Annotated in this window: 65 protein-coding genes, 6 tRNA genes, 1 other RNA gene and 1 pseudogene; 22 read left to right on the forward strand and 51 right to left on the reverse strand. The window is 34.5% G+C overall.

What is annotated here, in order from left to right; genetic code table 11:
• From ACUTSE_RS12795 to ACUTSE_RS12830, 8 genes and pseudogenes are all read right to left on the reverse strand, one after another.
• Positions 1 to 783, reverse strand: a pseudogene (locus ACUTSE_RS12795) (hypothetical protein); the annotation flags it as partial.
• 487 nt (positions 784 to 1270) lie between these two features.
• Positions 1271 to 1345: transfer RNA gene (locus ACUTSE_RS12800), tRNA-Val, on the reverse strand.
• A gap of 30 nt (positions 1346 to 1375) precedes the next feature.
• Positions 1376 to 1450: transfer RNA gene (locus ACUTSE_RS12805), tRNA-Val, on the reverse strand.
• Positions 1451 to 1480: 30 nt separating this feature from the next.
• A tRNA-Val gene (locus tag ACUTSE_RS12810) sits at positions 1481 to 1555 on the reverse strand.
• Between the two features lie 26 nt (positions 1556 to 1581).
• Positions 1582 to 1656, reverse strand: a tRNA-Val gene (locus ACUTSE_RS12815).
• Positions 1657 to 1703: 47 nt separating this feature from the next.
• Positions 1704 to 1781 (reverse strand) — tRNA-Val (locus ACUTSE_RS12820).
• An 87-nt stretch (positions 1782 to 1868) separates the two neighbouring features.
• Positions 1869 to 3086, reverse strand: a complete 1218-nt coding sequence (locus ACUTSE_RS12825; RefSeq protein WP_445640501.1) for a bifunctional folylpolyglutamate synthase/dihydrofolate synthase — start codon at positions 3084 to 3086, stop codon at positions 1869 to 1871.
• A 181-nt stretch (positions 3087 to 3267) separates the two neighbouring features.
• Positions 3268 to 4356, reverse strand: coding sequence for an anhydro-N-acetylmuramic acid kinase (locus tag ACUTSE_RS12830; RefSeq protein WP_445640502.1), 1089 nt, complete (start codon positions 4354 to 4356; stop codon positions 3268 to 3270).
• A gap of 98 nt (positions 4357 to 4454) precedes the next feature.
• Here ACUTSE_RS12830 and ACUTSE_RS12835 point away from each other — a divergent pair, with 98 nt between their 5' ends.
• Entirely contained in the window at positions 4455 to 5597 is a 1143-nt protein-coding gene (locus ACUTSE_RS12835; RefSeq protein WP_002990915.1) for an acyl-CoA dehydrogenase family protein, read from the forward strand.
• 80 nt (positions 5598 to 5677) lie between these two features.
• Here the strand turns inward: ACUTSE_RS12835 and ACUTSE_RS12840 are convergent, their stop codons facing one another.
• Complete coding sequence (locus ACUTSE_RS12840; protein WP_445640503.1) at positions 5678 to 6547, reverse strand: energy transducer TonB; 870 nt, start codon at positions 6545 to 6547, stop codon at positions 5678 to 5680.
• Between the two features lie 296 nt (positions 6548 to 6843).
• On the opposite strand from ACUTSE_RS12840, the gene ACUTSE_RS12845 reads away from it, so the two are divergent.
• A complete protein-coding gene (locus ACUTSE_RS12845; RefSeq protein ID WP_445640504.1) occupies positions 6844 to 9285 on the forward strand; it encodes an ATP-binding protein in 2442 nt (813 codons plus the stop codon).
• Positions 9286 to 10462: 1177 nt separating this feature from the next.
• Here the strand turns inward: ACUTSE_RS12845 and fabV are convergent.
• The 6 genes from fabV to ACUTSE_RS12875 form a co-directional block, all read right to left on the reverse strand.
• Positions 10463 to 11659, reverse strand: coding sequence for an enoyl-ACP reductase FabV (gene fabV, locus ACUTSE_RS12850; RefSeq protein WP_445640505.1), 1197 nt, complete (start codon positions 11657 to 11659; stop codon positions 10463 to 10465).
• 252 nt (positions 11660 to 11911) lie between these two features.
• Entirely contained in the window at positions 11912 to 13021 is a 1110-nt protein-coding gene (locus ACUTSE_RS12855) for a helix-turn-helix domain-containing protein (RefSeq protein WP_445640506.1), read from the reverse strand.
• Between the two features lie 10 nt (positions 13022 to 13031).
• Positions 13032 to 13982 carry a helix-turn-helix domain-containing protein gene (locus ACUTSE_RS12860; protein WP_002990902.1) on the reverse strand — a complete coding sequence of 317 codons (951 nt, stop codon included), beginning with the start codon at positions 13980 to 13982 and terminating at the stop codon, positions 13032 to 13034.
• Positions 13983 to 14966: 984 nt separating this feature from the next.
• Positions 14967 to 15749, reverse strand: coding sequence for a hypothetical protein (locus tag ACUTSE_RS12865; protein ID WP_445640507.1), 783 nt, complete (start codon positions 15747 to 15749; stop codon positions 14967 to 14969).
• 56 nt (positions 15750 to 15805) lie between these two features.
• The gene (locus ACUTSE_RS12870; RefSeq protein WP_445640508.1) at positions 15806 to 18322 is read right to left on the reverse strand and encodes a TonB-dependent receptor; all 2517 of its coding nucleotides are present in this window, start codon (positions 18320 to 18322) and stop codon (positions 15806 to 15808) included.
• A gap of 3 nt (positions 18323 to 18325) precedes the next feature.
• Positions 18326 to 20032 carry a M23 family metallopeptidase gene (locus tag ACUTSE_RS12875; RefSeq protein WP_445640509.1) on the reverse strand — a complete coding sequence of 569 codons (1707 nt, stop codon included), beginning with the start codon at positions 20030 to 20032 and terminating at the stop codon, positions 18326 to 18328.
• Positions 20033 to 20583: 551 nt separating this feature from the next.
• Between ACUTSE_RS12875 and ACUTSE_RS12880 the strand changes: the two genes are divergently transcribed.
• From ACUTSE_RS12880 to rny, 4 genes are all read left to right on the forward strand, one after another.
• Entirely contained in the window at positions 20584 to 20874 is a 291-nt protein-coding gene (locus ACUTSE_RS12880) for a hypothetical protein (protein WP_002990888.1), read from the forward strand.
• Positions 20875 to 20882: 8 nt separating this feature from the next.
• Positions 20883 to 21182: a cell division protein ZapA gene (locus ACUTSE_RS12885; RefSeq protein ID WP_115089666.1), complete on the forward strand. Its 300-nt coding sequence runs from the start codon at positions 20883 to 20885 to the stop codon at positions 21180 to 21182.
• 63 nt (positions 21183 to 21245) lie between these two features.
• A non-coding RNA gene (gene ssrS / locus ACUTSE_RS12890) (6S RNA) lies at positions 21246 to 21354 on the forward strand.
• Between the two features lie 49 nt (positions 21355 to 21403).
• A complete protein-coding gene (gene rny / locus ACUTSE_RS12895) occupies positions 21404 to 22966 on the forward strand; it encodes a ribonuclease Y (protein WP_002990884.1) in 1563 nt (520 codons plus the stop codon).
• 148 nt (positions 22967 to 23114) lie between these two features.
• On the opposite strand, the gene xerD is transcribed toward rny, so the two are convergent.
• Positions 23115 to 24026, reverse strand: a complete 912-nt coding sequence (xerD, locus tag ACUTSE_RS12900; RefSeq protein WP_445640510.1) for a site-specific tyrosine recombinase XerD — start codon at positions 24024 to 24026, stop codon at positions 23115 to 23117.
• 88 nt (positions 24027 to 24114) lie between these two features.
• Complete coding sequence (locus ACUTSE_RS12905) at positions 24115 to 24756, reverse strand: outer membrane beta-barrel protein (protein ID WP_445640511.1); 642 nt, start codon at positions 24754 to 24756, stop codon at positions 24115 to 24117.
• Between the two features lie 329 nt (positions 24757 to 25085).
• Here ACUTSE_RS12905 and aroQ point away from each other — a divergent pair, with 329 nt between their 5' ends.
• Together aroQ and ACUTSE_RS12915 are read left to right on the forward strand one after the other, a co-directional pair.
• The gene (gene aroQ / locus ACUTSE_RS12910) at positions 25086 to 25502 is read left to right on the forward strand and encodes a type II 3-dehydroquinate dehydratase (protein WP_445640512.1); all 417 of its coding nucleotides are present in this window, start codon (positions 25086 to 25088) and stop codon (positions 25500 to 25502) included.
• On the forward strand, positions 25502 to 27982 hold the full coding sequence (locus ACUTSE_RS12915) for a DUF5686 family protein (protein ID WP_445640513.1): 2481 nt from the start codon (positions 25502 to 25504) through the stop codon (positions 27980 to 27982). Before aroQ ends, ACUTSE_RS12915 begins: the two co-directional genes overlap by 1 nt.
• Positions 27983 to 28137: 155 nt before the next feature.
• Here ACUTSE_RS12915 and ACUTSE_RS12920 read toward each other — a convergent pair whose 3' ends face one another.
• The 16 genes from ACUTSE_RS12920 to ACUTSE_RS12995 form a co-directional block, all read right to left on the reverse strand.
• Positions 28138 to 29100, reverse strand: a complete 963-nt coding sequence (locus ACUTSE_RS12920) for an ABC transporter ATP-binding protein (RefSeq protein ID WP_002990869.1) — start codon at positions 29098 to 29100, stop codon at positions 28138 to 28140.
• A gap of 182 nt (positions 29101 to 29282) precedes the next feature.
• Positions 29283 to 30227, reverse strand: a complete 945-nt coding sequence (gene trxB, locus ACUTSE_RS12925) for a thioredoxin-disulfide reductase (RefSeq protein WP_445640514.1) — start codon at positions 30225 to 30227, stop codon at positions 29283 to 29285.
• Positions 30228 to 30520: 293 nt separating this feature from the next.
• Positions 30521 to 31798: a gliding motility-associated C-terminal domain-containing protein gene (locus ACUTSE_RS12930; RefSeq protein WP_445640515.1), complete on the reverse strand. Its 1278-nt coding sequence runs from the start codon at positions 31796 to 31798 to the stop codon at positions 30521 to 30523.
• Between the two features lie 132 nt (positions 31799 to 31930).
• Complete coding sequence (locus tag ACUTSE_RS12935; RefSeq protein WP_445640516.1) at positions 31931 to 33052, reverse strand: hypothetical protein; 1122 nt, start codon at positions 33050 to 33052, stop codon at positions 31931 to 31933.
• A gap of 10 nt (positions 33053 to 33062) precedes the next feature.
• The gene (locus tag ACUTSE_RS12940; RefSeq protein WP_445640517.1) at positions 33063 to 34184 is read right to left on the reverse strand and encodes an AraC family transcriptional regulator; all 1122 of its coding nucleotides are present in this window, start codon (positions 34182 to 34184) and stop codon (positions 33063 to 33065) included.
• Positions 34185 to 34280: 96 nt separating this feature from the next.
• Positions 34281 to 34925, reverse strand: coding sequence for a helix-turn-helix domain-containing protein (locus ACUTSE_RS12945; protein WP_445640518.1), 645 nt, complete (start codon positions 34923 to 34925; stop codon positions 34281 to 34283).
• A gap of 106 nt (positions 34926 to 35031) precedes the next feature.
• Positions 35032 to 36273: a hypothetical protein gene (locus tag ACUTSE_RS12950; protein WP_445640519.1), complete on the reverse strand. Its 1242-nt coding sequence runs from the start codon at positions 36271 to 36273 to the stop codon at positions 35032 to 35034.
• A gap of 537 nt (positions 36274 to 36810) precedes the next feature.
• Positions 36811 to 37452, reverse strand: coding sequence for a helix-turn-helix domain-containing protein (locus ACUTSE_RS12955; protein WP_445640520.1), 642 nt, complete (start codon positions 37450 to 37452; stop codon positions 36811 to 36813).
• 359 nt (positions 37453 to 37811) lie between these two features.
• On the reverse strand, positions 37812 to 38735 hold the full coding sequence (locus tag ACUTSE_RS12960) for a PorP/SprF family type IX secretion system membrane protein (protein ID WP_445640521.1): 924 nt from the start codon (positions 38733 to 38735) through the stop codon (positions 37812 to 37814).
• A gap of 1064 nt (positions 38736 to 39799) precedes the next feature.
• Positions 39800 to 41761, reverse strand: a complete 1962-nt coding sequence (locus ACUTSE_RS12965; RefSeq protein WP_445640552.1) for an OmpA family protein — start codon at positions 41759 to 41761, stop codon at positions 39800 to 39802.
• 9 nt (positions 41762 to 41770) lie between these two features.
• Positions 41771 to 42685 (reverse strand): PorP/SprF family type IX secretion system membrane protein, encoded by a 915-nt coding sequence (locus ACUTSE_RS12970; protein ID WP_445640553.1) that lies wholly within the window; start codon positions 42683 to 42685, stop codon positions 41771 to 41773.
• A 28-nt stretch (positions 42686 to 42713) separates the two neighbouring features.
• Complete coding sequence (locus tag ACUTSE_RS12975) at positions 42714 to 43982, reverse strand: gliding motility-associated C-terminal domain-containing protein (RefSeq protein ID WP_445640522.1); 1269 nt, start codon at positions 43980 to 43982, stop codon at positions 42714 to 42716.
• Positions 43983 to 43986: 4 nt separating this feature from the next.
• On the reverse strand, positions 43987 to 46554 hold the full coding sequence (locus ACUTSE_RS12980) for a hypothetical protein (protein ID WP_445640523.1): 2568 nt from the start codon (positions 46552 to 46554) through the stop codon (positions 43987 to 43989).
• Positions 46555 to 47430: 876 nt separating this feature from the next.
• Positions 47431 to 48891, reverse strand: a complete 1461-nt coding sequence (locus ACUTSE_RS12985; protein ID WP_445640524.1) for a hypothetical protein — start codon at positions 48889 to 48891, stop codon at positions 47431 to 47433.
• A 295-nt stretch (positions 48892 to 49186) separates the two neighbouring features.
• The gene (locus ACUTSE_RS12990; protein WP_445640525.1) at positions 49187 to 50317 is read right to left on the reverse strand and encodes a helix-turn-helix domain-containing protein; all 1131 of its coding nucleotides are present in this window, start codon (positions 50315 to 50317) and stop codon (positions 49187 to 49189) included.
• A gap of 474 nt (positions 50318 to 50791) precedes the next feature.
• Positions 50792 to 51454 carry a helix-turn-helix domain-containing protein gene (locus tag ACUTSE_RS12995; protein WP_445640526.1) on the reverse strand — a complete coding sequence of 221 codons (663 nt, stop codon included), beginning with the start codon at positions 51452 to 51454 and terminating at the stop codon, positions 50792 to 50794.
• Between the two features lie 283 nt (positions 51455 to 51737).
• Between ACUTSE_RS12995 and ACUTSE_RS13000 the strand changes: the two genes are divergently transcribed.
• Both ACUTSE_RS13000 and ACUTSE_RS13005 read left to right on the forward strand, forming a co-directional pair.
• Positions 51738 to 52322 (forward strand): Crp/Fnr family transcriptional regulator, encoded by a 585-nt coding sequence (locus tag ACUTSE_RS13000; RefSeq protein ID WP_445640527.1) that lies wholly within the window; start codon positions 51738 to 51740, stop codon positions 52320 to 52322.
• Positions 52323 to 52385: 63 nt separating this feature from the next.
• Positions 52386 to 52823 carry a carboxymuconolactone decarboxylase family protein gene (locus ACUTSE_RS13005; RefSeq protein ID WP_002990819.1) on the forward strand — a complete coding sequence of 146 codons (438 nt, stop codon included), beginning with the start codon at positions 52386 to 52388 and terminating at the stop codon, positions 52821 to 52823.
• A 163-nt stretch (positions 52824 to 52986) separates the two neighbouring features.
• Here ACUTSE_RS13005 and ACUTSE_RS13010 read toward each other — a convergent pair whose 3' ends face one another.
• Positions 52987 to 53811 carry a hypothetical protein gene (locus ACUTSE_RS13010; protein WP_445640528.1) on the reverse strand — a complete coding sequence of 275 codons (825 nt, stop codon included), beginning with the start codon at positions 53809 to 53811 and terminating at the stop codon, positions 52987 to 52989.
• A 1-nt stretch (position 53812) separates the two neighbouring features.
• Positions 53813 to 59839 (reverse strand): GEVED domain-containing protein, encoded by a 6027-nt coding sequence (locus ACUTSE_RS13015; protein ID WP_445640529.1) that lies wholly within the window; start codon positions 59837 to 59839, stop codon positions 53813 to 53815.
• Positions 59840 to 60350: 511 nt separating this feature from the next.
• Here ACUTSE_RS13015 and ACUTSE_RS13020 point away from each other — a divergent pair.
• From ACUTSE_RS13020 to ACUTSE_RS13040, 5 genes are all read left to right on the forward strand, one after another.
• Positions 60351 to 61232, forward strand: a complete 882-nt coding sequence (locus ACUTSE_RS13020; protein WP_445640530.1) for an AraC family transcriptional regulator — start codon at positions 60351 to 60353, stop codon at positions 61230 to 61232.
• 195 nt (positions 61233 to 61427) lie between these two features.
• Positions 61428 to 61736 carry a hypothetical protein gene (locus ACUTSE_RS13025; RefSeq protein WP_002990802.1) on the forward strand — a complete coding sequence of 103 codons (309 nt, stop codon included), beginning with the start codon at positions 61428 to 61430 and terminating at the stop codon, positions 61734 to 61736.
• A 24-nt stretch (positions 61737 to 61760) separates the two neighbouring features.
• Positions 61761 to 62129 (forward strand): hypothetical protein, encoded by a 369-nt coding sequence (locus tag ACUTSE_RS13030; protein WP_445640531.1) that lies wholly within the window; start codon positions 61761 to 61763, stop codon positions 62127 to 62129.
• A gap of 397 nt (positions 62130 to 62526) precedes the next feature.
• Positions 62527 to 63501 carry a 3-oxoacyl-ACP synthase III family protein gene (locus ACUTSE_RS13035; protein WP_445640532.1) on the forward strand — a complete coding sequence of 325 codons (975 nt, stop codon included), beginning with the start codon at positions 62527 to 62529 and terminating at the stop codon, positions 63499 to 63501.
• A gap of 564 nt (positions 63502 to 64065) precedes the next feature.
• Entirely contained in the window at positions 64066 to 68952 is a 4887-nt protein-coding gene (locus tag ACUTSE_RS13040; protein WP_445640533.1) for a PKD domain-containing protein, read from the forward strand.
• Between the two features lie 497 nt (positions 68953 to 69449).
• Here ACUTSE_RS13040 and ACUTSE_RS13045 read toward each other — a convergent pair whose 3' ends face one another.
• Genes ACUTSE_RS13045 through ACUTSE_RS13060 form a run of 4 tightly spaced genes read right to left on the reverse strand, consistent with a single transcriptional unit; the run spans position 69450 to position 75445 of the window.
• Positions 69450 to 72569, reverse strand: a complete 3120-nt coding sequence (locus ACUTSE_RS13045) for a hypothetical protein (RefSeq protein WP_445640534.1) — start codon at positions 72567 to 72569, stop codon at positions 69450 to 69452.
• Entirely contained in the window at positions 72566 to 73102 is a 537-nt protein-coding gene (locus tag ACUTSE_RS13050; RefSeq protein ID WP_445640535.1) for an ABC-three component system middle component 1, read from the reverse strand. The genes ACUTSE_RS13045 and ACUTSE_RS13050 overlap by 4 nt, the downstream gene beginning before the upstream one ends.
• Complete coding sequence (locus ACUTSE_RS13055; protein ID WP_445640536.1) at positions 73083 to 74387, reverse strand: ABC-three component system protein; 1305 nt, start codon at positions 74385 to 74387, stop codon at positions 73083 to 73085. Before ACUTSE_RS13055 ends, ACUTSE_RS13050 begins: the two co-directional genes overlap by 20 nt.
• On the reverse strand, positions 74387 to 75445 hold the full coding sequence (locus ACUTSE_RS13060) for a ComEC/Rec2 family competence protein (RefSeq protein WP_445640537.1): 1059 nt from the start codon (positions 75443 to 75445) through the stop codon (positions 74387 to 74389). Before ACUTSE_RS13060 ends, ACUTSE_RS13055 begins: the two co-directional genes overlap by 1 nt.
• Positions 75446 to 76022: 577 nt before the next feature.
• Here ACUTSE_RS13060 and ACUTSE_RS13065 point away from each other — a divergent pair.
• The gene (locus ACUTSE_RS13065; RefSeq protein WP_445640538.1) at positions 76023 to 76457 is read left to right on the forward strand and encodes a DUF3408 domain-containing protein; all 435 of its coding nucleotides are present in this window, start codon (positions 76023 to 76025) and stop codon (positions 76455 to 76457) included.
• A gap of 77 nt (positions 76458 to 76534) precedes the next feature.
• On the opposite strand, the gene ACUTSE_RS13070 is transcribed toward ACUTSE_RS13065, so the two are convergent.
• The 3 genes from ACUTSE_RS13070 to ACUTSE_RS13080 all read right to left on the reverse strand — a co-directional run bounded on the left by ACUTSE_RS13070 (position 76535) and on the right by ACUTSE_RS13080 (position 78265).
• Entirely contained in the window at positions 76535 to 76645 is a 111-nt protein-coding gene (locus tag ACUTSE_RS13070; RefSeq protein WP_445640554.1) for a JAB domain-containing protein, read from the reverse strand.
• A gap of 82 nt (positions 76646 to 76727) precedes the next feature.
• Positions 76728 to 77663 (reverse strand): hypothetical protein, encoded by a 936-nt coding sequence (locus ACUTSE_RS13075; protein WP_445640539.1) that lies wholly within the window; start codon positions 77661 to 77663, stop codon positions 76728 to 76730.
• Positions 77664 to 77875: 212 nt separating this feature from the next.
• Positions 77876 to 78265: an XRE family transcriptional regulator gene (locus ACUTSE_RS13080; protein WP_445640540.1), complete on the reverse strand. Its 390-nt coding sequence runs from the start codon at positions 78263 to 78265 to the stop codon at positions 77876 to 77878.
• A 178-nt stretch (positions 78266 to 78443) separates the two neighbouring features.
• Here ACUTSE_RS13080 and ACUTSE_RS13085 point away from each other — a divergent pair, with 178 nt between their 5' ends.
• Positions 78444 to 80036 carry a hypothetical protein gene (locus tag ACUTSE_RS13085; RefSeq protein ID WP_445640541.1) on the forward strand — a complete coding sequence of 531 codons (1593 nt, stop codon included), beginning with the start codon at positions 78444 to 78446 and terminating at the stop codon, positions 80034 to 80036.
• Positions 80037 to 80163: 127 nt separating this feature from the next.
• Complete coding sequence (locus tag ACUTSE_RS13090) at positions 80164 to 80418, forward strand: DNA-binding protein (RefSeq protein ID WP_445640542.1); 255 nt, start codon at positions 80164 to 80166, stop codon at positions 80416 to 80418.
• 109 nt (positions 80419 to 80527) lie between these two features.
• Here the strand turns inward: ACUTSE_RS13090 and ACUTSE_RS13095 are convergent, their stop codons facing one another.
• The 7 genes from ACUTSE_RS13095 to tpx form a co-directional block, all read right to left on the reverse strand.
• Positions 80528 to 81847 (reverse strand): site-specific integrase, encoded by a 1320-nt coding sequence (locus ACUTSE_RS13095; protein ID WP_445640543.1) that lies wholly within the window; start codon positions 81845 to 81847, stop codon positions 80528 to 80530.
• A gap of 272 nt (positions 81848 to 82119) precedes the next feature.
• Positions 82120 to 82204 (reverse strand) — tRNA-Ser (locus ACUTSE_RS13100).
• Between the two features lie 126 nt (positions 82205 to 82330).
• Positions 82331 to 83467 carry a 3,4-dihydroxy-2-butanone-4-phosphate synthase gene (ribB, locus tag ACUTSE_RS13105; protein WP_445640544.1) on the reverse strand — a complete coding sequence of 379 codons (1137 nt, stop codon included), beginning with the start codon at positions 83465 to 83467 and terminating at the stop codon, positions 82331 to 82333.
• Between the two features lie 23 nt (positions 83468 to 83490).
• Complete coding sequence (locus ACUTSE_RS13110; protein ID WP_445640545.1) at positions 83491 to 84999, reverse strand: LptF/LptG family permease; 1509 nt, start codon at positions 84997 to 84999, stop codon at positions 83491 to 83493.
• A gap of 9 nt (positions 85000 to 85008) precedes the next feature.
• On the reverse strand, positions 85009 to 85653 hold the full coding sequence (locus tag ACUTSE_RS13115; RefSeq protein WP_002990759.1) for a LolA family protein: 645 nt from the start codon (positions 85651 to 85653) through the stop codon (positions 85009 to 85011).
• 17 nt (positions 85654 to 85670) lie between these two features.
• On the reverse strand, positions 85671 to 88193 hold the full coding sequence (locus ACUTSE_RS13120; protein ID WP_445640546.1) for a DNA translocase FtsK 4TM domain-containing protein: 2523 nt from the start codon (positions 88191 to 88193) through the stop codon (positions 85671 to 85673).
• A gap of 152 nt (positions 88194 to 88345) precedes the next feature.
• Entirely contained in the window at positions 88346 to 88843 is a 498-nt protein-coding gene (gene tpx / locus ACUTSE_RS13125) for a thiol peroxidase (protein WP_002990753.1), read from the reverse strand.
• A 244-nt stretch (positions 88844 to 89087) separates the two neighbouring features.
• On the opposite strand from tpx, the gene ACUTSE_RS13130 reads away from it, so the two are divergent.
• On the forward strand, positions 89088 to 90152 hold the full coding sequence (locus ACUTSE_RS13130; protein ID WP_445640547.1) for a 2,3-butanediol dehydrogenase: 1065 nt from the start codon (positions 89088 to 89090) through the stop codon (positions 90150 to 90152).
• A gap of 79 nt (positions 90153 to 90231) precedes the next feature.
• Here ACUTSE_RS13130 and ACUTSE_RS13135 read toward each other — a convergent pair whose 3' ends face one another.
• Positions 90232 to 91683 carry an aminotransferase-like domain-containing protein gene (locus tag ACUTSE_RS13135; protein ID WP_445640548.1) on the reverse strand — a complete coding sequence of 484 codons (1452 nt, stop codon included), beginning with the start codon at positions 91681 to 91683 and terminating at the stop codon, positions 90232 to 90234.
• A gap of 82 nt (positions 91684 to 91765) precedes the next feature.
• On the opposite strand from ACUTSE_RS13135, the gene ACUTSE_RS13140 reads away from it, so the two are divergent.
• From ACUTSE_RS13140 to ACUTSE_RS13150, 3 genes are all read left to right on the forward strand, one after another.
• A complete protein-coding gene (locus tag ACUTSE_RS13140) occupies positions 91766 to 92212 on the forward strand; it encodes a GNAT family N-acetyltransferase (RefSeq protein WP_259190540.1) in 447 nt (148 codons plus the stop codon).
• 61 nt (positions 92213 to 92273) lie between these two features.
• Positions 92274 to 93002, forward strand: coding sequence for a YggS family pyridoxal phosphate-dependent enzyme (locus tag ACUTSE_RS13145; RefSeq protein ID WP_445640549.1), 729 nt, complete (start codon positions 92274 to 92276; stop codon positions 93000 to 93002).
• Positions 93003 to 93057: 55 nt separating this feature from the next.
• Entirely contained in the window at positions 93058 to 93687 is a 630-nt protein-coding gene (locus tag ACUTSE_RS13150; protein ID WP_445640550.1) for a hypothetical protein, read from the forward strand.
• Between the two features lie 38 nt (positions 93688 to 93725).
• Here the strand turns inward: ACUTSE_RS13150 and ACUTSE_RS13155 are convergent, their stop codons facing one another.
• On the reverse strand, positions 93726 to 95645 hold the full coding sequence (locus tag ACUTSE_RS13155; protein WP_445640551.1) for a polysaccharide biosynthesis protein: 1920 nt from the start codon (positions 95643 to 95645) through the stop codon (positions 93726 to 93728).
• Positions 95646 to 95992: the final 347 nt, after the last annotated feature.

Consider the following 95992-nt stretch of genomic DNA (forward strand, 5'->3'; position numbering starts at 1 on the left):
GTCAATCACCACTTCTACACCAGCCTCATTCGTATAGATATATTTTCCATTGTTTAATGGGTCTTTCACCAAAGTAGTTACTGTTTCACTACCTTGAATAATCGTGGTCATATCCATGGTAACCGTATTCCCATTCTCATCTAGATAGGTAAACGAACCGCCATCGTAATGAATGTTTCCGCCATTCTCTGTGATGTATTGATTTAAAACCTCTTGAACTTCCGTTCTGTTGATGATTTCTTCAAAGTTATTCGTCACCTCGGTTGTTACGTCAATCACCACTTCTACACCAGCCTCATTGGTATAGATATATTTTCCATTGTTTAATGGGTCTTTTACCAAAGTAGTTACTGTTTCACTACCTTGAATAATCGTAGTCATATCCATGGTAACGGTATCCCCATTTTCATTGACAAAAGTCAATGTATTTCCATCATAATGCACATTCCCCGCATAAGTTGTAAGGTATTGTTCCAGCGCTTCTTTATCTAAAATACGCATCCATTTATCTTGATACCAATAATAATATCCTGGTGTAATGTCATTTTGCGCAAGAGTATTAAACACCAAAAGACTATTTTCATAACCATTCCCATCGTTTCCCTTAATCGTTTTGGTATCCTTCGTAGAAGTTAAAGCAACACGGGGAATTAAAATCCCTTTGTCATTCGAAACGACATCTAGTTCTGATGATACATTTGGTGAACGCGTTCCAATACCAACCTGACAATAAGCTCCCCAAAACCCCATAAAAAATGCCACAGCAAATAATTTTCTTTTCATAATACTAGCAATTATAATTAATCCTCTATTAGATTCTATTACCTATCTTCTCTATCAACATGTAATCTAATATCATTTTATCATTAACACTATCGAAATTACCTTAAAACATAGATAAATTAAAATAATTTCTAATATTTTAACTTAAAAATACAAACAAACCTCAATGCAAGATTAAATTATTATCAAAAATCCTCAAAGTGTGTTTTTTTATCACTAGCAAGAGAAAAAACTGAAAAGTAAAAAATAGAGAAGTAAAGAATATAAACAGGTAACGTACAAATTAACCGATTTGCTAAGAGTTCTTTTTTCAACTTATGGGATGTGACTTCTCCTGCGTCGAGGAGACAACTGAACTGGGGAAATGAATCAAAAAAGAAGATTTATTTTGTAGTCTCCCCCACTTTTCGCCTAACTAAATATTTAAATGGAAAGTAGTAGGTATAAACAAAAAAAGCCTATTCGCAATGAATAGGCTTTTTTCTTGTGGGCGATGAGGGATTCGAACCCCCGACCCTCTCGGTGTAAACGAGATGCTCTGAACCAACTGAGCTAATCGCCCGAATTATTATCGTTTTATTTTAAAATATTGTGGGCGATGAGGGATTCGAACCCCCGACCCTCTCGGTGTAAACGAGATGCTCTGAACCAACTGAGCTAATCGCCCGAATTATTATCGTTCTATTTTAAAATATTGTGGGCGATGAGGGATTCGAACCCCCGACCCTCTCGGTGTAAACGAGATGCTCTGAACCAACTGAGCTAATCGCCCGAATTAACTTTTATTTTAAAATATTGTGGGCGATGAGGGATTCGAACCCCCGACCCTCTCGGTGTAAACGAGATGCTCTGAACCAACTGAGCTAATCGCCCTAATATATATTTCTATAAATTCGGAATATTTTCAATATGTGTAAGAATGGTGGGCGATGAGGGATTCGAACCCCCGACCCTCTCGGTGTAAACGAGATGCTCTGAACCAACTGAGCTAATCGCCCTTTCTTAATGAACGTGTAATCATGTGTTGATTACGGGTGCAAATATACGACGGGATTTTATGTTTGCAAGCTTTTTGAAACTTTTTTTTATAAAATTTCTGCTACGACAAAAGTACTTCCCCCTATATAAATCAAGTCTTCCGCCTTAGCAACAGCCTTCGCTTTCGCATAAGCTTCTGGTATTGAATCACAAACCATTCCTTCCAATCCAAATTCTTTTGCTTTCGCTGCTAAAATATTTCCATCTAATCCACGAAAAATATTTGGCTTGGCAAAGAAATATTTAGCCTCTTTCGGTAAAAAAGGCAATACACTTTGTAAATCTTTATCGTTGACTACCCCAAAAACGAAGTATAATTGTTCGTATTTCTCCGTTTTGAGCTGTTCCATCACAATTGCAATCCCATGTTCGTTATGTGCTGTGTCTGCAATAACTTTCGGATTTTCTTGTAATACCTGCCAACGCCCTTGTAATTTTGTATGAGCCACTACGTGATTTAATCCTTCTCTTTCATTCTCTTCTGTTATCACGAAGTCTTTGCGCAACAATTCGATCGTTTGACGAACCGTGCGTATATTCTTTTGTTGGTATATTCCTTTTAAATCAGACGTCCATGTATTAGAAGCATACGTTTCTGAAGCAAAATAAATCGGACTTTGCGCAGCTTTTGCCTTGGCAATAAAAACAGGTTTCGTTTCGTCTACATATTCTCCAATCACTACGGGAACACCTTTCTTTATAATCCCTGCTTTTTCCCCTGCAATTTCTTCTACTGTATTTCCAAGAAAAGCCACGTGATCTTTTCCAATATTTGTAATCACAGAGACCAAAGGTGTAATAATATTCGTTGCATCCAATCGTCCTCCCATTCCCACTTCAATAACAGCAACATCTACTTGCTCTTCTTTAAAGTACTCAAAAGCCATCCCAACTGTCATTTCGAAAAAGCTCAACGACTCTCGCTCAAAAAACGATTTATTGGTCGCAATAAAATCCACAACAAAATTTTCTGTAATTTCTTCTCCATTAATCTTAATGCGTTCTCTAAAATCTTTTAAGTGAGGAGAAGTATATAAACCAACTTTATACCCTGCTTCTTGTAAAATAGAAGCTAACATAGATGAAGTTGATCCTTTGCCATTCGTACCAGCAATGTGTAACGTTTTAAGCTCCTTTTCAGGATGATTCAAATGCGCAGCTAATTTTTCTATATTTGATAAATCAGCTTTATAAGCGATTGCTCCTTGCTGCTGGTACATAGGAAGTTGTTCAAACATCCACAAGACAGTTTCTTGGTAGGTCATAAGTATAAAATAGAGGGTTACTATCCGCTATAGGTAATTAATCTAATGTAAATCATTCTTTTTCAAGTGCTTTCACAAAAAAAGCGCTGCAAAACACTTTCGTTTGAGCAAAAGTAAATCAAAGATAGGACGTTTTTATTGTGCCAAACAAGCAGATTAACGTTTTTAAATCTCCCCTTCCTTACCAGACTGGATCAAAAATATCGTAAATAATACCCGCACTGTGATCGTATTGGGCTCCCGTAACACTAGCTAGGGTATTGACTTCATCTCTCACTTTAAGTACGCCTAATAAAGCAAAAATTAGCGCTTCCTTATAATTAACCAACAACGTTTGAGGAACGTCAAATTGATAAGTAGGTGCGTAATAGCGAATGCGCTCCATCAAATAGGTATTAAAAGCACCTCCACCTGTTACTAAAATTTTCGCGTGTTTCGGCAAAGGAATCCCTTGTGCAATTTGCATGGCGATATGCTCCACAAAAGTTGCCAAGTAGTCTTCGGCTGTATTTGGATATAACTCAACTAACGGCTGAATATTGCTCGTTACATATTCCACTCCCAGTGATTTCGGTGGTGTTTTACTGTAATAGTCTAATCCATTCAATGCAGTTAATAAAGGATTGCATATTGCTCCTTCTCGTGCTTTTTGTCCTGCTGCATCATATAGCAATCCTAATTTATTTGCTTGTTCGTTAAGCAATACATTCACAGGACACAAATCAAAAGCAATGCGATAGTTCAATTGATTCTCATAGGATACATTAGCAAAACCACCTAGATTTAAGCAGGCATCGTAGTCACTAAAAAGTAAACGATCTCCAATTGGCACTAAAGGTGCCCCCTGTCCTCCTAGCAAGACATCTTGCACGCGAAAATCACACACCACTTTATGCTGAATCAAATCGGCTAAAATGGATAAATTTCCTATTTGAACGGTATACCCCAAATCTGGACGATGTAAAATCGTATGTCCATGAGAACAAACAAAATCAATAGATTCCAAGGCATGCTCTTGAATAAAAGCAGTAATCACTTGCGCCAAATACACCGTATATTGTTCATCCAAAACATCTAGTTCTGCTTTGTTTAAGGTAATTGCTGTTTTGAGCTTTTTTCTCCAAGCTTCTGTATACGGAATCGTTTGGCCTTGTTCAATTTCAAAGGACCACGCTCCTTGATGCAAAGACAAAGTAACATACACCAAATCTACTCCATCCAAAGAGGTGCCAGACATGATTCCAATAACGCGATATTGACTATTTTTCATAGGTATAAATTTACGCATAGTAATTGAATATTTGATATTATTCCGCTATATTTGAACTCATAAATTTTTCAGATTACAAAGCATAAAATATACAATCAATGGATTTTAAATTAACAGAAGAACAACTAATGATTCAACAAGCTGCTCGTGATTTCGCGCACACTGAATTATTACCAGGTGTTATTGAAAGAGACGAACATCAAATTTTCCCAGCAGAGCAGATTAAGAAATTAGGAGAGCTTGGATTTTTAGGGATGATGGTTGATCCAAAGTATGGAGGAAGTGGATTAGATAGCGTATCTTATGTATTAGCAATGGAAGAAATTGCAAAGGTTGACGCTTCTACGGCTGTAGTGTTATCTGTTAATAACTCTTTAGTTTGTGCAGGTTTAGAAAAATATGCAAACGAAGAACAAAAAGAAAAATACTTAACTCAGGTAGCTTCAGGAGAAGGAATCGGAGCTTTTTGTTTATCTGAGCCAGAAGCAGGTTCGGATGCTACATCGCAAAAAACAACAGCCGTTGACATGGGAGATTACTACCTATTAAACGGAACAAAAAACTGGATTACCAATGGTAGTACAGCTTCTTTCTACATTGTAATTGCACAGACAAACCCAGAAAAGAAACACAAGGGAATTAATGCTTTTATCGTAGAGAAAGGATTACCTGGATTTGAAATTGGAGCAAAAGAGCAAAAAATGGGAATCCGTGGATCTGATACCCATACTTTATTGTTTACAGACGTAAAAGTACCTAAAGCAAATAGAATTGGTGAAGACGGATTTGGTTTCGCTTTTGCGATGAACGTATTAAATGGAGGTCGTATTGGAATTGCTTCTCAAGCTTTGGGAATTGCACAAGGGGCATATGAATTGTCTTTAAAATACGCCAAAGAGCGCAAAGCATTTGGAACAGAAATTATCAATCACCAAGCGATTGCATTTAAATTAGCTGATATGGCTACTCAAATTTCTGCAGCTCGAATGTTATGTTTAAAAGCTGCAGCTGAAAAAGATGCAGGTCAAGATATCTCGGTTTCTGGTGCAATGGCTAAATTATTTGCTTCTAAAACAGCAATGGATACAACTATAGAAGCCGTTCAAATTCACGGTGGAAATGGATACGTTAGAGAATATCATGTAGAACGTATGATGCGTGATGCTAAAATCACCCAAATCTACGAAGGAACATCTGAGATTCAAAAAATTGTAATCTCAAGAGGAATTTCAAGAGACTAATTACAATCTTTACTATACAACAAAAGCGATCCATGGATCGCTTTTGTCATTTATAAACCTATCTATCAATTTATCTCGCTTTACTGCACCTGAATCGTTATGGGTAAAGTGAATTGAGATCGTACTGTTTTATTGTCCTGACGTGCAGGTTTCCATTTCGGCATGCTTTTTAATACGCGAATAGCCTCTGTACCTGTACCATATCCAGGATCACGCAATACTTTAATATCGGTGATACTACCGTCTTTTTCTACAACAAAAGACAAAATCACTTGTACTTTACGTGTATTATCAGGTACGTGTATTGCACGAAACTTAGAGATAAACATTTGGCTAAAATTAGCCATTCCTCCTAATGGTTCTGCTCTTTCAGTGGTGAAGTGAACAATCTCATTCCCCCCCTCTCTTTCATCGGTACCTATTGTTGTGCCGGTTCCATTCTCTGTTTTACCAGGCGTTTCAGTTACTAAAATACTACCCGCCGCATTCCCTTCTATTGTTGTAGTTCCAATCAAAACATCTACTAAGTTTTCTTGTTTTGCTGGTTCTTCCGTAATCTCATCTGCCGGTGCTACTTCTAAAATCGTAAATCGTTCTACATCCATACTAGAAGCAGGTGCACTCGCCTCCTCTGTTTTAGGTTCTTCTACTATTGGCTTTACTTCTTCTACTTCTTCTTTTGGCATAACCACATCAACAAGTTCTACGGTTTTATCAAAAGGCTCCACGTAATCGATAACTCCTCCAGCAAATTCATTGTCTTCTTCAAAGAAAGAAGAAATAGCTGTTGGTGCCACAAATACAAAGGCGAATAAACACAACCCACTTCCTAAGGCTAAGAGGGTGGTCCTAGGACTTTCTAGACGTAATTTGTAGGCTCCGTATTGCTTATTTCTACCTGCAAATACAATATCTAACCAATCTTTCTTAAATAAATCATTTTTTGCCATAACACACTGTTTTAATTGATTAAACCTAAACATACAATCAATGCCTCTCTCCGACACTTTAACACACTCTTCATTACATTGTTTCTACTAAAGTTAACCAATATTAATTAACATGCAAACAAAAAGTTATTTTATATTAAAATTTAACAAACAAACAACCCAAACACAATACATACAACAATACAACCTTACTCAATATTTTAACATTTCATCTAAACAAAATCATTGATTTACAAAATCCAAAAACGAGACGCAACATTTTGTACATTTGTAGTTCAATTCTAACGAGACGCAACATGAAACCCTCAAAATCGATAAAGATCAAAATCATATTCTTGTATATTATTCTACTTGGAGCTGTTTTCTTTTCGGGTTTTTACATCTATAAAGAGGCTAAAAAATTTACCTTACCAGAAGAGCAAGTGGTGAAGGAAAACAATAAGATATTTCTTGTTAGTAGTACGCTAAATAACCTGTATTCTTCGGAGATATACAGCAGAAATGCCATTGTCACCGGAAACAATAAAGACATCCAAAGTTATTATTCCCATTTAGATACATTGGTGAATCAGATTGACCGAATCAAACTAACAACAACGGATCAAGCGATTCACCAGAAAATTGATTTAGTACAAGATTTATTAAAGAAGAAAAAAGTCAGCTTCAACAACATCATCAAGGCGAGAAAAGAGATTAATGAAGACCGAGATTACAGCGAAGCCATTGATAAAATTTACGACATACGCGATGAGATTGAGCGCAAAATACAACCCATTGTAATCCAGTCCAAAGAAAAAGAAAAACGCAGTGGTTGGGCGCGATTATTTAAAGGTGACCACACGGATACAATTACCAAAACCATCAATTATCCGAACGTCACAGATTCTTTAATTACTGCCATGGAAACCATCATCCTCAAAGCGCAGGAGAAGGTCAATCAACAGCAGGCTACCTTATTAAAAGAAGAGCAAAAATTAGTTATAGAAAATAAAAACATTACGAATGAATTGCGTAAGATTCTCGAGAGCATCGAGCAAAACTTACTTACCCTTTCGTACCAGAATATCAATGAGTCAAAGGCACGTATCAGTACAGCTTCTACCAATATTGCTTATATTGGAGGATCAGCCTTATTTGTGATTATTATTTTAGGTTGGATTATCATCAAAGACATCAACCAAACACAAGAATATCGTCTAAAACTAGAACAACTCAACAAAGAGAGAGAGGTATTATTACGCAGTAAAACCATGCTATTCGCAACCGTAACCCATGATTTACAAACTCCTCTAGGTAGTTTAATTGGGTTTTCTAATTTACTAGAATCAACAGAATTGACTTCCAAACAGAGACAGTACCTCAACAACATACAGAGTTCAACACAGTATATCGCTAATCTAATCAATGATTTAACTGATTTCTCTAAGTTAGAAAACAATAAAATCAGCATTCAGGAAAAAGCATTCAATCCAAAAGAATTACTAGAGAGCATCTGTGCTCCTTTAGTTCCCAATGCGGATAACAAAAAAATCAAATTAAAATGGACCGTAGATCAGGCATTAAACAATACGTTTATATCTGATCCGTATCGCTTGAAGCAAATTGTAACTAATTTAATTACAAATGCCCTGAAATTCACACAAAAAGGTGGCGTATTTGTGGAAGCAATTAAACTAGGTGATCAATTGCAAATTAAAGTGATTGATACGGGTATTGGTATTGAACAAAATCAAATTGAAAATATTTTCAAGGAATTTAGCCAAGCGAATGAAGGGATTGAAAAACGCTTTGGTGGTACAGGCTTGGGACTCAATATATCCAAGCGTATGATTGGCTTGTTGGGAGGTGAGATAAATGTAGAAAGTATCTTAGGCGAAGGTTCAATTTTTACGTTGACTTTGCCTTTAGAAGAAGCAGATGTACAAGTCAATACGCATACAACTGTACACCAATACAAAGAACTCTTTACTGTATTGAATCAAAATAAAATCCTCGTTGTGGATGATGATAAAATTCAGCTCCAATTGATGGAAGAGCTTCTCTCTCCACTCTTTAAGCATATTGAGATCCTCAACGATTCATCGGAAATAGAAGCTGTTTTAGAGCAAAATACTTATGATGTTATTTTAAGTGATATTCAAATGCCCAAAATGGATGGGTTTGAAATGATTCAACTTGTACGTGCCAATCCAAAATATCGCGAGATTCCCATCATCGCGTTATCTGGTAAACGCGACCTTACTTTAGAGGATTTCACCAATGCTGGATTTACTTCCGCGCACCAAAAACCTATCCAACTACAGGAGTTATTGACGCTTATCACTCAACTTTTACATCCTGATCATACTATTGAATGGGATACCACATCAAATACGGCGCTTTCGGATGAAAAACCTGCGCATTTGTATGATATCAACCAAATCAAGCAATTTATTGGGGAAGATAGTGCTGCTTTACGCAAATTTGTAGTCATTTTTGTGGATAGTACGCAAGAGAATGTACTCGATTTTAACTACGCAAAAGATGATTTCGATTATGATACCATCAGCAATATCGCACATAAAATGTTACCGATGTTCAAACAGTTACAAATCAATCATCTTGTACCTGCCTTAGAGAAATTAGAAGATAAAACCATTGAGTTCCAAACGAAAGATGATCTAGCGCAATACATACAAACGCTGTCTCAACAAATTCAAGAGGTAGTTCAGGATTTACAAGAGAAATATTTGGGGTGAGGTTATGGGTGATTTTGGTGAGACGGTGAGACGGTGAGGCGATTAGAGGGTGAGGCGATAAGATTATGAGGTGGTAAGCAAACTTCACAAAGCACGAACCTCACAAAGAGCAAACCTCACAAAGAGCAAACCTCACAAAGAGCAAACCTCACAAAGAACAAACCTCACAAAGAGCATTCCTTTCTTTTTTAAAGGGCAAAAAAGAAACAAAAACCCCTTCAACTAACCCAAATAAAGGTCAAATTAGTTTTCAAGGCTGAAAATAAAAGAACTCGCTACGCTCAAACACCTTTTATTTTTACAGCCTTTTCAAACATTTGACGCTCTTTATTTGACTTACGTTGGGGCTAAATTGTCTTTTGTAAAGGTATTTTACGCTTTTGTGCAACATTCTTCTTTAATGGATAAATCTCACAAAAAAGCAAAAAAGCAACCTACGATTTCACAAACCTCACATCATTACGGGTGTGAGCGCGGGATGCGACCCCTCCTTCGTCGGGGTGACATACAGGGTGTTGTGGATTACGAGATGATGAGAAATTCTTCTTTAATCGATAAATCTCGCAAAGCACGAACCTCACAAAGAACAAACCTCACAAAGAACAAACCTCACAAAGAACAAACCTCACAAAGACCCCCCCTTTCTTTTTTAAAGGGTAAAAAAGAAACAAAAACCCCTTCAACTAACCCAAATAAAGGTCAAATTAGTTTTCAAGGCTGAAAATAAAAGAACTCGCTACGCTCAAACACCTTTTATTTTTACAGCCTTTTCAAACATTTGACGCTCTTTATTTGACTTACGTTGGGGTTAAATTGTCTTTTGTAAAGGTATTTTACGCTTTTGTGCAACATTCCTCTTTAATCGATAAATCTCACAAAAACACAAAAAAGCAAAAAAGCAACCTACGACTTCACAAACCTCACATCATTACGGGTGTGAGCGCGGGATGCGACCCCTCCTTCGTCGGGGTGACATACAGGGTGTGGATTACGAGATGATGATAGATTCTTCTTTAATCGATAAATCTCACAAAGCACAAACCTCACAAAGAGCAAACCTCACAAAGAGCAAACCTCACAAAAAGCAAACCTCACAAAACTCATTGCCTATATCCTAAAAAAAAAGTCGATGGAATTCCATCGACTTTTTTTTATTCTTATATTTTCTTATATTTTCTTATTTGATACTTGGTACATCAACTAATTCATTAGTTTCCAAATTGTAATCAACATTGTCGAATTCAAATCCAAATAAATTAAAGAAGTCTTTTCTGTATCCTTCTAAATCTGAAATCTCATTGATATTCTCTGAGTTGATTTGCTCCCAAAGTTTAGCTACTTCTGCTTGAACATCTTCTCTCATTTCCCAGTCGTCTACTCTAATTCTTCCTTCTGAATCTAATCCTACTGGTTTATCTGCATATAGACGATCGTCAAATAAGCGGTACATTTGCTCAATACATCCTTCGTGAATATTTTTCTCTTTCATCACTTTATACAATAAAGAGATATATAAAGGAACTACAGGAATTGCTGAACTTGATTGTGTTACTAGCGCTTTATTTACAGACACATAGGATACTCCGTGTAAATCTGATAATAAATTATTGATTGTAGGAACAGTTGCTTCTAAATCATTTTTAGCCATACCAATTGTTCCGTTTCTATAAATAGGGTAAGTTAACTCAGGCCCGATGTAAGAATACGCTACTGTTTTTACGCCATCTGCTAAAACACCTGCTGCTTTTAAGTCTTCCATCCAGAATTTCCAATCTTCTCCTCCCATTACTGCGATTGTATTATCAATATCGCTTTGTTCTGTTACAGGATCGATTGTAATATTAGACACTACACCTGTATGGAAATCAACAGTCTTATTAGAGAAAGGTTCGTTGATTGGCTTTAAAACTGAAGCATAAGCTACTCCTGTTTTTGGGTGTGTACGTCTAGGTGAAGCTAAACTATATACCACTAAATCTACTTGACCTAAATCTTGTTTGATCAATTCGATTGTTTGTTTTTTAATCTCATCCGAGTATGCATCACCATTGATGCTTTTTGCATATAAACCTGCTTTTGCAGCTTCTTGTTCAAATGCTGCTGAATTATACCAACCTGCAGTTGCTGGACGGCCTTCTGTAGCTGACTTTTCGAAAAACACACCTATAGTAGCTGCGTCAGAACCAAAAGCTGTAGCTATACGTGATGCTAATCCAAAACCAGTAGAAGCACCAATTACAAGTACTTTTTTAGGTCCATTCGCTATTTTTCCTTTCGATTGAACATAGGCAATTTGTTGTTTAACATGCGCTGCACATCCTTCAGGATGAGACGTTAAGCAGATAAATCCACGAGTTCTAGGTTGTATAATCATTCTTTCTATTTTTTTACTTTACTACGCTTGTAAATTATTTTTCTATTATCAATTGAAATCTTCAATGCTAATACAAATATAAACAACTCTTTTTATATGCAAATGAAATAGTGAGGAGAAATGAAGTTGGGTACTTGTGGAGGGTGTTTTTTTGTTTTTTGTAAAGACGTACCGTTGCCTTTTTTCTTTTTTATAAGTAAAGTCAAATTATCTTTAGTTATAAAGAAACAGGAAAGCAAAAAATAAATCGTTTTATCGATTCTCCAAAACATTTGTAATATACTCAGAAGGCGAAACCCCTTCATACTTTTTAAATGCTCTAAAAAAAGAAGTACGGGAATTAAACCCACACTCATCCCCTAGTTCAGAAACAGAGATATCGAAATTTCTTATTTCAAGTAATTCCTTTGCATATTCAACGCGTAATTTATTGACATACGCATTAAAATTCATACCATACATGGTTGAAAAGAACTGCGATAAATGGTGCTTGGCAATTTTACTTTCGCGCTCCAGGTCGTCTAACGTAAAACTGAGTTTGAGGTATGACTTTTTATCTTCTAATACTTGTTCTACTTTCACCTTATAAGCGAGTAAAACGTCTTCTGCTAATTTTGACTTCTCATATTTCAACAACGCTTGATCATCTCCTGTGGATTCCACTCCTAATTCGCCTTCTGAGACTGGTACAACTTTAACGTATTTCAACCTCGCCATATAGTAATTAAAAATCACCACAGAGAAACACAATAAAGCGAGATAAGTAACAGATAAGTCGTAATACAAGACGTTATTATAAAAAACAACACCTAATGACACTAAGGCCATAAAAATCATGATCCACATAACGCGGAGAATCAATAGGCGGACGCTATTATTCAGCATCAACTTATTAATCTTGAAATACCCCGTAAAAGCATACCCTACATATTGCAATACCTCAACTGAATAAAGTACAATTAGATACCCATAGGCTTCCTGATCATTCATATCAACTTCTTTACTCAAAAAGAACCCATAAAAGGCGAGTAAAATAATCGTTGGAATAAAATGCAAGATAAAAAAGGGATACCGCTGTACATGCCCAGTTTTCTTCACTTCTTCAGAAAGCAAAACCAAGCAACAATAAAATGTAGGCGCATACGCTGTATTTAACGGCAAACCCAAACTCAGAAACCTATCATCTGGTACTGCCAATCTCAAACAGAGAATCGTAACAATATGCAGAATAAAAAACAGCAAAAAAACATGAAGTATTTTTTGCGTTTTTGTCGTCGTCGTCAACGTTCGATTGACAATAAATGAGATACTGCCAAAGATAATTGTTGCTGTTAATACAATTAAGTTGAAATAAAATTCCATACTAATAATACTAAGCTATTTGACTGCGATATACCGATGGTGTTTTTCCAACAAAAAGTTTGAAATATTTATTAAATGTTGATTTCGAACTAAAACCACATTCTTCAACAATGGCTTCAATAGTCAAGTTATTGCGTTCTTGCAACAGTTCTTTTGCATGTAAGATTCTATATTGCGCAACCATATGATAGAAAGAAGAGTTTAATTGGTGATTAATCACTGTTGAAACTTCTTGCTTACTCAATCCAACTGCATCAGCTAAATCTTCCAAAGAGAATGAATTAGCAAGGAATTCATCACTTGTTTCAAAGAAATCAACAATTGTTCTTTCTTTATCTTCCACTACATAGCTGTAAGATTGGATATCTGCCTTATTAACCATAAAAGCAGGCACTTGATTTAGAATTGTTTTATTTGCTCCATTGATGTTTACTAAACTCAATAAACTAAACAACAAAACTAAAACCGATAATCCTGTTTGAAAGAATACATATTCCACACCAAAATCAGCATAGATATAAGTAACTAAAAAGAAAATTGTTTTAGCGATTAAACACGCAATCATGTAATTGCAGAAAAAACCGATAAACCCTAAAATACTTTGATTTGCTGAAGAAGGTTTGATGGTTTTTACTTCCTTATATATCAACATCAAGTACGTTAATACATAAGCAAAGATTAGCGATCCGATGTATTTAAACGGGAACAAACTCGGCAATAAAATCACGAGAATAACCACGCTAAAATGCAACACGAATTCACCGGCTGACGGTTCTACATGGCTTGCCGTTTTTCTTGTAAAGAAATACAATAGCGGAATAGCTAAATGAATAAAGTTTAGATTTACTCCTAAGCAAATCACAACCAGCTGAATAAGAGATATTGCTAAAATACTTTTAACAATGCTCTCGAAGTTAAAATGGCCTCTTAAAAAACCATCGAATGTTTTAATTAGTTTCATAATGTTAGTGGTGATGATGTATTAATATTAATACCTCTACCCTCACATATTGCGTCGTGACAATACTGCATAGCAATACAGGCACGATTCTCTATTAAGTGGGGACTTAAGATAATAGATGTTCGCCTATTACTACTTTTTTTACTTTCGTTTAAAGCGTGACAAAATTATTATTTATTTTTTAGATTAACATATATTTTAACATTACAAAATGAGATTTACACAATATGCACCTATTCGCATTTTACCTTTTATAATAACTAATTTCTCAAGACAAAACACTCAAAGTCATTAAACAATTTCATCAAATAATTCATATTATCATATTAATTTATATCCATTTAATACAATAAATACAACTGTTTACGCGATTAACTGTAGATTTCCTTCTAGCGTTCCTCTTTCTTCCTTCTTTTTTTTGCGTTTACATTTAGGAAAAAAGCTAGATTGATAACTCTCAATGTCAAAATCTCATTTCGTATACATCTAAGACCATAAAGTGTAAAAAAAGTCACATTATTATTTATTTTTACACATAAAAACACAAAAAACAACAAGAAATAAATCAAAAATAAACACAATAAAAAAAGAATATATCATTTTTACTTATAAAATTAAAAATAGACATACGATTAAAAGTTAAAAATAATGCAGTATAATTAATTTTAATTTTATTTTATTCCTTACACTATTTAGCGACTTTACAACTGAAAAGAATTTGATATTGCTCCATATTCACTTTATGAGAATATTACCCTTTAATTGAGTTACAAACCGATTTTAAGCGCTACAACCTTTTTTACGCTTTTATATTCGTATTCCTTCAGGCCTATCTCTCCTTAACAAGCTCATTTCCTTTCACTACAGCTTCTTATTTTCCTTTTTCCTATCATAGGATAGCCTTAGAGATTCCTTCCATATACCGCATAAAAAATGCCCCCAAGATATTTAAGCATCTTGGGGGCATGATATTTATTTATTTTTCTATAACACTTCTTCTGTAGGAGGTGTCTCTGTTGTTTCTTCTACGCTTATTATATTTAACGGATCGTAACTTTTAACTTCCCAGGTAGGATCTGTCAAATCAATATAGAAATAATTGACGTTGTCGTTTTTGTCAAAAGCTCCATTTTTATTAATGTCTTCAATCGTTCTGAAATACAATCTATTTTGCACATCAATTACGGTCCAATCTAACAGTTCTTGTAAGTAAGGGCTTAATTTCTTGAACTCTTTTCCACTACTCTTACTGATGTACAACGTTTTGATATCATTGGAATCAATTTTACCATCACGATTGGTATCTGCATCAAAAACATTATAGACCAAGATATTTTTTTTCAATTTTTCTGCGATGGTATTCAAATACACCACTGATTGAATTTGGATTTTCTTATTTGTCAAGGGTCTAATCTCCAAGGAGTCTTTATGTTGAAACATCAGGTTTTCTAAATACCCTGTAATTTCAAATGGAACGTAATTGGAAACAGTATACGAAAATTGGTTCACCTTACTTGTTCCGTATTTACTTGGACTAGCATATACTCTTACTTCTCCAACGGGGTGAATTAAATAGGAAGAACTACCGACAACCAAAGGCAAATCAGCAATTCTGATATCTTCTGTTTTTTCTTTAACTGCTTCTTGTTGTTCTGGTGTTTCTACCTCATCCTTATAGATTACTTTTGGCTTTTCCTCTTGTCCTTTACAAGAAAAAAACAACACAGCGGAAAAAACACTTACTATTAAACCTACTTTTGTTTTCATTCTTTTCACTATTGATGATTCAAAGATACGTTTTTTACAAATGCTCTGCGAAAAAATTAAAACGTTAGAGCGACTTTAATATTAAAGGTTCGATTGGTCATATAATTTGGTATAGCATACTCTTTATTACTGCTGAGATCTCTAATCCAGGTATTGGTAATTGCATTGTCAAAATTAAATACGTTATACACCTCTATTCCCACTTGTAAATGGTCAATTCCTTGCAACCAACGACTATCTTGACCAATAGTTTTGTCTTTGAATACATAATTGAAACCAATATCTGCTCGTTTATAATCGCGTAATCTACCTTGGTATAAATAAGGATCAACATAAGCTGGTGAACCTCCAGGCAACCCTGTATTATATACCGCATTCAGGTACAATCTCAGATTGGGAATAGAAGGAACATAATCTTGGAACAACAAGCCAAACTTCAATCGTTGATCCGTTGGTCTTGCGATATAGCCTTTATTTTGGTAATTTTCTTCTGTTTTCATATAACCAAAACTCACCCAAGATTCTGTACCATTAATAAATTCTCCGTACAAACGCACATCTGCACCATATACATACGCTTTTGCATCGTTGTTAGCTACATAACGCATACGCACGTTATCTAACGTATAAATATTAGCGTCTTGTATATTTTTATAATACACTTCCGATTGCATGCGGAAATTTCTTTCCCACAATTTAAATTGATAATTATGTCCTAAAACAATGACCCAAGCTTTTTGTGCTTTTAAATCGGGATTTAATTCTCCATCAAATCCTCGGTATTCTCGATACGAGGGTGGCTGTTGATATAATCCCATAGCTAGTGTAAACAACATCTCTTTCTCCCAGTTATTAGGTTCAAAAGCGATTTGGGCTCTTGGACTCACCACCACTTTTCCTTTATCACTTTCAGACATCTTCCACCACTGCATACGAGCACCCGCATTCAGGGTGATTTTTGCCTTGTCTGTATACAGCGCTTTATCCCATTCTCCATACGCCATGAATCGATTGATATCCACATTGTGCTGTGTATGAAGCGTTGCATACGGATGTATATTCGGCAAAACATACCCTAAAGAATCCATCAACTCCCATTCGGATAAGCGGTCTTTGATATTTTCTCTCGTATATTTCACTCCCCAGTGCAACGAAGCATCGGCATCTTGAATTAGATGTTTTCCTTTTATTTCTGCACTTACCGCTAAGGCGTCATAATTATTTCTAGCATGCGAAAACTGAGAAGCTACTCCTTTTCTGATTGGGGCAGGTCGTTCAATATCTGATCCAAAAAGAGGATCCGAATCATTTTCTTGTTGATCAATTAATAAATAAGAAGCTTCTATATCGTAATACTCTTTTTCTTGCGTATGATAAGCTGAAATAATTGCTTCAACTTTGTTATTCGTATCCCAAGCATAGGTTGATGTAAAAGCACCAAATAAGGAGCTGTATTTATCCTCCTCTTTTCCGTCATACAACACCGTTACATTAGACGTATTATTATAGGCCCCAAAAGACACATCTGCTCGGTTGGGTTCATACTTATAATGATTTCCGGTAATATTCCCTAAAAAGCTAAAATTCCATTGTTCATCTAACTTATAATTCACAATGGTCTGCGCATCCATAAAAGAAGGCTTATAGTAGCCATCATCATCTTTGCGATTCATCAACAAGCGATTGTTGTGATAACGCATGCCCAGAATAGCCGTTAAGGCCTTGTCTTTAGAAACTAAATCTACCGTTGCCCCGGCACCCAAAAAACTGGCTTGCAGATACGCTTTATTCGCAGTAGGCTTACGATAAGTAATATCCAAAACTGAAGACAATTTATCGCCATATCTCGCTTTAAATCCACCTGCTGAAAATGAAATATCTTCTACCATGGTCGGATTGATAAAACTCAATCCTTCTTGTTTACCAGAACGCACTAAAAAAGGGCGATACATCTCTACGCCATTCACGTAAATCAAATTCTCATCAAAACTTCCGCCACGCACTGTATACTGGCTACTCAACTCATTGTTGGAATTCACTCCTGCCAATGTAGTTAATACTGTTTCTAACCGATTCGTTGTAGCGGCAGCAGGTGCAATATCTGACAAATTCACACTAGATAAATCTCGTTCAAAACCTCCTTTAGGTGTTACAATCGTGATATTATCCAATACTTGCTCCTGTTTTCTAGGTTCTTCTTTCAGGATTTGAATTGTTTTTTCTCGTCCATCATTCAATGGAGCAATACAATCAAAAACAACCGAATTTACTTTCTTATTCGCAAAGTCTATTTGCTTTCCTTGTTGACACTGCAACGAACTTGGTAGCTCTACATAAACTTCCTCGACTTGAGGAAATTCCAAGGAGAATTTTCCTTTTTCATCTGTAACAACCATCCCTAACACCGCCTGTTCATCTACCCGCTTACCATGGTAAACGGTAATAGTAACATTGGGAATTCCCTTCTTGCTGTTGCTATCCACGACCTTCCCCTTTAGCACAACAAGTTCTTGAGCGTATAAACTTACGCTCAATAAAAAAACAAGTATTGTAATTCCCAATCGATGTATCATCTGTTATTTTCTAAAAAAATGTGTGGTATAAGTTGCTTCGTTATTCATGTTATCCGTCACTTTAATCACAACGTCATTGCGTCCAGAAGTCACGACTCCGTCACGGAATAAATGTACTATTTTTTTTGTTTTATAATCGTAGTCCAACAAAATCCATTTCCCATTAATACTTCCTTCAATCGTATTAATTCCCGTATCTACGTCTTGTATCAAAAAAGAAATGCTGTCCGCGTTACTCAACCAATCCCCTTCTTTGAAACTCGGTTGATAAATCTTAGGTGGTGTCGTATCGATACCGTAGGAGTAATTTCCTAGTTTTTTGGTATAAATCGTAAATAGTTTTCCTTTTTTATGTGTCTTTACATAAGACTTACTACCATTAGCTCCGAGTTGTGCCAAATAGGCTTTTTCTAATTCTGCATCTGTCAATCCAAAATTACTCATATCCACTGTCAGTGTCATATTTTTAAAACCTGCTACAACATCTTTGTGCAAGGTGACTACTTTATCTTTAGCATTAAAGATAAAGGTAAAGTCTTGGTAAAACGTATTGGCTGGAATACTTACACTTGCGAAATCCTTTTCGAAAATAAATTCTTTCGTTGAAACAAGATCATAACGATCGCCTTCCGTTACATCCATACTATCCACACGAGCTACGAAATCATCCGCATACGTAACGGGAATTTCAATGGTTGTTTGATTGCCATGATAATCAGAAGCTACTATTTTATACGTATAGCTCTCCCCTGGTTTTACGGTTAAGATTCCTTGATTTCCTTTGTCTACTTTTAATACAGATAAAGGGTATGGAATTTCAACAAACATTTTTTGCACCTTGGCTTTGGTGCGTTTTACCCGTCCATAATCCACTAGTGCATTAACAAAACCTGTTTCACTAAACGTAAATGTATCAAACTGATAGCTGAAGCTTGGTGTACCATTAATAAAAGTTTCCACCTTATAAACGCCATTCTTATTTGAATTATTATTAGCGGTATCATGCATATCGATACCGAAACTAATTTTCCCTTTGGCTGTAATAGGGTCCGCTACTAGGACACCATTGCGCATTTTGTATGCCAGCTGCACGGGGCTTATATTTTTATTGATGGTTGCCTCCGCTGAAATGGGATAAGCATAAACTGCATTCACTGTTGGAGCTTCCGTATCAATTAACATCTCTTTCATTCCTTTACTCAAAGGATTGATGATGGCTTGAGTTTTTGTATCGCGAAATTCGTAGTGTAAATGAGGTCCACCAGAACCACCCGTATTTCCAGTATAAGCGATAATATCACCTTTTTTCACGGGGATTTCATTGCGTTTTGGAAAGATTTCAATTTCGAATATGCGTTGATTATAATGCGTATCAAACACGCGTTTCGCAATTGCTCCTTCATAGCCGTTTAAATGGCCATATACCGTAGTCATTCCATTAGGATGATCAATATACAAGGCTTTCCCATAGCCCCAAGTTGAGACTTTGATTCGAGAAACATATCCATCCGCAGGGGCATAAACGGGTAATCCAATGCGTTGTTGCGTTTTAATATCCAATCCAGAATGAAAATGACTTCCTCTTAATTCTCCAAAATTACCAGAAGCATTAATGGGAATATTCAGGGGGTTAGCAAATTCTATTGATTGAGATTGTCCAAAAGCAAACAAGGCAGAGCAAACAAAAAAACCAGTTAAACTCTTTTTCATATTTTATAATTTATTGCTAAAATAAAGAATAATCTAAAATTGGCGAACCCTTTTCTGCAAATAATAGACTTCTGTTAGACAAGCTGCGAAATACCCTTGCTTATTTTCTCCAAGGCTCCCGTTATTGGTTCATTTTGTACTTAAACTGCTTTATTGACTGCATTCATCTTCAGTTGTCACTAAAAATAAATGGGCGTTTTGTTCGAATCAAGGTTGGGTTTCGTTTGAGTTTCGTTCGCAAAATAACCTTTTTCTTGAAGAGGTATATCAAGAGATTCAAAGCAGATAGAAAGAAGAAAAAATAGAACAGAATAAACGATTAGCGTGATCAAAAAAGCGGAATATCGTGTTTTAGCAGTACAACTCCTTTTTGTCTATTGAATTAAAGTGATGATTCTTACTAATTTCCATTCAAAAAACAGATTATACTTTCAATAGTTAGTTATTAAACAATTTCCTATCCATTCACTCGAACTTTTCACAGAAAATATTTTAAAATCTAAATACTAATTGTAACTTTGTAAAAGAATAGTGAATATTTATTTTGTGACATGAGTGAACTAACGGACATAATTAATGCATTGGAAGTAAAGTTTGCCAAACTTGTACAGCGATTAGATCAATTGGAAGCGGAGAACAATACGCTTAAACAACATTTAATTGAGGCGCAGCAAGAAATACAGCAAAATGAGCATCAATTAGATGATATTTATAAAAAATATGAATCTCTGCAATTAGCCAATTCACTATTGGGCAGTGACGAAGGAAGAAAAGATACGAAACTCAAGATAAATTCATTGATAAGAGAGATTGACAACTGTATCGCTCAACTCAGTAAATAAAGCTAGCTATGAGTCAAAATGAACAACTAAAAATCAAGATATCGATAGCTGATCGCGTCTATCCGTTAACGGTAACGTATGCGCAGGAAGAGGCATTGCGTTCAGCATCAAAGAAAATTGATATCATGATTAATCAGTTTGAGGAGAGCTATGCGGTAAGAGATAAGCAAGATGTTCTGGCAATGTGCGCTTTACAATTAGCTTCACAGACGGAACAGAAGACAATTGATAAGTCTGAGAATTACAGTAAAGCTGTTGATCGCTTGGTTCGATTAGATGAAGCTTTAGATCGTATACTTTCAAAATAACACGTTCTTATTTAAAGGAAAAACTAAAAAGATACTGCTCACATTAGTAAACCGTTTTGATAAACTCAACACTAACAAATTAAAATGGGTGAATCATTGCTACTAAAGCATGCTGCATTTATGCAGATCCTTGAACAGCAAGCTAACCCAAAACTTGTTTAAATCAGAGTTTATGCAACTCTACTGATGTGGGCTTTTTTTTATATAATTATAAAACACATATGGATATACTATTTATTGTTGGAGGAGTTTTAGTAGGTGGGAGCATAGGTTTTGCTATCGCAAAATACCTAGAAAAAAACCATGCTTCATCTGTTTTACAAAACGCTAATAATGAAGCTAAGACAATTATACGCGACGCAAAAACGGAAGGAGAATCTATTAAAAAGGAGAAAATTCTTCAGGCAAAAGAAAAATTTATTGAGCTAAAAGCGGAGCATGAGCAAGTGATTTTAGCACGCGATAAGAAGATGGCTGAGGCAGAAAAGAGAACGAGAGATAAAGAATCTCAGATTTCTAATGAACTATCAAAAGCGAAGAAAGCAGCAGAAGAAAGCGAAAAAATCATCAAAGATTACGATGTTAAGCTTGAACATATAGAGAAAAAACAAGAAGAAGTTGATCGCTTACACCGTACACAGGTTGAGCAATTAGAGATTATTTCTGGTTTAACCGCTGAAGAAGCAAAGAATCAGATTATTGAAAGCTTAAAAACAGAAGCGAAAGCAGACGCTATGTCGTACATTCAAGATACGATTGAAGAAGCGAAATTAACTGCACAACAAGAGGCGAAAAAGATTATCATCAATACGATTCAACGTGTAGGTACAGAAGAGGCAGTAGAAAACTGTGTATCTGTATTCAACATTGAATCAGATGATGTAAAAGGTAGAATTATTGGTCGTGAAGGACGTAACATTAGAGCGATTGAAGCGGCTACTGGAGTTGAAATTATTGTAGATGATACACCAGAAGCAATTATCCTTTCTTGTTTTGATCCTGTAAGACGTGAGATTGCGAGATTATCACTACACCGTTTGGTAACAGACGGACGTATTCACCCTGCTCGTATTGAAGAAGTTGTTGCGAAAACAACCAAACAAATCGAGGAAGAGATCATTGAAATTGGAAAAAGAACGGTTATCGATTTAGGAATTCACGGGTTACACCCAGAATTGATTAAAATCGTTGGACGTATGAAATATAGATCGTCTTACGGTCAAAACTTATTACAACACTCGCGCGAAGTTGCTAAATTATGTGGTTTAATGGCTGCTGAATTAGGATTGAACGTGAAATTAGCGAAACGTGCGGGATTACTTCACGATATTGGTAAAGTGCCTGAAACAGAGAGCGAATTACCACACGCAATCTTGGGTATGCAATGGGCAGAGAAATTTGGTGAGAAACCAGAAGTTTGCAACGCCATTGGAGCACACCACGATGAAATTGAAATGACGACTTTAATTGCACCAATTATTCAAGTTTGTGATGCTATTTCTGGAGCAAGACCTGGAGCAAGAAGACAAGTATTGGATTCTTACATTCAACGTTTAAAAGACTTAGAAGGTATTGCCAATGAATTTGGAGGAGTGAAAAACTCATACGCTATTCAAGCAGGTAGAGAATTACGTGTAATTGTGGAGAGTGAAAAAGTATCAGATGAAATGGCAGCTACATTGTCTTTCGATATTTCACAAAAAATCCAAACTGAAATGACTTACCCAGGTCAAGTGAAAATTACCGTTATTAGAGAAACAAGAGCTATTAACATAGCGAAATAATACTAAAAAAGGCGAAAGATAATCTTTCGCCTTTTTTTATTTTGTTTTTTGCTGTTTTGATCTTTGGAAAATATTCAATTATAGCAAAACCACTCTTAACTCATAACCTTCACCCCATATCCCCTAACTCATAACCTTAACCCTCAACTTACTGCCTACTCCTAGGATGATACCTATCCATTACGCCTTTTAACTTCTCTCTACTAATATGCGTATAGATTTCTGTAGTTAAAATTGATTCATGTCCTAACATCAGTTGAATCATTCGAATATCCGCTCCATTTTCCAGCAAATACGTGGCAAAGGAATGCCTAAAACTATGTGGGCTGACATTCTTTTGAATATTGGCTTCTTGGGCAGCTTGCTTGACAATAGTAAAGATCATCGCTCTCGTTAGTCTTCCTCCTCTTCGATTTAAAAATACAATATCCGTATCTTCTTTTTTGACCTGCATATGATTTCTAATCGATTGCTTATACATTGTAATAAGTTCCATTGTATCTGGATCTATGGGAACAAATCGATGTTTGCTTCCCTTACCTATTACCCGAATAAAACCTTCCTCAAAGAACAAATCACTCAAGCGCAGGTTGACTAATTCGCTTACACGTAATCCACAGCTATACAATAGTTCCAACATCACCTTATTGCGATACCCTTCGTTTGTAGAAAGATCTAATGTTGCCAACATGGCGTCAATTTCCTCCATCGCTAAGACTTCTGGTAGTTTACGGCCTAGTTTGGGGATTTCTAACAGATCTGTAGGCGCTTTTTCAATTTGACCATCGACAAGTAAAAAAGTAAAAAAACTCTTTAACCCTGAGATAATTCGCGCTTGTGAAGTAGGTGCTAAAACCGTAGACAATTGATAAACAAATTCATTAACATGAGCTGGCGTAACGTTTTTCGGTGCTACCTCTATTTCACTATGGCTTAAAAACTGAACAAACTTCAGCAAATCCAATTCATAACTTTCGATTGAATTCTCTGCTAACCCCCGTTCTAATTTTAAATAATGGATATAAGATTGTAGGGTATTTTGCCAGATTTTAGTGCTCATTTTCTCTTGATTCGTTTCATTCAAAGATAAAAAAAAGAGCTTCAAAACTGAAGCTCTTTCTTGTATTCTATTATTTACCGTTCTGCGATTAGAATTTGTATACTAATCCGAATGTAGCGTTATCAAAGAAGTTATTGAAAACGTTTAAGTTAGCGTCTGTGTTAGAAATACTTCCTTCTTTAACTCCATCCACTTTTACATCATAATTGCTATAGCTAAATACATTACCTAAAGCAAAAGTAACAGCTAATTTCTCCGTAACGAAATAGTTGAATCCTAAATCAATTCCTGCAGCAATTCCTGTTTCTTTGTATTTAGCATCAGAAACTTTATTTTCTTGGTATCCTACTCCAACTTCAGCATACGTTTTGAAACGGTTCCCTAATTCTAAGAAGTAGTAACGAGCAAATGCACCAGCGAATAATGTTGTTCCAGTAACGTCATCTGCTAACACATCAGATTCTAAAAACCCTTTTCCAAATCCTAAAGAAGCTCCAACAGCTACTTTATCAGATAAGAAGTATCCAATCTTAGGATTAAATTTATAATGTGTCATTTTTTGTTTGTCACCAGAATCTGAATCTTTAACAACGCGGTCAGAAATTTGAAAACTTCCTTCAATCATGAAATTTCCTTCTTGGAAACCATACGTTGGTTTTTCTTTTTCTTGAGCGTTAGCTGTGAATCCAAAAGCAGCAACAGCTACTAACGATAGTACTAATTTTTTCATATTCATTAATTTTTTTCTATTAACTGAGTACGAAATTAAGGCATCCCGCCACAATAAGGCGTTTATTTAATAAAAATATAACATTAAAGAAACATTGTAAATTTAAAAAATTAACATGATATTGTAAATCAATCAGTTATTCCGTTGCGACAAATAGTTAATATTTAGTTAATTCAGGCAAAAATCTCTTTTATGAATCCTTAAAAAATTTAAGAGCCTCAAAATGAGAGGAAACTGAAATCCCCTCTTGATTAAATATTCGTCTTTCATTTGTTTAATCAACCTGAATATTAAATATCTTTGTTCTACTGTTCCACTAAATTGAAAGCATGAAAATTCTAATACTCAATGGGCCCAATCTAAATTTATTAGGTAAACGCGAGCCAACTATTTATGGAAACACGAGTTTTGAGGCTTATTTTGAGCAATTACAACGTGAGTTTCCCGCTGTTGAATTGGATTATTTTCAATCCAATATTGAAGGTGTATTAATTGATAAATTACACGAAGTTGGTTTTACCTATGCGGGTATTGTTTTTAATGCAGGCGCTTATACACATACTTCTATTGCTTTAGGAGATGCTATTGCGGCGATTGATACTCCTGTCATTGAAGTACATATTTCCAATACCCATGCCCGTGAAGAGTTTCGTCATACGTCTAAATTAGCGGCTCACTGCCAAGGAGTGATTCTTGGATTTGGTTTAAAAAGTTACACACTAGCCCTTCATGCTTTTCAGGATTAATGTATAAAAATGTAATACAACTTGTTTTATCTTCTGTTTCCCTTTTAGTCTTTCTATTAGGCAATTGGTGTTATGGACAAACTATTACGGGAAGAATAACCAATGAACAAGAGGCACCACTGGCGCAGTGTTTGGTTTTTATTCCTGGAACGGTTCACCAAACCCGTACAGATGAAGCTGGTTATTTTACAATTAATTGGGATTCTAAGCAGCCCATTTTTATTCAGAAAGAGGGCTATGAAAACGAGCGAATCAAATATAAGAACCAAACAGATTCTTTGATCATTCCGCTCACTCCACTAGATAAACGCAATATTTTATATACGGATCAACAGGATGTCTATGCTTCCTATTTGCTTTCATTGGTCTATGACCATTTCAAAGAACGAACCAACAACTATCAAGTATCCTATTATGCGAAAGGTGATTTACAACTCAATACCCAACGTTCTTCTTATTTAGGTCAAAAACGCAAGGATTTGGATCCTGCTTTGGATATTGATAGTGAGCAAGCAGGTAATTTCATTTACCTCAGCGAGATTAATTCTGACTTGGATTATCGCAATAAAATCATCAGTAAGGAAACAGTGCATGCCCTTCAGGAAAGTGGGAATGCGAAGGATTTATTATTCTTAACGGGAACCGATAATGATTTTAATATTTTTAGTTCAGAAACTTCCAAGCGAATCAATGTTGTTTCACCGCTACTTCCCTACGCGAATACGTATTATTTCTTTGATATTATTTCGGAAGATCAAGTTGGTGACGATACCATTTATCGCGTATATTTTACGCCCAAGCGCGATCGAGAGCCTATTATGGAAGGGTACATCGAATTTACAAGCAAGAATTGGCAGGTTTTGTCTTTCTATGCTAAAATGCAAGGGAATAACGTCAATGCAAAAAATATCAACAACTTACAGATTAAACAGACCTATACCTATTCTCCAACCTTGGATGCCCATGTAAAAGCAGCTCAAACGTTGGTTTTTGATGGTCGATTTATTGTTTTTGACTTCATCGGTAAATTTGAGAGTAGTTTTACGAATTACACGGAAAAACCCGCTCATTTAATGGAAAATAAGACCAATGAGTACTTGACTTTTACCGCCAATTACAACGCCAATGCGGAAGATAAACTAGCGGCTGTTCGTCCTTTTCACTTACTTGAAAGTGAAAAGAAATACTTTGATCAGAAGTCTATTTTCTTAACAGATAATACCAAAGTTATTTTGGATTCTATTGACAAGCGCACAAATAATTTTACGATTTTCAAATTAATTAAAGGCTACAAATACGTCAACTCGTACAAAAACAGCACTTATAGTTACCACGGTTTACTTTCAACCTTTGCTTTTAATGCGGTACAGGGATTTAATATCACCTCAGGGATTGATTATACCAAATTGCGTGCTGATAATGCGGCAACGTCTTACGGGGTAAATGTCAGCTATGGTTTTAGTGAGAATAAGTTTCGATTTTCTGGTTATGCTTCTCATGTTTTCAATCAACAAAATTATCGTACCCTTCGATTAGAAGCAGGTGAAGCGATTGAGCAATTTAATCAGGATGATCCGATTAAAAAACCCATCAACTCTTTTGCTTCTGCTTGGTTTGGAAAGAACTATGCGAAATATTTTCAAAAGAAATTCATCGCTTTGCATTACAGCCAGTATGCCTGGACTAATTTCAAATTTGATGGTCGATTAGAATATGCCTATCGAGATAATTTGTACAACAACATTCAAAACCCTCCGTTTGTACCCACGTTGGATTTTACCTCAAACAACCCGTTGAATCCTTCTGATTTTGATAGCCCAACCTTCAAACCGAATGGGGTTGCTAAACTTCACGTCAATGTACAAGTGGTATTTGATCAAAAGACCATTAGTTATCCCAATAAAAAACAGTATATACAACAATCGAAGTATCCTATTTTAGAGATTCACCTAGAAAAAGCACTGAATACAACGGACCGAAATTTCAGCTATACCTTTGGTTCTATTGCTACGAAATATCAGAATAATATTGGCAATATTGGAGAGTTGTATACCGGAATCTCCATTGGTCAGTTCTTTGAACAGAATCAGATTCCCTTTACGGATTACAAGCATTTCAATGGAAACCAAACCTTTATTGGTTCAACGCCTATTTACAATAAACAATTCAACTTACTGCCCTACTATTCCTATAGTACGAATAAGTCCTATGTTGAATTTCACTTAGAACACGATTTTCGTGGCTATCTATTAAATAAAATACCGCTTTTAAACAAGACGAGATATTCGTTTATTGTTGGATTTCACTTACTCCAAACACCAGATCAACCGACCTATAAGGAGTTTAGTATTGGTTTAAATAACTTTGGATTTAAGAAATTTAGGCCTTTCCGAATTGATTATTTCACCTCTTTTTCTGATAGAAAAACAAATCACGGCATTGTATTAGGGATAAAGGTTCTAGATTTAATTCAGAAATAATTTTGTTTTGGAGATAGGAACGAGATAATAAAACATAAAAGCGAAAGATAAAATCTTTCGCTTTTATGTTTTATATTTTCCGCTCTTATTCGATCAACTCAATCAACATAATCAAATTGCCCTTTTCTCCTCTCCAATTTCCCGTCTCTAATAAGCTATTGGTATTTTTTTAAGGCTAATTTCACTTTCGTTCCTGCTTGTACATCAACAGGGTGATTAAAATACAACGTTCTATTATTTTTAAAGTTTGCGCATACTAAGTAACCGTCTCCATTAAAATAGGCTTGTTGTACTTCAACTTCTAGTACTCCTTTCTGTTTAGAGATCATCAATTGATGTGGATAGATGAGCAATACTTCATCTTCTAAGGTATCTGGCGTAAAATCAGAAATATACAATTCATTAACTTCGCCAAATAGGGTTGCTACATATTTATCTGAAGGGTATTCATATAAATCTTGGGTATCGCCATAATCCACTACTCGACCTTCTTTGAGCACAATAGTTTCATCTGCAAAACTCAACACATCCATACTATCATGTGTAGCTACAATACAGGTGATATTATTTTCTTTTAAATATGCAAAAATCTTACGACGTAACACACTTCTTCTCGCGTAATCAATATGGCTAAAAGGTTCATCTAACAGCAATACTTCAGGAGCTACTGCAAGGGCTCTAGCAATTGCCACACGTTGTTGTTGACCACCACTTAAAAGTTTCACTTTTACATCGGCAAATGCTGTCATTTCGATTAACTCTAATAATTCAGCAATTTTTGCTTTCTTTTTTTCTAAGTTAAAATTCGAAAGATACTTTCCAATATTCTCTGCTACACTAGTGTGTGGCATTAGGTCAAAATCTTGAGCTAGGTAGCGCATATTGTCCATACCTGGTACAAGATTATAGGCTGGTCCTAATACTTGGTTATCTTTCCAGAATATTTCCCCTTGATCTAAATCGTGTAATCCGTAGATTAGTTTTAACAATGTACTTTTTCCACATCCACTTTCACCTAGCAAGGCTACGTGTTTTCCTTTTTCAATAACTAAATCAATGGCGTCTATAACGGTATAATTGGCGGTATAACTAAACGAAATATTTTTTAATAAAAGCATGTCGAGATTTTAAAGTACAAAGATAAAAATATCTTAGGATGGACTCTATAAAATTCTAATAAAGGCATAAAAATAATAACATAAAAAAAGGGATAAGACGCAACAGCCTTATCCCTAATTTATTATATAACTTATATAGTAGAAGAAAAACGCTTTTGGTATATTTCCTCTTGTATTTATTCTTATTCTTGAGAAGCTAAATAACGTTCAGCATCTAAAGCAGCAATACATCCAGATCCTGCAGCTGTAATTGCTTGTCTGTAGTCTTTATCTTGTACATCTCCACAAGCAAAAACTCCTTCAATATTAGTTGCACTCGTTTTACCTGTTGTAATTAAATACCCTGTTTCATCCATTGTCAATTGACCTTTGAAGATATCTGTATTGGGTTTATGTCCAATTGCAACGAAGAATCCAGTAGCTGGGATGTCTGATTCTACTCCAGTTTCATTGTTTTTCACTTTGATTCCCGTTACTACATTCCCATCTCCTAATACCTCAACTGTACTTGTATTCATTAAGATTTCGATATTTTCTGTGTTGCGTACGCGATCTTCCATAATTTTAGATGCTCTAAAGTTATCACTGCGTACCAACATCGTTACTTTCTTACAAAGTTTCGATAAGTAATGTGCTTCTTCACAAGCAGAGTCACCTGCTCCTACGATTACAACCTCTTGGTTTCTGTAGAAGAAACCATCACAAACTGCACAAGCAGAAACTCCCCCACCTAGGTTTAGGTAGTGTTGTTCAGATGGCAATCCTAAGTATTTTGCAGTTGCTCCAGTAGAAATAATTACAGTATCTGCGTGTACTTCTGTTGTTTCATTTACCCAAACTTTTTTAACAGCACCGCTTAAATCAACCTTTGTTACCCATCCATCTCTCACATCTGTTCCAAAGCGTTTAGCTTGAGCTTCTAATTGTAGCATCATTTCAGGTCCTGTTACACCTTCTGGATATCCAGGGAAATTCTCCACATCATTCGTTGTTGTTAATTGCCCTCCTGGTTGTAATCCTTGGTATAAAATAGGTGCCATATTAGCTCTTGCGGCATAAATTGCAGCGGTATATCCTGCAGGTCCTGATCCAATAATTAAACACTTTGTTCTTTCTATCGTTGACATAATACTCTTTTTAATAATTGTAGAAACAAAAATACCCTTTTTCCGTGCTTTTCAAAGTACTTTTATAAAGAAATAACTTATTTAAGCATAAAGAAAGTCTATGAAAGCAGTCATTGGTCCTTTGTTTTTCTGGAGAGAAACCATCTCTTTTACGCGTTGACAAGATGCAATGCGAATTTTTCTCTGTCCAGCCACTAGATACAGTTTAGTCCTACCAGTTTTATTATTAAAAAAAGGCGCCCCTAAAGGACGCCCTAGCAATTTTTATTTTTAATCCACCTATATAGCTTCTTTTACTTACTGTCTAGGTGAAGATATCCTGTTTTTTTAACGGTATAACTCGTATTCTTCGTTTCTTTTTTATAGGTTATTAAATAGTAATACGTTCCTGCAGGTAATTTTCCTCCTCGTGTTTGACGACCTCTAAACACATTGTCCTGGCTATCATAATTCTTCGTTTCATATACCTTTGCTCCCCATCGATTGAATATTTGAACCGAATTCTGAGGGTATAGATTGATATTTTTAATGATAAAATAATCATTCAGATCTCCTCCATTTGCGTTGACATAATTGTACATAATCACATCATCATCTCCTGGCTGATTTTCTTGCACACTCGCCAAAGTAAAATAGCCAAAATTCGAGATGTTTGCAGGAGTTGTGATTGTTTTGTTTGCCATATCCACAATACCCCCTAAATCTTCCCATTGCTTTTGAGCTGAATTCCAATGTACAATATGTAAGTCTTGTTCTGGATTTTCTAGCACCTCTGGCAACGTTGTGTTCTCATCCCAACTCAGGGTCAACATGAAACTAGTTTGACTATTTTTAGCTTTTTCAAGCTTCCAATACTCTTGTGTATTCACTTGTTTAATTTCTGGCACGTGTGCTTGATGTGCTTCAAAGAATGATGAATCTTGATATATATAGTTAGATAGTACAACATCTTTGTTATTTTTAGGTGCACTTATACTCGCTGGTCGATAGTGTTCCTTATTGCCAATAGGGAAAATAAAGGGATCTGCTCCAACTTTTTCTACCATCCCATCCACAAAACTCGTAGTATTGCTGTTTTTATGTTTTGATTTTGGCATAAAACTAACTAATCCTGCAGGTTGTTTCGTTGTTGAATTAACTAAAGAATCTACCTTAATTATTCCATCTTTAAAATCCACTTCTCCCCAAATATCTAGGTTTGCCTTCAGATCAAAGTAGTTTTTATGTTGCTGCATGTCAAAGGTAACCTTATGAAGGTCTACGGCCTTATTACCAGCAATAATGGTATTTTGTTGTTTTTTACTCACGAATTGTACTTCACCCGTATCTAATTTTTTGGTGTAGGTAAAACTCCCGTCATTAGTAAAATTACCAAAATAATAGGTTACTCCATCATTAACGAGTTGTCCTTGTCTTTGATTGGTGAAGTCAGCATACGAACTCATAATAGTTTTACTCTTCACTTGTAATATTCCATTATTATAAAAAACATTATTTTGGGACTTTCCTACGCTTGTACTGAGTAATACACTAAGAAGTATCAAACGAGGTAAACGATTTTTTTTCATCATGGTTTTATAAATTGCTCTTACTTTTTTTGATTGACAACAAACAAAAAGGCTAAGAAAATGATCACTTGTATTTCAATTGATTCAAAGCCTTTTTCGGCTTTCTATTCGTTTTTATCACGTACTAAAACTTGATTATTTATGCTTTGTTCTACAAACTGCATCTTCCGTTCTTTTGAAGCTTTCGTAACTTCTAAAGCCACTTATGAGTATAAGATCTGCTTCTGTATGCGGTTCTGGATTTGGCATTGCTTTTAATCTGAGGTATTCATTATATCTACACTGGTTGATGTATTGAGAAAAATTCTTCTTGTACGTTGCATTGATAAACTGAGATAAATAGCTCCTATTTGTCATTAAATCACTTAATAGATCTGTAATTTTAAGTTGTGGGTTTAAAAATGGTTTAGTCTCTTGTATATACTTTTCAAATTTTTGTTTGTCGATGGCTAATTCTTTGATTTTTTTGCATTCATCGTGATTTACTTTCTCCTCCTCTTCCAGAATATCTTCTGTTATCTGAACAAAGTTTTCACAGAACAAATTATAGCAGAGACTAATATTAAAAAACATAAATAAAAAATTGGGAATTAGCTGTCCAACGATGAGATTACTTTGAATTTGAGGAAATAGATATAGTACAATCGAGCCTGGAAATAGCAGAAATCCAATAATAAAAATAGGATAAAGCCAAAAAAGAGAATCCCGTTCTTCATCAGAAGAATAATCGGCAATATTCTTTCGGTATTTCAATAAGCGATATAAGGATAATAACAAGTAAATTAAATTAAAAACAGTCGCTGTAATGCTATCCTCATTTAGCAATAAAAAGGAAAAAACACGTTTATTTAAGTAAAGGTTCTCCATACGCAATTCAAATCCCGTTGCATGGTAAAAATAAAAAGCAACGCTCAAGGATAGACTTATTGCATAATGGATATACTTAAAATGTTCTTCTTTTTTCAATCTTGTTAAGATAAAAATCAGATGATAAAACAACGTAGGCATTAGCAAAGCAGTTAAGAAATTAACTCCTTTAAAACAGGGTAGGTCAAAAAAATGAAATACCTCAAAAAAAGTGGTGCTGTAAAAAAAGATACAGATAATATAGAATAACAACAAAACAATCGTTGTTTTTTTCACTAAGGGTTCTGTTGTATTTTCCACCAATTTAAGTGCCAATAGCGCAAAGCAAAAAAGAGCTGAAAATATTGAAGACGAGAAAGAAACTCCTAAAAAAAGATATTCGTAATCCATACTAAGTAAATTAATGCTGTTGGCGTTTTTCTGCACTATGTACAGCTCGTAAATAATGTCGATAATCTGAGAATCCGGCCTGAACGACTAACTCTTCCATATTATTTTCTTTGCTTGTTGCTTGTAGGTGTTCTACTTCTTTCAATCGCCAACAATTAATAAACTGACTGACATTGCAATTGTAGGTTACATTGATAAACTTAGAAACATAGGTTCTGTTTACTCCAAAATGACTAACTAGCGTATCTAGGCGAAAATCTTTCTTGATATAAGGTTTATCCTTGGTAAAATAATTTACAATATCGCTTTGGGTTAATAGGTTTTCTGTTCGTGTATTTGAATTGATAAAGGTTGCTTCCAATACATCATTCGCTAGAGTTCCCATTTGATCTACAGCTACAATTTGTCCAGAAGATAGTAAGACATTGGTTTTATATGCAATTGGAATTTTCACTCGATTCTTTTCTAACAACATATTAAATGTCAATATGATATGTTGAAAAGAAAGAACAAAAACGGTTATTGCTTGTACGATAACACTATAGCTTTTCAAACTAAATAGCAGTGTGAATATGGATTTCAATACCAAAATCAAATGAATCCAATTCAATCTTTTGATTTGAATTTTTCGTTTATTTTTTGCTTGATGGTATCGGTATACTCTCCTCCAGCACAATAGCGTGTAAACTCCTGTATTTAAGGTTATATAAATACTTAAATATTGAATACAAAACGTTTGAACGTCCAACTCCTGATATCCTTTGGCTTGAAATAGGGCGTAAATAAAAGCGTATGACAAAACAAATACGACAAAAATCATTTGGTACTGCAAATAATTAAACTTCTTTTTTACGGGAATGATATAACAGATAAAATGATAAAAGCACACTTGAGACAAGGTGATTAACAACGATAATACGGGCAGCAAAAAAATGCGACTACCCAATAACTTTTGCGTAAGATTATCGGTAATCCACAGTGCAATTAGCGCCAAGTAATATCCGCCTAATGTCTTTAAAATTGGTATTTCTGTAACAGAAAGGTTTTTGTAAAAAACAACCATTAGAATAATTCCACATGTCATAGATGAAATCATAGGAATGGAAATTAAAATGTACTTTAATAATTCCATAGTTTTTACTGTTCTTATTTTATAACGTTTTACTTAATGAAACTAGCATTAACTCTAGCAAAAACACTTCTATCCTCTTTCTATACCACTACCAGATTAACAAGGCAAATACTTCATCCATTGAAAAATTTCAAGGATTTCTTGTTCCTTTATCACTGTAACTTCTTCTGTCTCTTTTTGTAAGTAAAGTACTTTTTCACGCTGATTTACTTCTACTATTTTATAGCATTGGAAACCTTTACCTGCTAACAAAAGCACATAAGTTTTCGCTATTTCAATAGCAGTAAAATCAACTTTTTTACAAAATGCATAAACTAAGTGTGATTCTTTATATTCTTGTATTGTCGCATACAGCTGAATAATAATATCAAAACAGACCTGTTTAGGGTAGTAAATTTGTTTGAGTTTTTGTTGTTTCCCCTCTATACTCAAATAGTATTCCAAATAATCATCGATATAAATAATTGGTAGCTTGATATAGCTTTTTTCTATGGTTTTATTGGGATAATTCGCTAGAAATAATTCATTTAAATCTATATCATATTGATTACATACGTGGATTAATTTGGTATAACACAACGTATTCCTTTTTTTCCAAGAAGAAATTGTATTGGGTTTTACGTTGAAAATAGCCGCTAACTCTTTGGCTGATTTCACTCCTAACACTACTTTTAACTTGGTTAAGATTTCTTTTGAAGAATGAATTGTCCGAGGGGCTTGTAAAAAATTGCTGTTCATCATAGTTCTATATCATTACACTTTCGCCTTTTTATTAACAGTAACCTATTGAATTTTAAGTATGATAAATTATTCAGGTGAGTTTGCCCCACCTGAATAAGATAAATAACTAATTAGCAGTAAATTCTAAGATTACTTCATATTCGCCATCAGTTACCGGCGTATACATTTTTCCATTTCCTAAATTGAACTCTACTTTTCGATTAGCCGATTGGATCACGACATCTGTCACAGCACTTGTAATCAAGGTTGTTCCTTTAAATACTTGAATGTTTAAAATACGATCTAGAGTGGTTACACCTTCAGGTAAATTTGTGCCAAAAGCTACACCATTTGTTTTTGCACCTGTAATAGTACTTGTCGTTTTATAGATAAATACAGCTTTCTCATCTACCGTATTTCCTGTCTTAATTACTTTACCCGTTACAATTTTGTTTCCTACTTCTTCCTTAATAATTTGAGTATTTTCAATAATTGAGTTAATTACAGTTTCTGTTAAATCAATCACTACTTTCTCATCTGTTTCAGGATCCACATAGTACACACTATTTGCTGGAACATTTCCAATAGCTTCCTTCGTGAAATAAACATTTCCACCTTTATTTAAAATGTTAGTGATTTCATTTTTGATATTCTCATTGTTTTCAATGATGTTCGTTACATCCGCTGTAAGGTTTAAATAATCAATTCGATTATCCTCTCCTAAATACTGATAGAATACTTCTCCTTTTTTTGCCGTAGAAAAATCAGGAAGCTCATTTGTTTCAACAAAAGTTGGTGTTTGACCATCCGCTGTAACTTCTGCTTTTTTGAAAAACGTACGTGTTTCAAATTCTTGAACACTTGCTTGTAATTGCACTTCAGTACGTATATAGCCATCCGTCGTTGCATCATAGCTAATACTGTAGATTTTACTGTCTGTAGGATCAATAACAAGGGCAGCTTGACTCAAGTCTTTATCACTACTTTTTGGATTCGTTGGAACTAAAACATCTACTACTCTTTTAATTTCACCTAAATCACTCCCATTCCCATTAATAATGGTATTAATCGAAATTTCTAAGTTCTCTTGATCAATAATTTGATTCCATTTTTCTCCTTTCCAGAAATAAAATCCTGTAGGTAAATTCGCCCCAACATTGTATACCAGTAAACTTTCTATTTTAGTTCCCTCAATAGGAGAAAACTCTTCTACAGCAGTTAACTTAACTCTTGGGATTAAAATCCCTTTATCCGCTGCTTCTACATCTAACATTGTTGAATTTGCTGGTGTTGGTGTACCAATACCTACCTGTGCTTTTGTTGCAAAACTGGTGCCTAATAAAAAGGCGAAAAAGATAATTCTCTTCATATATTAAAATTTCTGTTTTTGTTCTATTCATTTTCTGAGGCAAAGAAATCACCACTATTCAAAAAAAATTAACAAAAGTGTAAAAACATCAAAGTAAATTTGAATATATCTTTTTGCTTTTTGTAAAAACATCATTATTCCACAACAAAAAACCAAATAAACCATTCATTTACAACAAAATAGAAACTTATAGTCCTTCTATTTTTTTCACTTTAAATCGCTATAATCAAGCAAGAGAAATGCATTTTTTTTAAAAAAATGGACAATGAAATCGTAAAAAAATGGACTTGTAACCTATTTTTCTTTTTTTATGAAACAAACCTTTACCATAGCCACAACATCAATAGACTTAAGGTGAAACTATCGCTTTATAACAACAAGAAAAGAAGTAAAAAGGACCGTAGGTATCTATACTTTAGCTTCTCTCTCTTTTAATCAATACACTATCCCCATCTTTTTCTTCTTTTATTTTAGAATACAATTATATGATTTGGTGTATAAGCAAAAAAAAAGAAGAACAATGTTCTTCTTTTTACTTTAACAAGGCATGCTATTCATGCATTGAAAACATTCAGTTATTTCTTTTGTGTTTAACCACATTTTTTCATTCATATCTCGGCATAATTGTAGCCTTTGTCCCTCAATATCATAAGCAATAACACTATATTTCTGAAAACCTTTATTTTTAACTAAAAGGATATAGTCTTCACCTACTACTAGACTAGATACGTCTACCTTCTTACAAAACACATACATTAATTCTGCTTGCATACGTTCTACCGAATTGATATACATCTGAATCACAATATCAAAATTGACATTTTTAGGTAAGTATATGTGCTTCATTTTCTTTTGTTTCACGTGTGAATTCAAATAATACTCTAGATAATCATCCAGGTAAATAATGGGCACTTGCGCATAACTTTTATTGATGGCAATATTTTGATACGCCGTATAAAACAATTCATTGAGATCAATTTCATGTTTATTACAGATTTCAATTACCTTGGCATAACATAACGTATTTCTCTTTTTCCAAGAAGAAATTGTATTGGGTTTCAAATTAAAGATGTGAGCTAATTCTTTAGCTGATCGCACCCCTAATAAAATTTTTAATCTAGTTAAGACTTCAGTCGAAGAGATAATTCCTTCTCTTTTTTGTATAATTTCTTCCTTCATAGTATACTGTAGATTTAAAGGTGGTAGGCAAACACAAGATGCATTACTGATATTTTTAAAATACTTCTGTATACCGTGTATGGTATACACGCAACATTATTCTTGTATTTCGTTCAAAACAGAACCTAACTTTCCATTGTGATTTTAAACACTTGCTTAGCGTTATTTCGTATGCTTTTTGTTTTGTTATTTAATCTTACGTTTATGCGTAAATACTAAAGCCAATCAAGCATATCTTTTTTATTATCTTCTAAACCGTATAGCTTTTTTCACTTCATGAAAATGATTCCGTTTACCTTCTTCTTTTATCTGTTTACTCCCCCTTCTTTATCTACTTCCTACTATTGTAAATTTCTACCTTAAAAGAATCTATTTTTTCTTTTCGATTTAAAACTTCCCATCCAATCGAAACGCATAAAAATTTCATGCGTCCCTGCATTATATTGATTTAGTTTTGTGGTATCAAAATCATACGCATAACCCAGAAACCAATTTTCATCAATTTGAAAACCAGTCAAAGCACTGATACCAGCATTCCAACGATAGGCCGTTCCAATTGTAAATTTCTCTTGAAATAAAAAATTTGCAGTGAGATCTACTGAAGGTTTACCACTTCCTATTTTAGATAAAAAAGCAGGCTTAAGCAACCAATCAGAACCTAAATCAAAAACATATCCTCCCATCAGATAAAATAGAGGTTGTTGACGCATTGTTCTTCTTTTTATATCATCATAATAGTCTACTTTAAATATTTTTGGTACAGACAAACCTAAATAGGCTTCATCAGAATACAAATAAGCTCCGGCTCCGATATTGGGGCTAAACTTATTTTTCACATCTTCATAAGCAAATGGCATTGTTTGATCGTAAATATTCAATTTAGAGTACGACATACTCAATAGATTCGCTGTTCCTTTTAATCCCAAGGCTAATTTATACTGTGCATCGACATCAAGAGTATACGCCAAATCAAAAGAAATACTATTCTCGTCTAATGCTCCAATGTGATCGTTGACAAAATTGACACCTAATCCTAATTTTGGATTATTTAATGGTGTAGTAAAACCAACATTTGCCGTTTTAGGTGCACCATCAATTCCTACCCATTGATTTCGATATAAACCGAAAAAACTCATGGATTCTTTACTCGCAGCATACGCTGGGTTTATGATGGTTGGATTGTACATATATTGTGTATATACAGGATTTTGTTGGGCATGTAGCGACGAACAAACACTTAAAGTCAAAAGACTTATGCTTGTTTTTATTACTTGTTTTTTCACGGGTTTTATATTAACTGATTTTTATACACAATAGGTGTCACAGCTGATATTTTTGACAAACAAGCTTTATAAACCAATACGTTCTCTGGCTCCTCCTTTACTTGTACAATCATTCAACTGCGTCTTTGAAATCATATTTCCCTATTCATCTGTTGATTTCTTATTTTAAATAAAAAAGAAGTTTGCCCATAAATGGGCAATACTTCTTGGAAACAACAGATTAACTTTTTTATTCATTCCTAGTTTTATTCAGCAATTCTCCTGATTATAACAACATAAACAATGACAAGCTGCTGATTTTTCAATGTATTGATATCCTATCACTACATCGTTAGTCCTTCAGTTTTTCACTTCGAAAACAGGAGAACAATCCGCTAAACAACTAGAAATAATCTTGTAAATAGGTTATACTTTTTCCTTTTTCACTGAACAAAATTCAAAAAACAGCAAAAAATTTCAACACTAAAGTGTAAATAAAAAAAGGTGATACTAGCAAATTAGTAAACAGTCAAACCAATTGATCAATTCGCTTAAAATTACAGTAGTGTTTTGTTTACCGACTCCCTCCATTCATTCAAAACAAACAAGTTATTTTTAAAAAAAGTAGAACAATTATTTAAAATTCACCTACAATTTACCTTCTTATTCTTTGTCAATTATCAAACACCTACATCCTCAAAGTAATACGAGTACTTAAAAAAATAAAATATTTTTACCATTTAAACACCACACTACTGTTCATTTTTATTCATTTACTATACTGTTACCAACAGCTCATAGCACCTTTTATCTATACAAATCAATTATTAATTTCAACGCTATACAGTCATTCAAAGAACGATAAATAGATTAACCAACTATTTTTTGTTGATTTAAATTTAATTCTTGCCAATCTGAAAATCATGCTATTTTCTTTGTTACTACTCTTGTTTTTCTTGGCTTTGAATATTTTTATTTTCTTACAAAAAGTAGAAAGCTCCAAATAGTGGAGCTTTCTGTACTCCAGCTGTTTATTTTACATCTCACAGCGCGATGACCTAAAAGTAGCTTGCATTATTTACCACTTACTTTTCTATGACGATAAATTCGCTTCGTCTATTTTCTTGGTGTTCTAATTCACTACAAGGAACTCCATTACTGCATTTGTTCAACAAACGCGTTTCTCCATAGCCTCTACCGCTTAAACGATTAGCAGCTATGCCTTGCTTCACCATCCAGTCAATCGTAGATTTTGCACGTCGATCAGATAATTTCAAGTTATAGGCGTCATTTCCTTTACTGTCACTATGAGAACGAACATCAATCTTTAGCTTCGGATATTTCATCATCAACTCCACTATTTTCATCAGCTCAATCGAAGCATCATAACGAATCACTGCACTGTCAAAATCAAAGTAAATTGGCTCTAGATCTAATGTTTTAAACAAATCGTCATCTACTTCAATTGGAATAATGACTTCTTCTAAACCAATATCCATTGTCTTAATACCTGGCTTCTGATCCGCATTAAAGACTACTTCAACTGTATTATAAGAAGGATATTCAACCTTAATGCGATATTTAGTTCCACAGTTCAACAATTCACTGTTGTAGTAACCGCGATTGTTGGTACGTAAAGTATCGACATATTGGTATTGCGCATCAGAGATAATCACTTTAGCATTTGACAACACTCCTTGGGTGCGTTTATCGTATACTTTTCCTTCAATGATTTGCGTACACGGTTTTTCTGCAACTAAGTAGATATCATCCGATCCATGTCCTCCAGCGCGGTTTGAGCTCACAAATCCCTTCTTTTCTTTGGGATCAAAGTAAAAACCAAAATCATCCATCGAGCTATTAATAGGTTTCCCCATATTCACTACGGGTCCAAGAGTTCCGTCAGGATAAAGTTTAGCTACAAAAACATCCAATCCCCCTAATCCAGGATGACCATTAGATGAAAAATACAGCTGAGAATCTGAGGAAATAAAAGGGAAACTCTCACGTCCTGCCGTATTGATTCCCATTCCTAAACTTTCCACGGGTCCATAACTTCCATTGGAATACAACGCCACGCGATATAAATCAGACTCTCCTATGCTTTCTGGGCGATCAGAGGCAAAATACAACCACTTCCCATCAGGAGATAAAGCGGGATGAGCGGTATTGTAATTGTCCGAATTTATCGGCAATGCTTCTACCTGTCCCCACTGCCCATCCCCTTGCTTTACTGCCTTATAGATCTTCAACATCGAGGTTTGTTCTTTATTTTGTTTGCTCTTTCCATTGTGCTTGGAATTGTTACGTGTAAAGTACATCGTCTTTCCATCAGCAGTAAAAACAGCAGTTGCATCATTTACTTGAGAATCCAAAGTCGTAGAAAATCGTTCTGGTACTCCCAAGCCCTCTGGGCTTACTTTAACTTGATACAAACTCGTATAGCTCTCATTGGTCCAGGGATGTAATTGACTATCCTTCACCTTAGGTGTAGCACGTGCGGAAGTAAATACTAGATTATCTCCCAACATACTACCTCCATAATCTGAATATTCCGTATTAATACTCAATGGCTTCATCTCAAACAAATCGGAATGATTTTCAATATGAGACAGGTAATCTCGATTCTTGTTATACAACACTGTACGGGAGTCACTCTGTTCCATAGCCGCAAATGCATTCATAAATTCCAAAGACTTCTTATAGTCCTCAATGCTTTTTAGCGTTTGAGCATAGCGATAATAATATTCAGAAGGCAATGCTTTCAAATCCTTGCCTTTATATTCTCCTTCAAATAATTCGGTATACCATTGATTGGCTTGAGCAAGTTTGCCATTAAAGTAATACGAGTCTCCTAATTTCTGTAAGATCGAAGTATTGACATATCCTTTCTTAGCCATATTCTCGTATAGTTCAATTGCATTGGCATATGCCATATCATCATACCTTTCATTAGCCAATTTTTCTTTCTTTACTTGACTATAACCGACGGTTCCCATGCTGATAAATAAGCTCAGTAATCCTATATGTAGTTCTCTTACCATCATTTTCATCTTTTAAAAGAACCTCGGCGCAGCAATGCGCTTATGGCTGTTAAACAAATTAAAGCGAAGAAAAACCTCATGCGATCCCGAATTATAATGCGCCAACCTCGATGTATCTGCATCATAACTATAACCAAGCATCAAGTTCTTGGAAACTTGAAATCCTACCAATCCACTCACTGAGGCATCCCAGCGGTAAGCCGCTCCTAAGGTAAACTTCTCCATAAACATAAAATTCGCACTAACATCTACCTGAAGCGGCGAGCCTTCTTCCATCTTAATCATAGCCGCTGGTTTAAACTGTAAATTCGTATTCAAATCAAATACATATCCTCCTGTAACATACAAGTGTAACTTTTGATTCAGTGTATTCAACTGATTATCATCATAACGAGCTTGCGTAAACAAATTAGGTGCTGAAACCCCTACATAGGATTTATCTGAATACAAGAACAATCCCGCTCCCAAATTAGGGGTAAATGAATTGCTAATATCGGTTGCTGCTACGGGATCTGTTCCATCATAAATTTTCAAATCACTATAAGTGACATCTAATAAACTACCGCTTCCTTTTAACCCAAAAGCTAATTTATAATTGTAATTCAAATTAATTGCATACGATAAATCAATCGATAGTGTATTTTCATTCATCACACCAATTCGATCATTGGTAAAATTTACACCTAACCCCAAGCCACTAGTCCCCAAAGGCGTAGTAGCTGAAAGAGTAGCCGTTTTTGGTGCGCCATCAAGGCCAACCCATTGCGTACGATACAACCCAAAAAGTTGTAATCCCTCTGTGCTTCCCGCATAAGCCGGATTAATGTTTGAGTGATTGTACATATAATGGGTGTACTGAGGATCTTGTTGGGCATGCACCAAGGGGGACAAAAAGCTTAGTACTACTAAACTTAGTCCATAATATATTGTCTTCTTTTCCACTGCTCTTCTATTTTTATTCTGTTTCTAAATGCAGATATCCTGATTTCTTAACAACGTTAGAACCACTTTGATCCTTAATTTCATAGGTAACAATATAGAAATAGGTACCCGTTGGCAGAGCTTTATCTTTATTGATTGTCACACGTCCTTCTGAATAACCACGAAATACATTATCCGCAGAATCATAATTTGTAGTCTCGTATACTTTAACCCCCCAACGATTGTAAATCTCCACCTGATTATTCGGGTACATCTGAATGTTTTCTATATAGAAATAATCATTCTTTTCATCCCCATTAGGTGAAACAAGATTGTAAATAATAATTTCATTATCCTCCGTAGAAAAAGGTAAAACCGTAGCCAAGGTAAAATACCCCGAACCTGATACAGCTGTAGTGACCTCTTTCAAATCGACAGAAGTAACTCCACCTTGATCAACCCACATACCTCTTGCATCATCCCAACGAACAATGTGTAAGTTGTTTATATCTCCTGTTAAAACTTCAGGAATGGTCGTACGAGTATCCCAACTCAACGTCAATAAAATCTCGCCTTGGGCAGTATTGGGCTTCTCTAATTTCCAATATTCTTTTGTGTTGAGCGCCACTATTGGTCGATCCATTTTATTGTGTTGGCGAAAAAATTCATGATCATTTAAGATGTACTTACTTTGGTAGGCTTGTTTCTCACTTGGAATGGCAGCTATCCTAGCATGGCGGTACACCCCTTTATCTCCAATAGGAAACGCAAAATTTTCTTTACCTATTTTCTCAACATAGCCTTCAACATGGCTTTGATCAGAAGGGTTCATAGCCTTAGCACCTGGGTGGAAGGTCAACATCCCTGCCAATGAATCTACCTGTACGATTCCCTCTCGAAAATCAGCACTTCCCTTAACATTCATCTCCGTCTTCACATCAAATCCCATAATTGGTGTAGGATTATCAAAAACAACATCATAAAAATCTGAAGGTTTATCCCCCGTGATTTGTTGAGCTCCTTGAGTACCTTCTAAAGGAGTGAAAATTGCTTGTGCTGTTGGAAGCTGATCGTTGTAATAATATAGATTATCATTGTTGAAATTACCGTAATAATAGGTCGTTCCATCATTCTTTATGACTCCACTTGCTGTGTTGTCAAAATCATAGCTCGTACTAACTACCGCTTCAGGAGTAATTGTTAGCGTACCTTGATTAACCATTGCTTTTTGGAATGGAGCCTGCCCAAAAATGGGCATGACTCCGACCAAAAAACACACAAATACTTGAACGTACTTTTTCATAGCGTTATTGTTTTTCAAAAATGTGAAATATAGGATCTAAAACCTTTATAGATAACGTCTTAGACCCCCTCAAGAAAGAACCAGTTCGCGTTCCTTCATTATTGTAAAAACTAGTTCGTGTAGGACAAATTCTAATTTCTAATTTATTATTCGTTGGAATAAGATTTAAACTATCTGAATATGATAGTATTCCTCCATAATGTCTAATATGATTTTGCTCATATCCTTCCTCTTTTCCAAACGTGTATCTCAAAGGAAAAAACCTTTTCACTAAAACATCATTAATTAAAACCTGGACCTCTAGTTCTGTTAAAACTTGTTTATTGGGATTTGTGTTGCCAATCGTTAAGGCAGTACATTCCACAAAGAAGTCAAAATTCATAAATTTTGTATCGCCTGGATTCGAATTGGTATCGAAATAACTAGTAAAAATAGTAAGCGGAGTTGCTTGCGTCAAGGCATAAAAATCTGTTCCATTATAGTCATTAACCATGGTCTCATAATCCCATTCGCTTGGAAAACTTTGCGCATTTCCAGGGGTTAAAACATTCGTTAACTCGTATGATTCTGTTTTAGGTATTCTAAATGTAAGTCCTGTATTGGCAATAGGCGTACCTGTAACATCTATCTCACTTTCATTATAATAGGTCAAGGTTCCGTTGTTATTATCGACCAATTTGGTAACCGTTTCATGTGCTTTAATCGCCGATTTTAAATCTACCGTTGCCGTAATCCCCTTTTCATCCTTATACGTCAACATCCCTGTAGTTTCATTATAAGCTAAAACCGTTAATGTTTCATAGGCTTGAACAGCTGCTTTGACATCGACTGTTGTTGTATTTCCTTTCTCATCCTTATACGTTAACGTTCCTGTAGCTGTATCATACCCTAAAACAGTTAAGGTTTCATGTGTTTGAACAGCTGATTTGATATCAACAATGGACGTATTTCCGGCTTCATCTTTATACGTTAATGATCCTGTTGTTGCATCATAGCCTAAAACAGTTAGTGTTTCATTGGTTTTAATAACAGCTTTGATATCCATTGTTGAAATATCCCCAACCTCATCTATATACGTTAATATTCCAGTTGTTGGATCATACGTTAAAACAGTCAGCGTTTCAGTCAACGTTACCAACTGATTAATATTCACTATTGTATCAACGCCTTTTTCGTCTTTGAATGTAATAGTTCCATTTGCATTATTACTAGTTATACTGGTAACAGTCTCAAACGTATGAACTGCACCTTTGATATCAACTGTTGAAGTATCCCCTTTTTCATCTTGATAAGTCAAGGTTCCTGTTGTTGCATCATAGCCTAGAATAGTCAATGTTTCAGTTGCTTTAACGATAGGGGTGATATTTAAAACAGTATCACTTCCTCTTTCGTCTTTATAGGTTATAGTTCCAGCTGTTTCATTACTCGTTACACTTGTAACCGTTTCGAAAGATTTGATAGCCGCTTTAATATCTACTACTACTGTATTTCCTTTTTCATCTTGATAGGTTAATGCTCCTGTAGTAGTATTATAGCCCAAAACAGTTAAGGTTTCATGAAATCTTACCGCTCCTTTAATATCAACATCTGTCGTATTTCCTTTTTCATCTTGATAGCGCAAAATCCCTGTCGTTTCGTTGTAAGATAAAATAGTCAACGTTTCACTAAGTGCAATCAGCTGATTAATATCCAACACTGCATTTATTCCTTTTTCATCACTGAACGTAATAGTTCCTGCATTAGGATCGCTTGCTATACTGGTTACTGTTTCAAAAGACTTAACCGCTCCTTTGATGTCAACTGTTACCGTATTTCCTCTTTCATCTTGATACGTTAAGGTACCCGTTGTTACATTATAATCTAAAACGGTTAAGGTTTCATTGTTTTGAACCAACTGACGGATGTTCAAAACAGTTTCAACCCCACTTTCATCTTTGAACGTAATAGTTCCTGCATTCGCATCACTGGTAACACTCGTTACTGTTTCAAAAGACTTAACCGCTCCTTTAATGTCAACCGCTATACTATCGCCATTTTCATCCTGATACGTTAATATACCTACTACTGCATCATAGCCTAAAATAGTTAAGGTTTCATTAGCCTGAACAAGCTCAGCAAAATTAATGACGTGTTTTACCCCTTCACTATCCATATACTCAAATTGAGTACCATCATAATACACATTACCTCCAATGGTTTTAAAGATCTGTTCAATTTCATATCTTACGTTCTCATTATTAACAATCTCCGTAAAATTATTGATTACCAATTTCGCAATATCAGTATCGGCTACAATACGCGTCCATTTCGTTTTATCCCAATAGTAAAAACCGGGCTCAATATCACCTTGTTTTATAGTAGCATATACTAATAAACTTTCTACATTTCCATTTGCAATAGTTGTCCTATCTGTGGTACTTTCTAGTGGAATATTAGGAATAAGCAATCCCTTATCATTAGACCACAGCGTCAATTCAGCTGATTTGTTTGGGGTTACTGTTCCAATACCTACCTGCGCCTGAATGGTGGAAGCTAAAAGCAACATGGCGATTGATAGTAATTTTCTTTTCATATTTATCAATTTATTTTTCTTTTTATTACTTGATTCTTTTCATCGATTAAGGTTCTTTTACAAGTAGTTCATCTTATCTAAACCTTGGGTGACAATCCTTATAAGAATCTTATCCGATTATCATTATTCAAACTTAAATCAGAAAAAAGTTAAAAAAAGTATCATAAAAACAATAAATAAGTAAAAAAAACACAATGAAACGCACTTTAACTTTTATTCAAAAAAGTATAAAAAACATTTTCATTAAATCATACAGTGCCTTTAATAATGGATTCGAATACAGAATAAAAAGGCCTGTCTTTACTCCAATCTCCAAACAATGACAAAGTGATTATCTCAAAATTCATAGGGTTGCTTATTTTAAAACTTCTGCATCATTTAAATTTCAATCCACATTAGAACACAACTATTTTTCGTACTTCTGATGGATGATTTTTTTGTACTACTGACTGAAACACATTCATTATATTTATTAACATTTCTAGTCTACTACTTTCACCCCTTTCGACTAATTCTCTTTAAAAAGAGGATTACTTGCGTTTCAAACTCTTCTTTTTTAGTTGTTTCTCGATTAAAATGGGAGAAGAAAAACAAAAGAACCGATAAGACTAGTCCAATTTCTTGCTCTTTTATACAGAAGGGAACCTAAAACGCAGTTTTTATTCCTCTTCTATGCCTCCAATTTGTCATGGCCTTCCTTATAAAAAAAATAGATCCTAAAGAGGATCTATTTAATGTTTTAGTATCAGTAAAAATGAGGTTTTACAAGTACTATTATTTCATGCGCTAAAACTTAGCTGATGGTTGTTAGCCCTAAAATAGGCAGGGCTTCAATCAACATACCTAAATACTTCAACGCAATATTTTACAAGGGGGTTATTCTTTGAATAATAAGAGGTTAAAACCAGTTAGTTGCATGTCCAATACTTTATCTGTATCCGAGTTAAAATAACCAGGTATTATCGCTCCTGACGACCTATTTCTGTAAAAATTATTTCTTGTAGGCGCAACTTTGATTTCTAATATATTAGCCGTTTCCCGCAAAGTCACATAGCTTGGTATCGTTATTGCCCAAGCATACTCATGGTAATCTTGATTAGTCCCTCCAGCATAAATTCCTGATCCACCGAAATAATACCTTCTATTTATAAACTCTTTTACCAAAAAACCATTAATATAAATTCCTACATTGATCATTGCCCAAACTCGATTTGCCGAAACATATGCTGGAATAGTAGAAATACCTCCTTCTAGTGCAAAACTCACAAAGATATTTTTTATGGGCTTACCATCGAATTTAGTTGAAAAAACTCTTTTAAATTCTCCATTCGTGCTATAAAATTCATTCGGTGAATTATCTCGGTATATCATCTCGCTATAAATCCAAGTAGATTGACTATGTACATTATACCAAGGTTCATCTGCAACTACTGATATTCCTTTTGGAAAGTCCATTGTAACACCTGTATTCGTTATAGGGTTACCTGCGCTATCAACCTCACTCTCATTATAATACGTATAAGAAGTATTACTATTTTTAACTAATTTAGTAGTAGTTTCATTCGCTTTCACTATTGTGTTAATTGTTCCATTTGCTTGAATCAACTCCGATAAGTCTACTTCTTGTTTAATTCCATTTGCATCCAAATACTCAAACGTGGTACCATCGTAAAACATATTTCCACCATTATTTGCAATGTATTGATTCAAAACTTCTTGTACCTCGACATTATTAACAATCTCTTCAAAGTTGTTAATCACGTGGGCAGGGACATCAATCACAACTGCCACTCCAGCTTCATTCGTATAGGTGTAAGTACCATCATTATTGTTAACTAACGTAGTAACCGTTTGTTTTTCTTGGATCAACGCTTCGAAATCAATTTCTTGTTTGGCACCACTGGTATCCATATACTCAAACGTAGTTCCATCGTAATACACATTCCCCCCTGTCGTTTGAAAAAGTTGTTCTAAATCAGTTTTCACTTCTTCATTACTAATAATTGCTGTGAAATTTTTAATAACTAGATTCGCGACTTCAGAATCAGGAACGATACGTTCCCATTTGGTTGTATTCCAATAGTAAAACCCTGGCTCGATATCTCCTTGTTTTTTAGTAGCATATACTAATAAACTCTCCACATTTCCATTTGAAATCGTCGTTTGATCCGTCGTACTTGTCAATGGAACACTAGGAATAAGCAATCCCTTATCCTCTGCTTTAGACCAAATCGTTAATTCTGCTGATTGATTTGGTGTAATAGTTCCAATTCCCACTTGTGCATGAACAGCAGAGGCCAAGAGTATTACAGCGATTGATAAGACTTTTTTTTTCATAATTTATTTTTTAACGTTTATTTTCATCCTCACCATCAATTGAATGCCCACATGGTCTTTATTTGTAGCAACATAAAAGCAGTTACAATAATCTAAAAAACATTCAACACACAAACTTAATTAACAAAAAAGTTAAAAAAAGAATCATAAATAATATAAAAAACAAAATGAAATACACTTTAACATTGATTCCAAAACACATAAAATATTTTCATTGCAATTCTTCTAAAAAAAAAATAGATCCTAAAGAGGATCTATTAAGTATCTATTCACAATAAAACGAAAGATATATGTACTATTGATTCTTTCTCAAAAACTCAAATGGCGTACACCCTAAAACATGTTTGAAGCTTTTGAAAAAAGAGGTTTTCGAATTAAATGCGCTTTCTAAAAACAAATCTTGTACACTTAATTCTTCTTTCTGCTGATGATTTTCGATATACTGCACCACATGCTCTATTCTCAGTTTATTTATGTATTCCCGAAAATTCATTTGATATACTACATTAAAATATTGAGCTAAATAATACCGTGATATTTTCGTTCTAGATGCTAAGTCTGTCATTTTAAAATTAGCATCTAAATAGGATTTATTTTCAATTATAATATGATTTACCTTTATATTACAGCGTTGCAATACAATATCATTTAATTTAGTTTGTCCATATTTTAACGCATGGCCTTCTTGTGCCTTACTTTGTCTATCTTCTACCTTGTTTCTATACGCCAATTTCCATTCTTCTGTTTGATTTGAAATTTCCTCCTCTTGATTGCTTATTAAACTCGCTTCGTTTTCCATTTTTTTTCTCAAAAAAGTCAAATACACATAAAAAAATAGAAGCAATAAGAAAACTGATAACTTAATATCCTTAGATAAAAGATAAAAAACGACAACTAATATTCCTCCTACAATCAAGGGAAGCATTTTTTTCCATTTTCCTTGTTGCTCTGGCTTATCTAGTAGAATCTCATTATTCAATTTTATTTTTTTTCGCAATATTATCCCATAATATAAAAAGGCAATACTAAAAATGCCAAGTATACTCTCATCAACATAGCTCCACTTATTCTCAACTAAGGATAGAAATAATCCAAAAATAAATACACAAACGATGCGATAAAAATCACTAAAATAATAGGCATTACTCCTATATTGATGATCCCTTTGCCCATTGGAAACAATGAGATTTAAAAAAGGACCATAAAACAAGAACAACAACATCCAAATTGAAAAATGAAAAACATGATGTAACAATACATCTTCATAAACCAAGAGAATTAGTTGAATAACCACAAAGAAACTGAACCAGGTAGTCGCATAATAAACGCCTCGTTTTGCTTCAGGTACAACACAATGATAGACTGTAATAATTTCATACAAAACAATAGGTACTAATAGGATAAGAAAAAAATGTTGTAATGGCATAATAAACAAAGTTTAAAAAAGTGTTTCGTTTGAAACAATTGGTCAATTTGAATATGGATGGTTTCATTCGTACTTCTCGAAGTTGGAATACCGCGATTCCTTTTCGGTATATTTTTCTCATGAAACCCTGATTGGATATTTGCTTGTATTGAATCTTTTACTATTGAAAAATAAAGGGATAATTGATCGTGTATTTATCTACATTCTTTTCAATTCACTTTTATTTTCTAGTCCGTAACATCATCTCAAGAAAGGTTTATTTTGTATGTATCGAATGGATAAAGCATGACAATAAAACGTATACATCACAATCAATACGTAAACTTAAAGCACAAAAAAGTTAAAAAAAGTATCAATAAAAGGAATAAATAGTCAAAAAAAGGAATGATACACGAATTAACTTTTACACTTAAACAAATAAAACAAGGAGTTCCCCTTGTTTTTATTCTTCATTCAAGAAATGAATAATCCTTTTTAACGCTTTAAAAGTGCAGAGGGAGCAAATCCATAAAAATAAACAAAGGCACGATAAAAAGATAAACGGGAGTTGAATCCACAAAGAAAGCTTAACTCCTCAACGGTGACATCGCGTTCTCTATCTCGAATGATAGTAATAGCATACTCAATCCTCAATCGATTGATATATTGTTTAAAATTTACAGAGGCTGAATGTTTGAAATAATCTCTTAATTTATTTTTATCAACTTTAAGCAGATTCACCACCTTACTCAAGGTCAAATTAGCTTCTAAAAAAAGTTTTGTATCTATTACATGAGTGTAAAGTAATTTTTGCAATGCTTTTACCTCAGTAACCGTCATTATAGCTCTTTTTACAGCCACAATATTTCCTTTTGGTTTTAGTCTTACACTTTCCTTTTTCAAATAAGCGCTAGTTGTTCCTTCTGTTCTCTCTACTTGTCTAGACTGATAATATCGATGAACCCCTTTCTGTACCAGATGAACCACAAGAACCAAAATACTATAGGCTAGCCAAACCGTATAACTTTGCTCTATCCCTTTCATGACTAATATTCCCATTAAGACTAAACAACAAAATAAGAGTACCAATTTAACTCGTAATATTGTACGAGAATATTTCTTCTGCATTTTTACCTTTTTAGCTTCTTTCTCTTTCATACTTCCTCTTTTTTCTTCGTTCTTATGATCAATTCTACACCTAATTATTTTATTTTTTAGACTCACAAAACAAACAAAGTCACATCAAAAACACAAAAACACCTATCATTACACACATTTTTAACTATAAAATAATAAAAAACCACAAATAGAGATTTAAAATTTCTTTTTACTTACTGATTCTCTTCTTTCATTTATATTACTGAATTATATTTTTCATGTAGTATATTCGTAGAATTATCTTTGATTCCTATTGCTTGTAATCGATACCAAACAACCTAATATGAAAAATGAGGCTCTTTTTATTGCACATATTGAGCGATTCACCAACCAACTTCAGGCTGATGAAATAGCGTCTATATGCTCATTTTTCACCTTCCAGACGTTGTCTAAAAAAACGAATATTCAAGAAGCAGGTATGCCTTGTGACAGGATGTACTTTGTACTTCAAGGTTGTTTAAGAAGTTATTATATCAAAGAAAACGGTACAGAACAAACGTTAGATTTTGCTATTGAGCAGTGGTGGTTAACCGATCATCTTGCCTTTGAAAAACAAACGATTAGCGACCTCAACATCCAAACGGTTGAACCATCGGATATCCTTTGGATTACGCATGCTAATTTTAAAGCCTTAGTAGACACCCATCCCATTATGGAAAAATACTTCCGAACGCTATTTCAGCTTGCTTGTGGCGCAGCTCAACATCGCTTAAAATTCTTATATGAATACAGTCGAGAAGAATTGTACTTTCACTTTGAAAAGCAATTTCCTGCCTTTGTACAGCGCATTCCTCAATACTTATTAGCTTCTTACTTGGGCTTTAGTCCTGAATATTTAAGTGAAATTAAAAAAAAGCGTTTTTCTTAAACGGGTTGAAGTTTTTTTACTTGACGAAATTCTACTTTTGAGTTCATTCAAAAACAAGAGAATATGTCAAAGAGAAAACCAATTTACAGCGTAGATCCCAAAGCTTATGATGGAATGCTAAAACTAGAGCAATACCTCGATGAATCACAACTTACCGTTACACACAAAGAACTCATCAAAATACGAGCATCTCAATTAAACGGTTGTGGGTATTGTTTGGACCTACATACCAAAGATGCCTTAGCTTATGGAGAATCTGCAAGGCGTTTACTTGTATTGGCTGGTTGGAGAGAAACTGAACTATTTACTGTAGAAGAACAGGTAATTCTAGCGCTAACAGAAGCCGTTACGTTCATTCACCAAGGTGGAATCAGCGATGAATTATACCAACAAGCGGAACAATTATTTGGTGCAACTTATCTTGCTCAACTGATCATGTGTATGGTCACTATCAATGCTTGGAATAGAATTGGTGTGGCTACTCATTTAAAGGCTAAATAAGAAATGGTGGACGTTGAACAGTGGATGGCTTTTAGCCATAAAAAAAGCTTGAGTAGATACTCAAGCTTTTTTTTTCATTTCTGCTAATGTACTCTTTTAAATTGAGGCTAGCTGCGATAAAATAGCACTCAACAAAAGATTTAGACCATATTAAAAAACAATCTTATAAACCAAAACTGTATTTTACCTTAATTCCCAAAGTGAACATTCTCAATTTATATCGTTCATTTTCACCAGGTAAGATACTATTAAGTTGTTCTTTTTCCTTGTATGTCAATACGGATTTGTCTGCTTGACCTGCAGCACCTAAATCACAATCTCCATAGAATCCTAGATAAAGCGCTTGGTTATTAGCCATATCATATTTCACACCTAGTTCACCCATTACAAAAAAACCGCTGTTTAATTTGAGCTTATTTTCTTCTGTTTTATCTCCGAGGTTTCCAAAACCAGCATAGGTTGGGTTGTGTAATTCGGCATCCCATTGTTCATAGTAACCACTCGTTTTTACTCCTTCCAAGGTTTGTGTTGATTTTACTTTGGTATAGATTTGATACTTCACTCCACCAGCAGCATAAAGACGTAGTTTTTCATTTCCTAAATTGGGTCCTACGTATTGCACTTTAATGGGAATAGCAAAATAATTACCGCGGAGTTCTTCTTTGAATTTCGCTATTGTATAGCGAAATTCAAAGGCAGCTCCTTGTCCATCAATCGAAGGACTTGTTCCTTTATAATTAGAATCTTCTTTCGTTAATTGATACGCTCCTACTTCCAATCCAACGCCTAAAGACAGATTATGGCGTATTTCTTGCATGTACAAAGCTGAAAAACCAACGGTAGATCCATCGGATAACCCAATACTGGGTTTTCTTCCTCCTGTTAATCCTCCTAAAACAGAAACTTCAACTTCCTGTCCCATTACTTGGGCTGTATGTAGGCCTAGTACCATACTTATGACCCAGCCCATTATTTTTATTGTCTTCATCTTATTTTTTTACTGCAAATTTGATTGACTCTCTTGTTCCATTTAATTCAAAAATGGCTACATACATTCCTCCTTGTATGTTTTGAGGTAAATAAATCGTTGTCTGTTCTCCTTCCATTGAGAACGTGTGAACCAATTGCCCGTTTAAATTGAATACTTGAACAGGAATTCCTCTTAATTGTACACCTGTAACATGTACCTCTAGGGTTGTTTTTTGGCCAAGCGTTACTGGATTAGGATACAATTGAATCACAGGTGTTACTGCGGTTGTAATTTCCATTGGGCAAACGTGAATTTCTTCTCCTTCTGCTGTTTTAACAATAGCATGATACACCGCATTGCGATCTAATATTGATTTAGGACCCGCAGAATAAACTTGTTCTTCTGAGATTAGAGCTCCGTCTTTATACCATTGGAATCCTACCAATTGATAACCTCCATTGGTCTGTGGATTTTTGTTGATCAATAATGTATTATTGAATTTTTGTACCGCAATTTGCTCAAAGGCAAATGGTTTTTCTACAACAATAACATACTCTTCTTTCACTTTTCCATTTTGTGAAACAACCGTAACCGTTTGTTTGTAAATTCCTGGTTTAGGTACTGAAATACTAAATGTTGCACTCGGCGTAACTTTTGCTCCTTCATCTACCCCAATTTTTACAGGAACCTCTGTTCTCAAATCTTCACAACTCATCAAATGGTAAATCTGATTTTGAGGTTTAGTATACTGCTCATCAGCAATCCAGATATCGTGAATAGAAGCATCGTTATTTACAATGCGCAACACTCGACTTACCGCCAATGCAGGGTGATAATTTGCATTACCTGCTTGTGTAACTGTAATCGTAATTTCTCCTACTTTTTTAAGCGTTACCCAACCTGTTTCACTCACCTCAGCAGCAGGTTGCCCACTAGTATAGGTGTAGGTATAGTGTAAAGGTAAGTTAGAAGTCGTAGTAGCTTGAAGTTGGAAATCTTCACTTTCAGCTAAGATTCGCGTTTCTAACTCATCAAAACGAATCTCTTGATTTGCTTTTTCTATCTTTAAAGTAGCTGTCAATTCGCGACTTTGATAGTTATTTCCGCCATTTATTGTCGCTTTTACTTCATAACTTCCCACCTCAATTTTTCCATTATTGCTGTGTTCTACTGTTACCCCTTGAGGTAGTGAACCAGAAACGAAAATATATTTCGCTGTTCCGTCATAAGTAAACGTCTGACCTTCAAATTGAATATTTTCAATTGCTGCTTTGGTAATTTTTAATGTAGCGCGAAGGGTGGTATTTTCGTATTCATTTCCTCCTTGAACAACTGCAATAACAGTATAAGTTCCAGCAACAATCTTATCATTGTTTTGATACGTTACCGTTACACCTTCTGGTACATTTTGCACCGTTATTTGCTTCGCTGTTCCATCGTAAACAAAAGTTGCATCTTCAAACACAAGATCTGCTAAAGCATGGCGAATTTGTAGGTTGGCTACTAAAGTTTTGTCTTCATAATTTGCTCCACCGTGAAGTTGTGCTGTAACAGTGTAGTTTCCTACCTCAACTTGTCCATTTCCTTCATATGTTACGCGAACATCTGCTGGTAGCTCACCTCTAACCTCAATAGATTTAGGTGTTGCATCATACAAGAATGAACCATTTTCAAATACAATTCCTTCTAGCGTTGCTTTGGTAATAACTAATGTTCCTGCTTGGTACTGAATCTCATAATTTGTCGAGGTATATCCACTTGCCTCAATCGAATAAGTTCCTACATTGATCGCTTCTATTGCCGTTCCATCATAACGCAACGTTCCCGCTAACGCACTTGGATTCTCTCCATATACAAAACCTTGGTATGTAACGTCCCAAGTAGTATTTGGTGTTCCATCGTATGTTTTGGTTTTATCCGTTGCCTGAACAACTAATGGTGCTTTGGCTACGTGTAACGTAAAACGCACTTCTTCTGCTGGTAAATATTCATTATTCCCAGCCTGATTCACGCGAATTTCTGTTTCACCAGCCCCTTTTATTATAATAGTTCCCGCTTCTACTACCGCAACAGCTGAATCTGCAACAGTATAAACAAGTGGTAATTGGCTCGTTGATTCTCCTGTTTGGAAAGGAGCATCACCATATACTTTCGTTACATTTTCTACAGTAATTGTTTGCTCTTTTACTTTAATTGTTTCAAAGCTAATTTTTTGCCACGTAGAACAATCCGCTACACGTACATATACATCATAAGTTACTTCTGCTGCCAACCCTTCGATAAGCTGTACAGCTGAAGCATTTTCAATGATTGTTCCTTGACCTTGAACAAATCCTTCTTCTCCATATTCGACATCAAAAACAGTAGCATCAGATAGGATTCGAAGAGTTGCCTTTTCTTCTCCAATCTCCTCTATTTTTAGTACTATTGGAGGGCAACGCAAGGCTTCAATATCAATCGTAATCTCAATTTCATCTTGCTTTGTAGTATCTTGAACTGCAGTAGCTCTTACTTTTACAACGCCATTCGCTAAAGCAGAAACGCGTCCATTTTGATCAATAGAAGCAAATGCTTCCCCTTCAACAATAGACCACGTTACCGCTTGATTGGCCTCTGCTGGTAATACACGTGCAACTAATTGCAGCGTTCCATTTTCAGTCGTAATGGTTGCTGGAACATTATTTGCTGTGGTCACTTCTACCCCTGTTATTGCTACTAGTGGTCCTTGAATATCCAATGTATAATCCTCTACTTGCCCCAGGTAATATCCTGTTGGACAAGGTACATTTTCTAAGTGTACCCAAGTTGTTTCTGGATTGTGATACATACTCACAACGCGCATTCTCGTTGCTCCGATTAACGCATCAGCTGGAATTTGGATGGTTCCTGATACCTCTCCTCTTTCACCGCCAAGGTTATTTAAAAACCCAATAGTAAATGCTTCATCTGCTGAAAATTCAAAATCTCGATTGTAATCAATATAAACTTTCACCAACATCATATCCTGTCCGTCATTTTTTCCCTTCACTGTAATAGGATACGTTTCTCCTTTAGCTACCGGTATTACATTCGCTGTAAAATCTTCATATAAAGGTTCAACTCTTGTATTACTTCCACTTGTTTGTGTTGTTGTACCAAGAGTAAATTCATAAATAGGTAGACTATATGCAGTATCCGAAATCTCTGGTTGACAGTAATCTTCCGGTGTCACAACAGGAGCCATTTTTATACAACGAATAGCAGATCCTTGTTCACGAGGAGCACCTGCCCCTGCGTTCATTGTGATATTACTATAGAATAAATGCTTTGCAAAATCTCGATTAGTTGAAGCTGTTTTACTCCAGTAGTATCCTCGTAATCCTTCGTTATAAACGCCATTTCCTCCTCTAGCACCCGCTACCGTTAAACGCAAATTACTATCAAAAGCCGTTTGGATATTGGTAATACTTTCCGCAGTAATGATTGCCTGCCATTGATCTTGAGTTGGCAACGTCCATCCTTCTCCTAGTGCTTTACAAGGATCACATCCTTCAGTATCTGTTACCTCTTGAGGCGTAGCAGCTCCCCAAGTATCAGTACTTGTTCCTGCTTGCCACCACGATGGATCAGTCAAATAAAATGTACTGTTATTTTGTCCTAATCCACGCGGAGTATTCGGTGAAGGCGCAATAGTTCCAATAGTTGAGGTACGCTTTTGATGTCCATCATCCCATCTTCCCCATTGGAATAAATCTCCATAAGCTGAAGCATCTGTTGCTGCCGTCGCCACTTGTTCACTACCTAAATTTTGCTGTAACCAAATAGTTCCATCCACTGCACGAACTGTTGTATACGTTACAGTAGATCCATTATATTGAAACGTCACACAACCTGTATCTCCAGGATTCATTCCTGGTTCTTGATTGGTACAACCGGGTTGTTCTGTTCCGGCCGTAATCTGAACGGAATAATCTTCAATTTGACCATATTCTGCATCAGTACAAGCATCAAATTCACCTTCTTCGTATATATACCAATTGTCTTTGATAATACGCATACGTGTATTTCCTAATACAGCATCATCAGGTACACGGATTTCAAACTCCACTTTTACATGATCTTGTCCAGTAGATGGTGAGAGTAATCCTCGATATAGTTCTGTACGAACATCAAATTGCCCATCGTTATTCCAGTCAATAAAAGCGCGAATATCATGTTCGAAATTTCCATTGGTATTCCCTTTTACTGTCAACGTATACGTTTGGCCACGTTGTACTTGAGCAACCATCGCCGTAAAATCCTCATAAGCTACCGGAGCTACCGTTGGATTTGGAGTTACATCCGTTTGATTATTTAAATTTGCAAATTGTACTAAAGTAATAGGCTCCACACCATATAATACAGTAACATCACAATAATCCCCAGGATTAGTTGTACCATCTGCTATTTGAACAGAATAATCCTCCACTTGTCCATATTCTGCATCTAAACACGCATCAAATTCTCCTTCTTCATAAATATTCCAATTGTCTTTAATAATACGCATGCGTGTTTTTCCCAGTACAGCCGTATCAGGTACTCGGATTGCAATTTCTACTTTAACCTCATCTTGCCCTGTAGAAGGCAATAATGATGCGGTGTAAAATTCTGTTTGCATATCGAATTGTCCATCGTTATTCCAGTCAATAAACACGCGAATATCATTTTCAAAATTCCCATTGGTATTTCCTTTAACTGTCAATGTATACGTCTGACCGCGTTGCACTTGTGCAATCATAGAAGTAAAATCTTCATAACGTGCTGGAGCTGTCGTTGTATTGGGGTCTACATCCGTTTGATTGTTTAGATTAGCCCATTGCACCAACGTAATAGGTTCTACGCCATACAATACAGAAACATCACAGTAATCCGAAGGAACTACAGGAGCAAGTGTATTTTCGTATAACATAGTCATTGCTGTTCCATCACTGGTATACCCGATTACAAAGAGATCCATATCTCCATCTTGATCAAAGTCAAACCACTTCGCTCTAGACGTATTCAATCCCCTAATTGCATTAGAATTTTCTACATCCAAAACAAACGATTGATTCTGTTGATTGGTATATATATTTGTCTTGATACCAGAAGAGGCAGTACTCCCAAAAGAGAATACATCTAAAAAGCCATCCTTGTTATAATCTACAAGTGCACTGGATCCCATAATAATCCCTTCAAACGCATAAGGTGCAGCTGTAAAATTACCTTGTCCATCATTCAAATACAGTACAAGACTATGCGTCATACTGCCATTCATTCCACCTAATAATACATCCAAATCACCATCGCCCTCAAAATCAGCCACGCTGATAGACGAAAAGTAAACCGCTCCTAATCCTGAATCATGGGGGCTAAAATTCCCATTTCCTTGATTAAGATACAACTGAGTTGCTGGCACATAACTATTGCTAAAACCTGTAATCAAGATATCAGGTAATCCATCTCCATTTGCATCGAAGATTTCAGTCGCACTGAAATAAGTCCCAAGCAGTTCAATATTAGAATCAATAAACTCCCCATCTGCTTGCTGAAAATAAACTTTAGAGCTATATCCTGCATCGGTTTGTCCATTAACCAACAAATCGGCCAATCCATCTCCATTTAAATCTGCAATTTTTATCGATCCATATTGCGCTGGAATAATGGTAGTGATATTCTTTTTAGTAAATGTATTGTCGCCATTGTTGTAGTAAATTTCAAAAACCTTTTCATTGGGAAATCCTTCTTCTTTTCGAAATCCAGTAATAGCAAAATCCATCTTCCCATCCCCATCCAAATCTCCTGTTCCTATAGCGGAATACATGATCTGTGAAAATTGATTACTTAAGGCTGTAAAATGATCTTGTTCATTTATATAGACAAACGTATTTCCCGATCCATATCCTTCTCCAGTTCCGGAGAATATTAAATCTGGATAAGCATCTTGGTTCACGTCAAGTACGGTGGCATCTCCATAGAAAACCCCCGGAAAAGTTTGAGCTGTATGGGCTCGAAAATGCTGTGCATGAGTAGTAAAGCACCCTAGCATACCTCCTAGTAGTAGGAGCAGTGTTTTTTTAACTGTATAGATACACATGTTGTTTGATTATGTAGTGATTTATTTCGTTTTATTCGAAAACGCTGATGCGTTTTGCTATCTTTAATTCATTCCTAAAACAAAACCTAATGGGCATCCCTTGGGTTGATAAAAATAAAATTGATGAGGATTAAACAACGGTCTAAACTCTGATTTAGGGTATAAATGATTCATATCAATAAGTAGTTATAATTTTACCAACAAATCTATTTATATTAAATCTAATTAAAAACAATATGCTATTATTTACAAATTTTACTACAGAATCGTTATAAAAGCACGTTTAATTATATTAGAATTAGTCTAATTAAAAGTATCATTGTTTTATTTCGTTAATTTTTAGTCAATACAAAAGAGGTTTTTCGTCATTTAATTGAGGATTTCACCTGTTTTATCCTTCAAAAAAGTAATATATTCGTATCGCACTAGGTCGATTTTACACTTTTCTCCATTCTTTTTTACGATGCCTGATAAAATTCACAACTATTCCATTCAAGACATGCTCCAATTACTTGAACATGATTTTCAAGAAAGTGGATTGTATGTTGATTTCAAGCAATACCTATCGGATCATCCCCTTCAACACCCCTATCGAACAGCTAATTATACCATAATGCTTATTCTTGAAGGAAATATGACGGTTCAACTTGATTTAACCAAGCATGAACTGCGGCAAAACGCATTGGTCATCGTCCCGCCACAAACTGTCATCTACTTTAAAAAATTCAGTCCTGATTTAGTATTTATTACCTTGAGTTTTGATAAGACCTTTGCCATTACGCATACACAAAACGAAAAAAGCGATTTCAGCTTACTGGCATCGTCCAAGGTTCATCATCTCCTATTAGATGACCAACAGCTGAAAACCTTAGTCAACCTATGTGAACTAGTGGATCAGAAAAACAAACAGAAAAGCGATTTTCAATACTATCTTACCTCCATACAGCATCTATTTGCCTTAATTTTACTTGAACTAAAAGCCATTAGTCAACACCAAAATCTTATTTTACACGAACATATTTCAAGAAAAGAACAGTTAACCTTGCTGTTTTTAGAAGCTTTACAAACGCATTTTAGAACCGAAAAACAAGTTCGTTTTTACGCTGCTGAACTCTGTGTCTCCGATCGTTATTTAGCCAAAGTAATCAAAGAAGTAACCTCCAAAACGATTGGAGAATTAATTGATCAGGCTATTATAATAGAAGCTCAGCTCTTGTTGACCAATACAACACTCACTATAATGGAAATAGCGGATGAATTACACTTCAACAGTACTTCCTTCTTTGGCAAGTTTTTCAAAAGAAAAGTAGGTTGTTCGCCAGGTCAATACAGAAAGCAATTTTAAATCTACATCAGAAGTTAGCGCATCATACCTCAGATTTAAAGGAACTCATTATCCCCTCCAACAGAGGAAATGCAAAAAAAGGCGTATTTTAGAACAGTTTTGATGACAAATAGTTCTTTTTTACGCTAACTATTTGTCTCAATTTTGCAGTAGAGAAACCATTCAACGGTGCTTCTCTTCATTTAAAAACGAATCATGAGTAAACATTATATTACGTGTAAACACTGTCAGACTGAAAATTTGAATACAGATTACTGCACAAACTGTGGTGAGATTATCAATATTGTATTAGAACGCCAGCTAGAGCAGCAACGCGTAAAAGAAGAGCGCATTCAAAAAGAAATTCTTCGTGAACCGACAGCCATAGAAAAGTTTTTCTTAACGTTGCGCAACCACTCTAATCCTTTTGTGCGCGTTCTCTATATCATTGTACACACGGTTTGGCTGGTAGTTGCAACGATCGCAGCGGGTATTGCATATCTCGTTGGGATGATTGCGGCCTAATGATCGTAATTCAAACTGCTAAAGATGAAGAAAATACTTTTTTTTATAGCCTTAGGTATCGCAATTACTATCTATTTGCTGCAACAAACGCAGCTACATCTTCCCTTTTGGGTAAATAATTATGTCAATGATTTTCTCTTCTTACCTTTAGTATTAACTAGTTGCTTATTTGTTGTTCGAAAAATTAAGCAAGATCAAGCCCTTCATCTTTCCTTGCCTTTAATTTTAGGCGTTGCCTTCTTTTACTCCGTTTACTTTGAGTGGTATTTACCCCAACACAATCCTCGTTATACTGGAGATTGGGTGGATTGTCTACTCTATTTTTTTGGTGCTTTTATTTTTTATGTTCTACAGCATTACAACTCCACTCCAAGCAAAAACACCAAAGAATAAACAAGAATAGTTACTCAAAACCAAACCTAGTGTAACAAATAAAAATGAATCTTAAGACAATTTTATCTATCATATTAGCCAGCATAATTCACTGAAATTTACTTCCTTCTTTCAACTAAATTCATTTGGGATTTTACACTTATCCAATGTCAATAGAATAGCATACAAATTACTGTCAATACCTTTCATATCCCCATTACAGCAACTAAAAACAACGCTTACGCCTTTAAGACTATCCCTTTTTCTTATGGTAAACCAAGGTGATTTTTACCTAAAATTCATTTCCTAATACCGTAAAAAATAAGTAAATATTAACATAATTAAAATATAAAAAAATAATTTTAATCTTAAATTCGTTCCATACTATTTTTTTATTATCAACAAAACCCCTTATAGTATGAAACTAAAACACATGTATTTTCACCATCCTTCGAAATTAGAAAACAACGAAGCGGTGATACAAAAATTCGAGAACCAGGGTGTTTCTATGAAAAAAATTCAAGAAGCACTTGGTAGAACTAATCGCTACGTGGTTCCAACTGATTCACCTGAAACGTCTCTTTCTTTGGGAATTGACGCTGCTAAAGGTGTTTTAAGGGAGAGTAAAATCTCCATGAATGAAATTGACATTATTGCTTTTGTAACCTGTACACCAGAACATCAAATTCCCAATGATTCTATTTTCATTCACCAAGCCTTACAAGGCAAGCCCGACACCATGTGTTATGATATCAATGCCAACTGTATTGGTGCATTGCTCGCTTTAGATCAGGTAGCCCAGTATCTAAACAACAGCAAAACTGCTCAAAAAGCATTGGTTATCTGTGCAGAAAAAATGTCGAGTATCCTTGACCAGGAAAATCCAGTTACTGCTTTTTGTTTTTCCGATTCTGCATTTGCTTTTATTGTAGAAAAAGATGATACTTCTGCAGGGTTAGTGGATGTACATTATCACACGGACAGCAGTTTTTGCAATACTGTATTATTTCCACCTAAAGGGCATTCTTGTTTTGCTACAGGAGAATTAACCATGTGGGATACCTCATTTGATGGCAGCGGTAGTGTAGAATACGCCACCAATAAAATAGAAGATTTTCTTCGTCGAAACAAGTTGTCAACAGCTGACATCAGCTTGTTTTTATTCTCTCAATTATCTTTAAAAAATATTGAGATCATCAAAAATCACTTTAATCTACCCGATCACAAAGTACCCTTCTATTCTAAAGAAATAGGATACTCTGGATCATCTAGTCCTCTTGTGGCCTTAGATCAACATCAGCAAATCGTCAAACCTTTGAAAGAAGGCGAATATGTTTTGATTTGGACCTTAGGTGCAGGGTATCAAGCTGGACTTATGTTATGGCGATTTTAAACACCACTGTTAGCTTTAGTAGAAACAACTAACAGAAAAACCGGTAGCCCAGCTATCGGTTTTTTTTTATTCTATTTTCTTGCCAAAAAAAAGTCCATCTTTTTTTAAAAAACTTGGAAAAAAGCTCCTACTCTCTCCTTTTTTTAACACCATTTCTCATTACTTATCTCCATTAAAACAGATTGTGAATTTTATTCCAAATCCCCAATAAAATAACATATTTAGCAAAAAAAACTACACTTTATTTGATTATCCAGTAATTGAATTTTATAATTATTTTTACATTTATTTAATATTATATTTTGTTTTTAGATATTTTTTAATTTATTTTGTTACACAATTCACAATAAAACCACATTTATCAACCTTGTTTCGTACGTAAAATCAATCTTAACAGATTAAAAGTATAAAACTTAGCCGACCTTTTTAACACTAATCCCCTAGTGTATTAACAACCCATTTTTTAGCTGAATTACGAAACAATCTATCCCCCTCTATTTTTCCATTTACTAGAATTAAAACTGCAACACCAACAAGTTACAATCAAGTTTAATTATTCACCTTATGAGAAAAACAAAACGATGGCCCCTTCTTAGGGTCTTGGGGTTGCTTATGCTGATTTCCCTGTGGTCTTTTGGAATGAAGGCACAAACGGCAAACCATCCTGTACTTACTTGGGATCAAGAAGTTGGATGTATCAAATACGATGATAGAGGCGAAAGAGATTACTACAATTTCTATGAGCAGGTTCAAGCTGGTTTTTGCTTACGCATCTGTGAAGGCAGTACCGTCAACTACAGTTTTAGCGCAAACAATGTTGCCCAAGTGCAATGGCAAATCACAGGTGGGCAAGTCCAAAGCAGCAGTACTACCGGAGCACAAATCCGATGGGGAAACGCTGGTAATGGCAGTATTACGTTGAATATTACGTATACAGATAATACCGTTGAAGTACTCACTCTTTGTGTTGAAAAAATCATAAGCCCTAAGGCTTACTTTGAGATGGATGGTATAGAACCTCATCAAAGAGATTTTTGTACTTTTTTACCTATTTCCTTTAAAAACTTATCTACTGCGAATGGCGGTTCTGACCTCGTAAACTATCTTTGGGATTTTGGCGATGGTACAACTTCAAGTACATTTGAACCGACGCATACCTATGATCATCCCGGTCATTATACCATCACTTTACAAGTAACAAACAGCTGTAATTGCAGCTCTATTTACAAATGGGACGTAGAGGTAAAACGCGCAAAAGAATTTGAAATTTCATGTCCTAGTGTAGTATGTGAAGGAAGTTCAGCTACGTATAGTGTCAATGACGGTTGTGGAGGTGATTGGGAAGTCATCGGTGGAAGCATTGTCGCACATCATGGCACATCCATTGAAGTTGTTTGGGATCAAGTAGATCCACAAGATGGATTCGGTTATATCAGCTATCGTTCCAGATGTTATTGTCCTTCTTGGACTACGGTAAAAGTACCGGTAATTCTAAGACACGGAAAAATCAAAGGACCTGATATGATTTGCCAAGGCAGTCAAGCTCGTTTTTCACTTCCACAATGGCCAGCAACAGAATTCGACTGGATGATTGATGGAGCCTCTCATCACCAAATGTTAGTTCGTACAGAGCAACGCAATGAAATTGTTGTAGATGGATTAACACCAGGTACTTATAATCTTCAAGTGATATACCGCAATACACTGATTGATGACGGACAATGCATGGGCAAATCCGATTTTCAATTTACAGTTGTAGAGCGTCCAGAAATCAGCACAGGGGATGAATTGACCAATTGTCAACATACGCCTATGACCTTCTATAATAACAGCGGTTCCTCGGTTTATTGGCAAGTCCAAGTAGGCGGTTCTATCGTTTATAGCGCTAATGGTCCTTCGATGAGTTATAACTTCCCTACGGCAGGTACCCATGTTGTAACGGCAAGTAACAACGGTTGCCAATCTGATCCAATAACAGTAGAAATCGTACAAACTCCTGTACTTACAGGAACCATCTCAGGTCCGAATAAAGTGTGTTTAAATACGCCTTATACCTACACCTTAAGTGAAGATGAACCTGGTTTCGTTTACATGTGGAGTGTAACCAACGGACAAATTGTTGGAGACAACACAGGAACGGAGGCCGATGTGATTTTCACTAGCGCCAATGCAGTGGTGCGTGTTGTTAAACAAGCGGTAAAAAATGGCAAGATATGTAGCTCTTTACCTGCTCAATACAACGTCAGCGAAATTGTAATCAATCCCGTTATTCAAAACAACAGTGGTTTGACTACGTTTTGTCCAAGTAGTACAGCTAACTTCACATTAAACTTAGGAGGAATTACTCCTGATCTTATTCAGTGGAGTATTGTGAGCAGTACAGGAGCAACCAATTTCGGAAGTATTATCGAAGGAATTAACAGTCCCAATGTAAAAGTGGGATTCAATGAAATAAGCAGTTCGTCTGCTGGTTTATTGAAAGTAGCTGTTACAAAATGTGGAAGAACCATCGAGAAAACGTACCCTATTCAATTACTAGCCAAACCAGTGATTACAATTGGAAATATTGATCCAATTTGCAGCAATCAAGGCAATGTAGTTATACCGATTTCAATAACACCTGCGCTACCCTCATCTGCTCAAATTCAAATCCTTATTGATGGCGTAGCACAAGGAACAGTAAACTATACAGGAGGTTCGAGTATTACAATTCCAAATAATTTCACGAACCAGTCCAACAACAATATTTCACGTAGTTTAACGCTACAATTGAGCATCTGTAACTATACTAGTTCAACGTCGAAAAATGTAACTGTATATCCTCAAACGGAACTACACATTTCTCCACAGTATAGCTATGTTGTTTGTCCAACAACGTATACGGGAATCAATATTACCTCAACAGTATCGACTGGAATTACCGCTTCTATGGTATTCAAGTGGTACAAAACAACTAGTACAACACCAATTCCAGGTTTTACAGGTCCTAATCTTACAATTTCAGGCCCTAATCCTGGTGGAACCTACTATTTGGAGGTGATTGATCGCAATGGTTGTTTAGTTAAATCAGACTACATTTATGTAACTGAAAGTTGTGGTGGCGGTACAGGCACTGGTGGATGTACTATTACTCCTGATCCTAATGCGAGTATGTCTGCAACCTGGACAGACTGTGATGAAATCACAGCAGGAATAAATGTAGGCTATGCACCTACATCGATTACGTGGTCAGGTAGTATCCATCTAACACTAGATCCTAATACCCAAAACACGCCAACTGGTAAATTTAAAACGACTGTTCCGGGTGCACATACAGTAACTGTACTACTAAACTATTCAGGCTGTATTATCATTAAAACATTCACGGTAAAGAAACACTATCAACCGAAGTTAGCGACAGAAATCACGTGCAATGGTGATGGAACATACAAAGTGACCTTACATAATAATTCACTTACGTATGAAATCGATCCGAATCTACTTCATTTCGGCTATAGTGGTCCAGGTGTTCCTTCATCCGCTTCTGGAAATAGCTATACCTTAAACAGCGTAGCTCCAGGTACACATAATTATACACTCACCATAACCTCTCCAGGTAAACCGTCGTGTAGTATTATGCTGCCTGTAACCTTAGCAACAGAACCAAGTCCTAACTTTACGTTATCACCATTAACGTACTGTTCAGATGATACGATCTCCTTAACGATACCAAATTACAACGCAAGTAACAAGTATGAATGGGTATTTAGTAATACGTCCTTTATTGCTAGTGGAGCGACGACCTACATTCAGCTTCCTCCGGGATTGAATCAACCAATTAAGTTGAGAATTACCACACCGTATGGTTGTACCTATGAAACAACAACAGCAAACGCGCCTAAGGTTACGATTAAAACGGCTACTTTTAGCAGTATCACAATTAATCCACCGGTAGCGAATTACTGTCAAGGTAATGCTCAACCGTTAACGGTATCAGCTAGCCCAATGCCTGCGAGTGTTATTTGGATGTTGGGTAATCAACAAGTGGGAAGTGGAACTTCGTTCCTTCCTCCGAAGAGTGGAAGCTACTGGCCTGTGTTGATCGACCAAGATGGTTGTAAAAACAATTCCATGGCAACGAATCCTAAGAATTACCTCCTACGTAAACCACCATACGCAAGTATTAGTGGTAATACATCCGTATGTTATGGAGAAACAACCACATTAACCGGAATAACGATGGACGATACGGCAGAACACCGCTGGTCAGGTCCTTCAATACCTGCTAATTACGGCAACTGGGTAAGTGGAAATACGAATAAAGTTATTACGGTTGGCGGTAATTTATCACCAGGTACCTATACGTATACCTTCTTTACTCGTGCAGCCAATGACACTTCTTGTGCAAATAGCTTCACGATGACAATCGTAGTACACCCACCGGTACCTACACCATCTATTTCGTTTCAGGTAGAAAATTGTGATCCTTATGTGTTGCGATTAACAGCAAACGGACCATCAACGGGTACTTATACTTGGAGCAATGGTATGTCAGGGCAATCAATTCGCGTTACACATGGAGGAGCTTATAGCGTTACCTACACCGAAACTACAGGATGTAGTGCAACAGGTTATATTCAAGCACCACATAATCCACAACGCGCAATGTGGGTGGTTCCATCAGGCTGTTATACCGTTTGTCAACCTTCGTATCTCATCGGTCCATTAGGTATGTATGAGCAATACAAATGGGAAGTGAATAATGCTACAACGCAAAGTGGTAGCAATGCTATTCAACCGCAACAAATCGTCACAACTGGTACTTACCAATTATCCATCCACCAACAAGGATGTACGTACGAAAGCAATAGACCGATGATTCAATTCGATCCTAAGCGATGTCCACAAAACCCATGTCGTTTTAAAGCGAATTTCGAATTGAGTAATACCATCCCTGGTGGTTTTGAATATCATATGTTTATTGACAATCCAACGGGTAGTCCAATTACAGTGAGTTTAAGTAGTTTCTACGGATATGGAACGTTCATTCCTGATGTAGTAGTCCTTAACCCAGGATCAAACTCTTTCCCTGTAGAATTCCATGTCAATGGAACCTACTCCCCTGGCGTTCATGATTTCTTTATCATCGGTGGACCTGATTGTGCGAGTATTCTAGAAGTACAATTGAGAGATACGCATTGGAGAATGCTGAATCAACCAGCCTCCATTACGCTAACACCAAATCCGACAACCGATCAAACAACAGTGGTTTATCATTTAGGCACAGCCTATGAACAAGCACAAAGTATTGCGGTTTACGATTTAACCGGTGTACAACACTACAAACAAAACTTAAGTGGCAAAGACGGAGAAATTCCGCTTTCTGTGAAACACCTCCCTAGAGGAACTTATGTAGTTGTTCTAGAAGCAGATGGCAAACGCATCGCTACAGAAAAACTAATTAAAAAGTAAACTAACTTTTGAAGTGCTAAGGGTTATCCTTAGCACTTTTTTTTATCTCTTTATACTGCTTTTAAAACTCTTCATCACTTTTGGAAAATAAAAAAACCGATAACTCTCGTTATCGGTTTTCTTTGCGGAGAAAGAGGGATTGCATATCCCCAAACAAGGTATATTGACACAAAGAAAACAGATAAGCTGCGCTTATCCACGTTTTTTTATTTTCCAAAAAGTACCCTCAAAGCGAGCTTTGGGTACTTTTTGGAAAATAAAAAAACCGATAACTCTCGTTATCGGTTTTCTTTGCGGAGAAAGAGGGTTTGCCTCTTTTGTGCCGTATGCTTTATAAATAGGGATGCTCATTTTTTTTAATTGATATGTGCACCTTATTCAGAAAGTTTTATGCTATGATTGGAATATTTCAAATTATTACTGTAAAAATAAACAATAAATTTAATAATGCCTATAATTATATGAATATTAGGTGTATAAAAAACTACTAGTTCTTTCTAAACGGGTTTTAATTTTCCAAAAGTTTCAAACTCTATAAACGTTGATTTAAAAAGTTCATCAGGTATTTTTTTCTTCAATAGGAGATGAAAGTTCTCTTCATGAGTCGATACTATTAATTGTTTATCTAGAGACAAAGTAATACCTCTAAACAAATCTATAAATGATAAAATATTTATACTATCCATCGATTGAATAGGGTCATCAATAAAAATGCAATCTACAGAATTACCTTTATCATCTGTTGTTTTTAAAGCTCTTGCCAAGAATATACTCAAGCTAAGAATATTCACCTGTGCAGTACTGAAATATAATGAGGGGATACTTTTTATGCCTTTACTATCTTTCGTATAGATTTGTAATCGAGGTTTATTTTCTCCAAAATCACATTCAAATTCAATAGACTTATAATCCGGATGAGGATCTATTTTTCTATAAATAGCATTAATTAAAGGTGTATAGAAATAGGCTTCAATTGTACCTTTCAGGTAGAATTTTAGATTTTCTTTTTCTTCATTCAAAACTTCTTCAGAACTACCTAAATTTTGTAAGTTAATAGTTATTTCTTTAATTTCATCCTTTATCTTTTTAGATTCAGTTGCCTTGATACAAGCATCATTTAAGATTCGAACTATTTTGTATTTTTCAATTTTCGTTTCAGTTTGATTCTCTATTTGCTTCTGTCTGCTTACTAAATCTATAAATGCTTTTTCGATTTGAGATTTCTCTTTATCCCTTAGGATTATATTAAAATCTGATTGAATATAATTTTCGTAACTTTCATAAATCCTCAATATTGAGCTTTTAGCATCATTTACTTGGTGATTTTTTTTGATGTATTCATCCTTACCTAAAGTGTGATTAGATAGTTGTAATTGTAAATCTTCTAAATATTTATTTATACTTGTTTTTTTGTTTATTAAATTGTTTAGAGTTGTGTGAATATTAGATATGCGATCTAATAATATTGATTTCTCAATATTATTAGAGTTCAATTCCTCAATAAAATACTCTCGAACTACCTTATACTCATTTGAATATTGATGTTTTAAAAGGTTTTGTTCAGAAATTTCTATTTTTTCTTTAGTTGATTTAATTAAAGCTTCTTTCTCTAATAATGTTTCATCATTTTTTTTCATTTTACCAGATACCTCTAATATTTGGTTGTCTGTTTTTAATATATCATTTTGTATTATTACGAATAATTCTTCAAATGTCTTGGAATCTCCTAATAATAAAATAATATCGCTTAAGATCGATTGGTGATTATTCAATTTCTCAGAATTAATCTTTCTCTCTAAACTTAATTTATCTATTACATTTTTTACATTTCTATAATCCGATAAATAAGGCTGTTTGATTGAAGAAAAAAACTTTTCGATGTTTTCTTTATCAATAGAAAGCTGTAATACTAACTTACTTATTTTTGACTCTGTCTCAACCTTTTTTTCTAGGTATATTTTTAACTGACTATTTAGCAACTTATTAGATAAGATATTCTCAGATAGTTTTTCAAATGTGTCATAATTGTGATTACATAAAGGACAATCTGAACTTTGCGATTTGTTTACCAATTCTAGTCCTGATTTAATAAAATCATTTAGCTCTTTATGTAACTGGTTTTGATTATCTATTTTAAATTGAATTTCTTGAATATCTTTTTTTAAATGCTCTAGATTTTGTTTCTCGTTTATGTAATGAGTAACTAACATCTTATGTTCTTCAAATAATTTAAATTCCAACAAAAGTTCAATATCATCGTTGATCTTATGTTCGTAATAGCCAAATTCGTCTAAAATTATCTTTAAATCATTGTATTTCTTCTCTTCTATATTAATTGATGTTGATAAATCATTGATAGTTTTTTGTAAATCAACAATAATCTTAGAAGTTGACTCTAACTGTTTTTGTTGAATAGGTATATTATTTAGTTTAGAACGATTATTCTCAAGAGAACTCTTTAATTCATTAAATTTTATAATTGCTTCATTTTTATTCTTTTCAGTATTAAGTTTCTCACGTTCAATGCGAAGTAGTTCATCTTTAAAATCTGTAATATTCTTTTGTAAACTATCTATCTCTTTTTGTATATTAAGAAATGTTTCAAACTGATTTTCAATATTAAGAGCTTTAGCCAATCTAACTTGCTGAATTTTTAAATTTGCATCAATAACACTGGCTTCACTATTCATCTTTTCTTGTTCCTCAAACCATTTTATTATCTTATTTAATTCTTGAATTTGCTTATCTAAATTTAAAATTTTACTTCTATTTTCAAAGTAAGATAAAACTCCACCATTTAATTTACTATCTTCAGATTTATCCCCATCTCTCGCTAATATTATTGTATTGATACGTAATTTAACCTTAGTTAATTCTTCTTCCAGAGATAACAATCGAACATCAATATTCCTAGATATATTATCATAAGAAGTTTGATTGAATGTATTTTGATCAATAAGATTTATGTTTTCATCTTCTTTGTTAAGCGAAGCAATTATAGTATTAATTTCATCAAACTTTTTAAATTCTTGTTCAAAATCAATTTCAGTTTGGTATTTGGCTTCTTCTTTACTTTTCCTATCAACTAAATTTTTTCTTTCATCTTTTATATATTCTAATAGACGGATTATCTTCTTATATGCTGAATCATATTTTTTTAAATTCTCGTCAATTTCTAAGAAGGCTTCATAACGTTTATCAGCTTTTTCCTCCTTAAGAAAAGCATCAATTAAATCTTGTGATAAAAATTGTTTTTGAAAATATTCATTTTCAGCTATTGCTTTATAATCATATTTTTTACGTTTATTAATGACATTTTTGAAAGGTTTTAAATTGGTTTCTACTAAAACTTGACCAGATTGAGACGCTTTATTTAATAATAATGGTGCCACATTTTCTTTTCGTATTCTTTCAAAATCAACCATCCTATCGAAACGTTGAATTTTATGAGTAATTCCCCATTCAACAGCATCATAGAAAGATGTTTTACCAAAACCATTTGGGGCATATATGGAAGCGAAATTCATTATTTCATTACCTTTTGTAAAATCAAAAGTAGCATCTTCTTCTTTTTCAAATGCTCTGAAACCAGTAATCTTTACACTCTTAATTTTCATAATGTATTTATTTTTTTTACGAATGCTTCTTGAGCTTTCCTGTCACCAATAAGTTTTTCTTCATCTAATAATAATTTCCACAGATTTTCATTTTTAGGAATGTATTCTGAGATAGTAACCTCTAGAGTTTCTTCAACGATTTCTTTTAAATCTGCATTGGTAATATGTTTTATTATTAAACGATTTGCCTCATCATCATTAAATACATTGTTGTAAGAATCTTCAACAATCTTTCTACTTGAAAATTTATCATTCTCAATTTTGTTCTGTAGCTCTTTAGAGACTTTGTCTTTTGACATGTAAACGATATAGAAATTCCATCGATCAAACTCTTTATTCGACATATATTCTGAAGTTTGATAATTGGCAGCAACTATATTTGAAAATCGTTTCCAATTTTTATCTATTATATCACTGTTAGCTTTCAGAAAGAATACATTTATTCTGAAGTCATCCTCATTTTTATAGTGATAGATTTTGCAATTTTCAATTTCAAAATCTGGGTTACTTATTTCAATTGTTAAAAAATTCATATACAAGACGCTTTATTTCCGTTAAAATATCTTCAAATTGTTGTATTGAGAATTGGTTCAAAGTATTTTCATTTGAATTAATACAGTCAAACTCAATCGCTTTTAGGTGTATTATTTCCTTTATTTTAGAGCTTGTTTGAACCCTGTCAATAGTTTCTATATCTATTACATTACCTACGTCAAGATTTACTTCACTAGCTAGCATTCTTCTTCTATTAGGAGAGTTTGGAATTTGATTAGTTGCTAACAAAACTTGACAATTATCACTGATGTTTTCAGAAGCAAATAATAGCACCTCGCTATACAAATCATAGATATCTTTAGAAGAGTCAGAGAATATAAATTTCTTAGTTAAATTCATTTTAGACAATACATCTTCGTCTACTCCATCTACTTCGAGAAGACTAATTATTAAGGCATATTCAAGAAATGAAGTCCAAAAACGCTTACTTTTTATTCCTGTTACCGAAGTTGATAACTTTTTTACATAATCACTTGAATAAATACTATTCAATGCGCATCTAACTTGTTCAAACTGTTTTCTAATTGCAATTTGTAATTTAGGTTTTAATGCAGGTAGAGTTTCATTATAGCCAATTATTGAATTTATCAGGAGTTCAATATTTGATAAATAACTAGGTACTAATTTTGATAAATCATAAACATCAACTATCTCTTCAAATCTTTTTATTGGTACAACTTGTATTTCTCCATGACAATCACCTATTGGTGTTTTACTTTGAATTCCTACAAGTAATAAACTATCTCCATTAGTTTTAATAATTCCACCTCCAGAGAATCCCGTAATTTGACTATGATCTAAATGATCAATAAAAAGCCTTAACGATATCAAATCTGTATTAGAACTTATTAAAGTATTAATAACTTGTCTATCGTACTTATCATTTGCTACACGTTTAATTGCAGGATATCCTGTTAAACTAAAACCATCAAAGCCAGTTGCTCTCTCATCAACAAAAATTTGATTAAAGCCTAAATTTTCTTTTAATACTAATATTGCCGCATCAGCTATATCATGTTCAAAATAATTTTCATCTTTTTTAATTTCAAATTCTATAGAAGTACTTTGATCATTAGAATAACTAAAGTTAATTTTCTCAATCAATTCTTCACCAATCTTTTGACCTCTTCCATCTTTTACATCCTTATATAAAACATGTTTAGCAGTAAGTATATAAGTTATTGTTTCATCCAAAGGTTGAAATAATATTCCACTACCACCGCCTAAAATAACTGTATATCTTTTTAAATCATTTTCGTCCATTAATAAGTAAATTCATTAGTTACTTTAGTTTTAAATATTAAGAAGTCATTCCAATCTTCTTTTAAGAAAACTCTATCTGTTAAATCATAATTAAAGTGTATTACAGTATTTGTATTATTATTGATAATTCTAGCTATTGTTCTTTTATTTGGTAGTCCATGTTTTGTTGCATTTGAACTTATTAGGTAATTATCGGTTTTTACAATTTCCAAAAGTTCTTTGTTAGTATTATACATACTTCCGTGATGTGATACTTTCATAAATTCAACATTTAAAGGATTTTCCTTATTGTAGCCAAAAATATTCAGCCCTTCGATTATTACAGAAGGATGGGCATCAGCTAAGAAAATGTAATTTTTGTCTTCGTATTCTATTATAAAAGCGATAGAACTTCCATTCGCAACACTTGTATCTTCTTTGAATTGAAAATTGGGCTGATTTTCTTCTTCAATAAAATCTTTTAAAGATGTTTGGAAATCAAATTCATCACCACTAGTAAAATAATCCTTTTGTTTCTCATATAACTTTAACAGCTTATCTAGTTTCTCGTTGTTTGGCGATAAAATTTTAAATTTCAAACCAAATAAATCATACTCTGAACCTTGCTCAATAATTTCACCCTCCCATAAATTATTATCTCTAAGATATTTTTCAAACTTAATTCCTTGTTTGGGACTTGTGTGAAAATCGTCTGCTCCGTCAACTATTTCAATATCTAAATCTTCGCTTTCATCACTTTCAAACTTCTTAGCTATTTCTTTTCCTGAGTTAAACCAAACTTTTTTAATAAGTTTAGATGCTTCTTTGTCTTTATTTAGCCATCGCAAAATTCCGCCAATATGATCATCATCAAAATGGGTTAAAATAAGAAGGTCTATGAATTGTCTGTCTACTCGAATCTTTTCAATTATTTTATACAGATCACCCTTTACGTTTGATTTATTTTTGTAAGTGTTTCCAACACCTCCGTCAATAAGAATATTTTTCGGTATATCCTTTTCAAGAAAAGAAATCCATATTGAATCTCCATTAAAAGCTTTTAGAAAACTTATTTTCATTATAAAATTAAATTTTATTTATTGTACCTTATTAAAAAGGTAAATTAGACAAATATATCAGAATAAACATTATTGAAGTTACGGAAATCCGTAAACCCCTCATTTTTTTGAGTCTATCTACTATTTCAACCCAAAACAACGACTTCGGAGTAGTTTTCCTGCCCTCTGCAAGAGCAAGTCGTTTTGAAAGCTCGAACCTTATTTCGAGTGCCTCAAAACATAACTTGCTGTTACCTTTGCGGTAACTTTTTCAACATATTCACAATATGTTTTTTATAATGTGAATACTGTTTAAACCCCTATTAGTTAACGCCAAGTATGCCACTTAAATACCTTTTTTTCATTCTTTGTCTATATCTCTAGTTATTTGTCTAATCAATGTTTTGGTTGGACAAACGCAATATCGTAGCTATGATTTTATATAGCTCCCGACGATTAAACACACAAATAGACTGTTGATAAAATCTTTACACAGTTTAATGTCTGAAACATTGGAATTGCAACTAAAAGGACAGCTTAACATTTAACTAACTACATAAGTAGACAGAACTATAAACTGCAATAAAAACTAGAAATTATGAACGAAGAATTTAAAAAAAAACCTAGAATTGACGAAGAAGCGATGATGGCACTAATGGTTGACGGCGTAAGGCTTAAGGGATTTACAGAGGCTGAACTGAATGCTCCTGGTATTAGAGATGAGCAAGAAGAAACTAAAGAGGAACCTAAGAAACAAAAGCGTGTAAAAAAAGCCCCTCCACTTACTAAAGAATATGACATCACGGAGTATGAAGAGCTCTTTTTTAAAGATGTAAAAAGCATAGCACGTCATGGTAAATCAGTTTACATTGATCCTGAGCACCATAAAATACTTTCTCGTATTGTTCAGGTTATCGCAGATGATAAACTTACAATTTACGCTTATCTATATAATCTTTTGGAACATCATTTTAACGAATTCGAAAAACAGATAACCACAAGCTTCAATGAAAAGAACAAACCTATCTTTTAAATATTTTACTAAAAAAATAAAGATGTAAAACTGTAAAAGCATCTTTACAGTTTTACATCTTTAAACAACAAAGACACCTATAAGGTACTTTCGTCTGTAAAAGAGTAGTAACTCACTATTGTTATAATTAAATGATCTAAAAGATTAATATCAAATAGCTTACTTACTTCTTTAATCTTTCTTGTAATTTTCTATATGTATCACAGATATTTAATTTACTCTATATTATGTGAGGTAACCTTTAAACAATCATATGAGTTTTTAAAAATACTAATAAGACAATTCTTGATTCTCCTCAATCCAACTATTTAGTAGTATCAATACTTCATTAGGGATGTCTATAATTTTTTCATTTTGAAATCTTATTTTACTAGATATTAAATCACATGTACCAAATCTTATAAAATGCTCATCATATTCAAAATCCTTGAAAAACAATTCATACTCAACACCACTATTATCGAGATTAGGTATCTCTTTAATTTTAATAATATTTACTTTTAATCCATTTGGTGCAACGTCAAATAATATAGTTATAGGTTTTATATCAGTAGCAGGAAAAGTTGGGTTTTTTTCATAAAAATATTTACTAATCTCTAAATGGCGTTTGGAATAATTGTAATTCTTCAATCGATTTAAAGCTATTTTACTGTCATATTTAAATTTCTTTTTTTTAGAAGCAATTCTTAAGTCTTTCCATCCATTATCAAAATATTCTATAATACTTTTTTCTAAATTTGTGGATAAATTAATAATGTCATTTCTTAGTATTATCGCAACCATTTTCATATTCTCATCAGGAACATTCTCCAAAGTATTATCTAAATTGACAAAATAGTCTTGTATGAAAAATAACTCTTTATGTGTAGATTCAGAAAGCCAATGAGAATTCTTATTTCCCTTAGCATACAAATGACTCTTCCAATCTATATAGTTTTCTTTATTATGTAAAATTAGAGGATATGTTATTAGTTCTTTTTCAACTGTGAAAGCATTAACACTTAATGTAGAACGTAATAATTTTGCTAATTCTAATACATTTTCATGTGCTTCTATTTTTTTATCTAGTATTTTTTCAGAAATCTTTAATCTTGTTTCTTTTTTCTTTAAAAAAGATGATGATAAAAAAGCTAAAAAAGCACCAATAATAACTCCAACAAAACTTAAAAAAGGAGATAAAAGAAGCTTCCAATCAATATTTTCCATATAGACTAAAGTTTGATTTTATGTTACACGAAACTCTTTTAAATGGCATTACATGAGTTTAAAATATCATAGATAATAGTTTAACACTATTCGTTTTTAGTACGTAAAATATCTTAGCTTTCATAGCTTTATATAAAAGATAAACAAATACTGAAAACTCTAATGAGTCAATTATAAAACAACTATTTAGATAGAATTAAGTTGACAAAGGATTATTTTTCAATTAATTTCTCTAATCTTTCAATCATTTCTTTTTGTTGTTGTAACATGCGTTCATATAACTCTATCACCTTATCAATTGGATTAAAATTAGGTTGATAATTAAAAAAAGAGGGTTGTTGACAGTTCTCAAATGATACGGAATTAGATATCAAATTAATCGCCTGTTCTTCATCAAAGTTTTCAATCGCTTCAACCGGTATTTTAAGCACCTTTGAAATCTGTTGTAGCAGTGCATTATCAATTACCTCTTTCTGTTCTAAAACAGATATCTTTTTCTGATTCCAATCTTCTCCTAAATCAAAAGCAAGAACCTCTTGTTTGATTCCAAGCATTTCTCTAAAGCGCTTTACATTTCTTCCTTGATGTATTTTATGTTCCATAATTAATAGCTGAGTTAAGAAGGCTCAAAGATAAAGCCAATGATTTAAAAAGATTGAAAGGTAAAGTTATAAAATTATCTTGTAAAATATCCCTTAATGAGAATATTATACTTCTTGATAGAATAGTTTACTCAATGAGTTCTATTGAATTTTAATCAAATCAAAAAACTCAATAATTATGAAAACAACTATTTTACCGACCAACGACTTTTTAAGTAATCAACTTAAAGAGATTATTACAGAGTTTCCCTCTGTATTAGAGATTTTCTATTGTAGTAACACTATAAAGATGACTTCCTATTTACTTATACATCTTAATAATAGAAGTGATATTGACATTATTACCAATCGCAAAGGAATTAAAAAACTATTTAAGAACTACGGTATCATAGTATTGTTATTTGATTATGACTCTTTGAAATACAAGTTTAAACATGGTTATCCACTAATAGAGCTTATCTACCAAGAAAAGCATCTTGTTTACCAACAAGAAGAAATTGATTTTACTAAACTCGCTACAAGAAGTTTCAAAGAATTTAATAATCAGTACAATATTTATAAAGAGAGATATTTTCAAGATTATGGTCTTTTGAGTTCTGAACTTAATAAGTATAAGTCTTTAGACGCTATTTCAAGTATATTTCTCCTTTACGAACGTATATTAGAATTACATCTGAAATATTTAGAAGAACTATATGTAGGGCATATCAGTTCAAACAGTAATCTCCATCAACGAATCAAAGAAATCAGCAAGTTTAATTCAGAGATTGAAAGTTTATTTCTTAAAAGAAACGAAGAGGAATACTACCTTATTGCTTTAATAAACAGAGTAAAAGAAGCAATAGAAGAGGACAGAGAAGTTTATTACCATGAGTGCTTTGAGGCTTTTAATAATGTTGAAAATACACTTCATAATTTTATTCAAGACCGCTTTAAGTCTTTAAAACGTCTAATCAAAAAACCAACAATCATTCCAGTGAATGCAGATGTAACTATAAACCTAAATAAACAAGATACTTTTAATGATATCATCATTGAAAGATGCTTAAATCAGAATCAGCGTATAGAAGAAATTTATCTGTATAAGACGTTAACTATCTGTAATCAAACTATTTACTACCTTCTTATTATAGGTCATAAATTGGCGAATGAACAGATTAAGAACTTGGAATCAAGTTTACAAGATAAATTTAATAAGCAAACGAACTTTGTTATTATAGCCCATACTAAAATATGGATTCAAACAGAATTATACAGCTCACAAGATTTCTTTGCTAATATTATAAAAAATGAGAACAAGATTTATTCATCTAGTAAATACAATGCATCATTACATTGGTTAGTCCCTCACGAATCCTTATATACTGATCTATATTACTATAATTCTGTTACTAATAATACTGCTAAAGAACTACTCAAAAAACTACAGAAACTAAAAAAGAACCAAGAATGTAAGCAAAGTATTCCTTATCTACTATCACTTTATTTTATGTCATTTTGTAGGACATATATATTAGCTCATTTATCATACTTACCTAATTACTTATCTAGCTACTCTTTATGGTTGCTTTGCGTAAATGTGAATACTGACTTAATTAAGTATCAATACTTATTTGATAAATTCGGTACCAAGTTTTTTTCTTTATTAGATTACTATAGAGTCCTACATCAACGACTTATTAATTTTGATACAGAAAAAGCAGAAGTACTATTAGAACTAATTACTCAATTACAAGCTGAATTAAAAATAATTGTAGATCAAAGGAGCTAATAATCTTTTACCAACTACTAGTTTTTGTAAATGCATAGTTAGAGCCAAGTATGCTTTTTACCTTCCTATTATTTCAACCTTTTGGTAACTACTTTACCTTAGTTGTTTAACCTAAAAAACAACTATCATGGAAAATCAAATCACAAAAGAAGATTTAAGACTGTTTGCTCAAACAATCATTGGAGAACTAAAAGAAATCTTAGCTAAACAAAACAAAGAAACCTCTCTTGAATGGGTAAAGGCTAAAGTAGCAAGACAATTACTTAGTATTTCGCCAGCTTCATTACAAACACTGCGTATCAGTGGGAAATTACAGTATCGCAAAGTACTTGGTTCATATTACTACAACAGAAAAGATATTATGAACCTTTTTAATGAGTAGAAGTTAACTTCTACTCATTAAAAAGGTTGAAAATGGACTCCCTTGAATTCCTTACTACAAATATCACAGTTGAATTATTAGAAATTGTAGAGAATCCAAGGGAGTTTTATTATGCATTTAAGTGATTAATAAAAGTTGTTAGCTGAGCTAATTTATCAGCGTTTAGATTTTTTAAACTCTCGAGTAAGTCAGTAAAATTATCCGTTTGTTTATTTGCTTTTCCTTCAAGTTTCCCTTTTAATTTCTGCATTTCGGTCTTAATAGACTCTTCTTCTGTTAGAGCGTATTCCTCTGTTTGTTTAACAGAGTGATGACCTAACATTTCTTTTACTACGTGAATAGGAACACCATTACTAAGAGTTACAGTACTTCCAAAAGTTCTTCTTGCTTTATGTGTATTTAGTTCACTTATTTCACATAGTGAAGCAATCTCTTTTAAGTACTCATTCATCTTTTGATTAGAGCGAACAGGAAGCACTATATCTTTATCTACACAAGCAGGATGATCTTTATGTTTTTCCATTATCTCAATAGCTTTGGGAAGCAGAGGAATAGTAATATTCGCATCTGTCTTTTGTCTGTTGGTTCTAATCCACAGATTACCTTCTTCATCTTTTGTAATATCAGTTTTCTTTAATTGGAAAACATCGATATAAGCAAGCCCCGTATAACACTGAAAAACAAACACATCTCTAACTGTAGCTAATCGCTCATTAGTAAACTCTTTGTTTTCTAAAATTGATAGCTCTTCCTTGCTTAATGGTTTCTTATTGAGCTTAGTTTTTTTAGGTTTATATTGTACGAAAGGATTTGAAGAAATAATTCCCTTTGCTACAGCTCTTAAAACAATCTTCTTGAAGTTTGAGATATACTTTATAGCTGTATTGTTAGAACACGTTCTAACGGTCTTTAAATAGTGTTCATAACCAATTACAAACTCATAATTGAGTTCTCTAAACTCTATATCTTCTTTACCATATACATAACGGATATACTCAGCTACGTGAGATCTTGCTGTTACGTATCTTTCATGTGTTCCAATGGCATACTCTTTAGGTACTAACTTAAAAACTTCATCGTTATGCTTTTGGAATTCTTCTAAAACTTTAGCCTTACTAGTTCCCTTGCCTTGGATATAATCCATAAGCACAGAAGCAGTAATAGGCTCTTCATTACTTAAAAGTTCTAATTTGTACTTGGTAATTTTAGATACAATTGTATCTAAAATGTAGTTTAGCGTTTTAGCATCTTCTTTAGCGCCATTAGCACGACCTGCTTTTTGGTTCCATCTGTTGATATCCCATTTGTGACTTAGAGAAGTCTCTTTGCGAATACCATCTACTGTGATTCTAAGGTAAACACCTCTTAAATCACTTTTCTCTCTACTTGGTTTGAGAAAGAAATTAATTGACAACTGTTTTTCTAACATAATTCAACTGTTTTAAATATTAATAAATGTCGAATTAAAACGTTCCAAAAACACAGTTCAAAACTCTCTGGCACCCTTTGGCGTCTGGGTTTGCTCAGTTGAAAGGTGCACATCGCTTACCTGTTTTTTTGTGCACCGAATCTGTAACTTTTTTTTGAGCATTTTTGAATAAAATGCGATACCCCTAAAAAAGAAAAAACCTATAACTCGTTGTGAATCATAGGTTTTGTGCTTTTTTACTAACTTTTGAAAAGTTACTATTTATAATTTCGCGGAGAAAGAGGGATTCGAACCCCCGGACCTGTTACAGTCAACAGTTTTCAAGACTGCCGCAATCGACCACTCTGCCATTTCTCCAGTAGTCTGTTTTACTTCTGTATTGCGAGTGCAAATATAGCGCGTTTTTTTAATTATGCAAAAAAGAAAATTCATTTTTTAAATAAAAAATCGCACTATACTTCCAACTACTTACTATATCGCTAGTTAATACGTAACGTAATCTGTAATTTCTAGACCATACCCAATCATTCCTACACGTTTTTCAGGTTCAGAATTCGTCATTAAACGAATATTGGTGATTCCTAAATCATGTAAAATTTGAGCTCCAATACCAAAATCCTTTTCATCTCCTGGTAATTTTGGGGTTTCCATATCTAATTTTCCATTCAATTGATCCTTGATAAAGTTCAATCGACGTAACAAACTGATATTTTGTGCATCTTGATTGATAAATAAAATCGCTCCTTTTCCTTCTTCGTTGATTTTATTAAATGCCGCTTCAACACGCACATCTAATTTACCACTTAAAGCATCTAGAATATCATTACTACCAATCATCGAATTAATGCGCGTTAAAACAGCATCATCTTCCTTCCACTCCCCTCTTGTCAAGGCAATATGGATTTGTTTATTGGTAATTTGTTGATAAGCACGTAATCTAAACTTACCGAAACGCGTTTCGATTTCAAAATCTTCTTTCTTGTCAATTAGACTATCGTGTTTCATGCGGTAAGCTACCAAAGCTTCGATTGAAATAATTTTCAAGTCCCATTTCTTCGCTACTTCAATCAATTGAGGTAAACGAGCCATCGTACCGTCTTCATTTAAGATTTCAACTAAAATTCCCGCTGATTTAAATCCAGCTAAACGCGCTAAATCTACGGCTGCCTCTGTATGTCCTGTACGACGTAGAACTCCTCCTTGTTTCGCAATCAAAGGAAAAATGTGTCCTGGGCGTCCTAAATCTTCTGGTTTTGTTGTATCATCGACCAAGGATAAAATAGTCTTCGCACGGTCTTGTACTGAAATTCCCGTTGTACAACCATGACCGATTAAATCAATAGATACAGTAAAAGCCGTTTGATGCAGTACCGTATTATTTTGAACCATTGGTTTTAAATCTAATTCCTTACAACGTTTTTCATTTAATGGCGCACAAATCAAACCACGTCCATGCGTAGCCATGAAATTAATCATCTCTGGTGTTGCCATCTCCGCTGCAGCTATAAAATCTCCTTCATTCTCACGATCTTCGTCATCCACGACAATAATTACTTTCCCTGCTCTAATATCTTCTATAGCTTCTTCTATCGTATTTAACTGAATATGATTCGTTGACATAATAAATATATTTTTGTTGTGTGTTATTCTACTGTTTGTTCTTCTTCTTTTACTGGTTGCTTTTTGGTGAACAATCCCTTAAAGAAATCTCCAATTGTTGAAAAGAATCCTAAGAAATTCACTTCCCCATTATCGCGCGTTGCTTTTAGCGTTAAAAAGATTGCCAATGGTGTTAGTACCATTGCACCGGCCCAAGCTCCGATAATAGGTTGTATCCCGTCCTCTTGAGCTAATTTCTTACCAAATGTATTGACAAAGTGATACATAATAAAGATAATCACCGCAAATACAATAGGTAATCCCAATCCTCCTTTTCGAATAATTGCTCCCAAAGGTGCTCCAATGAAATACATTAAAAAGCAAGAATAGGCAATGACAAATTTTTCATACAAAGCCAAGTAGTGATCATTTAATTTCTTAATCTGTCCCAATGTTGCAACATCATTTGATTCGGTGTTGAATACAATATTATTGGTATAATCTATAGCCGATTGTAAAATCCTTCCTTGCATAGGTTCCGAAAAACTTGCTAAAGCATTTCCTTTTATATCTACTTCTTTCTCTTTAATGGAATCTTTTGCAGCATCTATATTCTTTGCAGTTTCCTTATTCTTGAAATTATATGAATTATAAATACCATTATAACGGAGCAACATATTCTCCATGTTGGAGTTCCTATCACTAACCAAAGTCGTTTCCAATGAATCAATTGTATAGGTTAATTCTTTGATATTCAACATATGGTAGGTATTCTTAATCTCTTCTCTTTCAGCTCCATCATCTTGTAAAGCCCCCAAATCAATATTCATGGTATATTTTTCAAAAGCCACCTTAGTAAAAGGTTTCTTGCGCATTTGAGCAGTAGATTTTGGCACTACATCTTCATAATAATTTCCATCAAATAAGTGCAATTGCAAAATATTCGAAGCATTATCTGACGCTAATTCACCGTCAACTGAACGAATAACAGCTTTATTATCGTACCCTGATGCTGACTTAATATGCATGGTTACATTTTCTAAATACTGCCCTTTTTCACCCGTTTTCTTATCTACTTTAATATTAATTGCTCCAACATCATTAAACTGTCCGGCAGCAATTGCCATCGCTGGTTTAGTCTGCAAAATTTCCTTTCGCATATTAATGAAACGATATTCCGCTTTCGGAATAACATCATTGGCAAACCAAAACGATATTAATGCTAATACAGCAATAAAAATAGACAACGGTTGCATCGCCCTTTTCAAGGAAATACCCGATGCTTTCATTGCAGCAAACTCGTAGTGTTCAGCAAAATTCCCAAAAGTCATAATCGACGCTAATAAAACCGATAAGGGCAAAACCAACGGAATCATCTTAGGCGAATAAAACAGTAAGAACTGTACAATGATGAAAAAGTCTAAATCCTTTCCAGCCAATTCGGTAATAAACAACCAAATTCCCTGTAAAATAAAGATAAAGTAAAGAATGATAAACACTGTAAACAGCGTCGATACAAAAGAGGTTAGTATATAGCGATCAAGTATTTTCACGAAGAGGAATTAATCTATGTTATTGATGTAATAAGTTGAATAATCTGCGCTTGTAAAGGTAAAATGATTTTTCGACATACTTTGGTTAGTTTTAAAAGATTTAACCGTCAAGATGGACTTCGAACCATTTTTATTCACTTGAATTTTAGTATAGATCTGCTTTGTTGCATGATCAACCCCTACCAATACCTCTTTTATTCCTGATTTTTTATCAAGCGGAATCAATTTAATGTACTGAATTTCTTTGCCTTTTACATTTTGTAAGATATCCCATTGCAAGTCATACCCTTCTTTATAGAACGTCAATATTTGTAAAGGCAATGCATTGTCAATCTTTTTAGGGTCGTATTTTGAAACAGTTACTTCTTTATCTTCATCACTAATGGTATAGATTTTTTTACCATCAAAAATACGTGTCATGTCCATAAAACTCAAGCGATATAAATTCTCTTTTAAATCGATATGCCCATCGGTCTCTTGATTAATATCCCCTGATTTCCCATCAATTTGCGCATAGTGAAAATCAATAGAAATGGTCGTATAGCTTGCTATTTTCTTATTTACTTCATCCAAATAATTTTTAGCGCGTTGGCTACTCTGTCCATACGTTAAGGCTGTACTACAAATCAATAAAAGACATACTATTTTTTTCATGTTTACTCTTCGTTTTCTTAGTTAAATAAGTCATTTTGTTCTTCTTGAAAGAAGCGTTCTAAGGAGACTATATCTGGAATCAGTACACTACGAGCTTTACTACCTTCAAAAGGCCCTACAATTCCAGCGGCTTCCAATTGATCAATAATACGTCCAGCTCGGTTATACCCCAACTTCAATTTACGTTGCAGTAATGAAGCTGAACCTTGCTGTGCAACGACAATAACTTCAGCAGCATCTCTAAACAGCGAATCTCTCTCACTAATATCCATATCTAAAGCGGATCCACCTCCATCTTCTCCTACATATTCAGGCAATAAATAAGCATCTGGATACGCTTTTTGCCCTCCAATATATTCTGTTATTTTTTCAACTTCAGGTGTATCGACAAAAGCACATTGTACGCGGACTAAATCATTCCCTTGGGTATACAATAAATCCCCTCTACCGATTAGCTGATCTGCTCCTTGTTGATCTAAAATCGTACGAGAGTCAATCTTTGACGTTACGCGGAACGCAATTCGCGCAGGGAAGTTTGCCTTAATAATACCAGTAATTACGTTTACCGATGGTCGTTGTGTTGCAATAATCAAGTGAATTCCAATCGCACGTGCCAACTGAGCTAAACGCGCAATTGGAGTCTCAACATCCTTTCCTGCCGTCATAATCAAATCGGCAAACTCGTCAATCACCAAAACGATATAAGGTAAAAAACGATGTCCATTTTCAGGATTCAAACGTCGTTGCTTGAACTTCTCGTTGTACTCCTTAATATTTCGAACCATTGCATCTTTCAATAAGCTGTAACGGTTATCCATTTCAATACAAAGTGAATTCAAGGTATTGATAACCTTCGTATTATCTGTGATAATTGCCTCTTCCGAATCGGGTAATTTTGCTAAATAATGACGCTCAATTTTATTGAATAACGTCAGCTCTACTTTCTTCGGATCTACCAACACAAATTTCACTTCGGCAGGGTGTTTCTTATACAACAAAGAAGCCAATAGCGCATTCAATCCAACAGACTTACCTTGTCCTGTAGCTCCTGCCATCAGCAAGTGTGGCATCTTCGCTAAATCGACCACAAATGTTTCATTGGAAATTGTCTTCCCTAAGGCGACTGGCAATTCCATTTCAGCACTTTGAAACTTAGGCGAAGCAATTACACTGCGCATCGAAACAATCGAGGGACTTGTATTCGGTACTTCAATACCAATTGTTCCTCTACCTGGAATCGGCGCAATAATACGAATCCCTAAAGCAGCTAAAGACAACGCAATATCGTCCTCTAAGTTTTTAATTTTAGAAATACGAACACCTGCCTCAGGTACAATCTCATATAAGGTAACTGTTGGACCAACAGTTGCTTTAATCTGAGCAATATCTATTTTATAATTTCGCAGAGTCTCTACGATATTATTTTTGTTTTCTTCTAGTTCTTCTTGATTAATGGTAATCCCTCCTGTTCCATAATCTTTCAATAAATCAATGGAAGGGAATTGATAGTTAGACAATTCCAACGTAGGATCAAACTCTCCAAAATCCTGTACCAACTGAGCCGCTAAATTCTCCTCTACCGTTCCCTCATCCTGTGCCGCTTCAATCACAAAATCCTCTGTTGAAACAAGCTTAGGCTCTTCTTCTTTTTGTATCTCGCCACCTTCTTTTTTAAGTGGCAAATTCAATTCAGAACTATGCCCGATGGTAGGTTTAATACTTTTATGGTCAATCGAAAAAGCCGAAGGCTGTGTTTCTTTTGCACGAATTTCCCCCTCTGGCTGTAACGCATTATTTGTCTTCTCTTCTACGGGTACAATCGGTTCTTTTTTATCCTGAGCTGAAACTACAGCAGCAGCCTTATTCCCCTCTGGAGTTGGAGTCACTTCTTTGTCAAAAGATGCATCATCTAACTTCGTAGCGGGTGCAAGCTTAGAAAACTTCGCTGGAATAGTTGCTATAAAATCTCTAATTTTAGTAGGCGATAATTTATAGCGGAATAAAAGGAAAGTCAACGTAATAAAGCTAATCAGTAAAATAGCCCCCGCAGTTCCTAAGTAATCCGTTAAGTATAAATTAATCTCATACCCTACTGTTCCTCCTAAAAGAGGATTCGATTGCCAAAAGAAACCTAAGAAACTCCCTAACAAAATCATAGAGGTCAGGTCCCAAAAAACAACTTTTTTAATTCTTTTTGAAGCTATCCCAAAAAAAGCATAGACTCCTGTATGTATCAATAATTTAGCAAAGAAAAAAGAAGCTAACCCAAACCCTTGATAAATAAAAACATGGCCCAAATAGGCTCCTAGTTTACCTAACCAGTTATTTACTTCTAACTCTCTATTTCCTACATCGAGTAAATTACTTTGATCTTCTATTCCCGAAATAAAGTACGAAATAAAACTCAACGTAAGGGATATTCCCATAATAATCAATAAAATAGAAAACAGAAAACGCGAATTTTTTAAAATGGCTGTATCGTATTTTTTCTGCTCAAGCGGGGCTGTTTTTTTCTTTGTTGATTTATTTTCTCTTTCCATTTATACATTGCAATTGATAAGATAGGCTTTTATACTTGGCTCGCTAATGTAATAAAGTAAAAGATATTTTTAAAAAATGTGGTCGATTTTAAATAACAAATCACTACTTTCTTTAAAAATATCTTTTTTTTACATGCGCTAATTTAATCCGCTTATAGGGCAGCTAAAGCTAATTCATAGTTTGGTTCATTCGCTGTTTCAGCAACTTGTTCAGTATATACCACTTTTCCTTCTTCATTAATTACAACAATTGAACGCGATAATAAACCTGCTAAAGGTCCATCAGCAAACGTAACTCCATAAGCTTGACCAAATGCTCCAGTTCTAAAATCAGACAACATAACAACATTGTCAATTCCTTCAGCACCACAAAAACGAGTTTGAGCAAAAGGTAAATCCTTAGAAATACACAATACTACTGTATTCGGTAATTGCGCTGCTTGTTGATTAAATGTACGAACAGACATCGCACATGTAGGCGTGTCAATGCTAGGAAAAATATTTAAAACTACTTTTTTACCTGCAAAATCCGCTGTTGATTTTGTTGCTAAATCTACTCCAACTAATTCGAAATTAGGAGCTACTACACCCACACCTGGTAATTCTCCTACCGTGTGAAATGGATTATTTTTTAATGTAACTGTTGCCATACCTTACTTTTTTTATTCAAACAAAAATAAGAAAAAATGCCCAACTATTTGCTTTAAATCTTGCGAAGTCTTCTCGCAAATAACAAGGCTGAATACGAAAGATTCCAATATCCTAGGTCTACCCTAAATTCTTCTCCGCTACTTTTTTCTTAAACCTCGTTAATTTATATACGTTTAACTACTAAGTAACCGAACGTATGCTTCCTTTTTCCTAACTTTGATAGAAACACGTAAAAATCTACCTATGAAAACAATGAAAGCAGCACGTTGGTATGCAGCCAAAGACATCCGTGTAGAGGAAGTCAATATTCCACAACCCAAAGCAGGTCAAGTTAAAATTGCCGTTCAATTCGCTGGGATTTGTGGTTCTGACCTGCATGAGTATAACCACGGACCTCAATTAATTCCCATGGATGCTCCTTACCCACTGAATGGTCATCAAGGTGTAACGACTTTAGGTCATGAATTTTCGGGTATTATTGAAGAAGTTGGTGAAGGAGTTACGCATTTCAAAAAAGGAGATCGCGTAGTCGTAGAACCAATCTATAAAAATTTTGACAGCCCATTTACAACAGCAGGGCAATACAATTTAGGTGAACACCTTGGCTTTATTGGGCTTGCTGGTGATGGTGGATTTGCAAACTACGTTGTCGTAGAAGATTACATGGTTCATCCAATGCCAACCTCAATGACTTTTGAACAAGGAGCTATGGTAGAACCAGCTGCCGTTGCTGTTTATGCAGTTATGCAAAGTAATATACAGTTAGGAGAAACGGTATTCATTTCTGGAGCTGGTCCAATTGGTCTGTTGTGTACTCAAGCAGCTTTAGCGGCAGGTGCTAGTACTGTTATTGTAACTGATGTGGCGGAGAAACGCTTAGAAAAAGCAAAAGAAATTGGCGCAACCCATGTATTTAATGCTACGGATGCTGATTTACACCAAAAAATCAAAGCGGTAACTGATCAATTAGGCCCTCATGTATTTTTAGATTGCGCAGGTGTACAAGCCTCTTACACAACTGGTTTTAATGTAGTACGAAACGGTGGAACTATAGTTCTTGTTGCTCTATTTGGACAACCTGTTCAACATGATGCACTCCAACAAGTTTTACGCGAAATTACAGTCAAAGGCGTGATTGCGTATCGAAATATATTTCCACAAACCATGAAATTAATCAGCAGCGGGCAAATGCCAGTTGAAAAATTAATTACCAATAAAATCAGTTTAGATGAAATTGTCGATCGAGGTTTTGAAGCTTTAATCAAAAATCCTTCGGAAGTAAAAATCTTAATTGATATTGCTAAATAATAACAGATGATTCGTCATGTGTGAAGCACTTCCTGTTTCACACATGACAATCAACTTTTTTATTTTGTACCCATTCGTCCTATTTCTTTTCCTCTATAATCTTCTTTAACAACAAAACTGCTTGTTCCAGTTCCTTTTCATTCATTGAGGCAAAACCAAAGCGAAAAGCATTTAATTCAACCACTGCACGTTTAATGGCTAATTGTGGATGGTTAATTAAATACTCTATGAGGTGCGGTTTCTTTAGCACCAACCATATTGCCATTCCTCCTGATGGTAAAGCATAGGTCACATGAGCTTGCAAATGCTCCTGCAACAACTGGTCTAAATAATCCCTTCGAGAAAAATAGCATTTTTTTGCTTTCTTGATATGTCGTTTCAACTCTCCGAGTTTAATCAACTCAGCTAATGCATTTTGCATATAGCCATCAACACCGACATCAATTAGTTTCCTCAAGGCTACTCCTTGTTCAATAAAATTAAAAGGAGCTACCATAAACCCGATGCGAATCGATGGGTCTAAAAGTTTTGAAAAAGATCCGATATAAATAATATTGCCATTATGTGGACTACTAGCCAAAGGTAAATAAGGAGATGAGGCGTAGTGATAATCATAATCGTAATCATCTTCAATAATAGCAAATGCATACTGTTGAGATAGCTTAAGTAATGCAATTCGCCTTTCAATACTCATGGTTACTGTTGTAGGATAATGGTGATGCGGAATCACATAAATAGCTTTTATCGATTGCTGCTCACAAATGGCTTGTACCTCTTCAACAACTAAACCGCAATCATCAACCCCTACTTCAACTACTGTTGCTCCTGTTTGTTCAAACACCTTTGTTGCCATGCCATAATTGGGTTTTCCAACCACAACAAGATCTCCTTTAGTCAGCAATAATTGGGCGGCCAAATAAATACTCATTTGAGCACCATGTGTGATTAAAAGATGCTCTTTTTCAATATTTAAACCTCTCGTCTCAGATAGATAGTCCGCCAAGACCTCCCGTAGTTTTAAACTACCTTGTGCACTGCCAAAAGTAGCATTGCGAATACTGTGCTTCTTTGACGTATACGAACGGTAAATCTTAAGTAAATCATCAATAGGAGAAAGTCGTACATCTGGAAAACCATCGTCAATAATTACATCAGGCAATAGTTTAGTTGACTTCGATTTAGGTGCCGTTATTTGCTTAAAAGACAAATCAAAAAAGGCACCATACGATGATTCATTCGCCGCTTCGTCTGACCATTTTTTAGGCTTTAAATGCGGAATCTTTGCAGAAACAGCAACATACTTCCGCGGAACAGAAACAACCCAATCTTGGGCTTCCAATTCTTCATAAGCCGCTACTATTGTTTTACGATGTACTCCTAGTAATTTCGCCAAATCACGTGTACTTGGTAAATGCGTATTCGCTTTGATGATTCCCTGGCTAATCGCGTTGATAAACGAAATAGCAATCTGTCTATAAATAGGAATATTACTTGTTCGATCTATGGTAATGATTCTTTCAAATGGCAACATATTGGACTACTAATTATAACTTATCTGGACCACAAAGATAGTCCTAATCTCTTATACTTTTGCCCTGTAAAATAAAATAAAGATGAACTACACAATTAAAAAAGCAAGCTTAGAAGATTTAAAAGAAGCTTCGGAATTATTTAACTTATACCGTATTTTCTATCGACAAGAAGCGGATTTACAAGGGAGTACAGCTTTCATCAAAGAGCGCCTACTCCATGGAGAATCTGATATCTTCTTAGCAATGATTGATAATAAGGCAGTTGGTTTCGTTCAATTGTACAAGCTTTTTCACTACATTAAACTACAAAAACAATGGTTGTTAAGTGACCTATTTGTACATCCTGATCATAGAGGAAAAGGATTGTCGGTTGCTTTAATTGACCGTAGTAAAAAATGGTGTGAAGAAACAAATGCTTGTGGGTTAATGCTCGAAACTGAAAAAACGAACATCATTGGTAATAATCTCTATCCGAAATGTGATTTTCAATACGATGGAGTGCATAACTACTATAATTGGTGGAAATAAGTCTAGTTTGTTGGCGGAGTTTCGGCTTCGCCAATTTTGTTTATCTCTTAATTCATATCCTATGTTACACATTCAAGAAAACATCAAGTACATTTTACAACGCATTGAAAAGGCATGTATAGCTAACAATAGAGATCCTCAAGAGGTTCAATTATTATTGGCTACAAAAACCGTTCCTGCAGCTAGAATTCGCTTAGCTATTGAGGCTGGTCAAACCTTACTAGGTGAAAATAAAATTCAAGAGATAAAAGAAAAATACGACGATCTGCTTGACCTCAAACCGACGAATCACTTTATCGGCCATTTGCAAACCAACAAAATTAAAGACATCTTAAAATACGATGTGACGTGTATTCATTCGATTGACCGATTGGATCTCGCTACAAAACTACACCAGCGTTTGACCTTAGAAAATAAAACAATGGAGGTGCTGATTCAAGTTAATACATCAAATGAAGAGAGTAAATTTGGAGCTGCTCCTGAAGACGCTTTAGCACTTATACAAGAAGTTGCTCAACTCAATACCTTGCGCATCAAAGGGCTCATGACCATTGGTTTATTTAGTGCAGATGAAGCTCAAATACGTCCTTGCTTCCAATTACTTAAAAGTATACAACAACAAGCAAAGGAGCTGCATTTACCTAACGTTGAAATGAAAGAACTATCCATGGGAATGAGTGGTGATTTAGAAATAGCTATAGCAGAGGGAGCTACTATTGTACGCGTAGGAACAGCAATTTTTGGTGAACGTCTATACCCTGATAGTTACTACTGGAACGAAAACAAATAGCAAAAACATACTTGTTTGGCATAAAAATTGTATTTTTAAGGTTAAACAAAAAAAAATGAAAAAATATTATTCGCACCCTGTATTCACCGTATTTGCCTTATTTATTCTTTCTATAACAACATACGGTCAAACTCAAAATTTTGGACAAAAAATAGGTGATTTGATGTATGAAATGACAGCGAGTCAACCCAACGCAGAAAAGATTCAACAACTTTTACAATCCATGTCCATTGATAATAAAGAAGTAAAGATAGGCAACCTTTCCTATAGTATTTTCGACGGTTTTGATGGAGATAAAATGTACTATATCCCTTTTACAACAGCTGAAGAAAGTAGATTTACAGTTGAACAATTAAAACAAAACAACAAACTGTACTTTGGTGTTCAATTTTTACTAAAAAGTGAATATACACTAGACAGCAAAAAACAGGTTCACTATACCAACGCAAATTACGCGTACAATACCAATTATGAAGAACTAAGTCCGTATTGTACAACACCCATGAAATACAAAAATGGAAGTGGCAATAATCCCGAATCTCCTTTATTAAGCTGCGTATACACCAACCCCGACAGCAAAAAGAGAATGATGTATTGGGTTGTTTTTGAAAAACCCATCGGTGACACAAAAGGAAACACAATCAAAGAAATCAAATTCCAAAGTATAGAACTTTGGCAAAAATAACAAATAAGAAAGGCTATCCGAATGGATAGCCTTTTTCCTTATGCTTCTATCTGATCCAGAGAAGAATAAATCGAGTTCTGTGATTTAAACTCTGGTACAATTTGTTTCAATGTCGTAACTAAATACATCATATCTTTTTTTCGCTCCTTGTCCAAAACACCTTGGCACAGTTCTTCGATTGAATACTTCGCTACAGTTAAATCCTGTTCTCTAACCTGAGCAATCATAATCTTCTCATGATGTGTCTTCACAGTATTTTCATCATTGGCTAAAAGTTCTTCAAAAATCTTTTCTCCAGGACGTAAGCCCGTAATTTTAATATCAATATCATCTGGATAAACCAATCCACTTAATTGAATCATACGCTTAGCCAAATCAATAATCTTCATGGATTTTCCCATATCGAAAACAAAAATCTCACCGCCATTCCCCATAATTGAAGCTTCCAAAACCAATTGACAAGCTTCTGGAATAGTCATAAAATAGCGCGTGATATCTGGATGTGTAACGGTTAAAGGCCCACCTGCTTCTAACTGACGCTTAAAAAGAGGAATAACCGAACCATTAGATCCTAATACATTACCAAAACGCGTCACAATAAAATTCGTTTTACTTGTATCTTTCAAACTAGAGACATAAATCTCAGCCGCGCGTTTTGTAGCTCCCATAACATTCGTTGGGTTTACAGCTTTATCAGTAGAAACCATGACAAACTTATGTACACCAAAAGCAACAGATAAATCTGCAATGTGCTTTGTTCCTTTAATATTCGTATAAATTGCCTCATAAGGATAAGACTCCATCAAAGGCACATGTTTATATGCTGCTGCATGATAAACTAACTCTGGTCGATATTGTTCAAAAATGGCACGCATATTAGCCTCTTCACGAATATTTCCCACTATATATACAATGCGATCTTTAAATGCAGAAACCATGGATTGTTGCACATCGTACAAAGGAGATTCTGCATGATCAATCAAGATGAGTTGCTTGAAATCAAATAAGGCAACCTGTCTTGCAATCTCACTTCCAATAGAACCCGCAGCTCCTGTAATCATAACGACTTTGTCTTTTAGTTCGTTACCTATAATTGGGTTGTCTAAATTAATTGCCTTACGACCTAATAAGTCATCAATACGCAATTCCTTAATTTGTCTATTGGTATATTTTCCATTCAACCAATCGGTTGCTGGAGGAATAATCTTAATTTTTACTGGTAATTCAACTAAGTATTCAGCAATCTCATTCAATCGTTCGCGTTGAATGTTCTGAATGGATATAATGATATCATCAATTCGATAATGCTGTACAAATTCAGTTGTAATGTCTTTACTTCCGTAAATTCTATATCCTGCAATACGTTGCCCTACTTTTCTATCATTATCATCAATGAACCCAATAATCTGTGTGCGTACTTTTGTATCTGCAGCTAACGCATTTAAAGTAATCAATCCCGAATCACCAGCACCGTAAATCATCACGCGTTTCTCATTGCGGACTTCCAAAATATAACTTCTGTAAAACTGGCTATAGAACAAACGAGCACAAACAAGAATCGCAGCAGACAACAACATATGCATCACAATAAATGAATAGGATTGTCTGATGTAATCATCTAATTGCTCGCCTTCAATAATTCCATTGCGTTGCAATGCCGCAGGAATTGTAATTAAAACACTCGCAAATAAACAAGTAATAAAAACTAACTCGATATCCTTAATAGAGGTTTGACGAATTAAACTACGATATGGTTTTACTAACCAAAAACTAAGGACATAAGCTCCTAAAACGATTGGTAACTTAGAATAGAATAGCTCGATATCATAAGTACCATAGAAATTACTTAAGAAAAGTAATGATATAAAATAAGTGAAAAGGATAATAAAGATATCGATAACGAATATAATTCCCCTAGGGATATCCCTCTTCAACCTACTTTTTAAACGCTCAATCATAGCAATATAAATGGATTTTTCTTCTTTTTATCAAAGATAGTACATTTTCGACATAATTTAGAGAAAAAAAGCTGTAATTATTCCATATTACACAATAATTATAAAAAATATGTTAAACATCACAAACAAAGCTAATAAAATTCACAATATAAAATTCTTTTTGTACTAATACATAAAATATAAGACAAAACGTGAATTTTAAAAAATAAAAAAAATTGTGTTTTGCGATTTTTTGTTAAGTATGGGAATGTTTTTTTGTTTCTTTGCTTCTTTGCTTTTTTGTGGTGCATTCAGCGATACGATATGTATCTTGCGATAAGGCCAATTGCCATTGGCCCTTACGTCTT

It is taken from the genome of Myroides sp. TSA_177.3 (assembly GCF_052691955.1).

What these genes read in the sequence shown, in the direction of transcription:
- ACUTSE_RS13115 (WP_002990759.1), bottom strand. Translation starts at nt 85,653, where the DNA reads ATGAAAAAAATAGTATGTCTTTTATTGATTTGTAGTACAGCCTTAACG.
- ACUTSE_RS12990 (WP_445640525.1), bottom strand. Translation starts at nt 50,317, where the DNA reads ATGCCATTACAACATTTTTTTCTTATCCTATTAGTACCTATTGTTTTG.
- ACUTSE_RS12855 (WP_445640506.1), bottom strand. Translation starts at nt 13,021, where the DNA reads ATGGAATTTTATTTCAACTTAATTGTATTAACAGCAACAATTATCTTT.
- ACUTSE_RS12885 (WP_115089666.1), top strand. Translation starts at nt 20,883, where the DNA reads ATGAGTCAAAATGAACAACTAAAAATCAAGATATCGATAGCTGATCGC.
- ACUTSE_RS13045 (WP_445640534.1), bottom strand. Translation starts at nt 72,569, where the DNA reads ATGAAAATTAAGAGTGTAAAGATTACTGGTTTCAGAGCATTTGAAAAA.
- ACUTSE_RS12975 (WP_445640522.1), bottom strand. Translation starts at nt 43,982, where the DNA reads ATGAAAAAGTACGTTCAAGTATTTGTGTGTTTTTTGGTCGGAGTCATG.
- ACUTSE_RS12935 (WP_445640516.1), bottom strand. Translation starts at nt 33,052, where the DNA reads ATGGATTACGAATATCTTTTTTTAGGAGTTTCTTTCTCGTCTTCAATA.
- ACUTSE_RS13145 (WP_445640549.1), top strand. Translation starts at nt 92,274, where the DNA reads ATGTTACACATTCAAGAAAACATCAAGTACATTTTACAACGCATTGAA.
- ACUTSE_RS13130 (WP_445640547.1), top strand. Translation starts at nt 89,088, where the DNA reads ATGAAAACAATGAAAGCAGCACGTTGGTATGCAGCCAAAGACATCCGT.
- ACUTSE_RS13030 (WP_445640531.1), top strand. Translation starts at nt 61,761, where the DNA reads ATGAAGAAAATACTTTTTTTTATAGCCTTAGGTATCGCAATTACTATC.
- ACUTSE_RS13020 (WP_445640530.1), top strand. Translation starts at nt 60,351, where the DNA reads ATGCCTGATAAAATTCACAACTATTCCATTCAAGACATGCTCCAATTA.
- ribB (WP_445640544.1), bottom strand. Translation starts at nt 83,467, where the DNA reads ATGTCAACGAATCATATTCAGTTAAATACGATAGAAGAAGCTATAGAA.
- ACUTSE_RS13075 (WP_445640539.1), bottom strand. Translation starts at nt 77,663, where the DNA reads ATGGAAAATATTGATTGGAAGCTTCTTTTATCTCCTTTTTTAAGTTTT.
- ACUTSE_RS13060 (WP_445640537.1), bottom strand. Translation starts at nt 75,445, where the DNA reads ATGAAAATAAGTTTTCTAAAAGCTTTTAATGGAGATTCAATATGGATT.
- ACUTSE_RS12995 (WP_445640526.1), bottom strand. Translation starts at nt 51,454, where the DNA reads ATGAAAGAGAAAGAAGCTAAAAAGGTAAAAATGCAGAAGAAATATTCT.
- xerD (WP_445640510.1), bottom strand. Translation starts at nt 24,026, where the DNA reads ATGAGCACTAAAATCTGGCAAAATACCCTACAATCTTATATCCATTAT.
- ACUTSE_RS13150 (WP_445640550.1), top strand. Translation starts at nt 93,058, where the DNA reads ATGAAAAAATATTATTCGCACCCTGTATTCACCGTATTTGCCTTATTT.
- ACUTSE_RS12920 (WP_002990869.1), bottom strand. Translation starts at nt 29,100, where the DNA reads ATGCTTTTATTAAAAAATATTTCGTTTAGTTATACCGCCAATTATACC.
- ACUTSE_RS13040 (WP_445640533.1), top strand. Translation starts at nt 64,066, where the DNA reads ATGAGAAAAACAAAACGATGGCCCCTTCTTAGGGTCTTGGGGTTGCTT.
- ACUTSE_RS13010 (WP_445640528.1), bottom strand. Translation starts at nt 53,811, where the DNA reads ATGAAGACAATAAAAATAATGGGCTGGGTCATAAGTATGGTACTAGGC.
- ACUTSE_RS12940 (WP_445640517.1), bottom strand. Translation starts at nt 34,184, where the DNA reads ATGGAATTATTAAAGTACATTTTAATTTCCATTCCTATGATTTCATCT.
- trxB (WP_445640514.1), bottom strand. Translation starts at nt 30,227, where the DNA reads ATGTCAACGATAGAAAGAACAAAGTGTTTAATTATTGGATCAGGACCT.
- ACUTSE_RS13055 (WP_445640536.1), bottom strand. Translation starts at nt 74,387, where the DNA reads ATGGACGAAAATGATTTAAAAAGATATACAGTTATTTTAGGCGGTGGT.
- ACUTSE_RS13025 (WP_002990802.1), top strand. Translation starts at nt 61,428, where the DNA reads ATGAGTAAACATTATATTACGTGTAAACACTGTCAGACTGAAAATTTG.
- ACUTSE_RS13155 (WP_445640551.1), bottom strand. Translation starts at nt 95,645, where the DNA reads ATGATTGAGCGTTTAAAAAGTAGGTTGAAGAGGGATATCCCTAGGGGA.
- ACUTSE_RS13120 (WP_445640546.1), bottom strand. Translation starts at nt 88,193, where the DNA reads ATGGAAAGAGAAAATAAATCAACAAAGAAAAAAACAGCCCCGCTTGAG.
- ACUTSE_RS13015 (WP_445640529.1), bottom strand. Translation starts at nt 59,839, where the DNA reads ATGCTAGGGTGCTTTACTACTCATGCACAGCATTTTCGAGCCCATACA.
- ACUTSE_RS12840 (WP_445640503.1), bottom strand. Translation starts at nt 6,547, where the DNA reads ATGGCAAAAAATGATTTATTTAAGAAAGATTGGTTAGATATTGTATTT.
- ACUTSE_RS13050 (WP_445640535.1), bottom strand. Translation starts at nt 73,102, where the DNA reads ATGAATTTTTTAACAATTGAAATAAGTAACCCAGATTTTGAAATTGAA.
- ACUTSE_RS13065 (WP_445640538.1), top strand. Translation starts at nt 76,023, where the DNA reads ATGAACGAAGAATTTAAAAAAAAACCTAGAATTGACGAAGAAGCGATG.
- ACUTSE_RS13000 (WP_445640527.1), top strand. Translation starts at nt 51,738, where the DNA reads ATGAAAAATGAGGCTCTTTTTATTGCACATATTGAGCGATTCACCAAC.
- ACUTSE_RS12905 (WP_445640511.1), bottom strand. Translation starts at nt 24,756, where the DNA reads ATGAAAAAATTAGTACTATCGTTAGTAGCTGTTGCTGCTTTTGGATTC.
- fabV (WP_445640505.1), bottom strand. Translation starts at nt 11,659, where the DNA reads ATGATTATACAACCTAGAACTCGTGGATTTATCTGCTTAACGTCTCAT.
- ACUTSE_RS13095 (WP_445640543.1), bottom strand. Translation starts at nt 81,847, where the DNA reads ATGTTAGAAAAACAGTTGTCAATTAATTTCTTTCTCAAACCAAGTAGA.
- ACUTSE_RS13090 (WP_445640542.1), top strand. Translation starts at nt 80,164, where the DNA reads ATGGAAAATCAAATCACAAAAGAAGATTTAAGACTGTTTGCTCAAACA.
- ACUTSE_RS12825 (WP_445640501.1), bottom strand. Translation starts at nt 3,086, where the DNA reads ATGACCTACCAAGAAACTGTCTTGTGGATGTTTGAACAACTTCCTATG.
- aroQ (WP_445640512.1), top strand. Translation starts at nt 25,086, where the DNA reads ATGAAAATTCTAATACTCAATGGGCCCAATCTAAATTTATTAGGTAAA.
- ACUTSE_RS12865 (WP_445640507.1), bottom strand. Translation starts at nt 15,749, where the DNA reads ATGAAAACAAAAGTAGGTTTAATAGTAAGTGTTTTTTCCGCTGTGTTG.
- ACUTSE_RS12915 (WP_445640513.1), top strand. Translation starts at nt 25,502, where the DNA reads ATGTATAAAAATGTAATACAACTTGTTTTATCTTCTGTTTCCCTTTTA.
- ACUTSE_RS12875 (WP_445640509.1), bottom strand. Translation starts at nt 20,032, where the DNA reads ATGAAAAAGAGTTTAACTGGTTTTTTTGTTTGCTCTGCCTTGTTTGCT.
- ACUTSE_RS13005 (WP_002990819.1), top strand. Translation starts at nt 52,386, where the DNA reads ATGTCAAAGAGAAAACCAATTTACAGCGTAGATCCCAAAGCTTATGAT.
- ACUTSE_RS13140 (WP_259190540.1), top strand. Translation starts at nt 91,766, where the DNA reads ATGAACTACACAATTAAAAAAGCAAGCTTAGAAGATTTAAAAGAAGCT.
- ACUTSE_RS13085 (WP_445640541.1), top strand. Translation starts at nt 78,444, where the DNA reads ATGAAAACAACTATTTTACCGACCAACGACTTTTTAAGTAATCAACTT.
- ACUTSE_RS12860 (WP_002990902.1), bottom strand. Translation starts at nt 13,982, where the DNA reads ATGAAACTAATTAAAACATTCGATGGTTTTTTAAGAGGCCATTTTAAC.
- ACUTSE_RS12945 (WP_445640518.1), bottom strand. Translation starts at nt 34,925, where the DNA reads ATGATGAACAGCAATTTTTTACAAGCCCCTCGGACAATTCATTCTTCA.
- ACUTSE_RS12965 (WP_445640552.1), bottom strand. Translation starts at nt 41,761, where the DNA reads ATGATGGTAAGAGAACTACATATAGGATTACTGAGCTTATTTATCAGC.
- ACUTSE_RS12950 (WP_445640519.1), bottom strand. Translation starts at nt 36,273, where the DNA reads ATGAAGAGAATTATCTTTTTCGCCTTTTTATTAGGCACCAGTTTTGCA.
- ACUTSE_RS12880 (WP_002990888.1), top strand. Translation starts at nt 20,584, where the DNA reads ATGAGTGAACTAACGGACATAATTAATGCATTGGAAGTAAAGTTTGCC.
- ACUTSE_RS12870 (WP_445640508.1), bottom strand. Translation starts at nt 18,322, where the DNA reads ATGATACATCGATTGGGAATTACAATACTTGTTTTTTTATTGAGCGTA.
- ACUTSE_RS13080 (WP_445640540.1), bottom strand. Translation starts at nt 78,265, where the DNA reads ATGGAACATAAAATACATCAAGGAAGAAATGTAAAGCGCTTTAGAGAA.
- ACUTSE_RS12985 (WP_445640524.1), bottom strand. Translation starts at nt 48,891, where the DNA reads ATGAAAAAAAAAGTCTTATCAATCGCTGTAATACTCTTGGCCTCTGCT.
- tpx (WP_002990753.1), bottom strand. Translation starts at nt 88,843, where the DNA reads ATGGCAACAGTTACATTAAAAAATAATCCATTTCACACGGTAGGAGAA.
- ACUTSE_RS12830 (WP_445640502.1), bottom strand. Translation starts at nt 4,356, where the DNA reads ATGAAAAATAGTCAATATCGCGTTATTGGAATCATGTCTGGCACCTCT.
- ACUTSE_RS12845 (WP_445640504.1), top strand. Translation starts at nt 6,844, where the DNA reads ATGAAACCCTCAAAATCGATAAAGATCAAAATCATATTCTTGTATATT.
- ACUTSE_RS13035 (WP_445640532.1), top strand. Translation starts at nt 62,527, where the DNA reads ATGAAACTAAAACACATGTATTTTCACCATCCTTCGAAATTAGAAAAC.
- ACUTSE_RS12980 (WP_445640523.1), bottom strand. Translation starts at nt 46,554, where the DNA reads ATGAAAAGAAAATTACTATCAATCGCCATGTTGCTTTTAGCTTCCACC.
- ACUTSE_RS13135 (WP_445640548.1), bottom strand. Translation starts at nt 91,683, where the DNA reads ATGTTGCCATTTGAAAGAATCATTACCATAGATCGAACAAGTAATATT.
- ACUTSE_RS12835 (WP_002990915.1), top strand. Translation starts at nt 4,455, where the DNA reads ATGGATTTTAAATTAACAGAAGAACAACTAATGATTCAACAAGCTGCT.
- ACUTSE_RS12930 (WP_445640515.1), bottom strand. Translation starts at nt 31,798, where the DNA reads ATGATGAAAAAAAATCGTTTACCTCGTTTGATACTTCTTAGTGTATTA.
- ACUTSE_RS12955 (WP_445640520.1), bottom strand. Translation starts at nt 37,452, where the DNA reads ATGAAGGAAGAAATTATACAAAAAAGAGAAGGAATTATCTCTTCGACT.
- rny (WP_002990884.1), top strand. Translation starts at nt 21,404, where the DNA reads ATGGATATACTATTTATTGTTGGAGGAGTTTTAGTAGGTGGGAGCATA.